Consider the following 115343-nt stretch of genomic DNA (forward strand, 5'->3'; position numbering starts at 1 on the left):
GAGCAACCACTGGATATTAGTGCTGCCGTTGCCGCACGAGTGAGTAACGAAGCACAACCGGGCAAAGTTGTTCAGGGTCGGTTTGGTAAACAAAGCATACAACGCTGGTTGCGACCTACTGGCAGTATCGCAATCGCCGCAAGTGTTGCTCTGGTTGCTGTACTTTCTGTGCAACAAACGGCACCTGTGGTGCCAGAAGAGACAGTGCAGCCTGCTTTTGCCACAGCACCTATTGGTGGTCGTAACCCAGTAAGTTACAATACTGTGCTGCAATCGAATGAACCAACGCAAGCTGAGCTTGCGCAGCAAAGCCGTTTGCTGCAATCCTATATGTTGGATCATCAACAGCAACTTCAGCTTTCATTGCAGGCGCAGCAGTTAAATGAGAATCTTGAAACAAATTCTGAATCGGACAAAAAACCAGTGGAAAATGACCAGTAACTGGTGGCGTGGCAGCCTTGCCGGGCTGCTACTGGTGAGTTTTACCGCCCCTGTCATTGCGCAAACTCCTGTCGCAGAAGCCCCTTCGTCGTCCGCCGAGTATTGGTTTAACCAAATGTCGAGTGCGCTTCGTGAACTCAATTTCGAAGCGACTTTAGTGAAAAGTAGCGGTGCCCGTCTCGAACCTATGACCTGGCTTCATGGCGTGTATGAGGACGGCCTCGAAGTCGAACTGGTGGTGCGTCTGAATGGCGCCGATGTGCGTAGCGTACGAATCGGCGACGATACCTCTTATTATTCACAGCCAAGCGACAGCTCTTACACCCTGCACAGTGATGTGACCTACGGCTTATTGCCCGCAGCCTTCTATCAGCCTTTCGAAAATCTGCAGCCTCATTACCAGGTTCTGGTTGACCGGGGCATGCGTGTTACAGGGCGTTCGACCTATTTTCTGAGGATTTTAAGTCGCGACAATGACCGTTACCACTATGGATTATGGGTCGACCGGAAGAGTGGTATGCTGTTAAAAATGCAGATGACCACGCCGCAAGGTGAGGTACTCGAACAGATCCAACTCACCACGTTTGTCGAGCGTGAATCGATGCCGATCAGCCTCAGTGACTTACGTGGTGTACCCCGTCCGCCGCGACTGCATGAAATACGCAATATGGAACCGCCGCAGTTTAGCCTCGAACCGCAATGGCTGCCTGCTGGGTTTAAACTATTGCGGGCCAGCCACCGACGGATCGCAGAGACACGACTACCGAGTGACTACTTCCTTTATACTGATGGGCTTACTGAAGTCTCGATTTACGTTAGCCAGAGTCAGCAACAGGCATTGCCTGAACTGGCGTTGAAAGGACCTGAGTCACTGTTTAATCTCAATCAGGGAGAGTTTGCCATCACTGTTGTCGGTAAACTTCCAGTCAGCACCTTGCAGCGAATTGCTGAAAGCATGCAGCCAGCTACCTAGTTAAACGGCCAAGCTAATGATTAGAGAAGTCGCCATCATAAAAACCGTCGAGCAGGATACCTTGCTGGTAACTACTGAGCTTAAATCTGGCTGTTCAGGCTGCGCCCAGCAGTCAAATTGCGGCGCAGGTATTATTTCCAAGGCATTTTCCGATCGCCGGGCAGAATTCAGAGTGGCAAAACCGGCGGGTATGAATTTTACCGCGGGCGAACAAATTGAATTGCTGCTACCCGAACAAATGTTAACCCGAGCCTCGTTGCTAATTTATGGTGTCCCCCTGATGGCACTGTTAATAACGGCTATAGTAGCGCAACTGCTGTTTGGTATCAGCGAGGGTAGGGCCATCCTACTCTCCCTGGCAGGCTTTGCTGCCTCGTTTTGGGGGCTGAAACGCTGGTTCCAAATGCGTGATGTTAAAGTTAGTCAATTGCTCCAGGTGCAACAATTGCACTGAAATCTCCCGAAAATCCTTTGTTATGAGCCGTATTATCAGTATGATCACCGGTTATTCACGTATTTCATTTAGTAGTTGCGGGGGCATGAATGCCAGAACGGGCGTTTAAGCAAGAAAACATTCGAAATTTTTCGATTATTGCGCATATTGACCACGGTAAATCGACTTTATCTGACCGACTTATTCAGGATTGCGGCGGCCTATCCGATCGTGAAATGGCTGAACAGGTCCTCGACTCCATGGATCTTGAGCGTGAACGTGGCATTACCATCAAGGCGCAGAGTGTCACCTTGCATTACACCGCCGAAGACGGTGAAAGCTATCAACTGAATTTTATCGATACCCCGGGGCACGTTGACTTCTCTTACGAGGTCTCGCGTAGCTTAGCTGGTTGTGAAGGTGCATTGCTCGTGGTTGATGCTGCTCAGGGTGTGGAAGCGCAAACTCTGGCGAACTGCTATACCGCGATCGAAATGGATCTGGAAGTGGTGCCGGTTCTGAACAAAATCGACTTGCCGCAAGCAGATCCGATGCGGGTGGCTGAAGAAATTGAAGACATTGTCGGGATTGAAGCGATCGATGCAGTACAGTGCTCGGCAAAAACCGGTGTCGGTATAACCGAAGTACTGGAACGTATTGTGCGTCAAATTCCGCCGCCGCAAGGTGATCCCGACGCGCCTTTACAAGCACTGATTATTGACTCATGGTTTGATAACTATCAGGGCGTGGTGTCGTTAGTACGTGTGAAAAACGGTACCCTGCGCGCTGGCGATAAAATGAAAGTAATGTCGACCGGGCAAAGTCATCAAATCGATAAAGTTGGCTTTTTCTCGCCGAAACCAACGGAAACCGGCATTTTACGCTGTGGTGAAGTTGGCTTTGTGATTGCCGGTATCAAAGACATTCTGGGTGCGCCCGTGGGCGATACCCTGACCTTGGCAAAAACTCCGGCCGAGCGTGCGTTACCAGGTTTTAAAAAAGTGAAACCGCAGGTGTATGCCGGCATGTTCCCCATCTCGTCCGACGATTACGAGAATTTCCGTGATGCCCTTGGCAAGCTGTCATTGAACGATGCCTCGTTATTTTATGAACCTGAAAACTCGTCGGCACTTGGCTTTGGTTTTCGTTGTGGCTTCCTTGGCATGCTGCACATGGAAATTATTCAGGAGCGGCTGGAACGTGAATACGATATTGATCTGATCACTACAGCACCGACTGTTGTTTACAAGGTAGTGAAAACCGACGGTACAGAACTTAGCGTCGATAACCCGACGAACTTACCACCGGTCAACGATATTGAAGCGATTTACGAACCTATTGTCGAAGCCAATATTCTGGTACCACAGGATTACCTTGGTAATGTGATTACCTTGTGTGTCGATAAGCGCGGCGTGCAGACGAAAATGGCTTACCACGGTAAACAGGTGGCGGTGACCTATGAATTGCCAATGGCAGAAGTGGTCATGGACTTTTTCGACCGCCTGAAATCAACTTCACGTGGCTACGCATCCCTGGATTACCAGTTCAAACGCTTCCAGGAAGCCGATATGGTTCGTGTCGATGTGTTGATTAACGGTGATCGTGTGGATGCTCTTGCCATGATTACTCACCGTGATCACTCGCAGGGCCGTGGGCGGTTACTGGTTGAGAAAATGCGCGAACTGATACCGCGGCAAATGTTTGATATCGCAATTCAGGCGACCATTGGCAATCACGTCATTGCGCGCTCGACAGTGAAACAGCTACGTAAAAACGTGACCGCAAAATGTTATGGCGGTGATGTGAGTCGCAAGAAGAAACTGTTACAGAAGCAGAAAGAAGGTAAAAAGCGGATGAAACAGTTAGGGAATGTCGAGGTTCCGCAAGAGGCATTCCTCGCGGTGCTTAAAGTAGGGAAATAACCACAAGGTCAAGCATGGCAAACTTTTATTCGGTACTGCTTACGGTCGTGACAATTGTCGCGGGACTCATTTGGTTGTTTGACGCTAAGGTTTTAAAGCCGAAACGTCAACAGCGTATATCAGCTGAGGAACAGCGTTTACAGCAAAGCCTTGACAGCGAAGCACAACAACGTATTGCACCGCAAAGCAACGTTGCAGAGTTTGCCCAGTCGGTGTTCCCGATTTTGTTTGTGATACTGATTTTGCGTTCTTTCTTCTATGAACCTTTTCGGATCCCGTCAGCTTCGATGATGCCTACCTTGCTTGAGGGCGATTTCATTCTGGTGGAAAAATTCAGCTACGGTTTACGTGATCCCATCTGGCGTCATGAACTGATCGAAACAGGTAAACCGGAACGTGGTGATATTGCGGTCTTCAAATATCCACCAGAACCGACATTAGATTTTATTAAAAGAGTGGTTGGGTTACCCGGGGATCGCGTCATTTATCGCAATAAAACACTTTATATTGAGCCAGCATGTGAGGACAGTCAGACAGAGTGTCCGCCACTGAAAGTGATCGCGCGGAATCTGGTGCGGGCCGATGCTTTCTACTTTAATGGTGCTACGCCGCTGCAACGCTTTGATGAACAGCTTGGTTCAACGGAACACGCGACGTTGATCGACCCTACAGTGGGTGGCCGTGAGCGTTTCTATTTTCAACAACAGGGCACCGCACGTGATGAGTGGATAGTGCCTGAAGCCAGTTACTTTGTTATGGGCGATAATCGTGATAATTCAGAAGACAGCCGCTACTGGGGGTTCGTACCCGAAGAGAACCTCGTGGGTGAGGCGGTTTTCATCTGGATGAGTTTCGAAATGGAACGGCCTGAATCCAGCTGGCTACCAACATGGATACCCAGTGGTATACGTTGGGAAAGGTTAGGCGGGGTAGATTAACAGTGAGCTTACCAAAGCCACCATTGAGTGAATTAGAACAAGCCTTTGGCTATACATTTATTAACCGGGAGCGCTTCGAACAAGCGTTAACTCACCGGAGTGCCAACGCACAGCATAATGAACGACTGGAGTTCCTCGGGGATTCGGTACTGGGTATTATCATCAGCGAAGCTCTGTATGAGCGTTTCCCCAATATCGATGAAGGCGACCTCAGCCGTATGCGTGCGACCCTGGTCTGTGGTCGTTCCCTTGCCAAACTGGCACAGAAATTTCAGCTCGGTCGCCATTTATGGTTAGGGCCAGGTGAGATGAAAAGTGGTGGTCATCGCCGCGAGTCTATTCTTGCCGACGCAGTTGAAGCCTTGTTAGGGGCAATGTACCTGGAAAGCGATTTAGAAAATTGTCGCAACGTGGTGCTGAACTGGTACCAAGCGCAACTGAATCATATTAAACCGGGCGCTGGACATAAAGACCCAAAAACCCGTTTGCAGGAATACTTGCAAGGACGTCAATTACCCTTGCCCTTATACGAAGTTGTGACTATTCAAGGGCAGGCGCATAATCAACGCTTTACAGTAAGTTGCAAAACGGAGCTGCTCGCCGAACCAGTATTAGGTAGCGGCACCAGTCGCCGTAAAGCCGAACAACAAGCTGCCGAACAAACTTTAGAAGTATTGCAAGCGCAGGAGCAAACGAAAAAATGACCAATGAAAACGACTTAACAGAATCTGCATCCGCGTTTGTGGCTATCGTTGGCCGTCCTAATGTAGGTAAATCCACACTATTAAACCGCATTCTCGGGCAGAAAATCAGTATTACTTCGAGCAAACCGCAAACGACTCGCCATCGTATTCTGGGTATTGAAACTGAAGGCGAACGGCAAATTGTTTATGTCGATACACCGGGTCTTCACAAAGACGAGAAGAAAGCCATCAACCGCTTAATGAACCGTGCTGCCACCAGTTCAATTAGTGGTGTTGAAGTGGTTCTGTTTGTGGTCGAAGCCGAGCGCTGGACGCAGGAAGATGACATGGTGTTGGCCAAGTTAATAAAGAGCCGACAGCCGATCATTCTGGTGGTTAATAAAGTCGATCAGATTAAAGACAAAGCTGCGTTATTACCGCTGCTACAAAAGTTTGCCGAACGTCACGACTTTGCCGAAATCATTCCTTTATCGGCAAAAACGGGTGACAAAGTCGAAGGGCTCCGCCAACTGGTTCACAGCTATGCTAAACCCGGTGTGCACCACTATCCTGAAGACTATGTTACGGATCGTTCCATGCGGTTTATGGCGGCGGAAATTATCCGTGAAAAGCTGATGCGTTTTACCGGTGATGAATTACCTTACAGCACCACAGTCGAAATCGAACGCTTTCAAACAGCCCCTACTGGAACCACCCATATAAATGCACTCATTCTGGTGGAACGCGATGGCCAGAAACGTATGGTTATCGGCGCTGGTGGCAGTAAGCTGAAAACCGTCGGTACTGAAGCGCGCCGTGATATTGAAAAGCTGATCGGTGGCAAGGTTCATTTAGAACTCTGGGTTAAAGTAAAATCCGGCTGGGCCGATGACGAGCGCGCGTTACGCAGTTTAGGCTACAACGAGGATTAGCGGGGGTGGAACCAGCTTTTGTTCTGCATCGCTGGCCCTACCAGGACTCGAGTCTCATTGTCGAGCTGCTAAGCCGTGATCAGGGGCGCTTCCGGGTCGTTGCCAAGGGCGCACGCCGGCCGAAAAGCCAGTGGCGCGCCATCCTGCAACCCTTCACACCGTTACTCATTAAATCGCGCGGGCGGCATGAACTACAGACGCTTACCCATGCCGAAGCGCTTGGCGATAGCGTGCCGTTGCACGGTGTGGCGCTATACAGCGGATTTTACCTGAATGAACTGGTACAACGTTTAACCTCCAACTATCAGCCGCTTGATGGCCTGTTTAGTGATTACCAGAATGCCATTGCACAACTTGGTCAGGCGACTCAGGTTGAGCCCGTGCTAAGGGAATTTGAATGGCGTCTGTTATGTCAGCTGGGCCATGGTTTTGATTGGTTTACCGATGATCAGGGCGAGGCGATAACACCCTCTGGCTATTATCGCTTTGCCGCAGAGCAGGGGTTTTGCCGGGTTAGCGAAGCGCGACCAGGTGACCTGCCTGGCACTCAGATACAGCAACTGGCAACATTTGAGCTAACAAATCCTGGCCTGCTAAACTCAATGAAGCTCATCATGCGCCAGGCACTGCTGCCGTACCTCGGTGAGCAACCGTTAAAAAGTCGTCAGCTGTTCGCTCAGTTGTCACAACTTTCACAAAAGTCTAAACAATAAGGAACGAACGATGCATCATGTTGCTCTCGGTAATCCCATTCTGCTTGGTGTGAATATTGATCATGTTGCTACGGTTCGCAATGCGCGTGGTGTGGCCTATCCCGATCCAGTCGCCGCGGCAGCCATTGCCGAACAGGCCGGGGCGGACGGCATCACCATACATCTGCGCGAAGATCGTCGCCATATTACAGATCGTGATGTCGATTTGCTCGCCGAAACACTGCAAACCCGGATGAATCTGGAGATGGCTGTTACCGAGGAGATGCTCGGCATCGCTTGTCGGGTAAAACCCGCCTATTGCTGTCTGGTACCAGAAAAGCGAGAAGAACTGACGACGGAAGGCGGTCTGGATGTTGCCCGGCAACAGGATAAAATCAAAGATGCTGTTTCGCGGCTAGCGGAACATGGCATCGAAACATCATTATTTATTGATGCTGACAGAAAACAAATTGATGCAGCGGTAGCAACCGGTGCCAAAATTATCGAATTACATACGGGACACTACGCAGAACAATCGGACCTAGCGCAACAACATCACAGTCTGGTGATGCTCCATGATGCGGCTAAACACGCGCAAGCCGCTGGCTTGCAGGTCAATGCCGGACATGGCTTACATTACTCCAACACTGCAGCCGTAGCAGCGCTGCCAGAACTGGTTGAACTCAATATCGGCCACGCAATTATTGCTCGTGCGGTGTTGGTGGGCCTCGACCAGGCGGTCCGTGATATGAAAAATCTTATGCTTCATGCGCGGGCTAACTCGCGTGCCGTAAAAGGCTGACATGGCGCAGGTTTATCGTCCTTCGCGAGCCGGCAAGCACAAGGCTAAGCAAGCGGCCATCCAACGCGACGTCAAAGTCAGCGCACTCGACCATCAGGGAAGGGGGGTGGTGCGTGATACCCGTGGTGTACGTTTTGTTAGCGGCGCGCTGAGCAACGAGGTAATTGATTTTCAACCGCAGGGAAAGTGGCAGGGTGAGTTAGTCAAGATAAAAGAACCCGCAGCAGAGCGTGTCTCTGCGCCTTGTCCTTATTACCAGGACTGCGGTGGCTGCGACCTGCAACACCTGGAGCTTGCCGCACAACGGCAGCATAAACAGCAAGTCGTGAGCGAATTGTTTGCCAAGTTTGCCGAACATCAAATCGCCAACTGGGAGTCTCCCCTTACCGCGGACGCCTGGCGCTACCGTAGGCGCTTACGGCTGGCCTGCCATTGGGATGGTAAACGGCGCAGATTAAAACTTGGCCTGCGGCAGGCGAGCAGTAAAGCTATCGTTGAAATTAATGACTGCCTGATAAGTGATGAGGCATTGACCAGGTTACTGGCACCATTACGCGATTTGTTGGCGCAGTTGGCCCTGGTCAGCCAGTTGGGGCATGTCGAATTAATTGCCACTAACGTCGTTAGTGTAGTGTTACGCCTGCACCATATGCCGGCCGCTGCCGATCTGGGTCGGCTGACGAATTTTGCGCAGCAGCATCAAGTGCATTTCTGGCTGCAATCTGACGGGGCAGCCCCGCAGCCGCTCGATCCGCAGCAGGGAATGCCGAGCTATACCAGCTGGCTAACGGAGTTAAGCTTTCAACCCGGCGACTTTTTGCAGGCCCACGGACAATTAAGTGTGGCGCTGGTTAAACAGGCATTACACTGGCTCGACCCACAAGCTCAGGATAAGGTTCTCGAACTCTATGCCGGTAGCGGTAACTTTAGTCTGCCTATGGCAAAACAAGGCGCACAAGTCACCGCCATTGAAGGGGTGCAGTCAATGGTGGACCGGCTGTTGCAAAACGCCCATCAGCATGGGCTGGATATTAGTGCGTTTCAGGCTGACCTTAGCCAGGATTGGCAGCACTATGATTGGGCGCATACTGAGTTTAACAAAGTACTACTTGACCCAGCGCGGGCGGGCGCTGCACACGCTATCAAAGAAGTCTGTGCGCGGCAGCCACAGCGGGTGATTTACGTGTCCTGTGCACCCGATACTCTGGCGCGCGATGCGAAGATTCTACTCGCCGCCGGTTATCGTCTGGAGCGGGCGCAAATCGTTGACATGTTCCCGCAAACCCATCACATTGAATGTCTGACTTGGTTTGAACGGGAGGCATAGCTGTGGTCCACGTGCGCAGTACCCATGTTGACAGGCCTGAGCAACACGGCGATTGGTTGCAGCATATTGCTGCGGACGAGGTAAAGGCGCAACTGACCAGCCACTATCAGCAGCTAAAGCAACATACGAAATCGCAACCTGAACTGCTTATAAAAGGGCAGGAAATGGTAGAGATTCTGGCCGCTTTGAATCTTGATACCGAGTCGCTGCTGGCGGCACTCTATAGTCCTGCGTACCAGGCGCAGAAAGTCAGCGCAGAACAGCTGCAGCAGCAGGACCCGAAACTTGCCGAATTGGTCGCCTTGCTTGATGCTGTCCAGCAAATGCAGATGATCAGCGATCTGCAGCATTTCCAACATGGTAAACCTAATGCTGAACAAATTGATAATGTGCGGCGCATGTTGCTGTCAATGGTGGCAGATGTAAGAGCTGTCTTGATCAAATTGGCAGAACGTATTTGTCGACTTCGCGAAGTTAAAAATGATGACGAAGAGACCCGCGTTCTGGTTGCAAAAGAATGTCAGGATATCTACGCGCCACTGGCAAACCGGCTGGGCATAGGCCAGCTGAAGTGGGAGCTTGAAGATCTGGCGTTTCGTTATCTGCATCCGCAAACCTACAAAAGTATCGCAAAACAACTGCATGAACGACGTCTGGATCGTGAAGAGTATATTGAACAGTTTGTCGCGAATTTAAGTAAGGAATTACGGCACGAAGGTGTAGATGCCGATGTTTATGGTCGTCCCAAGCATATCTATTCCATCTGGCGAAAGATGCAGAAAAAGCATCTTAACTTTGAACAGCTGTACGATATCCGTGCGGTTCGGATCATCACCCAGTCACTGAAGGACTGCTATGCTGCGCTTGGTGTGGTGCATAGCCAGTGCCGGCACATTCAGTCAGAATTTGACGACTATATTGCGACGCCCAAAGCCAACGGTTACCAGTCTATCCACACCGTGGTGATTGGCCCTGAAGCTAAACATGTCGAGATTCAAATCCGTACTCAGGCCATGCACGACGATGCCGAACTCGGTGTCGCCGCCCATTGGCTTTATAAAGAAGGTTCCAGTAGCAAAGCTGGTGGATTTGAAGAGAAAATCGCCTGGTTACGCAAATTGCTCGCCTGGCACGAAGACATGGCCGAGAACGATGAACTGGTGGCTGAAGTCCGGTCTCAGGTGTTTGAAGATCGGGTCTATGTTTTTACCCCGAAAGGCGAAGTGATTGATTTACCTCAGGGTGCGACACCTTTAGATTTTGCCTATTACATCCACTCTCAGGTCGGCCACCGCTGCGTGGGAGCAAAGGTTGACGGTCACATAGTGCCGTTTACCTATACTTTGAAGAATGGTGAGCGGGTGGAAATATTGACCCAGAAAGCGGTCAAACCCCGCCGTGACTGGCTCAACCCAGCGTTGGGGTATTTATGTACCTCGCGTGCCCGTAGCAAAGTGGTTACCTATTTCAAAAAACTCGACCGTGATAAAAATTTGAAAGCGGGCCGTGAGTTGCTGGAAGCCGAATTGAACAAGTTTGACGTTCCGCTCAGTCAGGCAACCACGGTGTTAGCGCGTTTCAATTTTAACCATTTGGACGATCTCTTAGCAGCGATAGGCGCTGGAGATGTGCGTCTGAATCAGGTGGTGAATCAACTCAAGCCGGCACCGGATGCTGCATCTGAGCGATTGGAACGGTTACAGAAGCGGCCACAGCGTAAACCGGGCAAACAAAGTGATGTTAGTGTGCAGGGCATAGGTAATTTGTTAGTGCAATTTGCCAAGTGCTGTCAGCCCTTACCAGGTGAGCCGATTATGGGCTTTGTCACGCAGGGACGGGGCGTTTCGGTGCATCACCGCGCTTGTGAACAGCTTAAGCATTTATTAGAAACGCACCCTGAACGTGGTTTGCAAGTGAGCTGGAGCCGCACCGATTACGGCCGTTATCGTGCTGACTTACAAATCGATGCGGACGACCGTAACGGCTTGCTGCATGATGTCACGGCAATTTTGGCAAACGAAAAGACCAGTGTGGCGCAGTTAGACTCACAGACTGATGCTGCGACCCAGCAAGCACGAATATCGCTCGGGGTATTTATTGAGAGTCAAACCAGTTTGCAAAGGATCATTGCGCGGTTGCAGCAGGTAAAAGGTATTCATAAGGTGGAACGAAGTGGCAACAACTAATACAAATGTGACGGATCGCTTTCCCGGCGTAGCAGCATTACTCACCGTGATGCAGCGATTACGCGATCCTGAGAATGGCTGCCCATGGGATTTAAAGCAAAGCTTAACCAGTTTGATTCCCTACACCATTGAAGAAGCCTATGAAGTGGCTGCTGCGTTGACCGAAGGTGATGATGACGCGATAAAAGATGAATTGGGCGACCTCTTGTTTCAGGTGGTTTTTTATACGCAGCTGACGCAGGAAGAGGATAAATTCGGCTTTGATGATGTCGCGCAGCAAACTGCGGATAAACTGATTCGCCGTCATCCTCATGTATTTGGTGATGCTGCTGCGCAAAGTGATGCGGAAATTAAAGCGCAGTGGGAGCAAATAAAACAACAAGAGCGCGCGGAGCAGGGCGTTGATCATTCGGTTTTTGCGGGCATACCAGATAATTTACCAAGTATTTTACTGGCACAGAAACTGCAAAAACGTGCGGCGAACGTCGGTTTCGACTGGCATAGTATAGAGCCGGTGATTGCCAAAATTAAAGAAGAAATAGCTGAGGTGGAAGCCGAACTCGATGCACCGCAGCCAGATCAGCAGGCCATCGAGGATGAGATCGGTGATGTACTCTTTGCGGTAGTGAATCTGGCGCGTCACGCTCAGGTAAATCCTGAACACGCATTGCGGCGTACCAATTTAAAGTTCAAACAACGTTTTCAAGCTATCGAACAGCGCCTGGCAGAGCGAGGGCTTACCGCTAACGAATTGAGTCTCGAGGAATTGGAAGATGAGTGGCAGCAGGTTAAACGGCTTTGATATTCCGATGAATTTTAAATTGTCGGAATTCAGTCCTTAAGGTATACTGTTTTCCCGTCTTGAAGCAATTCCCTTATTTTACCTGACGACTTAGGTTTCGCATGACAACTAATTATATTTTCGTCACCGGCGGTGTAGTATCTTCGCTGGGCAAAGGTATTGCTGCAGCTTCATTGGCGGCAATTCTCGAAGCACGTGGCTTACAGGTCACAATCCTTAAACTCGACCCTTACATCAACGTCGATCCGGGCACGATGAGCCCGATTCAGCATGGTGAGGTTTTTGTTACCGAAGATGGTGCCGAGACCGATCTCGACCTTGGACATTACGAACGTTTTATTCGTACGCGTATGTCGAAGAAGAACAACTTCACCGCAGGCCGTGTCTACGAAGATATTATTCGTCGTGAGCGTCGTGGTGAATTTCTTGGCGCGACCATTCAGGTGATTCCACATATCACCAACGAAATAAAACGTCGCATTGTCGAGGGTGGTGAAGGTTACGATATCGCGATTATTGAGATCGGCGGTACTGTGGGTGACATCGAGTCACAACCTTTCCTCGAAGCCATTCGACAGCTAGGTACCGAAGTTACCCGTGACCGCACGCTGTTTATGCATTTGACCCTGGTACCTTTTCTTGGCGCGGCCGGCGAAGTTAAAACCAAACCGACCCAGCATTCAGTCAAAGAATTACGTTCTATTGGTATTCAGCCAGATATTCTAATCTGTCGTTCCGATCGCGCTTTGCCGGCGAATGAGCGCTCTAAAATTGCGCTATTCACCAACGTTGAAGAACGTGCGGTCATTGGTCTGAAAGACGTTGATAGCATTTATAAGATTCCGGCGATTCTGAAATCCCAGGGGCTTGATGAAATTGTCGTCAACCGTTTTCGTTTGGATCGCCCGGAAGCCGATTTGGCGGAATGGGAGCAAGTGCTTTATCAGGAATCCAATCCAAGCGGTGAAGTGACCATTGGTTTTGTTGGCAAATATATAGAATTGCCAGATGCGTACAAGTCAGTGAACGAGGCACTTGCCCACGCTGGTCTGAAAAATCGTCTGACGGTTAACCTGCGCTATATCGATGCGCAGGATGTTGAAACCAAAGGTGTTGCAAAGTTGGCTGATGTGGATGCCATCATTGTTCCCGGCGGTTTTGGCGAGCGCGGAATTCGTGGCAAGATCATGGCTGCGCAATATGCCCGCGAACACAAAATTCCTTACCTGGGTATTTGTCTGGGTATGCAAATTGCGTTGATTGAATATGCCCGTAACGTCGCCGGTTTAGAAGGTGCGAATAGTACCGAATTCGATGAAAATACCAAACATCCGGTGGTGGGTCTGATCACCGAGTGGATGGATGAAAAAGGGCAAAAAGAGTTACGTGATCAACATTCTGACTTAGGCGGCACCATGCGCTTAGGTGCACAGCCGTGTAACCTGGTGGCAGGCAGCCGTGCCCGCGACTTGTATGGCGAAGATGTGATTCGTGAGCGTCATCGCCATCGTTACGAAGTGAACGGTAATTACATCGAACGGTTGGAATCTGCGGGACTGAAAATTTCCGGTTGGTCGCACGATAACCGTTTGGTAGAGATTATTGAAATACCTGAACATCCGTGGTTTGTTGCGGCGCAATTCCATCCGGAGTTTACCTCGACCCCACGTGATGGACATCCGTTGTTCCGCGGCTTTATTGAAGCTGCCGGTAAGTATCAAAAGCAACGACGTGGCTAACCGTCGCTGAACACAGGAGTGAAGTTTTAGCATGGCAACAATTCAATCTATTGTAGCTCGCGAGATTATGGATTCGCGCGGTAATCCGACTATTGAAGTCGATGTGCATTTAAGTGATGGTCACTGGGGACGTGCGGCAGCGCCGAGTGGCGCTTCAACGGGCTCGCGTGAGGCGCTCGAACTGCGCGACGGCGATAAGCAGCGCTATCTCGGCAAAGGCGTATTGCAGGCAGTGGCGAATGTGAACGACCGTATTGCTGGCAAATTAATGGGCGTTGAGGCAGCCGATCAACAACAGGTTGACCGTCTTATGCTTGAACTGGATGGTACCGAGAATAAAGAGAACCTGGGTGCGAATGCCATTTTAGCCGTCTCCCTGGCCACCGCTAAAGCTGCTGCAGCCAGCGCGGGTGTGCCATTATACGCTCATATCGCAAATTTGAACGGCACCAGCGGTCGTTACAGCATGCCGTTACCGATGATGAATATTCTTAACGGTGGTGAACACGCCGATAACAATGTTGATATTCAGGAATTCATGATTCAGCCAGTGGGTGCAGAAAACTTCCGCGAAGGCTTGCGAATGGGCGCTGAGATTTTCCATGCTCTTAAAAAAGTACTGCAAGAGCGCGGCCTGAGCACAGCTGTTGGTGATGAAGGCGGTTTTGCACCTAACCTGAGCTCTAACGAAGAAGCACTTACCGTTATTGTTGAAGCGGTGGAAAAAGCTGGTTACCGGATGGGTGATGACGTTACCCTGGCACTCGACTGCGCTGCATCTGAGTTCTATCGTGACGGCAAATACCAACTGAGCGGTGAAGGAAAATCGTTCACTGCCGCAGAATTCGCTGAGTATCTGGCAGGATTGTGTGAACGTTATCCGATCATTTCGATTGAAGATGGCTTGGACGAGAGTGACTGGGAGGGCTGGAAAATTCTGACTGAGCGGTTAGGAGAGAAAGTTCAGCTGGTCGGTGATGACTTGTTCGTGACCAATACCAAGATCCTTAAGCGCGGTATCGACGAAGGTATCGGTAACTCAATTCTGATCAAGTTTAACCAGATTGGCAGTTTGAGCGAAACCCTTGCGGCCATCCGCATGGCAAATGAAGCAGGTTTTACCGCGGTTATTTCTCATCGTTCTGGTGAGACAGAAGATGCGACCATTGCAGATCTGGCGGTAGGTACAGCCGCAGGACAAATCAAAACCGGTTCACTATGTCGGTCTGATCGGGTAGCTAAGTACAACCAGCTACTGCGCATCGAGCAAGAGCTCAATGGCAGCGCACCTTATCGGGGCCGAGCTGAAGTTCGCGCGGCGAACTGAACTCGAGTGAGCTGGCGGTGAGCGACCAACGCGATATATTCGAAGTTGTCGAACGGCAGCCGGGCTACGACCCGGCTGCCTTCCCAGAGCTTTGCACTGCACTTTATGAACGTGAACTTATTTTTCTTGCCGGCCTGCAAGTGCAATCACCTATGGGGTTGCAACGGCGATTAAAGAGCCTCAGTTATTACGTAAAAACTGCTGCGCGGGCAATGTTAGATAGTAACTGTCCCTGTGAACTCGATATTCAGAATGCCAGTTGGCAAACACCGCAGAAACGTTCGTTAAAGCCTGCAGCAAACCGGGCAACCAAACTTGAAAGCTGGCTGTCGACGGGCAAAGTTCAACTTGGTACCACGGTGCCTATCTTAAATCTTGATCCACGTTTACAACAGGTTCGTCTCGATTCCATCGATCGTATTGATCGTGATGGTCGGCGAGTACATTGCAACGAATTTGGCTGGTTTCTTTATACCGGGGAAAGTACTGAAGCCGATGGCGATCATGTTTATCTGGCAAAACCCGAGACGGCGCTGTTAAAGGCTGCAGTCAGCGGTCACCAATGGTCGCATAAAGGCCGTACGGACCCACGCACCTTATCGTTGCGTGAACTCCTGTTAGCAACTGCCATAAAATGGAACTAACCACCTCAGCTAACTGGTCAGCAGTACCATTAACCCAGCACCAATGACCACCACCAGAGTTAGTTTACGAAAAAGTGTCTCAGGTAACAGATGACTGACACGATGACCGAAATAAGCTCCGGCTATTGCACCAGCTAAAAGCGCTATAAGTTTCGGTGAACCTGCATGGCTGTAGCTGCCCTGAGCAGCGAAAGAGATAACATTGGTTACACCTAATACCAGAAAAAATAGTGCCAGCGTAGCGCGAAAATGACTACGCTCGAGCCGACTGGCGGTCAGAAATAGTACGACGGGTGGACCACCCAGGGTAAGTGCACCATTGGCAAAACCAGATAATAAGCCGGTAAATGCTTGTTGCGACGTGGTTGCGCGAAGTTTTATCTGCACGCCAAACCAAAATAATAAACCCGCGCAGATAACAAATACGGCCATGCCTTGTTGCAGGGTGATGACAGGCAGATAAGCAAGGGCAAAATTACCAACTAAGGTGCCAACAACGCCCGCTGCAAGCAACCCGTGCCATTTTTTAAAGCTGAAATAGTGCCGCAGTAACCAGCACAAATAGATTGCCATCACCACATTGATTACGGATAACAGCGGGGTGAGCTGGGGTAAGGGGATCAGCAGGCTCAACAGGGGCACGGCAACCAGCCCGGAGCCAAAGCCGGTAATTCCTTGTAAAGAAGCTCCCGCAAACATGATCAATGCGATAAGGTAGTATTCCATGTTAGCCTTGAATTACTTGGTTCATAACAAAAGAAAGGTATACTTAGGACATCATACCATGCGAGTGAAACGATGCGCCTGCTAAAACTTTTCTTGTTCGTGCTGCTGGTGGTGCTGCAATACCGACTTTGGTTCGGTAAAAACAGCCTGCCGGAATATTGGCATCTGCAAGAAGACGTCGCGCGACAAGAGCAAACGAATCAAAAATTACGCCAGCGTAATCAGGTGCTTATTGCTGATATCGAAGATCTGCGCGAAGGCGAGGTGGCGCTTGAAGAGCGGGCCCGCAATGAACTTGGTCTGATAAAACAAGATGAAACCTTTTTCCGCTTGATACCGGTGAAACCAAAATCCTATGACGACGATTAAGCAGGTTGCTGCAGTAATTCCGGCCGCAGGTATTGGTCGGCGAATGCAATCTGAATGCCCTAAACAATATCTGCAGCTTGGCCAGAAGACTGTACTTGAGTGGACGGTGCAGGCATTGTGCCAAGATCCCCGAATTAGCCATATTTACATTGCTACCAGTAACGATGACCCCTACTTTAGTGCCCAGCAGTTCAAGGTTAAGCAACCTATTGTGCGCGTCCAGGGTGGTGCCACCCGGGCAGCTTCCGTTGCTGCCGGAGTACAAGCCGCGATCGCGGATGGTTTCAGCTGGGTCGCGGTACATGATGCTGCGCGCCCCTGTTTAACCGCTGCGGAGTTGACGGCGGTGCTCGATGCGGCACTGAGTGATCCCGTCGGAGCACTGTTAGCTCTACCTGTGGCAGACACCTTAAAACGCAGTGAGGCGGGCCAGCGTAGTTCTGGCAGTGTTTGCCGTGAACAGTTATGGCAGGCACAGACACCGCAGGTTTTTCCCGCAGCAGAACTGCAGCGGGGGTGGCAGTTGCTTGGTACTGACCATCCGGATTTAACCGATGAAGCGTCCGTCATGGAGGCTTTAGGCTTGCAACCACAGTTGGTGGTGGGACGCCGTAGTAATTTAAAGATAACTCAGCCGGGTGATGAAGCGATCGCCCGCTTAATTGTATTGGACAAGGAGTAAATATGCGGATTGGCCACGGCTATGACGTGCATAAATTTGGTGGTGATAAACCACTTATGCTGGGAGGTATCGAAGTTCCTCATACCCGGGGCGTGATCGCCCACTCAGATGGCGATGTGATCCTGCATGCTGTTGCTGACGCTGTACTTGGTGCGCTTGCTCTAGGCGATATTGGCCATCACTTTCCAGATACAGACGCTGCATACGCCGGTGCCGACAGTGCGGTGTTACTGGCGGACGTTGTCAGTCAGGCACAGAGCAAAGGCTTTGAGCTCGGCAACCTGGATGTCACCGTAGTGGCGCAGGAACCACGTCTTGCTCCTTATATTGCAAAAATGAAAGTCCGCATAGCGCAACTCTTTAATGCCGCTGACGATAGCGTCAATGTAAAAGCGACTACTACGGAAAAACTGGGTTTTGTTGGTCGCAAAGAGGGCATCGCCTGTCATGCTGTGGTCATCATGAAGGCGGTAACTAATGACGGATAATGTTCTGAACGAGTTAGCTTATTGGCACGGAAAGCCCGTGGTCACCGGCAAGTTCCGGCAGTCGAACCAGGATTTTCAGGTGGTTGAGCAATTAGTCGTTGGCGATGATGAGCCTGGTGAACATCAGTGGCTGTGGGTTTATAAAAACGGCGCAAACACCAACTTTGTTGCCCGTCAGCTGGCCGATTTTGCCGGTGTTTCCGAGCGCCAGGTGAGCTACGCGGGTTTAAAAGACCGCCATGCCGAAACCTGGCAGTGGTTTTCAGTGCAGTTGCCTGGTCAGGAGCTGCTGGCGTGGCATGAGCTTGAACATCCCGAGTTCCGGGTCGAACGTGCGGTGCAGCAGCAAAAAAAATTAAAGCAGGGCTACCATCAGGGCAACCGTTTTGTATTGCGGCTGCGCGACGTGAGTGACAGCGATGCACTTTTCGCGCGCTGGCAGCAGGTTGTTGCGCAAGGTGTGCCGAATTACTTTGGTGAGCAGCGGTTTGGTCATGGCGGGCAGAATTTAAGCAAAGCACGGGCGTGGTTAACTGGTGAGTTAAGCCGCAAACAGGTCAGGAAATGGAGTCGCCAGCAACAAGGCTTATTGCTTTCTGCGGCGCGTAGTCATCTGTTTAATACCATCGTAAGTGCGCGTATTGCCGCAGGCCGTCTGACGCCGGAACAAGGCGACTTTATGATTCTGGCGGGCAGCCGTTCATTCTTTCAGATTGAGACCATGGATGAGGAATTACTGGCGCGGTGGCGTTCGGGTGATATCTTATTATCGGCACCTCTGGCGGGTAGTTGGCCTGAACCACGCGAGGCGCATCTGACTGACTTTGAGTTTACTTTGTTGCAGACCGATGCCGAGCTGCTTCAGGGGCTTAAACAGCAACGCGTGGATCTGGCGCGGCGCGCTTTGCTGGTAAAACCTGCGGAGCCAGAGTTTGAACAACTCGATGCAAGCACGGCTGAAATACGTTTTACTTTGCCGAGCGGCAGTTTTGCCACTGGCCTATTGCGTGAACTACTGAACACCAACTCAGCAGACGAACATGATAAGAGAGAAGGTTAATCATTATGATGAAATTATTAGTGAGTAATGACGATGGCGTACATGCTCCCGGTATCGCTGCGTTATACGAAGCCCTGAATGAAATTGCCCAGGTGCGGGTTATTGCACCGGATCGCAACTGCAGCGGCGCGAGCAACTCGTTGACCTTACACAATCCGTTACGGGTGCAACGCTTAGCTAATGGTTTCTACTCACTCAATGGAACCCCAACGGACTGTGTGCATCTGGGCACCAATTCACCCCTGACGGATGATGTTGACCTGGTCGTTTCAGGAATTAATGATGGCCCTAACATGGGCGACGATGTACTTTATTCAGGCACCGTTGCTGCAGCGATGGAAGGGCGTTACATGGGCTTTCCAGCTATCGCAGTATCAATGGGGTCACGCAGTGAAGATTACTATGATGTGGCAGCGCGGGTAGTTGCCGATGTGGTCAAAAAAATGGCAGATAACCCGTTGCGACTTGATACCATCCTGAATATCAATGTGCCAGCCATGCCATATGACGAGCTGAAAGGTATTAAAGTCACGCGCCTGGGACGCCGGCATCGGGCGGAAACCATGGTCGAGTCCAAAGATCCTTTTGGCCGTAAAATCTACTGGTATGGCCCTATTGGTGGTCATCAGGATGACGGCGAGGATACCGATTTTTATGCTGTACGAGAAGGTTACGTCTCAATTACACCGATTAGTCTTGATATGACTGCGCGGAGTCATCAGGAGACGCTGGCCGATTGGTTAACCGAAAAATAAGAATAACACTACCATGATTCAAAATTTCCAGGGAATGGCTAAGCGCTTGGTCGCTCAGCTGCGCAACCAGGGTATTACCAATGAGCAGGTACTCGAGGTTATTGGCTCGACGCCCAGGCATCAGTTTATGCCGGAGTCATTGGCACATAAAGCCTATGAGAATACCGCATTGCCGATTGGCAAGGGGCAAACGATCTCGCAGCCACTCATAGTCGCGTCAATGACGCAGTTACTGATGCAGCATCATTGTCATTCGGTATTAGAAATCGGCACGGGAAGTGGTTATCAGACCGCGATTCTCGCGCAATTAGTGGATCGCGTGTTCTCTGTTGAACGCATCGCTGAACTGCAATATCAGGCCAAACGTCGCTTGAAAAAGCTGGATCTGCACAACATCAGTATGCGCCATGGTGATGGCTGGCAGGGCTGGCAGTCAAAAGCTCCTTTCGATGGCATTATTGTCACAGCCGCGGCAAGTGATATCCCTCATGCGCTGATGGAACAACTGGCTGACGGTGGGGTGATGATCATCCCGGTGGGCTCGGTAAAACAGCGGTTAGTCGTTATCCGCCGCTTTGGCGATGACTATGAACATAAACAACTTGGTGACGTTAAATTCGTTCCGTTAGTACCTGGAAGTCTGGCATGAAGCTATTTAGTTCGTTATATGATCGCGTACTGGTTTGGTCGCAGCATCGCCGCGCTCCTTCAATTTTGGCTGCGATCAGCTTTACTGAAGCGGTCGTATTCCCGATACCGCCCGATGTCATGCTGGCACCAATGGCAATGACCCAGCCTAAACGTGCATGGTTCTTCGCATTTATTACGACTATTGCCTCAGTGCTCGGCGGTATTGCCGGTTATTGGCTGGGTTACTTTGCTTTTGACCCCCTTGTTCTGCCATTAATCGAGTGGGCAGGCTATGAAGAGAAACTCGCCACCATTACCCGCTGGTTCCAGGATTACGGCTTCTGGATTATTTTCATAGCGGGTTTTTCGCCGTTGCCTTACAAGTTATTTACGGTTACAGGTGGTATGTTGCAGGTGCTTTTTGTACCTTTTGTGTTAGGTTCACTTATTAGTCGCGGTTTACGTTATTACTTAGTAGCCTGGCTATTACGAACAGGCGGCCCAGTCATGGCCGTAAAACTTCGAACCTATGTTGACCGAATTGGGTGGGCATTGGTTATTCTTGCGGTAATTGCCTATGTATGGACACGTTTTTAGGATTGTCTGGGTTAGCACAGTGCTGTTGACTCTGGTCGCCTGCGCGCAACGCCAGGCGCCTGCTCCTGTTACACGTGTCTATCAAGGGCCCAGCATTCACGACTTCGAGCCTAATAGTCTTGCTGGTGACACCTATCATGTGGCACCAGGCGATACCCTGTATTCTATTGCTTTTCGGGCAAATGTCGATGTCCGAACTCTGGCGGATTACAACAACCTTAGCGAACCCTATACCATATTCCCGGGACAGGAATTGCGACTAACTCCGCGCATAACCTCAGTTAGCTCAGGCCCTAAGACAACGAGAACGCCACAAGTCGTTGATTCCGCCGAAAAGAAAGGGTATCGTGAGGTTAAAAGTAAACAAAAGGTTACGAATTCAGAGCCGAAGCCTGAGGCGCAACCAGCACCGGCACGCCAACCTGGCGTGGTAAAACCCTCGACGGAGAGGTTTCCGGACAGTAATGCGCTGGGATGGCAATGGCCGACTAAGAATAAAGTGATTCGTGATTTTTCAACGGCCGCGGCCGGTAATAAAGGATTGGATTTTGCCGGAACTAAAGGTGACCCAGTACACGCGGCAGCCGCCGGTAAAGTTGTTTATGCAGGTAATGCTTTAAAAGGATATGGTAATTTAATTATTCTGAAACATAACGATGATTATATAACTGCGTACGCCCACAACGATAAATTGCTAATCAAAGAGCAGCAATGGGTCAGCGCAGGGGACATAATTGCTGAAATGGGGAATACAGAAGCGGAACGGGTGAAGTTGCATTTTGAAGTCCGGTTTCGCGGGAAGTCTGTAAATCCGAGGCACTATTTACCACGGGGGTCACAATGAGTCGACAAAATGACGTGGACGACGTTGACGAGAAAGAAGTCATGTCGGAAATGGAAAAGTCTGCTGCTTCTGATACCGACACGGATGATTCCGAGTTTGACGAAATCATCGCTAACCGAGCGACGTATCAGAAAAAAATGGATGCTACCCAGCTATACCTCAGCGAGATTGGTTTTTCTCCGCTACTGACCGCAGAAGAAGAAGTTCACTTCTCGCGGCTGGCACTTAAGGGTGATAAGGCCGCACGCGCTCGGATGATCGAGAGCAACCTGCGGTTAGTTGTTAAAATTGCGCGCCGTTATACCAATCGGGGCCTACCTCTGCTTGACCTGGTGGAAGAAGGGAATTTAGGCCTTATTCGCGCCGTCGAAAAGTTCGACCCTGAACGAGGGTTTCGTTTCTCAACCTATGCAACCTGGTGGATCCGCCAAACGATTGAACGCGCAATTATGAATCAGACGCGTACCATCCGTTTGCCTATTCATGTGGTAAAAGAGCTAAACAGTTACCTGCGCGCATCGCGTGAGCTTGCACATAAGCTCGATCATGAGCCTACAGCGGAAGACATAGCTGAACAATTGGATGTGTCTGTTGCTGACGTCAGTCGTATGCTGCGTTTAAACGAGCGTATTGCTTCCGTTGACACGCCTTTAGGTGGCGATAACGATAAATCCCTGGTTGATTTGTTAACTGACGAAAATGACCATGGCCCAGAAGGGGTCATGCAAGACGATGACCTGAAAGAGCATATCGTTGATTGGTTGGCCAGTCTGAATGGCAAACAACGCGAAGTTCTTGCGCGACGGTTTGGCTTAATGGGCTACGAGCCAGCAACCTTAGAAGATGTTGGCAGAGAAATTGGCTTAACCCGTGAGCGGGTAAGACAGATTCAAGTCGAGGCCCTGCGTCGCTTACGTGACATGTTACGCCAACAGGGCCTGAGTCTGGATGCGCTGTTCCAGGTGGATTAGTCTTTCTCAGTGAGACGCTGTTGCCAGTGAGCTAACCATTGCAGCGCTTCAAGTGGAGTCATGGTGTTTAACCTGAGCTCGCTGAGCGCTTGCAGTGCACCTTGCTCTAATTGCTTTTCAGGGGCCAGTTCAGTAGCTGGTGAATCACTGATAGCGTCACGGTTCACTAACTGCTTAGGTTGATGTTCCAGTTCAGCCAATACTTGTCTGGCGCGCAGTAGCACGTCTTTTGGTAATCCCGCAAGTTGCGCCACCTGAACCCCAAAACTACGGTTTGCTGCACCACGCGTGACACGATGTTCAAAAACAATGCTATCACCATGTTCGGTTGCTTCAACATGCACATTCACGCAACCATCTTGCTCGCCGATACTCTGCGTTAGCTCAAAGTAATGGGTTGCAAATAATGTCAGCGAGCGGTTGTTGTCCAATAACGCTTCAGCACAGGCCCAGGCCAGGGCTAAACCGTCATAAGTTGAAGTGCCGCGGCCAATTTCATCCATCAATACCAGACTGTGTGCCGTTGCATTATGAAGGATGGTCGCAGCTTCCGTCATTTCCACCATAAACGTCGATCGTCCTGAGGCAAGATCGTCGGACGCACCGATACGGGTGAAGATCCGGTCAACCGGGCCAAAACAGGCTGACTCAGCCGGCACGAAACTGCCGCAGTGGGCCATAATAACCAGCAAGGCCGCCTGACGCATGTAGGTTGATTTACCCCCCATATTGGGACCTGTGACCAACAACATGCGCTGCTCTTCATTAATGCTTAGGTCGTTGGCGATAAAGGGCTCTTCGAGTTGCTGCTCAATAACCGGATGACGGGCATCGCGCAGCTCAATACCGATTGTTTGCTGTAATTCTGGCCGGCAATAGTTCTGACGAATGGCCAAGGCGGCGAAGCTTCGCAGCACATCAATTTCAGCCAGCGCTTGGGCGGTCTGTTGCAGCGGAGTCAGATGTTCAGCAACTTCATTTAATAAAGCTTCGTACAGCCATTTTTCTCTTACCAACGCCCGCGATTGCGCCTGCAAAACCTTGTCTTCATAGGTTTTTAATTCAGGAATAATGTAGCGTTCAGCATTTTTTAAGGTTTGCCGGCGCTGATAATCTGCCGGAATATGCTGTGCGCTGGCACGACTGGCCTCCAAATAATAGCCATGCACCTTGTTGTAACCGACCTTTAAGGTTTGAATACCAGTGCGTTGCCGTTCCCGCGTTTCGATTTGCCGAAGGAAGTCAGTCGCGCCCGCTGCAAGCTGACGTTGCTCATCAAGCTCCTCGTCAAAGCCATCAGCAATGACACCGCCATCACGGATCAGCATCGGTGGTGTTTCAATAAGTGCTTGCTGCAGGGTTTGGAGTAGCTCAGGGAAGTCCTGCAGCCGCGCGGTCCAGGGCGTTAATGCCTCAGCATTACCCAGTGTACTGCGCAGTTCAGGTAAACTCTGTAGCGCGCTGCGCAGACGGGTGAGATCGCGCGGACGGGCGCTGCGTAACCCAATGCGCGAAAGAATTCGCTCTAAATCACCGATATTACGCAGCAGCTTGCGTAGATCATCTAACTCAAGGCGTTGCAATTCGGCTACCGCATCGTAGCGCTGGCGTAGCACCTGTTGATCCCGCAGTGGTCGTTGTAGCCAGCGGCGGAATAACCGACCACCCATTGCCGTTGCGGTGGTATTCAGCGTGGCAAACAACGACGTCGCGGCACCGCTAAGAGAGGTCACCAACTCAAGATTACGCTGGCTTGCGGCATCCATCTGAATCGCGTCATCGCCTTGTTCAGCGCGAATACTTTGAATATGCGGAAGCGCCGATCGCTGAGTGAGTTTTACGTAACTTAAAAGTGCACCCGCGGCACCAATTGCACGGGTCAGAGCAGTAATGCCAAAGCCGTCAAGATGTTGAACCTGAAATTGCCGACATAGCAATGCAACACCGCTGTCGCTGGCAAACTCCCAGTCTGGGCGCGGTCGGATCGAGCCGTTCTGGTACCAGTTTTTTTGCCAGGTCATGGTGTCCGGATGCAAGAGTTCTGCAGGTTGTAAGCGTTGTAGTTCAGCTTGCAGTTGTTGCTCGTCCTTACACTCCAGGACACTAAAACGACCGCTGGCTAAATCGAGACAGGCAATCCCGAATAGGTTGTCGTAGGTGACTGCGACCAACAGATTCTCGCTGGTTTCTGAGAGCAAAGCTTCGTCGGTTACTGTCCCCGGAGTAAGTACCCGAACTACTTGACGTTCAACCGGCCCTTTACTGGTAGCGGGATCGCCGATTTGTTCGCAGATAGCGACGGACTCACCCATCTGCAGTAACCGCGCAAGGTAGTTTTCGGCAGCATGATAAGGTACACCCGCCATCGGAATGGGCTTGCCATTACTTGCACCGCGTTGAGTCAGCGAAATATCCAGCAATTCAGCAGCTTTGCGCGCATCATCGAAGAAGAGTTCGTAGAAGTCTCCCATACGATAGAACAAAAGCGTGTCCGCGTGTTCTGCCTTGATGCGTAAGTATTGCTGCATCATGGGTGTATGCGAAGAAAAATCTGCACTGGCTGTTGTCGCTGTCGGCATGCCTGCTATTATCCGTTTAGAGTAAGTTTTTATGGGAGCTTGATGGCAAAATGGTAACACAATCTCATTCTGATCTGGCACAACAAATCGGCCGCTGGTTGCTGGAAAAAAATTGGCGCATGGCAACCGCAGAGTCCTGTACCGGTGGCGGAATAGGTTATGCTTTAACTTCAGTCGCCGGAAGTTCACAGTGGTTTGAAGGTGGTTTTATAACCTATAGCAACGCCCTGAAGCAGCACTTGTTGGACGTTCCTGCATCGACATTGGAGCAAAGTGGCGCGGTATCAGGCGCTACGGCAGAGGCAATGGCCAGAGGCGCGCGCAAAAAAGCTGACACAGAGCTTGCGGTTGCCGTTACTGGTGTAGCCGGACCTACTGGTGGCAGCAATGACAAACCCATAGGTTTAGTCTGGTTCGGCCTGGCCTGGCCTGAGGGAAGTTGCAGCTGGTCAAAACAATTTGGCGGCGCCCGGGAGGAGGTCAGGGATGCCACAATAAGCGAAGCATTAAGGTGTTATGAAAAAATTTCTTGATACTGTATAAAAATACAGTATACTCAGTTTTTATCGCAATCACTAGAACGGACATTATCATGAGCAACGACAAACAAAAAGCACTCGACGCGGCACTTAGTCAGATCGAACGTCAATTTGGTAAAGGTTCCATTATGCGCTTGGGCGACAACCAAACGCTAGACATCGACTTTGTTTCTACAGGGTCACTTAGTTTAGATATCGCCCTGGGTATCGGTGGTTTGCCGTTTGGCCGTGTTGTCGAAGTTTATGGTCCTGAATCGAGCGGTAAAACGACCTTAACGTTGCAGGTAATTGCCGAAGCACAAAAAGCCGGCAAGGTTTGTGCTTTTGTCGACGCGGAACATGCTCTTGATCCAATTTATGCTGCGAAACTTGGTGTAAACGTTGATGAACTGTTGGTTTCACAACCGGATAACGGCGAGCAAGCACTGGAAATTTGCGACATGCTGGTGCGTTCAGCGGCGGTTGACGTGGTTATCGTTGACTCCGTAGCCGCATTAACACCAAAAGCTGAAATCGAAGGTGAGATGGGGGACAGTCATGTAGGTTTGCAGGCGCGTCTGATGTCGCAAGCATTACGTAAGCTGACCGCCAATATTAAGCGTTCGAACAGCTTGTGTATCTTCATTAACCAAATCCGGATGAAGATTGGCGTTATGTTTGGTAACCCAGAAACCACCACTGGTGGTAATGCGCTGAAATTCTACTCGTCAGTACGTCTGGATATTCGCCGCACCGGTGCCGTAAAAGAAGGTGATGAAGTCGTCGGCAACGAGACCCGGGTTAAAGTTGTGAAGAACAAAGTCGCGCCACCGTTCAAGCAAGCTGAATTCCAGATCATGTACGGATCAGGTATTTCTAAAGAAGGTGAGTTGGTTGACCTGGGTGTAAAACAGAAGATTGTTGATAAAGCCGGTGCATGGTATAGCTATAACGGTGATAAGATCGGTCAGGGTAAAGCGAACGCAATGAAGTTTCTCAAGGAGAATCCGAAGATTGCGGCCGATATTGAAAAACGCATCCGTGAGCAGTTATTGGCTAAGCCAGTGAAGGCTGAGAAGTCCGCTGAGAAACCAGATGCTGAAGTGACGGATGAAGATTTGATTTGATAAAAAGGAATGTTCAGCGATGAGTAGTGATGTGAAAGTTGCTCTCGCACTTGGTTCTGGTGCAGCTCGTGGATGGTCCCATATTGGCGTGATTAAAGCGTTGAAAGAAATGGGCATTGAAGTTGATATCGTTGCAGGAACATCTATCGGCTCCCTTGTGGGGGCCGGTTTTGCTTCCGGCCGACTCGATGAGCTTGAGAATTGGGTTCGGGACATGGGCCGTTGGCAGGTGTTTAACCTGCTGGATTTTGGTTTTAGCCACGGCGGTATTATTCAGGGCGAAAAAGTTTTTAGCCACGCGCGCGAGCGTTTTGGCGGCGTTGAAATCGAAAATCTTGATGTTGTCTATGGCGCAGTCGCTACGGATCTCTATACGGGGCGGGAAGTGTGGTTACGGGAAGGCGATATTTACCATGCCGCACGCGCTTCATGTTCAATGCCAGGGTTATTAGCTCCATCTGCGCATAATGGTCGTTGGCTGGTTGATGGCGGTTTGGTTAATCCGGTGCCGGTCTCATTATGTCGTGCTCTGGGCGGTGACTTTGTTATTGCAGTACATCTTAATTCACAGCTGAATAATGCTGCTATAGAAGCACGGGGACGTGATAATCCACCACAACCCGAACCTGAAGCAGATGTACATGCCATGCCAAAAACGGCAACCACAGCGGTTGAAAGTGGATCTGCCTCTGAGACGTCTGAGTTGACGATTCAGCAAGAGGAAGAAGCTGACGAAGGCTTCTTCAAAAACTTCCTGTCTGCCAGCAGTCAGTACTGGGATGGCGTGATGGATAAATTCAGTGGTCCGTCGCACAAGGCTCCCGGGATGTTCGGTGTTATGGCAGGTGCCATCGATATCATGCAGGAACGTATTACCAAAGGGCGTATTGCCGGTGACCCGCCAGATATACTGGTGCAGCCTAAATTAGGTCATATTGGTCTGCTGGAGTTTGAGCGTGGTAACGAAGCCATCGATTTAGGTTATGAAACGACAATGCGGATGAAGGATTATATCCTCAGTGAACTCGAGCTCTACACCGAGCGTCGTGGCTAGTTTTTAGCAACGAAGCAGCGGCAACAATCATAAAATACCTATCGCAAAGCAAAAAAAACCGCAGCCGGAGCTGCGGTTTTTTGTTGAGCGCTAATGCGTTTATTTAAGCATCTCACGTTCCATTTCTTCAAAGGTACTACGTATATTCTGCTCGGGTTCTGCAGTAGCAAGACTGCCGATAATCACTGCCAGGGTACAAACGATAAACCCGGGAATGATCTCGTAAATGAAGCTACTTAGCGGCTGACCGTCGATGACGGGGACATAGATACAGAACAGTACCGTCGCAGCGCCGGTTAGCATGCCAGCTAATGCACCATTACGGTTCATACGTTTCCAGAACAAGCTGAGAATAATAACCGGACCAAAGGCTGCGCCAAATCCTGCCCAGGCATTCGCAACTAAGCTGAGAATGGTGTTTTCCGGGTTCCAGGCAAGCGCAATGGCCACCAGTGAAACGATAAGCACAGAAATCCGTCCGACCAGTACCAATTCCTTCTGGCTCGCATCACGGCGTAAAAAGGCTTTATAAAAGTCTTCCGTCAGCGAGCTGGAGGTCACCAGCAACTGCGATGAGATGGTACTCATGATGGCGGCAAGAATCGCAGCTAACAAGAAACCAGCAATGAGCGGATGGAACAGGAATTGCGAGAAGATGATAAAGATCGTCTCGGCATCATTGAGTACCATCTTGGTTTCAGCTACATAGGCGATACCTACGAAACCTGTGATCATCGCACCAATGATTGACACGGTCATCCAGACGATACCAATGCGACGTGCTTTTGGGATATCCTTAACTGAACGAATGGCCATGAAACGGACAATGATGTGTGGTTGCCCGAAGTAACCCAGGCCCCATGCCAGCAGGGAAATAATTCCCAAAAAGGATAACTGGTTTAACATGGGGTCGGCAATCGAGCCATCTCGGAAGAAGCTCAGGAAGTCAGGATTAATGGCTGCCACCTGATCCGTTACAGAGGTGATTCCTCCCAGGTCGAATATTGCGACAATAGGGACGAGCACCAAGGCCACGAACATAATACAACCTTGTACAAAGTCCGTCATGCTCACGGCTAAGAAGCCGCCGAACAAGGTGTAGGCACAAACCACTCCAGCGGTCACCCAAAGCCCTAAACTGTATTCCAGGCCAAAGGCTGAGCTGGCGAACAATTTGCCGCCCGCTACCAGACTCGCTGAGGTGTAGAGGGTAAAGAAAATAATAATGACCAGGGATGAAAAAACGCGCAACATGCGCGCTTTGTCATTGAAGCGGTTCGCAAAGTAATCAGGAATGGTGATGGAATCGTTTGCGACTTCGGTGTACATGCGTAAACGGGGTGCAACAATGATGTAGTTCAAGTAGGCGCCAACGACCAAACCTACAGCTATCCATAGTTGTGAAACACCTGAGACGTAAATAGCACCTGGCAGCCCCATGAGCATCCAACCGCTCATATCTGATGCCCCGGCTGACAGAGCGGTGACCCCCGGACCTAATCCACGGCCGCCCAGCATATAGCCAGAAACGTCATCGGTAGATTTCTTATACGCGTACAGACCAATCCCCAGCATTGCAATGAAATAGAGCGCTAATGATAGAAGCGTACCTGTTTCCAAAGCTTTACTCCTTCGTTGTTGAGTGTAACGGCACTTTGTAATTATGTTCCGAGTGCAACAAGGTTTTCGTGAGTTGCTCCTCAGGATGATTTATCAGTGCCTGTGTGGTTCCAAACTCGATCATACTACCACGATGCATTATCAAGATCTTGTCTGAAACATGCTTCACAATCTCCGCCGAATGTGAGACGAAAATGAACGAAATACCCATATCTTGCTGAAGATCGAGGATAAGGTTAATGATTTGAGCTCTAATCGATGGGTCGAGTGCGACAAAGGCTTCATCGGCCATCACGATCTGCGGTTCAAGCACTATGGCACGGGCAATACACACCCGTTGCTGCTGACCACTCGAGAGCATGTGCGGATAAAACCCGTAATGATCAGGCAGCAAGCCGACTTTACTCAGAGTTTCGTAAACGTGTTGTTTCTGTTTTTCAGGCGTCCAGTCGGTATTAAAAATCAAAGGTTCGGTAAGTTGTTGGCCGACAGTAATCTGCGGATTCAGTGAACGCAAACTATCCTGAAAGATCATGCGTACGTAGCGGCAACGTTGTTGGTCTGTCATGGCGCTCAGTGCCTGACCGTTGAGAAACAACTCACCACTTGAAGGACGCTCAGCACCCGCAATAATTTTTGCAATGGTCGATTTTCCAGACCCGGTTTCGCCCATAATTGCTAAAGTTTCACCGCGTTCCAGATCAAAACTTAAAGGCTCTAGCGCGCAAATGCGTTTGCCAGGCATCCAGCCGTCTTTGTGTACGTAATACTTACTGATCTCGCGAACTTCCAGCAGTTTAGTCATGCCCGGAGTCCTCCCACAGCGGATAATGGCAGGCGTACTGCTGCTGCTGACGTTTTTCCAATGGCGGCTGAATCACGCACGCCCGACGTGCGTAGGGGCAACGGGGTCCTAAACGACACCCAATCGGCATGTGTTGTAAGGTCGGGATGGCCCCCGAAAGCGTCGGTAGCCGGGTTTTAGGCCCGGCATTTTGATTAAACAAACTCATGCTCAACATGGCATCGGTGTACGGGTGAAGAGGTGACTGCATAACTTGTTCAGTGGGCCCGGATTCCATTAGCTGGCCACAGTAAATTAAACTGATACGTTGACTTTCTGGTACCACAGCAGTGAGATCCTGGGTAATCATCAGAATCGACATTCCTTGGCCCGCGCTCAGCTTTGCCAGCAACCGATAGATTTGTGCACGCGTATTCGGTTCCATAGCGGTTGTTGGCTCATCCGCAATCAGTAACTTGGGATTATGGGCAATGGCCATAGCAATGCTGACTTTCTGTGCCAGACCTTCAGAAAGCTCATGGGGATAGCTCTCCATCACTTCCTTGGTGTCTTTGATACCGACACGATGCAGCAGACGTTCAGCCCGTGTTTGACGGTCGGCCCGGCGTTTGAGGTAAATTCCAGTCAGTTCACCAGCGGGAATGGTTTCCCGCAGCTGCGCGCCAACCTTATCGTTAGGATCAAGATAAGTGCTGGGATCCTGAAAAATCATCGCCATATCGCGACCTGTCACAATGCGGCGCTGTGCGTTGTTGAGTGCGAGCAGATCGTAATGACGCCACCATAAGCGATCGGCGGTGATCTTCCAGCGCGGATTGATAAAGCCCAATATGGCCTTGGCCAGCAAGCTTTTACCTGAGCCGGACTCACCGATCAAGGTGTGTATTTCGCCTTCAGCTAACTGCAGATTAAAGCGATCAAGCACACGCACCGGACCGTTGTCAGTTTCCAGTTCAATAGTAAGGTTACGAATATCGAGAATGGTCATGAATTGCGTACCCGTTCAGCGATGGCGGCACGAATGCTGTCGCCAAGCACATTGATCGAGAGAATCGTAAGAAACAGAGCCAGACCTGGCAGTATCATCATCCAGGGTGATACGTACACTTGATCAAGGCTGCGCGCCAGCATGGTCCCCCATTCAGGCGCAGGTGCCTGAACACCTAAACCGAGAAAACCAAGTGCGGCAATATCGAGAATCGCGGTGGATAGTGCAAAAGTTGTCTGCATAACCAAAACACTGGTGATATTCGGGAAGATAACCCGGGTCAGCATGTACCATCGATTCACCCCGTTTAAGCGTGAGGCCGTGACATACTCTTTGTAACGCTCGTCATAGATGGCGTTGTGGACCACATGAATGAACTGTGGAATTAACACCAGGGTAATTGCCAACATGACGTTAATCAGTGACGGCCCAAGAATGGCAATAATGACCAATGCCAGCAATAACGATGGAATCGATAAGATGACGTCGAGCATGTGGTTCAGGGTTGATGACTGTACCCCACGTGACATACCGGCCCAGGCGCCGATACTGACACCGATCAAAGCAGCGATAAGTACAGCAATGAGCGGATAGCCAAGGCTGTAAACCGACCCGGCAATGATTCTGGAGAGTATGTCCCGACCTAAATCGTCAGTGCCGAATAAATAGGTAATTTCACCTTGGGCATCCCAACTTGGCGGTTGCAGGATAGCATCGGTAAATTGCGCATCTGGATTGTACGGCGTGATTACGGGCGACAGCAGCATTACCAACAAGGCCAACGCAAGAATATAAAACGCGACCACAGCGAATGGGTTGGCGTTCATGTGCAGCCAAATTTGACGCAGCGGCGACGGCTCGCGTTGCTGAAAGTAAATATTAGCGTTCTGCATAAAGTTCCTTGCGTACCTGCGGGTAGCGCCAAGCATGAAACAGCTCAACTAACACATTGACTAAGAGTATCAGTGCTGCAAAAGCGAATAAACCACCTTGCATGACCGGATAATCACGTTCGTAAATACTTTTCACCAGCCAGCTGCCTAAGCCGGGCCAGTTAAAGATTACTTCAGTGATGATAATGTTGCTCATAAGAATACTGAACATCAGACCTAGCTGGCGGACCACAGGCTGCATGGCGTTTGGCAAAACGTGCCGCAGCAGGATACGGGTTTCGGTAAGGCCGCGCGCCCGCGCTGCCCGAATATAATTTTGCTGTAAAACCTCAAGCATGCTGTTCCGCGTGATGCGCATTAGCATAGTGGCGGGCATGATGGCCAAAACAATGACCGGTAACCACAGGTGATTGATGGCATCAAGCAGGGCCGCTTGTTTGTAGGGGTTATCACTTATCAGAATATCTACAATGATTGAGCCACTGTAGACATCGATATCAAACAGCGGATTAATTTGGCCGGAGATAGGGGTCCAGCGGAGTTTGACAGCAAACAACAAGATCAGCAGCTGTGCCAGCCAGAATACTGGAATTGAGTAAGCGCTCAGGCTCACCCCCATAGCTAAACGATCCATACTGCCACGTTGCTGCCCAGCGGCGTAAAGGCCGAGCGGGGCGCCAATCACCATGGCGAGGATCATAGCTAACAGGCTAAGCTCAAGAGTACCGCCGAGCAACGGAATCAAATCCGTGAAGACATCGCGTTGGGTAGTCAGAGACTGACCCCAGTCACCGCGGACAAAATGCCCGACAAAGTTGATGTACTGGCTAATGATTGACGCGTCAAAGCCGCGCGCTTCAGCAGCAAGTTGATAGCTCAGGGTGTTGCTGGCCCGAATCCCGGTCATATTGGTTAACGGGTCGCCGGGGAAGAAATAATTTAAGCTAAACAGAAAAACCGTCAGCAACCATAGGGTGACAATCAATAAGGTCAGACGCCGTAAAGTATAACGAATCATGGTTGCGCCTCTTGCTCACGTTTGCCGTCCCGGTAGGCATTACGGAAGCTTACACCACCATAAGCTGGTACTTCGACGCCATGAACATCGCTGCGATGGGCTTGAAAACGCATCGAGTTGGCTATGGGAACTAAAGGCGCTTCGCGGTAAACCCAGTTTTCGACTTCCTGATAGAGCTTCTTACGACTGTCGGTATTTTCTTCACTAATGGCTTGTACGAGTAAATCATCAAATCCGGGTTCACACCAGTTGGCCCGGTTGGTGCCAACGTTAAGTGCGTTGCAACTGAGTAAGGGGCGGAAAAAATTGTCCGGATCCGCATTATCCGCAATCCAGCCAATCAGCACGCTGTCGTGCTCATCCCGCGCCAGACGCCGGCGGAAAGCATTCCACTCATAACTAACGATGTTAGCTGTGACGCCAATTTGTGCCAGATCGGATTGAATGAGCTCTGCCATCTTCTGTGCGTTTGGGTTATAAGCACGTTGCACGGGCATCGCCCAGATGTCGAATTCAAAGCCGTCACCATAACCGGCTTCAATGAGTAGTTCGCGGGCACGCTCCGGGTTATAACCATAGGTCTGGTCGACCGGGCTGTATGCCCAGGACGTCTCCGGTAGCACACCCGTCGCTAATTTAGCGTTACCGTTGTATATGGTCTGAATAATGGCTTTGCGATTTATGGCACTGGCCATAGCGCGGCGCACGAGTACATCATCAAACGGCGGATGCTCGGTATTAAAAGCCCAGAAAGCAATATTGGGATTCACAGTACTGGAGATTTGGATTTCATCGCCGGTATCAAGTTGGGCAAGCTCTTCCACCAGTGGGTAGGGGATGACATCACATTCGCCGGTAATCAGCTTCAGCATCCGCTTATTTGCGTTAGGGGTGATGGAATACACCAGTTGTTCAATATGAGCCGGTTCCCGCCAATAATCATCATGACGCTGATAACGAATGATTAAATCTTTACGGAACTCTTCAAATACAAAGGGGCCGGTACCAATAGGCTGTTTATCAATTTCAGCAGGTTCGCCACGAACAAGTAGTTCAGCGCCATACTCGGCGGAGAGGATTACGGCGAAGTCAGTCGCCAGATTAGCTAAGAAGGAACTATTGCTGTGCTTTAGATAGAAATCTACGGTGGTTTCGTTTACTGCAACAACATCGGTAATTAATCGACTCAGACCACTGGCGGTAAAAAATGGGTAACTGCCACCATTAACCTCATGGTAGGGGTGATCCTCATTTAACCAACGCTTGAATGTAAAGACGACATCATCGGCATTGAAGGCGCGACTTGGAGTAAACCAGGGCGCCTGGTGGAACTGCACATTAGGCCTGAGCGTAAAGCGGTAACGGGTGCCGTTATCCAGCGTCTGCCATGATTCGGCTAACGCAGGTACAAATTTCTGCTGGTGGTCATCGTAGTCAATCAGCCGATCATAGATCTGTGCTGACGTGGCATCAATGGTGGTTCCGGAGGTTCCAAGCTGAGGGTTGAAACTCTCAGGGTTACCCTCGGAACAATAGACAATGCCATTGCGCAGCGGTGCGACATCGTGACTGGCAGGCGTACACGCCGCCAGAGTGAGTATCGGTGTAAGTAGCCAAAGTCGCCAAATGCTCATTTAATTGGTAGATCCATCGAGTAATTGATATTTTTTCAAGTAGCCCCGTAGTTGATGATAGGTGAGCCCCAGCAGTTCTGCTGTTTTCTTTTGATTGAATTGTGCATGGCGCAGCGCCTGTTGTAAAACTTCAGTTTCATAATCGGCGGTAACTTCCTTAAAATCGATAGCGCCGCAATTGAAATCAATCGCTGAAGCCGTGGCAATCACTGCTGAACTATCATCACCTGAAGTTTCCGTAGTGCTATCCGCAGCGACAGAGTTCGCAACCTCCCGATGGGGTGCAGGTTGCGGCCGCCAGGGGCTGGCAAAGGGGTCGATGACAATGTTATCCAGCGGTACAGCACCGCTACCGAGGCGGTACACGGAGCGCTCAACGACGTTTTTTAGCTCGCGGATATTACCTGGCCATGGGTGTGCCAGTAGGGTTTGCCGGGCGCGTTGGGTAAAGCCGCTAAAAAGCTCGTAACCGAGTTCCCGTGCCATGTGGATGGCGAAATGCTCTGCCAATATAAGGATATCTTCGCGCCGCTCACGTAAGGGCGGCAGGGTAATGACGTCGAACGCCAGGCGGTCCAATAAGTCAGCGCGGAATTTGCCCTGTTCTGCCAACTGCGGCAAATCCTCGTTAGTCGCGGCAATGAGACGGACATCGGTGCGCACTGTTTTTGAGCCACCGACGCGCTCAAATTCGCCGTATTCTATTACGCGTAGGATTTTTTCTTGAACTAACGGTGAGGTATTAGCTAGCTCATCGAGAAATAAGGTACCCTGATCGGCTCGCTCAAACCTACCCTCATGGCGTTTTTGTGCACCTGTAAAAGCACCAGCCTCATGGCCGAATAATTCGCTTTCTAACAGGGTTTCGCTTAATGCGGCGCAGTTGAGCTTCACATAGTTTTGCTGCCAGCGTTGTGACAAAAAGTGTAGCCGGGCGGCGATAAGCTCTTTACCCGTGCCGCGCTCACCGATAATTAATACAGGTTTAGCAAGCGGCGCGATTTGCGACACTTGTTCTAATACTGCGAGAAAGCTATTTGCTTCACCAATGAGGTTATCCGCTTCGCGTGGGGGACTCATTTCAAGCCTCGTTGTTATTGTTATGCGATCGTTGTACTGCTGGTGTGGTTAATTTGGCTAATATTTAGTGTATTTGATAACTCGTCAGGGTCAAACAAAAATTTGATATTCTCTGATAAATAGCTAAAAATCAGCGAATTAAGCAGGTTTTTAAAAGTTGGCATGGTATCTGCATTATCAATCGTGACCGTAAAGTAACAGTTTCGAATCAATTAATGAGGACACGAACATGGGTATCTTTTCACGATTTTCAGATATCGTAAATTCGAACATCAACGCATTACTGGATAAAGCAGAAGATCCAGAAAAAATGGTGCGCCTGATTATTCAAGAAATGGAAGACACTTTGGTAGAAGTACGCTCAACATCAGCCCGGCTGATTGCGGAGAAGAAAGATACCGAGCGTCAAATGAGCCGCTATGAAAACGATGTAGCGGAATGGGAAAAGAAAGCTGAATTAGCGTTAAGCAAAGATCGCGACGACCTGGCACGTTTAGCTTTAGTTGAAAAACGTAAAGCTGATGACGCTGTTGCCAGCCTGAATGTCGATATCGATCGCATTAACGAACACCTGAACCGCTTAAATGAAGAAGTAGGTCAGTTGCAAGAGAAATTAGCTGACGCTAAAGCTCGGCAGAAAACCATTATCATGCGTCAACGCGCTGTTAGCAGCCGTTTAGAAGTGAAAAAACGCATTGATAGCGGAAAAATTGATGATGCAATGCTTCGTTTTGAACGCTATGAGTCTAAAATTGATGATTTAGAGTCACAGGTCGAAGCTTACGATATGGGCAAGAAAACCTTGCGCGATGAATTTGCTGAACTTGAAGGCGAAGACAAAATTAACGACGAGCTGGAAGCATTAAAAGCACGCGTTAAGAAAGAAAAGAAAGCTGACTAATTGACTCGAAACTTTGGCTCCACCCGCAGTTGCGGGTGCACGCCAAAACTAAAACGACCATAGGGAACCTTTACAATGGCAGACATACTTGTACCGATGATTGCTGTGCCACTGATTCTGTTTATGATTTTTGTGGCGCCCGTTTGGATCATCATGCATTACCGCAGCAAACGGAAAATGAGTCAGGGCCTTTCTGAAACAGAATTGCAGGACTTACAACAGTTAGCGCGGCAAGCCGAACAGATGCGTGAGCGTATTAAGACGTTAGAGTCGATTCTTGATGCCGATGCGCCAACCTGGAGGGAACGGAAATGAGTTACTCCGATGATAACCACAAACCACGCAAGCAATTGCTCCGGGATAAAAAGAACGCCAAGGTTGCAGGTGTTTGCGCCGGAATAGCGAACTACTTCAACATTGAAGCCTGGCTGGTGCGTATTATTGTCGTCACCGCTGTAATTTTTGGCCATGGTTTTGTCGTCATTCTTTATATTGCTGCCTGGATGATTCTGGATGAGAAGCCAGTGCAAAAGAACAATGGTGATCACCAACCGATAGGTTTAAAGACCAAAGTTTATGGTGCGGGTGAGCCGCCGCGTCAGGCGTACCAGGAAATCGACGAGGAATTTCGTGAACTTGAGGGACGTTTGCAGGAAATGGAGCGTTACGTTACCTCGAATGCTTATCAAGTCGATCGCGAGTTGAGAAAGCTTTAACTTTGCGCTCCATCAAGCTTCAGGTGGAAAATTAGCGTTACACCCAGGCCGCATCTCTGTCACCCTGACAAGTTGCGTTGCGCAAAGGCAGCATGCACTCTTTGATGTCGACAACAAGAGGACGTACTGCCAATGCGCAACAATAAAAACCAAAAATCGCAATGGCAGCCAGCGACCATGACGATTCACGGTGGCAAACAGCCGGATCAACATGGAGCACTGGTTGCACCGCTCTACCAGACCGCAACATTCGCGTTTAACACCACTGCGGAAGGCTCAGCTCGCTTTGCCGGTGAAGAAAGCGGTTATATCTATTCACGTCTTGGCAACCCAACGACTAATGAACTCGAAGCACGGGTCGCACAACTTGAAGGCTTTCCTGCAGGGGCTGCATGTGCCACAGGTATGGGCGCGGTTTCCGCTGCAATGCTGGCATTTTTGCAGCAAGGCGATCATGTTGTTGTTGCCGACGCCATCTACGGTTGTAGTTTTGCACTCTTTTCTCATCTGTTTAAGAAATTCGGTATTGAAGTCGAGTTTGTTGACATGACTGATGCAGAGAATGTTCGTGGCGCCATGCGCGACAACACGAAAATGGTGTTTATTGAAACCCCGGCTAACCCACATTTAAAAATTATCGATATTGCCGCGGTTGCGGCCATCGCCCATGAACGTCAGGCTCGGGTCATTGTCGACAATACCTTTATGACGCCGTTATTACAGCAGCCACGTAAGCAGGGCGCTGATCTTGTTATTCACAGTGCAACTAAATTTTTAAACGGTCATGGCGACGTCGTTGCTGGCCTCATTTGCGGTAGCGCTGAAGATATTGAGATGATCAAGTCGACCACTCTGAAAGATATGGGCGCAACCATGAGTCCGCATGATGCCTGGTTGATTTTGCGTGGCTTGAAAACTCTCGACGTACGGATGGAACGCCACTGCCAAAATGCCGTCAAAGTAGCTGAGTATCTGGTTCAGCAGCCGTTTGTGCGGGATGTTTATTTCCCGGGGTTGCCGGATCATCCGGCACAGCGCCTGATGGGAACGCAAATGCATGGCAGCGGTGCTGTTATCGCCTTTGAATTGCACGGCGACAGTCAAGACGCCCAGCGACTATTGGACTATTTAGAGTTGATCACCATTGCGGTAAGCTTAGGTGACGCAGAAACACTTATTCAGCATCCCGCGTCGATGACACATTCGCCCTATTCGGCGGAAGCGCGTGCCCGTGCAGGGATTAGTGAGACTTTGATCCGCATTGCCGTAGGCTTAGAAGCGGCCGACGATATTATTAATGATTTAGCACAAGCGTTTGCCAAGACATTCGTAATAGACAACACTAAAGAACAGCAACAAGGGGAAACTGTGAGTTATGGGTAAACAAAGCCAATACGTTTCACGCCAGCCAGACGAGAACGGTATTATCGACTGGAGTGACGAAGAGAACGCGGTATGGCGCGATTTGGTTGCTCGCCAGTTAAAACACATCCCGGGTAAAGCCTGTGATGAATACATGCATGGCCTGGATTTGCTGGACTTGCCGCAGGATCGCTTACCGCAGTTACATGAAGTGAATAAAGTGCTGGAGGCAACAACCGGGTGGCAGGTCGCCCAGGTTCCGGCGTTGATTCCGTTTGACGAGTTTTTCCGGTTATTGGCGAACAAGCAATTTCCGGTAGCTACGTTTATTCGCACACGCGAAGAGTTTGATTATTTACAAGAGCCTGATATTTTTCATGAAATATTTGGCCATTGTCCGTTACTGACCAACCCGGCGTTCGCCCATTTCACCCACCAATACGGTAAGCTCGGGCTGAATGCGACACCCAAAGAACGGGTTTATCTAGCACGGTTATATTGGTTTACCGTGGAGTTTGGTTTGTTGAATACCCCTGACGGACTGCGCATCTATGGTGGCGGTATTTTATCTTCGCCAGGCGAAACGGAATATGCGATCCACAGCGATGTGCCTGAACGTAACCCCTTAGTACCGCTGGATGCGTTGCGTACGCCTTATCGCATCGACATTATGCAACCGATTTACTACACCATTGAAAGTACTGAGAAGCTGTTTGAAATTGCGGATCTGGATATCATGGCGCTAGTTCATGAAGCGATGGAACTTGGTTTGTTTGAACCGAAGTTTCCACCTAAAGATGCCGCCTGACAGTTCAACGACAGAAAAGGGAGTTAATATGAGTGACTTGAAAGAACAAAAATGTGAAGCCTGTAATGCTGAGGCTCCGAAAGTGACTGACGAAGAGTTAGCGGAGCTAATGCGCGAAATTCCTGAATGGACGCCGGTAACGCGCGATGGCGTGATGCAGCTCGAGCGCGAGTTTAAGTTTAAAAACTTCAAACAAGCGCTGGCTTTCACAGTTAAAATTGGTGCTATTGCCGAAGACGAAGCTCATCACCCAACTCTGGTGACCGAGTGGGGCAAAGTCACTGTTACCTGGTGGACCCATTCAATTAATGGTCTGCACAAAAATGATTTTATTATGGCGGCACGGACTGACGAAGCAAGAAACGAAGACTAAATCCGCCAGCTTGCGCCGGTTCGCGTAAAGCTATCGACAAAGAGCCTCTGCCCTAGTGACGGGTGGAGGCTTTTTTATGTATACTTATGTTTACATAATAACCAACCTATAAGTTGTGCTGATGCGTCTCGAAATTACCTGTGATGACCGCCTTGGTCTTTGCCAGGATGTGCTGCAAATCCTGCGTTCCCGCGAAATTGATCTACGTGGTATTGAAGTTGATCCGAAAGGAAAAATCTTTCTGAATTTCCCGGAGCTTGAGTTTAAAGATTTTCAGCATCTGATGCCTGAAATTCGCCGCATACCTAATGTGAAAGATGTAAAAACCGTAGCTTTTATGCCCTCAGAGCGGGAGCATTTTGAGTTTAGTTTACTATTAAATAAGCTTCCTGATCCCGTCCTTTCCATTGATGCCAGAGGCTTCATCGACATCGCCAATGATGCCGCCGGTCTATTACTTACTGATACGCGTCAGCATTTACCGGGCACCGTTATTACTCAATGGCTTAGTGGCTTTAACATCAGTCGCTGGCTGGAACGTCAGCCGACGGAGCCACAGGTGAGCCAGGTTACCATCAATGGTGCCAAGTACTTTGCTGAGTTGATGCCTATCTGGGTCGCTGATGAGCATAAAAAAACCAGTTTCGCGGGCGCGGTACTGACCTGCAAGCCACAACCTCTGAGTAGCCAGTGGCAGCGTACCGGCCAACAGGATGCGTTTCATCAGCTGCTCGGTGAACATGCCAGCATGAAGCGCCTGCGCAAAGAAGCACGGCGTATGGCAGAACTTAATGTCCCCTTGTTAGTGCAAGGTGAAACTGGAGTCGGTAAAGAGCTGCTGGCGCGCGCCTGTCATCAATCCAGTCATCGTGCGGAGCAACCGTTTTTGGCGGTCAATTGTGCGGCTCTACCTGATAATGTCGCCGAAAGTGAATTGTTCGGGCATGGCAAAGGTAGTCTCGGACCGCACACCGAGGCGAAGAAGGGGATCTTCGAGCAGGCCAATGGCGGTACTGTACTTTTAGATGCAGTAGGGGAAATGTCGAATGGCTTGCAAGCGAAATTGCTGCGCTTTATTCAGGATGGCAAATTTCGGCGTATTGGTGAGGAACAAGAGGTATCGGTTGATGTGCGAATTATCTGTTCGGCACGCGATGATTTATTGCTGCGTGTTGAGGCCGGTACTTTCCGGGAGGATTTGTTCTACCGCTTAAACGTTCTGAGCCTGCAGCTGCCTCCATTGCGCGAGCGCAAATCCGACATTCCGTTGTTGGCTGAGCATTTTGGTCTGCAGGCCTGCCAACGTCTGGGCCGTAGCCTGGTACTTTTGACCCGGGATTGCCGTGAGTTACTGCAGCGCTATCAGTGGCCCGGCAACGTGCGCCAGCTGGAAAATGTATTGTTTCGTTCTATCTCCATGCTTGAAGGCGATCGCCTGACTGCAGCCGACGTTTATCTTCCTGAAGCGGAAGGCTTACACGAAAACGTCGCGGTCGATCTTGAAGAGGGAAGTCTGGATGAGGCGGTTAAAAAATTTGAAAGCACAATATTACGCCGCTTGTATCCAAGCTATCCAAGCACCCGTCAATTAGCGAAAAAGCTGGGACTTTCACATACTGCAGTGGCGAATAAATTGCGTGAGTACGGTATCGGCAAACAACGACGGCGAGCCACAACTAAACCTCAGTAGTAAAGCTTTGTTTACGTTAAAGACGGACGCTGTATGGAAAAGCGTACATATCTAACGCAGATTGTTAGCTAAAGTTGATCTGTATCAACATGTTTACAAAAGTACGGGTTGCTACAGTGCTGAAGCATTCCATGCCAGCACTAGTAGTTGACCGACAGGCATAGTAGAACATAGGCACTATTAAAGCCTAACGTACGAACGAGGACTACAGAATGACTGACATTAACTATAACCCATTACAAACTGACGGATTCGAATTCGTTGAATACACTGCCCCTGATGCAAAAGGCATCGCCGCCCTGAAAGACCTGTTTGTAAAACTTGGTTTTACTGAAGTAGCAAAACACAAGAGCAAAGAAGTCTGGTTGTACAAACAAAACGACATTAATTTTGTGATTAATGCTGAAACTGGTGGTCAGGCCGAAGCCTTTGCCAAGGATCATGGACCTAGTGTTTGTGGCATGGCGTGGCGGGTCAAGGATGCGCAACACGCATTTGAGCATGCCGTTGAAAATGGTGCGAAACCATTTAAACGCACGCCGGGCGCCGGTGAAGCTGATTTTCCAGCGGTTTATGGGATTGGCGAAAGCGTGTTGTACTTTATTGACGACTATGAAGGTTTAGGTGTTTACGCAGATGATTTTGACTTCTACGATAACTGGGAAGCGAAAATGAAAGACCACGCTGCCGGACTCTATGAAGTGGATCACCTTACTCACAATGTTTTCCGCGGCAACATGGATACCTGGGCAGGATTTTACGAGCGTATCGGTAACTTCCGCGAGATCCGTTATTTCGACATCGAAGGCAAGTTAACCGGCTTGTTGAGCCGCGCAATGACCGCACCGTGCGGCAAGATTCGTATTCCGATTAACGAATCACACGATGACAAATCACAAATCGAAGAGTACTTGCGTGAGTACCAGGGTGAAGGCATCCAGCATATCGCCCTGACTTCAGACAATATCTATAAAACCGTGCGCGACCTGCGCGAAATTGGTATGGACTTCATGCCTACGCCAGACACCTACTATGAGAAAGTAAACGACCGGGTTGAAGGCCATGAGGAAAATCTTGAGGATTTACGTGAGTTACAGATTTTGATTGATGGCGCGCCGATGAAAGACGGTATTTTGCTGCAGATCTTTACCAAAACTGTGATTGGCCCGGTATTCTTTGAAATCATTCAGCGCAAAGGTAACGAAGGCTTTGGTGAAGGTAACTTTAAAGCCTTGTTTGAATCCATTGAAGAAGATCAAATTCGCCGCGGAGTATTAAGCGATGCGTAAATGGATTAGCTTTCCGAAACAAGTGGGAGTGAGCTCGAAACAAGCTCACGCCGACTTTCCGGAGCAGGCGATCTATGAACGTGAAGTCGGCCGCAGTGGCTTTTTTGGGCCGGCGACGCACTTTCATCACCGCCATGCACCGACCGGGTGGAGTGAGTGGGAAGGTGAGTTACGTCCACGTAACTTCGACTTCAACAAGCTTGATAACGTCGCGACTGAATCGCCGTGGCAAGTGCCGCTGCTATTGCATAATGCGCAGTGCAAGTTTCGGATCTGGCACTGTAACGAAGCAATGCCATTTCTGGTGCGCAATGCCGATGGTGATGAGCTGCTGTTCATTCATGAGGGACGTGGCGAACTGTTTTGTGATTATGGCCACATTACCCTTGAGAAGGGCGATTATTTTGCCATTCCGCGCTCCACCAACTGGCGTATTGAGCCGTTGGAGCCCATGCAAATCGTAATGATTGAGGCGACCAACAGTGCTTATCAGTTGCCGGAAAAGGGCTTGGTCGGAAATCACGCCATCTTTGATCCAGCTTGTTTGGATACGCCGGATATCGATGCTGCATTTAAACAGCAGTACAGCGAAGAGCAATGGCGGATTGAGGTGAAACGACATAATCAGATCTCGCGGATTACCTATCCTTATAATCCGTTGGATGCTGTGGGCTGGCATGGTGATTTAGCGCCTGTGCGGATCAACTGGCGTGATATACGCCCGCTGATGAGCCATCGCTATCATTTACCACCATCGGCGCATACTACCTTTGTTGCCGAAGGTTTTGTGGTATGTACTTTCGTGCCGCGGCCGATTGAATCGGACCCCGGCGCACTGAAGGTGCCTTTCTACCATAATAACGACGATTACGACGAAGTCTTGTTCTATCATGAAGGTGATTTTTTCAGTCGTGACAATATCGATAAAGGCATGGTGACCTTTCATCCTGCAGGCTTCACCCACGGTCCGCACCCGAAAGCGTTCCAGGCAGGGCGGGAGTATCGGAAAAAATTCACCGACGAAGTTGCGGTGATGCTGGATACCCGCAATGCATTGGAAATGGGCGATGTCTGTGCGCAAGTTGAAAACCCAGACTATGTGTATAGCTGGCAAGCAAAAGACGAAAAGGCTAAATAATCTATGAAATTTGCAACCTATCGAAATGGTACACGCGATGGCCAACTGATGGTGGTGAGTCGTGATCTGACGAAAGCTGTTGCGGTTCCAGCTTTAGCTGAAACCTTACAGGAAGTTCTTGATGACTGGGATGGCATTGCGCCTGAACTGGAACGGGTTTATACCGCGCTGAATAACGGCGAGCTTGATGATGCTGTGGCATTTGATGAGAGCCTTTGTGAGTCGCCGTTACCGCGCGCTTACCAGTGGGCCGACGGCAGCGCCTATGTTAACCATGTGGAATTGGTGCGCCGTGCGCGCAATGCGGAAATGCCGGAAAGTTTCTGGACCGATCCACTGATGTATCAGGGTGGTTCCGACGATTTTCTGGGTCCAAAAGACGTTATCGAAATGGGTGACACCGCCTGGGGCATCGATTTTGAAGGTGAAGTTGCCATTATTACCGACGACGTACCTATGGGTGTTACGGCAGCAGATGCTGGCCAGTACATTCGCTTGTTGATGTTGGTAAATGATGTGTCGCTGCGAGGACTCATCCCTAATGAACTAGGTAAAGGATTTGGTTTCTTCCAGTCGAAACCGTCGTCGGCGTTTTCTCCGGTTGCGGTGACTCCGGATGAACTCGGTGATGCCTGGAGTGACAATAAGGTGCATTTACCTTTGCTGAGTGAATACAACGGTAAGCCATTTGGCAAGCCGAACGCTGGTGAGGATATGACCTTTGATTTTGCCCAGTTGGTCGCTCATGCGGCGAAAACCCGCCATTTGGGAGCGGGTGCCATCATAGGTTCAGGTACTGTTTCGAATAAACAAGGGACTGAGCATGGTAGCGCTATCGAGGAAGGCGGTGTGGGCTATAGCTGTATTGCCGAAGTCCGGATGATTGAAACCATTCGTGACGGCAAGCCAACTACCGGCTTTATGCAGTTTGGCGATACCATCAAAATTGAGATGAAAGACGCGCAAGGTGAAAGTATTTTTGGCAGTATTGACCAAAAGGTCCTACAGTATCAGCCAGACTAAAATTCATCGGCGGAGTCTATGCTATGGAACTCTACGGTTACTGGCGCTCCAGCGCCAGTTATCGGGCGCGTATCGCCCTTAATTTTAAAAACATTGATTACAACTACGTCCCTGTTCACCTGCTTAAGGATGGTGGCCAGCAACATCAGCAGGCCTATCGTCAGCTTAACCCTAACGGGCTGGTGCCGACCCTGGTTGATGGGCAGGTCATTCTGCATCAGTCACTGGCAATCATTGAGTATCTGGAAGAAAAGTATCCAGACCCGTCGTTGTTGCCGGGTAAACCCAAACAGCGAGGGGCGATCCGAGCCTTAGCGCTGGATCTTTCCAGTGAACTGCAGCCCTTGATCAACCTGCGCGTTCAACAGTACTTAAAGCAGCAGCTGAAGGTTACTGACGAGCAGAAACAGGAATGGTTAAATCATTGGTTTGCTGAAAGCTTTAAAGCGTTCGAAAAAAATCTCGAAGAAGTCTCAGGGCGCTACTGTGTGGGCGATGAGTTTTCTCTTGCGGACGTATGCTTAGTACCACAGATGTACAGTGCCCAAAGATTTGCTGTTGAGTTAAAGGAATATCCTTTATTGAATGCAATCTACGAGCGCGTACAGGAACTGCCCTGGGTCAAAGATGCACATCCGGCAAAACAGCCTGATGCGGAATCCTGAACGCAGGAAATTACAATTTCATCGCAATCATTAAATGCCCGGCTCGTATCTTGCCGGGCATTTTGCTTTAATGGCAGTGACTCACATGAAAGGGAAACATAAGAATGAAAACCAAATTTACTGTTTCGATACTTGCCGCCATGATTGCGGCATCGTGCGCAACAACAAACGTACCTGATACGACGACAGCGTCTGCCACAGCACCGGAAACCCTTAGTTTAGCTGAAACCAATACCAGTGCGGTTGCGGAAACGGGTGAATTAACCATCAAACAGATCATGGCTGATCAGGAATGGGTGGCCCGTTCACCGGAGTCTGCATACTGGATGCTTGATGGTAGCGGAGTCATCTATCAGCAGGAACGCGCAGGAAGTGTGCTCAGCGACTGGTACCATTTACCACTGGACGAGGATGATGCCCATCCAATTCCCGCCGAGCGCCTGCATAACTACGCCTACGAAGATGCAATTTACAACGATGACCGCAGTCTTGTCGCCTACACCTTCGAGGGCAACATATTTGTTCGTGATGTCGAGACCGATGAAGTGCGTCAGTTAACCCGGGATGAAGCCAGCCAGTCGCAGTTGAATTTTCTTAATGATGGCCGTCTTAGTTACCGCCAGGGGAACGATTTCTACGTGGTCGATCCGCGCAGTGGTATGACCCAACAGGTGGTTGCGCTGGCTACGCGGGATAAACCTGAAGCCGTGGCAGAGCCGAAAGACTTCGTTGCCCGTGAGCAAATCGAACTTATTGAATTCGTGCAAAAAGAACGTCAGGATCGTCAAGCCCGCGCTGATCAGCAAGCCGAGCTTGCCAGAGTGAATGACTCACTGGCGCCACAACCGTTTTACTTAGGCAACAACAAACAGATTGTTGCCGCCAGTTTGTCGCCGGCCGGTGATAAGGTTCTGGTCGCGATCAGTGACCCTCAGAGCTGGCGTGATGACGGTGACATTATGCCGAATTACGTTGCCGAAGATGGCCGGGTGAAAGCTGAGTCAGTGCGTCGTCGAGTCGCTGATGCAGAGCCCGTTGAGCATCAGCTGCTATTACTTGATTTAGCCACTGGTGAGCAAACACCTTTCACCTATAACACCTTGCCTGGTTGGAACGAAGATGTACTGGCTGAGGTGAAGGCGGAGAATTACGCTGCTCAGGGCAAAGAGTACGAGTCCAAAGAAGCACCTCGTCCGATCACTCTGATGCAGGATTGGGGCTGGCAGGAAGGCGCAATCCGCTGGTCCGAGACCGGTGAGAACGCCATTGTTATGCTCGAAGCATGGGACAATAAAGATCGCTGGATAGCGTCCATTGATTTTGCCGGAAAACAACTGGTCAATCAGCATCGTTTGCATGACGACGCATGGATCAATTACACGCATAACGAGTTTGGTTTCTTACCTGATTCTGAAGATAAAATCTGGTTCCAAAGTGAAGAAGACGGTTATGCACACCTTTACACGAAAGAGCTTGGTGGTAAGCAACAGCAATTAACCCAAGGTAAATTTGTGACGGAAAGCCCAACAGTAAACGGGCAGGCAGAATCCATTTATTACACTGCGAACGTATCACATCCGGGTATCTATGAGCTTTACCGGGTGAATTACCAAACCGGTGAGAGTGAGCAGATCACTGACCTCGACGGCATGGTGCAGTCCTACGACGTAAGCCCTGCGAACGATAAAGTGGTGCTTACTTACTCAAGTGCATTACAACCGCCAGAGCTCTACGTGCAGTTGTTGGCCGAAGGTGCGACGGCGGAACGTGTTACGCATACTGCAACTGAAAAATTCAATAGCTTTGACTGGAGTGTGCCTGAGATCGTTCCGGTGCCATCAAGCCATGTTGATGAGCCAATTTACACACGCGTGTACTATCCGGAAAACTATGATCCAAACCGGGCAGAGAAATACCCGGCAGTCGTATTTATTCACGGTGCGGGCTATTTACAGAATGCCCACGCCGGATGGTCGAACTATCAACGTGAATTCATGTTCCATACCTTCTTAAACCGTCAGGGTTACGTGGTACTGGATCTTGATTACCGTGGCTCGAAAGGTTATGGACGTGACTGGCGTACAGCGATTTATCGCAATATGGGCTGGCCAGAAGTAGAAGATCTGGTTGATGTCGTGGAGTGGGCCGGTGAAAACACTAACGTTGATACGGACCGCATGGGCACTTATGGTGGCTCTTATGGTGGTTTCTTAACCTTTATGGCGTTGTTTAATGAACCCGGTTTATTCAAAGCTGGTGCAGCATTGCGTCCCGTATCTGATTGGGCACATTACAATACAGGGTACACGTCAAATATTCTGAATTTGCCCGATGATGATCCAATTGCGTATCGTCGCAGCTCGCCGATCTACTTTACTGAAGGTCTTGAGGATGCCTTGTTGATTAACTCTCCGATGGTAGACGATAACGTATTCTTCCAGGACAGTGTGCGGCTTGTACAGCGTCTGATTGAGCATGAGAAAGAAGACTTTGAGACCGCTATTTTCCCGGTCGAGCCGCATGGCTTCCGTCAGCCATCAAGCTGGCTTGATGAATACCGCCGGATCTTTGAGTTATTTGAAGAGAACCTCAAATAACAAAGGCAAGGTTAATGCAAGTTGTTAAATAAAGTCCGTTAAGGATAAAAGAAAAGGCCGAAATCGATGATTTCGGCCTTTTTATTTTGGCGTGGGTCAAAGGTATAGTTTGACCAGTTTAGCCTTTAGAGCTTTCACATTTAGCCATTTCAGCATGGGCTTTGGCCCGCGCCTGGCCATAGCTTGCTACGGCTTCAGCTTTACTGAAATTGGCACGTTGGCTTTCATCAGCTGCTGGTAAAGGCGAATAAGCTCCAGTGCGCGGTTGCGCGCTCGCTTTTGCCATAGGTGCGCTAACTTTGCGACCGGTGGCAACTTTAGCCACAGACTGTGCTTTTGCTGCCGGCTTTTTCATTTCAGGCTTAGCTTCGGCTTTCGGCTCGGCTTTGGCTTCAGGCTCAGCTTTGGCTTCAGGCTTAGCTTCGGCTTCAGGCTCGGCTTTGGCGTCAGGCTCAGCTTTGGCTTCAGGCTTAGCTTCGGCTTCAGGCTTAGCTTCGGCTTCAGGCTCAGCTTTGGCTTCAGGCTTAGCTTCGGCTTCAGGCTCAGCTTTGGCTTCAGGCTTAGCTTTGGCTTCAGGCTTAGCTTCGGTTTCAGGCTTAGCTTCGGCTTCAGGCTCAGCTTTGGCTTCAGGCTTAGCTTCGGCTTTCGGCTCAGCTTTGGCTTCAGGCTCAGCTTTGGCTTCAGGCTTAGCTTCGGTTTTCGGCTCAGCTTTCGGCTTAGCTTCGGCTTCGGACTTAGCTTCGGCTTCAGGTTTAGCTTCAGCAGCTTTTTTCTCGGCAGCGACATCCCGTGCTGCTTGCTCCATGCGTGCGGAACGTTTTCTCGGCTTGGCGTCGTCAGTAGTCTTAGCAGGCGTTGCCTCTGTCTCGGCGTCTTTATTCGCTTGCTCTTCGGTAGCTGCATCGTCCTGCTGCGATTCTGCTTTGCGACGTTGACCTGCAGCGCGCTGGTGACGAGGGCTGCGCCGTGAACGGTTACGACCTTCGCGCTTTTCACCATCTTGTTCAGTTGTAGTTGCATCCTGCTCTGGCGCACTTACATCTGTTGCTGTTTCTGCAGATTGCTTAGCATCGCTGGTAGCGGCAGCTTTTGTCGACGTTTTGGTAGCAGCATCTGACGATTCATCGAGTTTCAAATCAGGCACTGCAGTCTCTTTCTTCGCAGCTTGCTCGTCCTGGCCCATGCGCACAGATTTGTCGAGCTTACGACGTTGACGACGCGGCTTCACTTTGGCCTCAGTTTCCTGTTTCGGCTCTGTTGTGGTTTCCGTTGTCTCGTCTTTTGGCTTCTGCGTCGCATCAGCTTGTTGACGATTACGGTTTCTACCACCGCGGCGCTGCTGGCCTCGTTCGTTTTTCTTACCGTCTTTAGCTGTGTCTGCTACTTTATCTTTCGCTTCTTCAGGCTTCTCGGCGGCACCTTTTCGCTCATCATCACGAGGACGTGAACGATTGGTGTTGCGGCGGCGTTGTTGATTACCACCACGTTGATTACGGCCCTGACCACCACGACGGTTGCCATTGCGACTGCGGTTATCATCGCGTTTCGGCTGCTGACCTTGTTGTTGTTCATCTTCGTCACTGGCGAACAATTTATTCAGCCATTTGCCAAGTCGTTTGAACAGGGATGGGGCAGTGTTGACCACGGCCTTCGCTGCAGCCTCCGGCACAGGTGTCGGAGCTGGTGCAGCCGGAGCCTGTAAACCTTTTAACGCTGGTTCCTCAAAGCTTGGCTTGTCTTTATTTAAGACGACTTCTGTAGTGGTATCTTCTGGTTTCTCAATCAGTTTGAAACTATTCGCTTCTTCTACTTCATCGTTACGCAAACGTCGCACGTCGAAGTGAGGGGTTTCCAAATGTAAGTTCGGAATTACCAGCACCGACACTGAATGACGTTTTTCAACTTCAGCAATAGCTTTACGTTTTTCATTCAGCAAATAGGTAGCAACAGTTACGGGCACCTGAGCCTGAACCTGAATAGTATTGTCTTTCAGCGCTTCTTCTTCGATCAGGCGTAAAATCGACAGTGCCAGGGATTCGGCTGAACGAATCGTGCCATGGCCATCACATCGTGGGCACACATGATTAGACGATTCACCCAGCGATGGGCGTAACCGCTGACGTGACATTTCTAATAGGCCGAAGCGCGAGATCCGGGCAACCTGAATACGCGCCCGATCTTGCTTCAGGCTATCGCGTAAGCGGTTTTCAACTTCGCGTTGATGCTTCATAGGAGTCATATCGATAAAATCGATAACCACCAGACCGCCGACATCACGTAAGCGCAGCTGGCGGGCAATTTCTTCGGCAGCTTCTAAATTGGTTTGAAATGCTGTTTCTTCGATATCGCCGCCTTTCGTCGCGCGGGCAGAGTTGATATCGATTGAAGTAAGAGCTTCGGTCGGGTCAATAACAATTGAGCCACCTGATGGTAACCGCACCTGACGTTGAAATGCTGATTCAATCTGGCTTTCAATCTGATAGTGATTGAATAAGGGGATATCACCGTCGTAAATTTTAACGCGGCTTACGAAATCAGGGCGGATCAGTGTGACGTGATCACGAACCTGTTCGAACACTTTAGGATTATCGATAAGCACTTCGCCGATGTCGCGACGCAAATAATCACGAATGGCGCGGAATACAACGTTGCTTTCCTGGTGAATCAGAAATGGAGCAGGGCGTTGTTCGGCGGCTTTCTCGATGGCCTGCCAGTGATGTACCAGAACATTGAGGTCCCAATCCAGCTCTTCGGCTGATTTTCCAACACCTGCGGTACGTACAATCAGACCCATACCGTCGGGCAAATGCAAGTCGCGCATGGCGTCTTTCAGTTCAGTCCGCTCGTCGCCTTCAATCCGGCGAGAAATACCACCCGCACGCGGATTATTTGGCATCAGTACGAGGTAGCTTCCGGCTAACGAGATAAAGGTGGTGAGTGCTGCGCCTTTCTGGCCACGCTCTTCTTTATCAATCTGGACAATAACTTCCTGACCTTCTTTGATGACATCTTTGATGTTAGGGCGACCTGAGAAGGTGTAGCCTTTCGGAAAGTAGGTTTTGGCAATTTCTTTTAACGGAAGGAAACCATGGCGCTCAGCACCATAATCAACGAATGCGGCTTCAAGACTTGGCTCGATGCGGGTAATTTTACCCTTGTAGATATTCGCTTTTTTTTGTTCGTGGCCCGGACTTTCGATATCTAAATCGTATAATCGTTGTCCGTCCACCAAAGCAACGCGCAGCTCTTCTTGCTGAGTTGCATTGATCAACATTCTTTTCATAGTTGTGACTCTTTCTTTTGTGCCACAACACAGTACGAAGGCGCACTCGCCATCGCTATTTCGAGGTTGAATTGTAGACTGCCATCGCGCTATCGCAGCGTTTGATGACACCTCCCGTCGTGCTACTTAACACCAACGTGAGGTATGCAATTGGTTACCAAGCCGAAATACGCTTGTGTTCGTACCGTGTCGTCGCAAAATGCGTTGACAATATAGTGACTCGGTCTCGTGCATGTTCCGTGCCATCAAGATCTCAAAGACGTTGTGTGCGCGTTTGTATCCTGAGGTGGAGGTTTCGTTGCAATCGCTTTCGATGCGCCAAGTCACCACTAAATTTTTTTCGCTAATACCGCTCTCAAACTGTCCGGTGCGGGTTTTTCCGGAGGTTTATTATCCCATGAACAGGGTTGTCAGTACAAGATAAAATAAAGACACAAAAATGCAGTCAGAAAAAACGGAAAATGATAAACTTTGCGGCATGAGCGAAAATCAACAAATACAAGTACGTTGGGTCACCATAGAAGCTGATTATGCTGGCCAGCGAATCGACAATTTCCTGCTTGCGCAGCTGAAGGGAGTACCAAAGTCCTTGGTCTACCGGATCGTGCGTAAGGGCGAAGTGCGGATCAACAAAAAGCGCTGTAAGCCGGACTATAAGCTGCGAGAGGGGGATCAGGTACGAATTCCTCCAGTGCGCGTGGCTGAAAGTAACCCGCTGCCGTCAGCGAACCTGGATCAGGTACAGGCACTTAATAATCAGGTGCTGTATGAAGATGACCTGTTACTGGTGCTAAATAAACCTGCGGGGTTAGCTGTGCATGGCGGGTCAGGTTTGCAATTTGGCCTGATAGAGAGTCTGCGGTCATTGCGTCCTGATGCCAAACAGCTTGAACTGGTTCATCGGCTGGATCGTGAAACCAGTGGTTGTATCCTGATATCTAAACGGCGTTCGGCACTGCGTTCATTGCATGAGCAATTGCGCGAGAAGACCATGGACAAGCAGTATCTGGCATTGGTGCGTGGTCACTGGCAGGAGCATGTTAAATTTATTGCCGCACCTTTATTAAAGAACACGCTGAAGTCGGGTGAGCGAGTGGTGCGGGTCGATGCTGCCGGGAAACCGTCGGAAACCCGCTTTCGGGTAAAACAAAAGTATGCGAACTGTACTCTGGTTGAAGCTTCGCCGATAACCGGTCGCACCCACCAGATTCGCGTGCACGCACTTTATGCCGGCCATCCTATCGCCTGTGACCCCAAATACGGTGATCAAGTCTTTGATTCTGTGATGAATGAGGTTGGCCTTAAGCGTCTATTTTTGCACGCCCATAAGTTAACTTTCCGGCATCCGCAGAGTGGGAAAATGATTACTGTCGAAGCGCCACTGGATGAAAGCTTAACTGACACGTTAAAACGTTTAGATGCATGAAGTATCAACTACTTATTTTTGACTGGGATGGCACTCTGATGGACTCTGTTGGCCGTATCGTTTCCTCGATGCAAGCCACCGCTGCCCATTTGGCGTTGCCGATCCCGTCGGACACCCAGGTCCGGGATATTATTGGTTTGAGTCTCGAACCCGCCATTGAACGCTTGTTCGGGGTACTTGAAACGGATCGCCATAGCCAGTTTCTGGCGCGTTACCGCGATCAGTATGTCGATCTAGATCCAACACCAACCCCATTATTTAACGGCGTCCGCGAAATGCTTACCGATTTGAGGGGGCAGGGCTACCAGCTCGCAGTCGCAACGGGTAAAGCACGTCGAGGCCTGGTACGGGTCTGGCAGGAGACGGATACTGCGCAGTATTTTGATGTTTCGCGCTGTGCAGACGAATCCATTTCGAAACCAGACCCGCGCATGTTGTTCGAGCTGCTTGAAGAAACCGGGTGTGATTTGGATAAGGCCTTAATGATCGGCGACTCAATTCATGATCTGCGCATGGCGCAGGCCGCCGGAATGGATCGTGTCGGCGTTGATTTTGGGGTTCACTCAGCGCAACAGTTGGCAGCTTATGCGCCGTTGGCGGTGCTGTCTTCATGGCAACAATTTCCAGCGGTATTGAGTGGCGAGCGCAATCAGGAGGACACTGCATGCCAGCTATAGTTTTAGCATCGACATCACCCTACAGACGAATGCTACTTGAGAAGGTACTGCCTGATTTTATCTGTGCAGCTCCTCATGTAGACGAGACGGCCGGGCAGGGGGAAGCCGCCGAAGTTCTGGTTGAACGGCTGGCAATAGCTAAGGCGCGGGCATTGGCTGACGACTTTCCGAATCATCTGCTGATTGGTTCTGATCAGGTGGCGGTGGTCGATGGTCGTATTCTTGGCAAGCCCGGCAATGCTGAAAATGCTATTGATCAACTCACCGCCGCAAAGGGGAAGACCGTCACCTTTTATACCGGTTTAGCGGTATATCATAGCGGTCAGGATGAACTGTTATCCTGTGTTGAGCCTTTTCAGGTTACTTTTCGCAAACTTTCGGCCGCTGAAATCAAAGGTTACGTCGAATTAGAGCAACCCTTCAACTGCGCCGGAAGCTTTAAAAGTGAAGGCCTCGGTATTAGTTTGTTCGAATCATTGCGCGGTGATGATCCTAATAGTTTAGTTGGTTTGCCGGTGATTCAACTGCTCAAAATGTTGCGCCATTGGCAGGTGAACCCGTTACTGCCAGAGAACAACACAAAAAGCTGAAAATCACTTGTTTTCAGTACCTGAATCCTTTAATATTCGCGCCCTATGCAGAAGGTTCGTATACCCATTTCGGTCGATCCGGTAAAAAGTGCCGGTAAACAGTTGAGTTATCTTGGTGTTGTGCCAGGGACTTCGCTCAATCGTTTACAAGAGCTTTTGGTTGCTCCTTGTGCTGATGTTGATGCTGAGCTGGAATTTGCAGTCGACGCACAGAACGTCAAGCACATGCGCGGGCATGCCGAGGTCAAAGTCACAGTCGCTTGCGAGCGCTGCGGCGACCCCATGGCAGTTGAACTGGTGAGTGACTTTGTTTACGCACCAATCACTAAACGCCAAACGGCCACCGATATGCCGAGTGAGTACGAAGCTATTGAAGTGGATGAGCTTGGCGAAATCCAACTGCATCGAATTATTGAAGATGAACTGATATTAGCGATGCCAGTTGTTGTAAAACACGATGAGCGCGAATGTCGTATAGATAGTAATGCAATGCAGTGGGGCGAAATTGATACAGCCTCGGAAACAAAGGAAAATCCTTTTGCTGTGTTGCAGGAATTGAAGCGCAAATAAACTTAGGAGATAGCGTAAATGGCTGTACAAAAGAGTAAGAAAAGTCGTTCACGTCGCGATATGCGTCGTTCTCACGATTCACTGAATGGCCCTACACTGTCGGTTGACTCTACCTCTGGTGAAACGCATCGTCGTCACCATGTAACAGCTGACGGGTTTTATAAAGGCCGTAAAGTAATTAACAAGTAACCAGTACAAGGAAGTGAGGCTATGGCCGCACTGACTCTGGCACTTGATGCAATGGGGGGCGATAATGGCCCCTCAATTGTTATTGACGCATTAGTCGATGCGTTATCAGCATTCCCCCAACATCACTTTATCGTCGTCGGCGATGAAGCTGAACTCGAACCTCTGTTAGCTGCGCGAAAGCTTGATCAGCACGATCGCGTTACCTTAAAACACGCTAGTCAAACCGTCGAAATGAGTGATAAGCCCGGTTACTCGCTGCGAGCAAAACCAGATTCATCTATGCGCGTTGCGCTGGAACTGGTCGCCAGTGGTGAAGCTGCAGCTTGTGTCAGCTCCGGTAATACTGGCGCGTTGATGACCAAAGCCTATTTTTCACTGAAAACCTTGCCAGGAGTGCTGCGACCGGCACTGATGTCTGCTATTCCACAAGCTTCTGGTGGCAGTGCCTTTTTGTTGGACTTAGGCGCAAATCCGGTCTGTGACAGCGATACCTTGTTTCAATTTGGGCTTATGGGCTCGGTTGCCGCCAGCGAAGTACTGCACAAAGAAAATCCGCGCGTTGCACTGCTGAATATGGGTGAGGAAGATATCAAAGGAAATGATGTCGTGAAATCAACGGCGCAGCTATTTCAGCAGTCTAAGACACTCAATTATATTGGTTTTATCGAAGGCGACGATCTTTTCGCTGATAAAGCAGATGTTATTGTCTGTGATGGCTTTGTCGGTAATATTGCGCTGAAAAGTTGTGAAGGACTGGCTGAGTTACTGCTGACCAATATTCGTGCCAACATCCATGCCCACTGGTTAACACGCTGGTTCGTTAAACTTTTTTATAGCCGTTTACAGCGTTCGTGGGATTGGTTGAAGCCCGACCACTACAACGGCGCAAGTCTGATAGGATTGCGGGGCGTCGTAATTAAAAGTCACGGTGATGCCAACGCGAAAGCTTTTCTTAGTGCGATTGAGCAGGCCGTGTCGGAGACGCAACAGGACCTCCCGACACGTATTCGTGATCAGGTGGAAAACGTACTCCTAGAGCAGGAATAAAGGTTCTTATGTTTTCTAGAATCGCAGGCACTGGGCATTATTTGCCAGAGCAGTGCTTGACCAATGCCATGCTTGAGCAACGCGTCGACACGACTCACGATTGGATTGTTGAACGTACAGGTATTCATCAGCGTCATATTGCCAGTAACGGCGAAAATGCTGCCACCATGGCCGTGGCCGCAGCCCGCCAGGCGTTGGCTGCAGCAGAAACAGACATCGCCGAAATCGATTTGATTGTGGTGGCCACGACTTCCGGAGACCGCGCTTTTCCAAGTGTGGCTTGCGAGGTTCAAGCCGCGTTAACAGACGAAAATATCCCCGCTTTTGACGTTGCCGCAGCGTGTTCAGGCTTTATTTTTGCCATGAGCGTGGCGGATCAGTACATTCGTAGCGGTACCTATCGTTCGGTGTTGGTGATTGGGACGGATGTACTTTCACGTCTCTGCCGCCCAGACGACCGCAACACCATTGTGTTATTCGGTGATGGCGCCGGAGCGGTCGTTTTGCAGGCCAGCAACGTACCCGGAATAGAATCCACCCATTTACACAGCGCGGGTGAATTCGCCGATCTGTTAGGCGTAAATCATCCCCAGCGCAGGGAATCGGATCACGCCGAAGCACTTAGTGAAGCCTGGATGTACATGAAGGGCAACGAAGTATTCAAGGTTGCGGTCAGCAAGTTAAGCGAACTGGTAAATGAAACCCTAGTTGCCAACGGGTTAACGCCGGACGACCTGGACTGGTTGGTTCCCCATCAAGCGAATTTGCGTATAATCAAAGCAACCGCTAAAAAACTTAAAATGCCGATGTCGCAGGTCGTAACGACACTCGCTGATACCGGTAATACTTCGGCGGCATCGGTGCCAATCGCACTTGATGTCGCGGTTCGCGACGGACGCATTCAACGCGGTCACAAGTTATTGTTAGAAGCCTTTGGCGGTGGATTCGCCTGGGGTTCGGCATTAATCACGTATTAACTACAAAGAAAAGGAAGGCACCATGCGCGCATATGTTTTTCCAGGGCAAGGGTCACAAGCCGTCGGTATGTTAGCTGATGTAGCTGCAGAATATTCTGCCGTCAGTGAGACCTTTGCTGAAGCCAGTGAAGTGCTTGGGTACGACCTCTGGGAACTGGTTCAGGATGGTCCGGCCGAACGGCTGAACGAAACACAGCGGACGCAGCCAGCACTTTTAACTGCCAGTGTCGCGTTGTACCGCGCCCTCGAACAAGCCGGGGTGGTGGCGCCACGCTGGCTTGCAGGACACAGTCTGGGTGAATACTCGGCGTTGGTCTGCAGCGGTTGTTTAGACTTTAAAGAAGCGGTCGCGCTGGTGGCGAAACGCGGCGAGTTTATGCAACAGGCAGTACCTAGTGGTGTTGGCGCGATGGCTGCTGTCATTGGGCTTGATGATGCGTTGGTTGAAGAAGCCTGTGCCGCAGCAGCCGGCGATCAGATTGTCAGCGCGGTAAACTACAATTCACCAGGTCAGGTGGTTATTGCAGGGCACGAAGAAGCTGTCGAACGCGCCGGTGAAGCCTGTAAAGAGCGTGGCGCCAAGCGGGTATTACCACTACCGGTGAGTGTGCCTTCTCATTGCGCCCTGATGCAGCCTGCTGCGGAAAAGCTTGCCGTCGAACTCGGTAAAATCACGTTAACGACGCCGAATATTCCTGTGATAAACAATGTTGATGTCAAAGTTGAACGTGACGCGGATAAAATCCGTGATGCGCTGATTCGTCAACTTTATTCGCCGGTACGTTGGACTGAAACTGTCCGTTGTCTGGTTGAACAGGGTGTTACTGAAATTTATGAAATTGGTCCGGGTAAAGTGTTGACCGGACTGAATAAACGTATCGATAAAACAGTGCAGGGCGATGCTGTAAATACTGTTGAAGCCATTAAAGCAAGGATTTAGATCATGACAACAACTATGCAAGGTCAAGTTGCACTCGTTACCGGGGCCAGTCGTGGGATTGGTAAAGCCATTGCTGAGCAACTCGCGGCGCAGGGCGTAAAAGTTATTGGTACTGCTACAAGCGAAAAAGGTGCCGAAGCCATTTCAGCGTATTTGGGCGAGCACGGCGAGGGTCGTCAACTTGATGTCACTGATGCTGACAGTGTTGCTGGCGTTTTGGCCGCTATTGATGAGACCTACGGGCAACTGGATATTCTGGTTAACAATGCCGGTATCACCAAAGATAATTTATTAATGCGCTTAAAAGATGATGACTGGGACGCCGTTATGGACACCAATCTGAAATCTGTCTATCGCCTTTCAAAGGCGGTCATGCGTGGCATGATGAAGCGCCGCAGTGGTCGAATTATTAATATTTCGTCAGTGGTTGGAACTACCGGCAATCCCGGACAGACTAACTACTGTGCGGCAAAAGCCGGATTGGTTGGTTTTAGCAAGGCGCTTGCGCAAGAGATTGCCGCGCGCGGCATTACGGTAAACTGCGTTGCCCCAGGTTTTATCGATACAGATATGACCAAGTCTTTGACGGAAGACCAGAAACAAGCCATTTTCGCGAATATTCCGGCCAGCCGTTTAGGTCAGCCTGAAGAAGTTGCCGCCGCAGTGGTATTCTTAGCTTCTCCGGGAGCTGCCTATATCACTGGCGAAACCATCCATGTGAATGGTGGTCTGGCAATGGTGTAAGGAAATCGGCAGGCAAGGGGTATGACCTCTCGGGAATTAGCTAATTTTTCCTTTATTAATGCCGCCGCATTCACTACACTAAGCGCAAATTTGAACACGATACCTAAATGAAGGGACATTGAAACAATGAGCACTATTGAAGAACGCGTTAAAAAAATCATCATCGAACAGTTGGGCGTTAAAGAAGAAGAAGTGAAATCTGAAGCTTCTTTTGAGAACGACCTGGGTGCTGACTCACTTGATACAGTTGAGTTGGTCATGGCTCTTGAAGAAGAGTTCGAAACTGAGATTCCAGACGAAGAAGCTGAGAAGATCAAAACTGTTCAAGCCGCTATCGATTACGTGACTAATCACGCAAACGACTAAGTGCAAGTTTGTTGAAAAGGGCGGAATGAAAATTCCGCCTTTTTTCTATGTGGCATAACGGTAACGAGTTACCCGACCAGGCTCTTGATCGCGGTCTCCAATTTGGCGACGGCCACTTTACTACGCTTACTATTGAAAACGGTCGTATCCGCTGGTGGGCATGCCATTGGCAGCGCTTGCAGGCAGCAAGCGAACGATTACACATCTGTTTACCTACTGAAGCCGAACTCTTCAGCTGCTTAACTCAGCTTACCCAAGCTCATCCAAAACGAGATTTAGTAGTTAAAATCATCGTAACTCGTGGCCCTGGCGCCCGTGGTTATGGGTTTAACGAGCAAGCTAATCCGCACTGGTATATCACTACAACAGCGCTATCAGAACGCACACACAAACCGTTAAAGGTTGATATTGCAGAATTGCGCTTAAGTCGTTCGGAGCATCTGGCCGGTTTAAAGACACTCAATCGGCTCGAACAGGTTTTGCTAAGCCATGAACGGCAACAGCGAGAGCTTGATGAGCTGATCGTTTTAGATAGCACTGAGCAAGTGGTCGAGGCTATTTCCAGTAATTTAATCTGGCGACAGGGTGACTCCTGGTATACCCCAAGCCTTGATTATGCAGGGGTAAACGGGGTTGTCCGGACACAATTGTTGAGCGATCAACCGGTAAACCTTGACGTCTGTGACACAGCATCGTTGGCGCAAGTGCTGGCCGCTGATCAGGTGATTCTCACAAATAGTGTTTTAGGCTTGCGCCCGGTTGCGCAAATAGGCGAACATAGACCCACTGATCCGACATTACCGAAGGCATTAATAAATTGGTGGCAGGCATCCGACGTTTCTTCTTAATTAGCTTAATCCTAATCGCTTCTGGCGGGGTAGTTGCTGGCTATTGGAGTTACCAGTTGGCACAGCAGGAGTTACACTTAACGGGTGCGCCGGAGTTGTTAGAGATTAAACGCGGCGACCATGCTAAATCAATTCTAAACGATCTGGCGCAGCGCGGTTGGTTGACCCAGGCAGTGACGCCTAGTTATTTTGCCAGTCGCGTTTGGGCACGACCTGAAGGCTTACAGGCTGGGGTCTATCAGGTTCGGGACGGCCAATCCTTATTTGAGTTGTGGCAACAGCTGCGTCAGGGCGATCAATATCAGTTTAGTATTGCCCTGATAGAGGGGCAGACTCTGGCCCAATGGCTGACGGCTATTGGCGCGCATCCTTATCTGGCAGGTACAGAGGAACTCCGCTCCGGAGGCGAACTGGTGACGAAAGTGACTGGCAGCGATCAGCTTAACTCGCTGGAAGGCTATCTGGCGCCAGATACCTATCATTTTTACGCTGGTACAGCCGCTCTGAAATTGCTGCGCACAGCGTATACTGCCCAGCAACAGCGCTTGCTTGACGCGTGGCAGCAACGTGCAGATGACTTGCCATACGCAACGCCCTACGAATTATTAATTATGGCCTCGATCATCGAGAAAGAAACAGGCCTTGGTAGTGAGCGGGATTTGGTTAGTTCAGTGTTTGTAAACCGCCTGAATACCGGGATGCGCTTGCAGTCTGATCCCACCACTATTTATGGAATTGACAACTTTGATGGCAATCTTACTCGTGCCCATTTACGCGAGACGACCGCCTACAATACCTATCGGATCGACGGTTTGCCGCCGACACCGATTGCGATGCCGAGTCAAGCGAGTCTGATTGCCGCGGCGCAGCCTGCGACATCACCATACTTCTATTTTGTTGCCGATGGCTCGGGCGGTCATGTATTTTCCGAGACACTGACGGAGCACAACCGTGCGGTCAATCGTTATCAACGAGGAAAGCATTAATATCATGCAGGGAAAATTTATCGTTGTTGAAGGTCTGGAAGGTGCCGGTAAAAGCTCGGCAATTGCCAGTTTGGTCAGTCACCTGCAAGCCAAAAGCATAGCTACGCTAACGGTGCGTGAGCCCGGTGGTACGCCACTTGCAGAAGCGTTACGTGATTTAGTTAAGCAGGAATGGCAGGAGACCGTTACTGCGGAAACTGAATTGCTGTTGATGTATGCAAGCCGGGTGCAACTGGTCGAAAACGTGATCAAACCTGCGTTAAAGGCGGGCAAATGGGTCATTGCAGATCGTCACGACTTGTCGTCGCGCGCCTATCAGGGCGGTGGACGGGAATTGGGCGATAGTAAGTTACGGACGTTGAAACAGCTGGTATTAGGCGATTTTGCGCCGGATCTGACGCTGTTGCTCGACCTTGATCCGGAAATAGGCCTGCAACGCGCCCGTGAGCGTGGTGAGCTGGATCGTATCGAACAGGAAACGGTAGCTTTCTTTGAACGTACCCGGGCGCGCTATCTCGAGATTGCGGAAGCAGATCGCAGTATTCAGGTGATTGATGCTGAACAGCCAATGGGCGAAGTGCATCAGGCTTTAGTGAATGCGCTTGAAATTGCTCTATTTGGTGAGCGGGGATACCCTTCGTGAGCCTGCCCTGGTTACGTGAGAACTGGCGACAGCTGGTCAATGAGTACGCCAGCGGCAACCTTAATCATGCCCATTGTTTGCCATGGCAACCGGATCTTGGTGCTGAAGCCTTTATTAAAGAGTGGCTTAAGTTATTGCTCTGTACCCAGGCCAGAAATCGGGCGTGTGGCGTGTGCAAGAGTTGCTTATTGCACAAGGCCGGTAATCATCCTGATTATTATGAAGTTGCCAGTCAGGACGGTAAGGTCGTTAGTGTTGATCAAATTCGTGAGCTCACAGGCAAACTTCAACAAACGCCAAATCAGGCGGGTGCTAAAGTGGTTTGGTTACGTGACGCAGAGCGCATGTCAATCACTGCCGCAAATGCACTGCTGAAAACTCTGGAAGAACCGACGCAATCGACTTACTTTGTCGTGAGTCCGGAACGCACTGAACGTTTATTGCCAACCTTACGTAGTCGTATGCAGCTGCATCGCTTTAATGTGCCGGATGAAACTGCAGTTGCGCAATGGCTGGCACAACAGTTAGAAAGGGTCTTAACCGCAGCCGAACAACAGCTGTGCAAACGGTATCACCACCGGCCTCTGGCCCTGCTGGAGTGGCTCGAGAATGATTCTGTGCCAGCGGATTATCCGCAGCAGCTTGCGTCAGCGTTGCTTGGCGATAGTGGCTGGCCAGCGCCGGATAAATCAAGTTGGCGCGACTGGTTGCTGGCAACGGAACACTTACTTAATGAGTTGGTGCGGTTAAAGCAGGGGCTGGGAAATGAGCATCTGCAGTTGGTTTCGCAGCAGGAACAACTGACCCGCTGGCTGACGGAAAAAAATTATCAGGTGACAGAATTAAATCATTGGTTAAAATCATGTTATGATGTGCGAAGAAAATTAGCAGAACAAAGCGGTCTTAATGGCCCATTACTACTCCAAGAACTCTGGACGAGGTTGCGTTAACAATGGCAGCGAAGCGCATACATTTAAAATCAGAAGAACAGTTACGCCGGATGTATATGCCGTTTATTAAAGGTGGCGCGCTATTTGTTGGGACCGATGATCCTTACAGCATTGGTGATGAATTAGCATTACTGGTTCGACTGCCTGGTGATAGCGATGATACTCTGGTGAAAGGCAAAGTCGTCTGGCTGGCACCTGCACGTCCCGGCCGAGCCGATCAACGTGGGGTTGGCGTACAGTTTCTGGAAGATAAGTCGCACCTACGTAATCGTATCGAGACCTTACTCGGTCATCTCGGCGAATCAAACGCACCTACCGCTACCATGTAACGTCTCAGTTGCAGATAAATTTCTGACACAACGTTAAGGAGTCGCTGTGTATATCGATTCACATTGTCATCTCGACAAACTAAAACTTGATGAATTTGACGGTTCAATCGCTAAGGTTATAGCCGAAGCGAAGCAAGCTGGTGTCCAGCAGATGCTTTGTATCGGCGTTACGCTTGAAGACTTTCCCGGCATGCGTGATCTGGTGCGTGAGTACCCGGAAGTTGCTATTTCCTGTGGTGTCCATCCGTTGTACATCGCCAAGCACCCGTTCGCGCAGCAGCAGCTAAAAGAATTTGCAAGCAGTGACGAAGTCGTTGCGATCGGCGAAACCGGACTGGATTACTTTTACGATAGTGAGAGCAAAACCGTACAACAAAACAGTTTTGCTTATCACATTGAACTTGCCAATGAGTTGCGTAAACCTCTAATTATTCATACCCGGGACGCTCAGCAGGATACTTTAGGTTTATTGCGAGAAGGTCATGCCGAGCGTTGTGGCGGGGTATTGCATTGCTTTACCGAGTCGTACGAGATGGCGAAAGAAGCAATTGATGAGTTTGATTTTTATATTTCGATATCCGGAATAGCAAGTTTTCGCAATGCGACTGAATTACGTGATGTGGTGAAACGGTTACCCCTGGACAAACTTTTAATTGAAACGGACAGCCCCTGGTTGGCGCCGGTTCCGCATCGCGGCAAACAGAATCAGCCCGCTTACGTGGCGGACGTTGCCAAGTGTGTTGCCGATATCAAAGGTATCAGTCTGGCCGAAGTTGCCGCCACCACAACTGCGAATTTTTTCCGCTTATTTGACCGGGTAACTCCTGTTTCCCGATAAAATTTCGCAAAGAAAGACAAAAAAATTAGCAAAATTCTAATTGTTGTCTACACTAAATTTTACCTTCTAAATTTATCGAGTTAGCGCACGGCTCAATCCCTTGAGCCATTCCCCTAAGCTCGGGACTTATCAATTGGTCCCGAGCATTTTTTTATCTGAAAACCAACAACATTGAAGAGGTAAAGCTATGGGAACAGCTACCGGAACAGCAAAGGATCGTACGGATCGTCCAGACTTTGATGCTGAATTACAAGCTATTGCCGATTACGTGATGACCAGTTCCATCGACAGCGATCTGGCCTGGCAAACTGCGCGTTACTGTTTTATGGACACCCTCGGTTGCGGGTTGCTGGCGTTACGCTATCCCGAGTGCCTGAAGCACCTGGGCCCGTTGGTCGAAGGCACGACGGTACCGCACGGTTCACGTGTGCCGGGTACCTCTTTTCGACTCGATCCGGTTAAGGCCGCGTGGGACATCGGTTGTTGTGTGCGCTGGCTGGACTTTAATGATACCTGGCTGGCGGCTGAATGGGGCCATCCTTCAGATAATCTGGGTGCAATTCTGGCAATCTGTGATCATGAATCGCAGCAACGAGTGGCGCGGGGTGATAAACCTCTGACCATGCAAACCGTATTGGAAGCAATGATTAAAGCTCATGAAATTCAAGGCGTGCTGGCGTTGCAGAATAGCTTTAACCGGGTAGGCCTGGATCATGTGCTACTGGTTAAAGTGGCATCAACTGCCGTGGCGACCTGGTTGCTGGGTGGCAGTCGTGAGCAGGTTTTGTCGGCGTTGTCTCATGCCTGGGTAGATGGGCAGGCACTGCGTACCTATCGCCATGCGCCCAATGCGGGATCACGTAAATCCTGGGCAGCGGGTGACGCTACGAGTCGTGCCGTCCGGCTGGCCGGCATCGCGATGAGCGGTGAAATGGGAATACCGGGCGCACTGACAGCAAAAGGTTGGGGTTTTTACGACGTAACCTTTAACAAGCCGTTGCAACGTGAGCAGGACTACGACAGCTACGTGATGGAGAATATTCTCTTTAAACTGTCTTTTCCGGCGGAGTTTCATGCGCAAACGGCCTGTGAAGCAGCAATGACCTTACATCCATCTGTTAAGAACCGCATTGACGAAATTGAGAAGATTGTCATCACTACTCATGAATCCGCAGTTCGGATTATCGCCAAAGAGGGCAAATTAGCCAATCCAGCTGATCGTGATCATTGCTTACAGTATATGGTCGCAGTGCCATTACTCTTCGGTGAGTTGAACGCTGACCACTATGAAGATGGTTTTCACGCCGCACATCCCGAAATCGATGAATTACGGGCCAAAATGGAGGTTGTTGAAAACCAGGCGTACAGCCGCGACTATCTGGATCCTGAGAAACGTTCGATTGCTAATGCGTTGCAGGTGTTCTTTAAAGATGGATCAAGTTCAGAACAGATTGAAGTACAGTATCCGATTGGACATCGCCAGCGCCGCGACGAGGGACTACCGGTGCTGGAGGCGAAGTTTGCCGACAATCTAGCCACCCGCTTTCCGCAACAACGGGTGGCTGAATTGCTAAATGTCTGCTCTGACCATGCGCGTTTTGTACAAACGCCGGTGCATGAAATGATGGCGTGGTTAACAATTTAACCGCGCCAAATCACCAATAGAATAAGTATCGGGCAAACAAACTTCACATACCAGGGCCAGATTTTCCAGAACCATGAGGTCTGGATTTCTGGCGACCCGTCTTGCAGCGCTTTCAACAAAAAGTGCTGGCGTAAGATCCAGGTTAATAGCACACCAAAGGTTAATCCCAATAGTGGCTGCATATAGACCGTGGTAATGGTAATGACCAGGCCAAATAAACTTTCAAAGTTAAAAATGATGACGGCGGAGATAAGACCAATGGTGAGTCCTACCACCCACGCCATTTGTGAGCGCGGCTGACCGGTTTCTTCACGGAGAGCATTGACCGGTGCTTCAAGCATTGAAATCGATGAAGTGATGGCGGCGATAACCATTAAGGTAAAGAACGCGAAGGCTACCCATAAGCCAGCGCTGCCCATTGAGTCAAACATTGCTGGCAACACGGCGAATACCAGAGTATCAGAGGAAAGCAGGGCGCCGGCATCATCATAAATCACCACGCCCAGCTCTTGCGCCGCGAACATAGCTGGCAAAATAAGTAAGCCAGCCAGAAAAGCTACCGAGGTATCCAGGCCAGCGACCCATCCCGCTGTTTTAGGCAAATTCTCTTGTTTAGAAAGGTAGGCGCCGTAAGTCATCATGCAAGCAGCACCTATAGATAACGAGAAAAAGGCTTGTCCCATTGCGCGAATAATGAGGTTCGGATCAAAAACACGGCTGAAATCGGGCGTCAGGTACATTTTTAAACCGTCGGTTGCGCCAGGCAATGTCAGGATGTAAACCACCATAGCGATCAATAAGACGAACAGTAGCGGCATTAAACGCGTTGACCAGCGTTCAATACCATCAGTTACGCCGGAGCGCACGACATGAATGGTGAGCAGCAAAAATAAAACCATCATGCTCAGGTTACGTGCAACACTAAATTCAGTAAGCCAGTCCGCGGCTGCAGGGAAACCAAGCAATTCAGCTACCGGGGCGAACATAAAGGCGAGTAACCAGCCGGAAACAATCGCATAAAAACTCAGAATAAGTGATAAAACCACTAAGGCCACCACCCCGGTTAAGGCACCGAAGCCTCGCCATAGCGGTTTCTCGCTCAGCGCGCGAAGTGCTTCAACGGGATTTTGTTGACGCATGCGGCCAATGGTAAGTTCGGCCACCAGCATTGGATAGGCAAGCGCCAGGATCATAAAGAGGTAAACCAATAAAAAAGCACCACCGCCATTACTTGCGGCTTGTGTCGGGAAGCCCCAGATGTTGCCAACCCCGACTGCGGAGCCAGCTGCTGCCAGAATAAAGCCGATGCGCGAAGAAAATGCAGGTGATGAGGATGCCATAATTTGATTCTTTTTATTGTTATTAGGAATTAGGTTTACGGCGAAAGCTCGCCACGAAGATCAGTTTGCAGACAGCGTTCAAGTTCAGCCTGGCTCAGGTCTTGCGAAAGCAGGTAATGAAGCTTGGTCAACGCAGCCTCTACGGTCATGTCGAAACCGCTTATGACGCCAATTTCTGCCAATGCATTGCCGGTTGCGTAACCGCCCATGTTCACTTTTCCTTTGAAACACTGGGTACAGTTCAAAATGGTGACCCCTGAATTTACCCCGCGGGCAAGGCTCGCCAGCAGTTGTTCATTTTGCGGGGCATTGCCAACCCCATAACTTTGCATAATCAGGGCTCGCACCGGCTGCTGTAGCAAGTGATCGAACAACACCGGAGAAATACCAGGATACAGAGTTATCACGCCAATATGCTGCGGTGTCACGCCACGCACGCGCAATGGGCTTTCGTCTAAGGGCTTTACTGTACCAGCTTTCACTGTGATCTGAATGCCGGCTTCGAGTAACGGGCGGAAGTTCGGCGAGTCGAATGCATTAAAACCATTGGCATCAGCTTTGGTCGCGCGGTTGCCGCGATATAACTGATTATTAAAGAATAATCCGACCTCATGTATGGGGTAATTTGCGGCAATATAAAGCGCGTTAAGAAGATTCGTCTGTCCATCAGAACGTAACGCCGCCAAGGGAATTTGCGAACCTGTAATAATGACTGGCTTGCCGAGATTCTCAAACATAAACGACAGCGCCGAAGCGGTGTAGGCCATGGTATCGGTGCCATGCAGAATGACGAAACCGTCGTAGTCGGCATAGTGCGCCTGAATATCATCGGCAATACGCTGCCAGTCATTTGGCGACATGTCCGATGAATCCATTAAGGGGGTGTACTCATGAATATCAAACAGGGGCATTTCGGCGCGAAAAAACTCCGGCATTTTATTGACGCATTCGGTCAAAAAGCCGGGCGCAGGGACATAGCCCTGCGCCGATTTTTGCATACCTATGGTGCCGCCTGTATAGGCGACGTAAATACGCTTACGTTTTGCTGTCATGCACTCTATAACCCTACTGCCAATTGTTACGGCGATTAGTTAATGGGGCAGACTTCGCACAGCAGATAGATACCATTTGGGTCGTTAAACTTAGAGGTCAACTGCAACTCGCGCCAGACACCCATTAACTTTTGTTTCATGGGGTCGATGGTACGTGGAGACTCGCTGACAGGCAAGAAAACTTGCGCCTGACCAAACAGGTCGCGCAAGAAACGTTCACGGGCGTTGAGCTCCGGTTCAACATTGACGACATTATAGTCGTTGATCTGAGCCAGGTTTGCAGCAGCGATAATTGCCTGATCTAAATCACCAAGGCGGTCGACTAAACCCAGTTCCTGGGCTTTGGCTCCTGTCCAGACACGGCCTTGCGCAACTTCATGCACCTGGTCATAAGTCATGTCACGACTTTCCGCGACCATGCTGACAAAGTCGTGATAAAACTTTTCAATTGAAGTCTGCACAATTTCAGCAGCGGCTTCCGGCAACGGCCGGGTAATATCCATTACCGGCATCTCGGTGGTGTGATAACCATCGTTATAAACGCCAACGTGCGCCAGTGAGTCTTCGATGGTAAAAAACATACCGAATACGCCGATTGAGCCGGTAATAGTGGTCGGGGCTGCCCATATTTCATCAGCACTTGCGGCAATCCAATAGCCACCTGATGCTGCTACCGATGACATCGAGGCAATGACGGGTATACCCGCAGCTTGCAATTCAAGGACTTCCTGGCGAATTACCTCAGATGCAAAACCACTGCCGCCGGGGCTATCGATACGCAAGACCACTGCTTTAGTTGCATCATTGAGACGCGCTTTACGCAGCAGTGCCGCCGTACTGTCACCACCAATAGAACCTGGTTTCTGATAACCATCGACAATGACACCGCGCGCCACAACAACGGCAATCTCATCCTTTTCTTCATCCTCATCAATAAACTCTGGAAGCTGGGCGTCCAGGTAGTTTTTGTGACTGATCTTGCGCCAGCTTTTCTCATCCTTGTCCAGACCGGTTAACTCGATCATTTGGCTGCGGAAGGCTTCGCGGGTTAACAGTTCATCAACCAAGCCACCATTTAGTGTCATTTGTGCCAGGTCTTCATTGCTTTCAGCTAACACAGCTTTGAAATCTTCAATAGTGCCTGACAGTAAACGCGGATCGATTTCCCGTAATTGCTGCAATGAAGTGACATAGTCAGCCCAAAGTGCGTCATAAAGTTCAGCACTTGCTTCACGCGCCTGCTCCGACATATCGTTACGGGTGTAGGGTTCGACGGCTGATTTGTAAGCTCCGACTTTAAATACGTGGGTGCTGACTTTGAGCTTGTTCAATAGTTCATTAAAATAGAGTCGGTATCCCCCCATGCCCTCGAACATCATAGAACCAAGCGGATTCAGGTAAATTTTTTCGCCATGGGCCGCAATAAAATATTGTGCTTGCGAGTAGTAGTCGCCATAGCTATAAACGGGTTTGCCGGAATCACGGAAACTTGCCAGTGCTTCGCCAACTTGTTTCATTTTGTTCAGACCACCACCGGCGAATTCTGATAAATGCAGATAAATACCGCTGATACGCGGATCATCTTTGGCTTTCTCGATACTTTCCAAAACATCGCTGAGTAAGGTTTCAGGCGGCGTCCCCTGACCACCGAAGGCTTCATCAAAGAAGGAATCCATAGGATCCACCCAGGTCTTTTCTTCCACCAGAGTTCCGCGCAATTCCACCACAAGAACGCCGTTGTCAGGCACTATGACAGGTTCATCACCGGCCAGCATGATGACAACAACCACCGCCAGCAAGAAAAAGAAGATGACATTCAAGAGGATCTTGCGGATCCCATTGATTAAGCCGAATAGTTTTTTGAATACGTTGGCAATTCCGCTCATTACTGTGCGTCCCTTGTGGTTATCAGATCGAGGTTATTAGTGTGCAGAATACTGAAGATTTAATGATTAAACCAGTAGCACAATGTAACAGAGCGTGATCCTTTGATAAGCTAACGGCAGTTAAATTTTATCCGTATTGCAATCCAAGGAACTACTATGCAGGCGATCGAGTTACTTACCACACGTTCCTCAATGCCCCGACTGATTGAGCCAGGACCTAACGCTGCGCAATTTCAACTGTTACAACGTGCAGCAGCAAGGGCTCCGGATCATATGGCACTGATGCCTTATCGTTTCGTAGTTTACAAGGCTGACGCAAGGCAGCGACTCGGAGCAATTTTTCGCCGCGCCGCAGAAGCCAAAGGATTATCCGATGAGGCTTGTCTGCAAGCCAGTCAGTTGCCATTACGGGCACCGATGGTGATCGTGTGTCTACTGGACTATCAACCACATGATAAGGTGCCACGCGACGAGCAATTCGCCAGTGCAGCCTGTGCAACACTATTAATGCAGCAAGCTTCCTTTGCACAGAACCTGGGCGCAATCTGGCGGACGGGTTGGTTTGCCGAAGATCCCCAGGTATTGCGGGAGATCGGCGGAAAGAGTGATGATGCCATCGTTGGCTTTCTCTATGTTGGCACCCCTGCGGTGCCAACACCCATTAAGCCGGATAAAGACGTCGCTGAAAAATTCAGCGACGGCTAAAGGGATCAGAATTCGAGGTTTTTCGGTGCCCGGGGGAAGGGGATCACGTCGCGAATGTTGGTCATGCCAGTAACATAGGTGACCAGACGTTCAAACCCCAGACCAAAGCCAGCGTGTGGCACGGTACCGTAACGGCGCAGATCGCGATACCAGCTGTAGTGTTCCATGGGTAAGCCCATTTCCTGCATACGCTCATCAAGCTTACTCAGGCGCTCTTCACGGGCACTGCCACCGATGATCTCGCCGATGCCCGGGGCCAGAATATCCATGGCGGCAACGGTTTTACCGTCATCATTCTGGCGCATGTAAAAGGCTTTGATATCTTTCGGGTAATTTTTCAGCACTATGGGGGCGCCAACATGCTCTTCCGCAAGGTAGCGCTCATGCTCAGACTGCAAGTCTGTGCCCCATTCAACGCCGTACTCAAACTTCTTCCCGCAGTTCTGTAAAATCTCGACGGCTTCGCTGTAATCCATATGGACAAACTTGTTGCTAACCAGATGTTGCAGCCGGTCCAGCACATTTTTGTCAATGCGTTGCTGGAAAAATGCCATATCGTCCGCACGCTCTTCAAGAACCGCGTTAATGCAGTACTTCAGCATAGCTTCGGCGAGGTCGGCAATGTCATTCAGATCAGCAAACGCAAGTTCCGGTTCAACCATCCAGAATTCGGCCAGATGACGACTGGTATTGGAATTTTCCGCCCGGAACGTCGGGCCAAAGGTGTACACTTTTGACAGCGCACAGGCATAGGTTTCGACGTTGAGTTGTCCTGATACGGTCAGGAAGGATTCTTTACCGAAGAAATCTTTGCTGTAATCGACAGTACCTTGTTCATTCAACGGCAGGTTCATTGCATCCAGGGTGGATACGCGGAACATTTCGCCAGCGCCTTCGGCATCTGAAGCCGTTAAGATAGGGGTCGCAACCCACAGGTAGCCGTGCTCATGGAAAAAGCGGTGAATGGCCTGGGCCAGACAGTTGCGCACCCGCATGACAGCACCGGTAACATTGGTGCGCGGGCGTAAATGGGCGTACTCGCGCAAGTATTCCATAGAGTGAGGCTTGGGCGACATAGGGTAGGTGTCAGGGTCTTCGACCAGACCGTAGACCTCTACTTTGGTGGCCTGCAGTTCGAAGGCTTGGCCTTTACCTGCAGATTCCGCAACGGTACCAGTAATAGCAACGCTTGCGCCTGTGGTGAGTTTTAATACTTCATCTTCATAATTATCGAGTTCATTGGGCACCACCGCCTGGATAGGATCAAAGCACGAACCATCATGGATATTGATAAACGAGATACCCGCTTTTGAGTCGCGGCGGGTTCTTACCCAACCACGCACGGTAACCTGTTCACCAACAGCGACTTTACCGGCTAAAACATCGACAACTGTTGCGAAGGACATACGTCTTAAAACTCCGTGTACAAGGTGAAATACAGCAAATTTAGATTGATTCAGAGGTTAATCCGAAAAAGAACGTCTATGTTACCTTGCTTTGTCCAAGACTCAAGTGAAAATCAACCTTGTCGGGCAAGTTCAGCAATGGCCTTGGTCAACTTTGAGAGTTGCTCCGGGGTGATGATGTACGGTGGCATCAGGTAAACTAATCGGCCAAACGGGCGGATCCAAACCCCGGCTTCGACAAATTGCTGTTGGGCGTTCGCAACATCGACTGGCGCCACCATCTCCACCACGCCAATAGCACCGAAACAGCGCACATCAGCGACACTAGCGAGTTGGCGCAAGGGTTCCAGTTCGGTTTTCAGTTGTGCTGCAATAGCAGCTACCTGTTCCTGCCATTCATTACGTTCCAGCAACTCGAGGCTGGCATTGGCGACGGCACAGGCGAGCGGGTTTCCCATAAAGGTCGGGCCGTGCATGAAGGTACCGTTCGCCGGACCATGACTGATGGTGGTTGCAATATCGTCACTGCAGAGTACTGCCGCCTGCGTCATATAGCCTCCGGTTAATGCTTTACCGACACACATGATATCCGGACTCACGTCGGCATGGTCACAGGCGAACCAGCGTCCGGTGCGACCAAAGCCTGTGGCTATTTCATCGGCGATCAACAGCACCTGATAACGTTTACACAGTGCGGCCGCTTCTTGCAGATACCTAGGGTGGTAAAACCGCATTCCGCCAGCACCTTGCACTATAGGTTCAAGGATCAATGCCGCAAGCTCGTGTTGATGTTCTGCAAGTAAGTGTTCCAGCGGCGCTATGGCGCTTGGATCCCATTCATCGTCAGGGGTTAAGCTAGGCACTGGCGCGAACAGTTGCTCGCGAAGGCTGCCGCGAAACAAGCTGTGCATGCCGTTAACCGGGTCACATACGGACATCGCGGCAAAGGTATCGCCATGGTAGCCACCGCGCAGGGTAGCAAGACGGTTTTTCGCCGGCAGTTCGCGGGCAACCCAGTATTGCACGGCCATTTTTATGGCGACTTCGACTGCGACCGAACCAGAATCAGCGAGGAATACACGCTGCAGGCCCGCGGGCGAATGTTTGACCAGACGTCGACAAAGGTCAACAGCGGGCTGATGCGTAATACCGCCAAACATAACATGACTCATCTCCTGTAATTGCTGCTGTGCCGCGGCATTAAGTTCGGGGTGATTATAGCCATGGATTGCCGCCCACCAGGAGGACATGCCGTCGATCAGACGTCTGCCGTCCGTTAGCTCAAGCTCACAGCCCTGTGCCCGTTGAACAGGGTAGACGGGCAGCGGATTGTTAAAAGAAGTGTAGGGATGCCAGATGTGGTCGCGGTCGAAATTTAAGTCGCTTGATTGCATAAAAAATAACCAGACGTAATAATTATGAATAGGATAATGTTGACAGTGTACCGATAAAAGGTATCCTCTTCGAGCATAAATTCGAATCAAAAAACATGACAACGGATGCATCCTCATGACCGCACAAACAGTTCGCCACGATTGGCAACGCACCGAAATTGAAGCGCTATTTGACCTGCCATTTAATGACTTGCTGTTTCAGGCGCAACAAGTACATCGCGCAAATTTTGACGCTAATAAGGTACAGGTAAGCACCTTACTTTCGATTAAAACAGGAGCCTGTCCTGAGGACTGCAAATATTGCCCGCAAAGTGCGCATTATCATACCGGAGTGGACCGGGAACGCCTTATGGCTGTTGAGAAAGTCCTTACGGAAGCGCGTGCTGCGAAAGAACAAGGTGCCAGCCGTTTTTGCATGGGCGCTGCCTGGCGTAACCCGAAAGCCCGCGACATGCCTTATGTCGTTGAAATGGTCAAAGGGGTTAAAGAACTGGGACTCGAAACTTGTATGACCCTCGGCATGCTGTCTGCTGAACAAGCGAAAATTCTGCAACAGGCGGGCCTTGACTACTATAACCACAATCTCGATACGTCGCCGGAGTTTTACGGTGAAATCATCAGTACCCGTACCTACCACGATCGCTTAGAGACATTGAGCAACGTTCGCGACGCTGGCATGAAAGTCTGTGCCGGAGGAATTGTCGGCATGGGCGAAAGCCGCTCAGACCGGGCTGGATTACTGCAGCAGTTAGCAAACCTGCCCAAGCATCCGGAAAGTGTACCGGTAAACATGCTGGTAAAAGTGCAGGGTACGCCATTTGCAGAACTTGATGATCTCGATCCGTTCGAGTTTGTTCGCACCGTAGCCATTGCTCGCATTTTAATGCCGGCATCCTACGTACGCCTATCGGCCGGGCGCGAAACCATGAGTGATGAACTGCAGGCGCTGTGCTTTATGGCTGGTGCCAATTCTATCTTTTACGGCGAGCGGCTGTTAACCACCGCGAATCCTGAAGCCGATAAAGACCAACTGCTGTTTCGCCGGCTTGGACTCGAACCACTCGAAATCGATGACTACAGCGACGATGTTTACGAAGCTGTGATTGCTGATGCCGTTGCCGAAGAAGAGCAACCGCCACTTTATTATGAAGTAAGCTAACAGGACTCTCAGGTGCAACCGGCGATCCAGGCAAAACTTCAGGCGGCTCTGGCCAAACGGCAACAACAACAGCGCTTGCGCGCACTGACAACGATTACCACGCTCAACGCGACCGAAGTTATTATCGGTGAACGGCGGTACCTATCGTTTTCAACTAACGATTATCTTGGCTTGAGTCATCATTCGCAGGTTGTGAACGCATTGCGCAATGCCGACCATGCTGGTAGCCGCGCGTCTCCGTTAGTCACCGGTTACAGCCCGGCACATGCTGATCTTGCCGCGCAGTTAGCCGAGTTCCTGCAACGTGACAAAGTGCTACTTTTCAGCTCGGCGTTTGCCGCTAATGTCGGCGCTTTGGCAAGTCTGGGTCGGCATTATGATCAGCTTTGGCTTGATCGCCTGGCTCATGCTTCGCTACTGAGTGGCGCCCGCCAATGCGGCTCACCCTGGCGTCGGTTCGCGCATCAGGGTTACCAGCAGCTTGCAGAAAAAACTGCTGCCGGCGGGCAAACCCATTTGCTGGTAGCTGAGTCCGTTTACAGCATGGATGGTGACGTCCTGGACCAACAGGGGTTTCGGAAGGTGCTCGGCGCATCCTGTTGTGATGGCTATATCGATGATGCCCATGGGTTTGGGGTGATGGGTGAACAAGGCCGTGGTATCAGCGCCAACTTTAACCAAACTGAGCTTGCGGTAGTAAGTCTGGCATTTGGTAAAGCATGTGGCGTCGCCGGCGGCGCGATTGCTGTCACTGCGGATGTTGCAGACTACCTGATTAATTTCTGTCCCGAGTTTATTTACTCAACGGCAATGCCTGCGGCACAAGCGCGTGCTGTTCAGGCTGCGGTAGACGTGTTGCAGAGCGCTGACGGCGAACAGCTACGGCAGCGGCTGCAGGGGAATATTGAACAATTTAAACAGCGGTGTACAGCCTTGCAATTACCTATAGAGCCATCTTCGCATGCAATTCAGACGCTGATTGTTGGCAGTGACGATGCAGCAGTGCAACAGAGCGAGGCGTTAAAGCAACGGGGTATCTGGTGCACTGCCATCCGGCCACCGACGGTTCCTGAGGGCAGTGCGCGCCTCCGCATTACCCTGACCGCCGCGCACTCCAGCGCACAGATTCAGCAATTAACAGAGGCGTTGGCAGCAACGCAGCAGCAGCGATGATCACTGATCCCCCGGTGACTGAGTGTGTTACGCGCTATGACAAAACGCGTGTAGCCAGACAATTTGGCCGCGCGGCCGAAAGTTACATCAGTTATGATCGTCTGCAACGGCAAGTCGCGGCGGTGCTGATCGATAAACTACTGCGCCAGTCCGGCGCTTTGCTTGATATTGGTTGTGGGCCTGCGCATCACGCCGGCGTTTTACAAAGGTTTACTGAACACTATATTGGCGTTGATCTGGCAACAGCAATGCTGGAGCAGGCACAACGGCAGCAAACGGCAGGTCACTGGGTGCTGGCAGATATGGAACAGTTGCCGTTCGTAACAGCTTCAGTTCAGACGTTGTTCTCTAATCTGGCCATGCAATGGGCCAATGATTTACCTGCTTTGTTGCGCGAATGGTTACGGGTATTAAAGCCGGGCGGTCAACTGTTAGCGTCTACCGTTCTGCCTGGCTCAATGTGGCCTTTAGGCCAGTGTTTTGAAGAACTTGACGGTGAGCGCCATCATAATCAGTGGCCGAGCTATGCAGTACTTAAACAGGCGCTGACTGAACTGGATAGCGGTTTAACTCTGACCGAACAAAAGTTTGTGCTGAGCTACGATACGGTGTTGCAGATGCTCCGCGAACTGAAAGGGATCGGCGCCAATTACACCGTCCGTGATAGCCGCGGTTTGTACCGGCGCGAGCGCTTCGAGCAGCTGGCGGAGACTATGGAAAGTTACCGTACAGCAGACGGCAAGCTTGCGCTGCACTGGAATATCGGCTTAATAAGCGGCTTTAAATCAATTGAGTAAAATTAAACATGAATTGTGTTTTTGTGACTGGAACAGATACCGACGCAGGCAAGACGCTGGTGACTACAGCTTTGCTGCAGCGCCTGGCAGATGGCGGATTTAAAACCCTGGCGATGAAGCCGATTGCTGCTGGCGCGGAAGCTACGCCACAGGGATTGCGCAATAGCGACGCGCTGCAACTCGCCAACGTAATGACAGTTGCTGAGGTGCCCTACAGCCAGCTTAACCCTGTTTGTCTTGCGCCACCAGTAGCGCCGCATTTAGCCGCAGCACAAGTCCAGCAGCGACTCTGCGTGAGTGATTTAGTGAAGGCAGTTACGATGTTGCGGCAGGGTTATGAGCATGACTTATTTGTGATTGAGGGGGCCGGCGGATGGCAGGTTCCACTCAACGACGAGGAAACCCTTGCCGATCTGGTCAGTGAAATTGGCGCAAAAGTTGTGTTGGTGGTCGGCCTTAAGCTTGGCTGCCTGAATCACGCATTATTGACCATGGCTGATTTAGACCGGCGCGGCATTGAAGTTGTGGGCTGGGTTGCGAATCAGGTTAATCCTGAACCAATGGCTTTGCAGGCGGAGAATGTGGCCTGGTTACAACGCCGCTTAACCGTGCCGTTGCTGGCCACAATTCCGTACTTACCTGTTGCGCAACGGGCGACTGTTACGGGCTATTTGCCCGCCAGCCATGAACTGATGTCACTGTTGCAAGGTAAATGAAGTTTATGCCCGCCCTGAAAAACAAAGCCATCCTGATCACCAAGTAATACCATCTGCTCATTTTTAATCTGTAGCGCGGTGCCTTCACGAATGGCGAGCACAGGAGTTTCTGGTGCGATGGTCATGAATTCAGCTAGCCGTTGATCCCGGGTTTCGCCATGAAATCCGGGTGGCTGATAATCACTGTAATGGGGGTTCAGCTGAAACGGCACCAGTGCCAGAGCAGAAAATGACTCGGGCTCAATGATAGGCATATCGTTGGTGGTGCGAATTGAGATCCCCGCGATATTCGAACCGGCACTCCAGCCCACATAGGGAATGCCCGCAGCAACAGCATCTTGTAACGGCGTAATTAACTTTTGTTGTTGTAACTGTGCCAATAAATGAAAGGTATTGCCGCCGCCGACCAGAATCGCATTCGCCTCAGCGATTGCTTTAGCTGGGTGGCTTGCCAGATGTAGACCAGTAACAGTGAAACCATGGGGTTCAAGCTGTGCTGCTACTTTAGCGGTGTAATCATCATAGCTCATGCCAACGCCAGCAAAAGGGACGAACAGCAGCTCTCCCGGCTCGCCAAGATGTTGCAGCAGGTGCGGTACAACAGGCTCAAGATAATAGCTGTCAGCAACTTTAGAACTCGAGCACAACAAGATTCTACGCAGGTCCATTTGTTTCCCCAAAAACCACTAAAAAAGTGCACCTATGCTAACAAAAAGTTAGTCACCAAGCGATTGAAATAGGGTAAAATTAGCAGCCTACCTAGGGCATTACGAGTGTTGAACTACGAGGTCGAAGCAGTATGAAACGCATAGCTCTGTTTTTAGCCACTAACCTGGCTATTTTGGTGGTTCTTGGTGTTGTCATGAATCTGGTTATGCCAGCCATGGGCATGGATCCATCGAGTTATACTGGTTTATTTATTTTCGCGGCGTTATTTGGTTTTGGTGGTGCTTTTATTTCACTGGCACTGTCAAAATGGATGGCAAAGCGCAGTGTCGGCGCGCAAGCCATTACCACACCAAGAAATAGTACCGAGCGCTGGCTGCTGCAGACCGTGGCAAAACACGCAAAGCAGGCGGGGATCCCGATGCCCGAAGTGGCACTTTACGATTCACCGGAGCCTAATGCGTTTGCCACAGGTGCGACTAAGAACAGCTCGTTAGTCGCGGTCAGCACTGGCCTGTTGCGGGCAATGAATGAAGATGAAGTAGAGGCGGTAATAGCCCACGAAATCAGCCATATTGCCAATGGCGATATGGTCACCCTGACCTTGATCCAGGGCGTGGTAAATACCTTCGTTATTTTCTTCGCGCGGGTGATCGCATCGATCATCGATAATGCAACGCGAAGCAACTCGCAAAACGGACAAGGTCTGGGGGGGATCGCTTATTTCGCGATTGTCATGGTGTTAGAGGTTGTATTCGGGATTCTTGCCAGTATTATCGTAATGTGGTTCTCGCGTCACCGCGAATACCGTGCAGATGCTGGTGCAGCGCAGCTTTGTGGTCGACACAAAATGATTGCGGCGTTACGACGTTTGCAAAATGCTCAGGAATCACAACTTGATGGCACCATGGTGGCCTTCGGAATTCAGACGAAACGTAGCTTCAGTGAACTATTTATGAGCCATCCGCCGCTGGCAAAACGGATTGCTGCACTGGAACAGATGAAACGCTAAGTAGTAAGTAAGGATTATCATGACGAATTGGAGTGCGCGGAGTTGGCGTGACAAGCCGATCCAACAACAGCCAAATTACACCGATCCAGATCAGTTGAAAACCGTTGAACATCAGCTAAAAACCTATCCACCGTTAGTTTTTGCTGAGGAAATCCGCGCCCTACGGACGCAACTTGGACGGGTGAGCCAGGGTAAAGGTTTCTTGCTGCAAGGCGGCGACTGCGCAGAATCATTTGCTGATTTTAACGCACCTAAAATCCGCGATACCTTTAAAGTTATCCTGCAGATGGCTGTGGTGTTGACCTTTGCTGGCTCATGTCCGGTGACTAAAGTCGCACGGATGGCGGGGCAGTATGCGAAACCGCGCTCGAGCGATTTAGAAAGCATTGACGGCGTCGAACTACCAAGTTACCGCGGCGATATCATTAATGGCTCGGAGTTTACTTCAGCTGCGCGTCAGCCTGATCCTCAGCGGATGATGCAGGCGTACCATCACTCAGCGGCAACCTTAAACCTGCTGCGCGCCTTTGCCCAGGGTGGTCTGGCCGACCTGCATAAAGTGCATAAATGGAATATGAGCTTTGTTGCTGCTAATCCGTTGAAAGATCAGTACCTGAAAGTGGCTGAACAAATTCAGTCGGCGCTAAAATTTATGGAAGTCATGGGGATTACAGCTGAAACCAATGCCACCATTCATGAGACCCAACTGTTCACTTCTCATGAAGCTTTGTTGCTGCCCTATGAAGAAGCATTAACGCGCACCGATACGCTCACCGGTTTACCTTACGACTGCTCGGCGCACATGGTATGGATTGGCGAGCGCACCCGCCAGTTGGATCATGCCCATGTCGAGTTCATGCGTGGCATTCATAACCCAATTGGTGTTAAAATAGGTCCGACCACTAAGCCTGATGATGTGATTCATTTGCTTGATGCCCTGAACCCTGAGAATGAAATGGGCCGCATGACACTGATCACCCGGATGGGGGCTGGCAATTTAGCTGACGCACTACCGGCACTTGTACGCCGTGTTAAAGCGGAAGGTCGTCATGTGGTTTGGTCAAGTGACCCCATGCATGGCAATACGGTGAAAGCCGAAAATGGCTTGAAAACCCGTAATTTCGACGCCATCCATCAGGAATTACGACAATTTTTCGCGGTCCATCAAGCCGAGGGGACATACCCTGGTGGCGTCCATCTGGAGATGACCGGCGAAGACGTAACTGAATGCACCGGTGGTGCTTATCAGATTAGTGAACAAGATTTGACGCAACGCTATCGTACCCAGTGCGATCCGCGTTTGAATGCAGACCAGGTGCTTGAATTAGCGTTTCTGGTTGCAGACTCTCTCCGTGAGGCACGTCAAGGCCGCGGGTAAACGACATTTTCGAGGTTTAAGCAGTATATGTCACAACAGGTTGAGCAGTTTTTCGAGAACCTTTGGAACGATTACATCAAACTCACGCCATCGGCCGCAAAAGTACATCAGGTACTGGGTCAGGGCCGCGAAATCATCAATGACCATGTGGCGTTTCGTACCTTTAACATGGCGCCGGTACGCTTAGAGACACTCGCGCAACATTTTATCGCGATGGGTTATAAGCCATGCGGTGATTATGAGTTCGCAGCGAAACGGCTGGTCGCAAAGCACTTTGAGCACGCTGATCCACGGCTGCCGAAGATCTTTATCAGCGAGTTGCTGGTGGAAGAATTTTCACCTGCAGTGCAGAACATTGTCAGCCAGCTGGTCGCACAGATTGATCCTGAAGCGGTACAGCAACCTGAATTTCTGTACTCTGGTAAGCACTGGCAGATCAGCAGCAGCGACTATGAACTCCTGCTGGAAGAAAGCGAGTATGCAGCATGGATGGCAGCATTTGGTTTCCGCGCCAACCACTTTACCGTAAACGTCAATGAGCTACCGGATTATGAGTCCCTTGAACAGGTGAACCAAACCCTGAAAACCGCCGGGTTTCGTTTAAATAGTTCAGGCGGCGAAATTAAAGGCTCACCGGATGTGTACCTGGAGCAGTCGTCTACCATGGCGGACCATACTCCAGTGCGGTTCAGTGATATGGAAAAGGTTATTCCAAGCTGTTTTTATGAGTTTGCTAAGCGCTACGAAGTAGCTCCGAACAAACTCTATACCGGCTTTGTGGCCGCCTCAGCAGATAAGATTTTTGAAAGCACTGATGCCCGTGCTGCCACAGAACAAGACAGCTAGGAACGACCTGGCTGCCTAGTAATGATGCCGTTCAAGATTCGTCTCCGCGAGAATCTTGGCGGCAATCTCTTCTACTGAAAAGCGCGTTGAATCGAGAAATGGAATGGCTTCACGGCGGTACATTTTCTCCACTTCCTGTAATTCAAACCGACATTGCTGCATCGACGCATAACGTGAACCTTCACGGCGTTTGCTTCTGATTTCATGTAAACGCTGGGCTTCTAACGTTAAGCCAAAAATCTTGTGCCGATGAGGCTTTAAAGGCTTCGGCAGTTGCAAGTTCTCCATGTTATCGTCTTCAGTCAAAGGATAGTTCGCCGCTTTAATGCCGTAATGCAAAGCCAGATAAAGACTGGTAGGAGTTTTACCGGTACGCGATACGCCAAGTAAGATGATATCTGCGTCTTCGTAATCGGAAATATTGCTGCCGTCATCGTTTGCCAGTGAGTAGTTAACTGCCTCAATACGGCTGTCATAACTGTCCCGCACACCGTTTTCCTGGATACCATGGGTTCTGTGGGTTTTGGGACGGGCTTCCATTTCTAATTCGGCGCTGAGTGGTGCGACAAAATAGTCTAAAAAGTCGTAGCTACTGCCTTTCGATGAAGTAATAACCCGTTTTAAATCCAGGCTCACAAAAGTATGGAAGATGATAGGGCGCGTGCCCGTAGACTCGTAAGCTGCGTTTATTTTGTTGACCGCCTGCTGGGCTTTCTCGATCGAATCGACAAAAGCCAGGGTTTTATGCTCAACTTTAAGTGGGAACATCGACAGCATTGCACGTCCGAAAGCCTCGGCGGTGAGTGCTGTACCGTCGGAGATATAGAATATAGTCCGCATGAATGGTTTCTCTGGCTAGAAATGCTTGATGAATCTTAACCTTTTCCTCGCTTACGTGTAAAATGTTCTACCATCTCACGCGCCAAACGGCAAAGCTCTCCAATGACGAGGAATGACACGTGCAACAAAACGTAACCGACTACGTACTTTGGTATGATCAATTAGGGATGAATGATGTAGGACGCGTAGGAGGTAAAAACGCGTCGCTTGGAGAAATGATCAGCAATTTGACCGGCGCTGGCGTTGTAGTTCCAAATGGTTTTGCCACCACCGCCGAAGCATTCAATGAGTTTCTCGAGCAGTCGGGCGTGAATGACCGGATCCATGCTGTGTTAGACGATCTTGATACCGATGATGTTAAAGCTCTTGCTGAAGCCGGTAAAAAAATTCGGCAGTGGATTATTGATACCCCTTTTCAGGCGCCGCTGGATGAAGCTATTCGGGCGGCCTATCAAAATTTGAGTGGCGGTAATGCCGAAGTCAGCTTTGCCGTGCGCAGCTCGGCTACCGCTGAAGATATGCCCGACGCCTCGTTTGCCGGACAGCAGGAAACCTTTCTGAACGTGCGTGGCATTGAGCAGATCATGGAGGCTATCAAACATGTATTTGCCTCCTTGTTTAATGATCGAGCCATCTCCTATCGTGTACACCAGGGCTATGATCATCGCGGCGTAGCATTGTCTGCCGGCATTCAGCGCATGGTGCGCAGTGACATCGCTTCATCAGGGGTAATGTTTACCATTGATACGGAGTCAGGTTTTGACGACGTGGTGTTCATTACTTCATCGTTTGGCCTTGGTGAAATGGTGGTGCAGGGGGCAGTTAACCCCGACGAATTTTATGTCCACAAACCGACCTTAAAAGCTGAACGTCCTGCGGTTTTACGCCGTAACCTGGGTAGTAAAAAGATCCAGATGGTGTACTCGCAGAGCGACGAGCATGGTAAGCAAACGGACATCGTTGAGATCCCGGTTGAGCAATCGCGTAGCTTCTCAGTTACGGATGCTGAAGTGGAAGATTTAGCCCGCCAGGCCGTGATTATTGAAAAGCATTACGGGCGGCCGATGGACATTGAGTGGGCCAAAGACGGTATTGACGGCAAGTTGTACATTGTTCAGGCGCGTCCTGAAACGGTGCAGTCAAATAAAAACAGCCAGGCGGTTGAGCGTTTTAGTTTGTCCCAGAAGAGTGAGGTTATTGCCACCGGGCGGGCGATTGGCCAACGTATTGGCAGCGGCGTAGCGCGGGTGTTAGCAGATATCTCGGAAATGGATCAGGTGCAGCCCGGCGATGTGCTTGTCACTGACATGACGGATCCGGACTGGGAGCCGATTATGAAACGCGCTGCTGCCATCGTCACCAATCGTGGTGGACGTACCTGCCACGCGGCAATTATTGCCCGTGAGCTCGGCATTCCGGCCGTGGTGGGGTGTAACGACGCTACCGATTTGATTAAAGATGGCCAGGCTGTGACAGTATCTTGTGCTGAGGGCGACACTGGCTTTATTTATGACGGCAAGCTGGATTTTGCGGTGAACCGTTCTGATATCGGCGACATGCCTGACCTGCCACTTAAAATTATGATGAACGTTGGTAATCCGGATCGGGCCTTTGATTTTGCCGGTTTGCCGCATGCCGGAGTTGGCCTTGCCCGGCTTGAATTTATTATTAATCGGATGATTGGTGTGCATCCAAAAGCATTGTTGAACTTTGATAAGCAGTCGGCAGAGTTGCAAGCTCAGATCAACGAGTTTATTGCCGGGTACCCATCCCCCCGCGAATATTATGTGACCAAGCTGGTTGAAGGTATAGCAACGCTTGGTGCCGCATTTTCACCAGAGCGGGTCATCGTGCGGATGTCCGACTTTAAATCAAACGAGTATGCCAACTTACTCGGTGGCCGCCAATACGAGCCGCACGAAGAAAACCCGATGCTAGGCTTCCGTGGTGCATCGCGTTATATCTCAGAAGATTTCCGTGACTGTTTCGCGATGGAGTGCGAAGCCATCAAGCGTGTGCGTAACGACATGGGCTTGCGTAATGTCGAGATCATGATCCCGTTCGTCCGAACCCTCGAAGAGGGCCGCAAAGTGATTGAATTGCTGGCTGAACAAGGTCTGGTTCAGGGCGATAACGGTCTACGGGTGATTATGATGTGTGAACTACCATCAAATGCACTGCTTGCTGACCAATTCCTCGACATTTTTGATGGTTTCTCCATCGGTTCCAACGACTTAACTCAGCTAACCCTGGGACTCGATCGTGATTCCGGGGTTATTGCCCACTTGTTCGACGAACGCAATGAAGCAGTAAAGGCTCTACTGGCAATGGCAATCCAGGCCGCGAAAAAGAAAGGCAAGTACGTTGGAATTTGTGGTCAGGGTCCATCTGATCACGCTGATTTTGCCCAGTGGCTGGTGGAACAGGGGATCGACTCGGTGTCACTGAATCCTGATACTGTGGTTGATACCTGGCTTTATCTCGCAAAACAGCCGCACTAACCCTTTAACGCTGCGGCGAGGAGTTCAACTTGGCAAACTCAGCAGTACAGGTGCTTTCGGTTTTAACGGACCACGAAGCACCTGAACCTGTCTACCGACGGTATGTTCATGCACTTGAGCAGGCTGGATTTGCCGGGGACATCGACGCAAGTTACGGTGGTCGGCTTATCGCCGCCACCGATAACAGCGTTTATCAACAGCTACCGCAGGCAGTGCTCTATCCGCGAACGACCGAAGCCTTGCAGCTGGCACTTACCCTTGCTCAGGATGGCGACTTTCAGCAATTGCAATTCAGTCCACGCGGGGGCGGGACCGGTACCAATGGCCAGAGTCTTACCCACGGCATCATTATCGATTTAAGCCGCTATTTTAAGCAGGTGCTTGAGGCTGAGTTGGAGCAGGGCTGGGTACGTTGCCAGAGCGGCGTGATCAAAGATGAGTTGAATGACGCCGTACGCAATGGCGGCTGGTTTTTCTCTCCTGACCTGTCAACCAGTAACCGCGCCACGATAGGCGGTATGATTAACACCGACGCCTCGGGTCAGGGCTCGTTAGTGTACGGCAAAACCAGCGATCATATTCTTGCTCTGGAGGCCGTTCTTATCAACGGTGAGGTGATCAAGACAGGCCCAATGCCACTTGCTGAGGCCGAAGCTATTGCCGCAGGTGAGAACATGGAAGCGGCGTTGTACCGCCAGGCCATCGCCACCTGCGTAGATAAACGCGAGCAGATCGATGCTAAATTTCCTGCCTTGAATCGTTTTCTGACCGGCTATGATCTCAAGCACTGTTACGATCCAGATCAGCAAACCCTCGACTTGTCACGGTTACTGGCCGGATCTGAAGGTACGTTGGCGTTTATCACCGAGGCTCGACTAAATTTAACCCGGCTTCCGCGGCACAAAGTGCTGGTCAATATCAGCTACCGCGACTTCGATGCCGCCCTACGGCACGCTCCGGTATTGGTCAAAGCCAAAGCCACTTCGGTAGAAACCGTCGACAGTACCGTGTTAAACCTCGCGCGCAACGACATTATCTGGCATAACGTGCGCGATCATTTATCTGAAGGTCAGGCCGATCAGCCCATGGATGGCATCAATATGGTCGAGTTTACCGCCGTTGATGAAGCTGAAATAGACTCTAAACTTAACGATTTGCTCACCACCTTAGATCAGGAATTGGCCGCAGGAACCCACCTGCATGGCGTGGTCGGCTATAAAGTCTGCCGCGACGCCCAGAGTATTCAAATGATTTATGCCATGCGCAAGAAATCTGTTGGTTTGCTCGGTGCTGTTAAAGGTGAACGCAAACCCATAGCTTTTGCTGAAGATACCGCCGTACCGCCGGAATCATTGGCCGATTTTATTGCTGATTTTCGCCAGTTGCTGGATGCCCATGGCCTCAACTACGGGATGTTTGGTCATGTCGATGCAGGGGTGCTGCATGTACGCCCGGCACTGGATATGAAGGAGCCTGAAGATGAGCAGTTGTTACGAACTATAAGCGATCAGGTTGCCGAACTGACGGCCAGATACGGTGGCTTGATGTGGGGGGAGCATGGCAAAGGCTACAGATCTGAGTACGCGCCGAAGTTCTTTGGTCCGGAGCTCTATGCTGAGCTACAAAAGATAAAAGCAGCTTTTGATCCGGATAATCGACTCAATCCGGGCAAACTGGCGACGCCCTATGGGCATGCGACCGCAAAACTGGTCTCAGTGGATGCCCGCAAGCGCGGTTACTATGATCGACAAATACCGGTAAGTATACGGGATGAGTATGCTGCGGCAATGAACTGTAATGGCAACGGCCTGTGCTTTAACTACGCCAAAGATTCCCCCATGTGTCCGTCATATAAAATCAGCGGTGATCGGCGACATTCACCGAAAGGGCGGGCGACCTTAATCCGGGAGTGGCTGCGTCTTAATGCGAATAATGGGCTTGATGTCAGTCAAAAGCCGCAAAGTAAGCTGTCTTTTTTGCTTAAACCTAAACGGCTTAAACCTAAAGGTAAGGACACAAGTCAGGATTTCAATCAGCAGGTAAAGCAGTCCATGGACGCTTGTCTGGCCTGCAAAGCCTGCGCTAGCCAGTGCCCGGTGAAAGTTGATGTGCCATCGTTTAGGGCTAAATTTTTGCAGTGGTACTATCAACTTTACCGGCGGCCGCTGCGTGATTACCTGGTGGCCAGTATCGAGCGTTCAGCGCCGATCATGGCAAAGTTACCACGCGTTAGTAATGCCTTGACTCACAATGGCGTCAGTCAGTGGCTATTCGCGAAGGCTCTTGGCTACGTGGATACGCCTCAGCTATCGGTGCCTAACCTGGCTACACGCTGGCAGCAGCATGGCTGGCGGCGCGCTTCGGTTGCACAACTGTGCGCACAACCGCCGCAGGATGCCGCGAAACAGCTGATCATTGTGCAGGATCCCTTCACCAGCTTTTATCAGGCTGAGGTTATCGAGGCGATGGGCGAAGTGGCCGCAAAACTGGGCTATCAACCGGTGTTGCTGGACTTTATTGGTAATGGTAAAGCGCAACATGTGAAAGGATTTTTACGACAGTTTCGTGCTACAGCAACGCGGGTCACGAAGCAGTTGAACCAGCTTGCTGAGTTCGGTTACCCAATGGTGGGCATGGACGCTTCAACAGTGCTTTGTATGCGTGATGAATACCAGGCTTATGCTGCGGAACCCGTGCGCTTTAAAGTTGCTTTAGCACAGGAGTGGTTGGTGGAACAGCAGTCGCAACTCGCGACGTTGGCTAAGGATGACCGGTCCACGCAAGCCGAATTGTTCGTTCACTGTACGGAGCAGACAGCACTGCCGGATACAGGGAAGCTTTGGCAGCAATTGTTCGCGGTATTAGCAAGCGATATTACCGTGGTCGCAACCGGCTGCTGTGGTATGGCGGGTACCTACGGACATGAACAAGAGCAGCAGAAGAACAGTGAAGGGCTTTTTGCAATGAGCTGGCAACAGCCACTTGCTGCGAGTACTCAACCGCTGGTTACAGGTTTTTCCTGCCGCTGTCAGGCCGGTCGTTTTGGTTCCGCGGATACAAAAAAGCTGCAACAGGTACAACACCCGGTGCAGCTTTTCGCACAACTATTAAAGTAAATTTACTGTTTTGCCGCTTTTGCTTTGGCGATCACTTCACGGGCAAGTTCATCGGCGATTTCGCCGGTTGGCCGTTGCTCGGCAGTGGAGCGGGTGAAGATAACATCAAGGGTGTCGTAGATATCGCGCACACGCTTATCGGTTTCTTCACGGCTCATATTCGCAGCTTCGCTACAAACATGAATAACGCCGCCCGCGTTAATGACGTAATCAGGCGCATATAAAATGCCCAGATCCATAAGCTTTTTATCGTGCGCTGGAGTGGCGAGCTGGTTGTTCGCGCTACCGGCGATAATTTTCGCTTTGAATTGTGGCAAGGTGTCGTTATTGATGGTTGCACCTAATGCACAAGGCGCGTAAACATCAACATCTAAGCCATAGATGTCATCTAAACCAACCACGGTCGCACCCAGTTCTTTCGCTGCGCGCTCGCAGGCTTCTTCATTGATATCAGTAACAAAGAGTTTAGCGCCTTCTTTGGCACAGTAGACAGCAAAGTCGTAACCGACTGCACCAAGACCTTGTACGGCGATAGAGAGGCCTGACAGATCATCAGTGCCAAACTTGTGCTTGGCTGCTGCTTTTAAACCAAGATAGGTACCTAAGGCAGTATGTGGTGAAGGGTCACCGGCTTTTTCTGCGGTTCCAGCAACAAAGCTTGTTTCTTCAGCAACTATAGCAATATCGCTGGTGCGGATATTGACGTCTTCTGCGGTGATATAACGCCCGCTTAGTGATTCGATAAAGCGACCGTAAGCGCGAAACAGTTCAGCTGATTTAATCTTCTTGGCATCACCGATAATCACGGCTTTACCGCCACCGAGAGGTAAGCCGGCGAGGGCGCTCTTGTAAGTCATACCGCGAGACAGCCGCAGTACATCGGTTAGCGCTTCCGCTGAAGACGGGTAGTTCCATAGGCGCGTACCACCTAAAGAGGGACCTAAAGTCGTGTCATGAATCGCGATAATCGCTTTTAAACCGGTTTCTTTATCATGACAAAAGACGACTTGCTCGTGTTGGTCGAACTCTTGATGCTCAAATAGCGACATGAGTGATGTTTCCTCGTTCATCCCAAAAATTTCGCGCACATTATCATTTTACTTTTACCTGCGCTAGTAAATGCAAAAAATAAAACGTTTACGTTAACGTAAACTTTTGCAAGCTAAGTTTACAGCATTTCGGGCTTTGCCCTTAAGGCCTTTCACGGTACTATGTCCGGGTGATGGTACGCGTGATAGGTACGCGTGATGTACGACTACTACTTAGCAAAGGATGAACCCTGATTATGGCAAATGAACAGCCGCAAATGAGTCCAGAAGAAATGTCTGCGTGGGTGCGTGAGCAATTCCAGGCAGCTAATAAATACCTGGCGGAAAACGGCATTATCAGCGATCGTGTGCTTACCAAAGATTCGCGCTACCTGGCGCCTTACGTCGCGATCTGGAAATTTACTACCCAGGACAAAAAAGAACTGTGGTTAGTTAACGGCGATGTGCCAACAGATGTGGCAGGCAAGAATGCCGCGGATAATGCACGTGATGTTCTACGTTACTTTTCGTTCCAGTGGCAAATGAAAGCACAAAGCATTTTGGACGACCCTAAAGCAAGTGCCAACCCAGAGCAGCAACGCTACGCACAGTATCTGGTTGACCGTGCTGAAGCGCTGTACGACGTGGTCGGTATGGAAGAGCTTTGGGCAGCGCCGGAAGAGCAGGGCAACAGTTAGTCTGTTGCCTCATCTTCTGCTAATTCCTGCACCAAATGAAGTACGCCCAAATTCAGCAATTCAGCTAAACAGCTGAGCGCCGCGGTGTCAGCGAACACTGCTTTACAGTCAGCAAGGGGCACCTCCTGATCGAGCTGAAGCAATTCCTGAAAGCCATCGCTCATCTGCGCTGGTGCCGCGACGCATTCACCGTTGGCGTAAAGTTTACCGTCGCACCCTAATAGTAAACGCGCCCCAGGTGTGCGGCAGAGCAACATCTCAGTGGTCGCATAACTTGCTAACTCAACCAGAGTGATCTCGCGTTCAGGTTGCGGCAACGGGCGTTTGGCTTGTGACATCACCTGTTGGATCGCTTGCAGACCACTCTCCGACTCCAGTTGTTGCAACAGCAATTGTTTCACTTGCGCAACCTCGTTGGTACTGATGAGGTAGGGGGCAGTTTCTGCGCTTAACTGCGGATCCCTGTAGCGGGGGAAATTTTGCTCGCTGGCAAGCAACTGATCTGCAAGTTGGGCCAGCCATTCCGCGCTATTGGGTGCGCGGAAGCCGATCGAGTAATTGAGGCTTGGTTCTAACGCCACCCCATGATGAGGGCACCCGGCAGGAATATAAAGTACATCCCCAGGTTGCAGGACAGTATCAATACAAGTCGCAAAGTCACTGTTACGCAGTTGCTTCAGATCCGGATGGGGACAAAATTCTTCGGCGCCCTCAAGGCGCTCACCCACGCGCCAATGCCGTTGACCGGTACCTTGAATAATGAAGACATCATATTGATCAAGGTGCGCTCCAACACTGCCATTTTCCGTCGCGAAACTCACCATCACGTCGTCAACCCGCCAGTCGGGTAAAAAGCGGAACGGTAGTAGCAGGTTTTGTACGTCGGGAAACCACTCGTTAACGGCCTGGACTAACAGCGTCCAATCCGCTTCACCGAATTCTTCGTAATCCTCAAACGGACCATGCTCAACATGCCAGTCTGTGTCCTGACGCTGAATAATGCGCGCATCAACACCTTCTTCCATAGCGAGACCCGCCAACAGCTCGGGCGCGATGGGATCCTCGAACTGAGCAAGACCGCCACGTATCAGCAGTGGCCGTTGCTGCCAGTAATCGCGAAGAAATTCAGCATGATCAACCTTGAGCAGCACTGCCATTAGTTTAACTCGTCAACAAATTCTACCGCACGGCCAATGTAAGAAGCAGGCGTTAACAGTTTAAGCTCAGCTTTTACCGTCTCAGGTAGCGCAAGGCTATCAATGAAGTCAGCCATGGCTGCCTGATTAACGCGTTTACCGCGGGTGAGCTCTTTCAGCTTTTCGTATGGTTTTTCAATCCCGTAGCGGCGCATGACTGTCTGGATCGGTTCGGCTAATAACTCCCAGTTCTGATCAAGCTCGCGTAACAGGTTATCGGCATTGACTTCGAGTTTGCTAACACCCTTGAGGGTTGCCTGGTAGGCAATCAAGGCATAAGCAAAGCCAACACCTAAGTTGCGCAACACTGTTGAATCCGTGAGGTCGCGTTGCCAGCGGCTAACGGGGAGCTTGCTGGCCAGGTGCTGCATAATGGCATTGGCAATGCCAAGGTTGCCTTCAGAATTTTCAAAATCAATCGGGTTCACTTTATGCGGCATAGTGGAAGAACCGACTTCTCCCTCAACGGTGCGCTGTTTAAAGTGATTCAGTGCAATATAACCCCAGACATCGCGGTTAAAATCAATGACGATGGTATTGAAGCGCGCCACTGCATCGAATAACTCGGCAATATAATCATGCGGCTCGATTTGCGTGGTGTAGGCGTTCCAGGTCAGGCCCAGTCCAGTTACAAACTGCTCTGATACCTGATGCCAGTCGACGTTCGGATAAGCCACTTGATGGGCATTATAGTTACCGACGGCACCGTTGATTTTGCCCATCAAAGGTACTGCACGCAGCTGCTCAAGTTGGCGCTGCAGGCGCACATAGACGTTTGCCATTTCTTTCCCCATGGTACTTGGCGTCGCCGGCTGACCGTGGGTACGCGCCATCATAGGCACTGCTTTGTGTTCCTGTGCCAGTTGTTTGATGGCATCACTGAGTTGCTGCATCTGGGGCAACATGACCGCGTCGAGTGCTTCACGGAGCATCAGCGCGTGGGAAAGGTTGTTGATGTCTTCCGAAGTGCAGGCAAAGTGAATGAACTCACTGACCGCATGCAGTTCGGCTTGCTCAGCAACACGCTCTTTTAGGAAGTACTCGACCGCTTTAACATCATGATTGGTGGTTGCTTCGATCGCTTTTACCCGTTCAGCGTCAGTTTCGCTGAAGTTATCGATAAGCGCATCAAGAAAGGCATTGGCTTGTTCAGAAAACGCCGGTACTTCGCCAATTTCCGCTGTTGCCGCAAGTTGCTGAAGCCAGCGAACTTCGACGATGACGCGATTACGGATAAGACCATATTCACTGAACATAGGCCGTAATGCGGCAGCTTTAGAGCCGTAACGGCCATCGACTGGAGAGAGAGCGGTTAAAGCGGATAATGTGGTCATTCTGAGGACTCCGATTGTGAGCTTAATGCGCGTAAAAGTTCGTTTGCGGTGGCAATCATGCGTGTCCGCGAAAATAAGAAGTGTCGGCGTTTACCGCCAACCTGACGCCAGAGTACGGCGCTGCGAATGGCTGCCAACAGCAGTGAGCGGATCTGATTCTGTACCGACTGTTGTTGTAAATGTTCGGGCTTGCCGTGAATCTGAATCGGACGGCCAAGCGGTGAGATGCAGTCGCTGTAGGTGCTTGCCATGCCGGTATAAATGGTCTCTTGCTCAAACTGGAACTGGTGTTGCTGGCGGTGCAGTTGCTCAATTCGTTCACCAAGTTGGGCGAAAGCTTTTGGTTGCCGTTGGATACGTCGTGCTAAGGCCAACACGCCAACGATATAGCGTGTAGTTTCAATGTCTTTATCGCGGGTGGTTCCCAGTTGGGCAAGCAATACGCGCAAGCCGACTTTCAGCTTGCTGACATCACCATAAATACTGGCAAAAGACTCAGGATTTTGCACCAGCACACTATTGAGCAAGGCTTGGCGCTCGTAACTTTCGTCGAGCTTACCCTGCCGGGCCAGGGTCTTTACTGCAGCTGCGGCCTGAGCAATAGCAGCAAGCGCAATTACGCGTTGTTGCCACTCATTCACAGCAACACCTCGTGATCCGCTAAGCGCTGTTCAATGATCCCACCACCTAAGCAAACCTCACCTGAGTAGAAAACCGCTGACTGTCCTGGCGTAACGGCCGCAACAGGCGCGTCGAATTCTACCACTACTGAGCCATCGGCTCTGGGAGTAAGCTGACAGGGGATATCCTGTTGCCGGTAGCGCGTTTTTACCGTGCAACTGAGTGTTTGTTGCGGGCCAACCCGGTCGACCCAATGCAGCTGGCCGGCAATTAAACCTTTGGAGTAAAGCCGCGGGTGGTGTTTGCCCTGAGCCACGATCAAAACGTTGCGCTCAACATCTTTGTCTACCACATACCATGGCTCATCACCGGCATTCGCTAAACCACCTATATGCAGCCCTTTACGTTGCCCCAGGGTGTGATACATCAGCCCTTCATGCTCACCGAGATGGGTACCATCGACACTTTCAATGGCACCTGGACGCGCGGGCAGGTAGGTTTGCAAAAAATCTTTAAACTTGCGCTCACCAATAAAGCAAATGCCCGTTGAGTCTTTCTTATCGGCAGTCACCAGGTCTTGTTCTTCGGCAATACGGCGCACTTCCGGTTTTTCGAGCTCGCCGACGGGGAATAGTGTTTGTGCCACATGTTCGTGAGACAAAGTATAGAGAAAGTAACTCTGGTCTTTATTGGCATCGCGACCACGCAGCAGCTGAAATTTTCCGTCATGCTCGGTGCGCCGGACATAATGACCGGTCGCAATATAGTCGGCATTCAGGGCTTCTGCAGCGAATTCCAGAAAGGCTTTAAATTTAATTTCTTTATTGCACATGATGTCGGGATTTGGTGTGCGTCCAGCCCGATATTCATCAAGGAAATACTCGAACACATTATCCCAGTATTCGGCAGCAAAATTTACCGTGTGCAACTCAATACCAAGTTTGGCGCAGACAGCTTCCGCATCAGCCAGATCAGTAGCTGCGGCACAGTATTCATCGGTGTCGTCTTCTTCCCAGTTTTTCATGAACAAGCCTTCAACCTGATACCCCTTTTGCAGAAGTAAATAGGCGGAAACGGACGAGTCTACGCCGCCGGACATGCCGACGATGACTTTTTTACTGGCATTCAAGTTTTCTGTATTCGACATGACGACCTTATTGATGGCTGCTAGGCGCGCGAATTCTACCACACTGGCGGCACTTCACGCCACTGACCCGGCTGCATTCCTGCCAGCCGCCAGGGACCGATTGCCGCACGAATTAAACGCAAGGTTGGGTGTCCCACGGCAGCGGTCATACGCCGTACCTGGCGGTTGCGGCCTTCACGGATGACCAGACAAAGCCAGGTGTCCGGAATTGTTTGCCGCTCACGAATCGGTGGGTTACGTGGCCACAGGTTATCCGGCTCTGCCATGACAAAAGCTTCGGCGGGTAAGGTCATGCCATCATTTAATTCAACGCCGTCGCGCAACTGTTGCAGCACTGCCTCGTCTGGCTCGCCTTCGACCTGAACCCAATAGGTCTTTGGTAATTTATGTTTGGGATGGCTAATCTTGTCCTGCAGACTGCCGTCGTTGGTCAGCAGCAACAAACCCTCACTGTCTTTATCGAGACGACCGGCAGGATAGACATCGTTGTAGGGGATGTAAGGTTTTAATGTGAGCTCATCCTCACTCCCGGAAAACTGGGTCAAAACGCCATAGGGCTTATTGAACAGTACCAGTTTGGGATTCGCCGGGCCGGGCTGTGACTTGGTTTTCCGACGTTTTTGATAGGGCTTTTTCATATGCGGCTCCTGCTTTTCTCGACGAGTACCGTCCAGCGTGTGATTAATGTTAGAATATGTTCTGCTCTAAACGTCAGCCATTAAAAAAACAACAGTATAAAGGAAAAGCTAGCGATGCAGGACTCCAATCCCAAAGATTCACAAAGTCAGGCGACCACGCAGGATAATTTTGCCGCCGCCTTGCGCGGTGAAGTGCCATTAAGAGTGGGCGACGTCATTCAACGAAGCTGGGATATCACCTTACGGGCATTACCGATAATGCTGCTCGGTATGGTCATTTTATTTTTGGCAAACTGGGTTATTTCAAGTATCTCGGCACAATTTTTCCCGGTTGAGGAAGAAACTTTCAACTTGGTCAATATCTCTGGCCAGTCCATCCTTAGTGGCTTATTGATTGCACCTTTTACCGCCATTATGACGTTGATGGGGCTGCAAAATGCACGTGACAAGAAACCAACGGTAGCGACCATCACAACAGCTCTGAGCTACGCACCTAAAATGATTGCGGTAGCGGCAATATTAATGACGTTAATGGCCATTCCGGGTGTCTTGTTGTTCTTGCTTTTCGGTTCCAGTGGTACATTTTTCGCACTGTTCGTGCTCATTGCCATTTATCTGCAGCTGAGCTTTACCTTAGCGACACCTCTTATTCTCGAGCGACAGCTATCAGTATCACGGGCAATTTTTGCATCTGTTCTGATTTTAAATAAACAAATGCTGCCGTTAATTGCAATTTATGCGATTTTTACGATTATCGTTATTATCAGTGCATTACCCCTGTTACTGGGGTTAATTTTCACCATTCCGATGAGCTTTAATGTAATTGGTGTCATCTATAATCGTCTAATTGGCGTACCAGAAGAGACGACAACTATAGAAACAACAGTTACAGAGGAGAGTTAATGTTACGCGGTCTCGTTATTGTGTTAAGTATTCTTGCCGTTGCGGCAGCTATAGTCGCGCCCAATGCGCTTCACCTCGCGAATCCGTATCGCCTGTATAACAATGTTGTCCCGGCGCAGGATATTGCTGTGGCCGCGCCCACCGTGACTGAACTGCCTGATTTTGCCGGTTACCAGCAAAGTGCCGATAAGAAGCAGGCGTTTTTCGGTTTTTTAGCACCCTTAGTGGAAGCGGAAAATGCGCTGATTCGTGAGCAACGCAGTGGACTCGAAGCACTTTATACCAAATGGCGGTTAAAGCCTGATTCGTTATCTCAGGAGCAACTAAGCTGGTTGGAGTATCTGGCTAAGCGCTATCGGGTTGAGTTTAGTATTGCTTCCGAAGCTGAGGCTGAAGAAACCTTCGCATTGCTTATGCGCCGTGTGGACGTGGTTCCGGAAACCCTGGTTCTGGTGCAGGCCGCAAATGAGTCGGCATGGGGCACGTCACGCTTTGCAACAGAAGCACTTAACCTGTTCGGTCAATGGTGCTTCACCGAGGGCTGCGGGTTAATTCCAGCAGCACGTGGGGAAGAAGCCACCCACGAGGTGCAAAAGTTTGATTCGATTAACGCATCCATTCGCAGCTATCTACGCAACCTGAATACGCATCCCGCTTATTTTGAAATGCGTCAGCTACGTGCAGAACAACGCGAACGTCGAGCAGACATTCGGGCTTTGGACCTGACGCCGGGCTTATTGAGTTATTCTGAACGTGGCGAAGACTATGTTGAAGAACTGAACGCCATGATCCGCGTCAACCGGCCAATCATTCTGGAAACGATGGGTGCTGAAGAGCCAGTTGCTGAGCCGGGCTTTACGCCTAGCTCAGATTCCGCACCTGAATAACCCCGTTGCGGTCGGCATTAGTGATGTCGATCGCTTCTTCTTCTTCTGTTTCGTCCCGGTAATTCATAAAGGCGTCAGGCACACTATGATCAAATGCTGTGTCGCCGTCGGCGTTGGCCTGACCATCAGCCGCAATGGTTTTAAAACTAAACAGGGCAGGGTCAGCCAGATGAGAAGGTACGACATTTTGCATCGCGGTGAACATGCTTTCTAACCGCCCCGGATAGTTCCGATCCCAGCTGCGTAACAGCTCTTTGATAACCTTGCGTTGCAAATTCTCCTGTGAGCCGCAAAGGTTGCACGGGATAATCGGGAAGCCTTTATGTATAGCATAACGTTCAATATCTTTTTCACGTGCATAAGCTAAAGGTCGAATCACCACGTGTTCGCCATTATCACTTACCAGCTTTGGCGGCATTGATTTGAGCTTGCCACCATAAAACATATTCAGCATCATGGTTTCCAGCATGTCGTCACGATGATGGCCGAGCGCGATCTTGGTTGCGCCGATTTCCTTTGCTACCCGGTAAAGAATACCTCTGCGCAGACGTGAACATAACGAACAGGTGGTTTTCCCGGCTGGAATTTTTTCTTTGACGATACTGTAGGTATCTTCCTCGATAATACGGAAATCTACACCCTCAGCCTCAAGGTACGCGGGCAGAATGTGTTCAGGGAAGCCTGGTTGTTTCTGATCGAGGTTCACGGCAACAATAGAAAACTGGATCGGTGCGATCTTTTGCAGAAAGCGCAGAATCGCCAAAAGAGTGTAGCTGTCTTTACCGCCAGACAAACAGACCATGACCTTATCGCCGTCTTCGATCATATTAAAATCTTCGATGGCACGACCAACATGACGACGTAAGCGCTTCTCTAACTTATTAAAATTATAACGTTGTTTCTTCGTCTGCTCGTCAGGTGTAAGCCCACTCTGACCTGCATCGGTGGCCTGACTATTGACTGAACTACTTTTTGCTAAACTCATTGAACTCACTTGCTCGTTACTGTTGCTGCCCAAAAACGGCCGGATTATACCTTAACTGGCGATTCAAATCCCGCAGGTTTTACCGCAAGTAAATCACAATTGATTTGTTCAATGACATGTTCGGCAGTGTTGCCTAGCAAAGCCGCGCTAATACCAGTTCGGCCAATGGTGCCTAAGACCACAAGTTCAGCGTCGAGCTCTTCTGCCAGTTCAGGAATAACCTGCTCAGGCAGACCTTCGCGGACGTGCTGGCAGTTTTCAGTGATATCGAACCGCTCCGCGTGTTGCGCCAGCGCCTGTTTGTGATTTTCTGCAATTACCTCACGATAATTCCCCGTGTCGAATTCAGGGATTTCAGCGGCAATAGTCACCGGGGCGCCGGGATAAGCATTAACTAAATGAACTTCGCTATGCAGGCAATTGGCGAAGCGCTGAGCAGCTTCGGTAATGCGGTGATTAAGACTATCGTGATGGTCATTTTCGCCGGTGGTATGGATGGCTGCTAAAACTTTGCCATTTTCTGGCCATTCATGTTCTTTTACCAGTAATACCAGACAGGGGGCCTTGCGCAATAGGTGCCAGTCTGTCGGCGTAAAAATCAAGTGGGCGAGACCTTCATGGGGGTGCGTAGCTTTAACGATGATGTCATGCTCACCTGTGATCGCGGTTTCGATAATCGCCTCATAGGGGCGATTGTGCCATAACACAGTAATCGTTATGTCGAGTTCGCGGGTATTGTAATCCTCAAGTAAATCTTCCACCCAAACTTTACGATCTTTGATTAAACTATCGCGCATAGTGTCGCGCTCTTCAGCCGCAAGCATAGTGGTCATTTCATAGGAAAAATCATAAATTGAAAGCATCAGTGTGATCGATGCCTGACTGATCCGGGCCAGATGCAACGCGCGATTTAACGCTTTCTGTTGCTGTTTATCAGGATCGAGAACTACCAATATATTATTGACGCAAGACATAGCCTACCTCGTTGAATCGCCTACTTTATTGATTAAGTTTAGTAGGGAATTCAGCGCCTGGCTAATTATCCCATCAACAAAGTTTGACGAAGCGCGATAGTTGCCACCCAAAGGCCGTAGACGATCATGATGACACCCATTGCCTGACGAAATCCCCGCGCTTTTAATATGCTTTGCAGCGCGCCACTAAACCAGCCAAAAGCCAACATGGCGGGCAGGGTGCCCAGACCAAATGCGAGCATGTACAAGGCGCCGGAACTTACCGAGCCGCTAAGCGCAGCCCAGCTTAAGGCGCTGTAGACTAGGCCACATGGTAGCCAGCCCCAGAGCATGCCCGCAGCAAAACGGCTGACAAGGGAGTTGTTGTTGCGTAAGCGGGTCGCATAGGGGGCGAGCGTACGCCACAGCGGGCGGCCGATTCTTTCCAGCTTTTGCAAGCCAAGCCACCAGCCGCCAAAATAGCAACCCAGGGCAATAAGAAAGAAGGCTGCTACAAAGCGTAGTCCGATCAACGCGGGAGCAAAACTGCTCAATAACAACTGACTGAACAGACCGACGACGACGCCCGCAAACATATAGGAAGTAATGCGGCCGAGGTTGTAAATGATGAGTTCAGACAATGCTGGTTTGGCTCCCAGAGCACCTGCCAAACCGCCGCACATCATCAGACAATGACCCGCACCAGCCAACCCCATTAAAAAAGCGGCCGCTACATCAAGATTCATCTTTCTTTTGCTTATCTGTGGGGTGAGTTTCGGCTTTATCTTTCGCCTGATGTTCCGACGTGTCCGGCGCATCATCATCGAGCAATACATTCATTCCCTGGCGCTCGAGATCTTCAAACTGATCGCTGCGGACCGCCCAAAAGAACACTGCCACGGCGATAATGACAAACAGAATGGCGATTGGAATTAATATATAAAGACTTTCCAAGGCTACCTCGATGGTTTTTTAACAGTGTCGCTACGATAGAGTCTAAGGGAGTTTGCCAGAACTAACAATGAACTGAGCGACATGCCAATAGCAGCGATATAGGGGGTTACAAATCCCAACACCGCAACTGGAATGATGCCAACGTTATAGAGCAACGCCCAGGTGATATTCTGCTTAAGAATGCGCCGACTTTTCCCGGTACTTGCCAGTAGCGCGGTGACCGCGGCAAAATCATTGCGCATTGCGACGATATCCGCTGCCTGACGCGCCAGATCAGCCGCATGGCCAAAGGTCATAGAGACATCAGCCTGCGCTAATACCGGGCCGTCATTAATGCCGTCGCCAATCATGAATACCGGGCCCTGTTGCTGTAGTTCGCGTACAAAAGCAAGCTTATCTTCAGGTAGGCATTCTGCTTTTACCTGAGCAATATCGAGCTGTTGCGCCACGCGTTCAGCGTTGCGCTGACTGTCACCCGTTAACATGATAATTTCAAAGCCAGCTTGACGCAGGTCGGCGAGGGTGGCTGGAACATCATCACGTAATGTGTCTGTGACCTGATACCAGGCTAATAACTCACTGCGCGTAGCGAGGACCACGTTGGCATCACTCAGCCGGAGCACCTCGGGGTGCCATTGGGCAATAAAACGTGGGTTGCCGATCCGTACCTGTTGTTGCACAGTTTCCGTGTGCCAAATTGCTTCAATCCCAGCTCCGGGTTCCACCTTAACTTCATCTAACTGAATCTGCTCAGGATTAGCCAAACTTGCAAATGGTGCAGCCAGCGGGTGTTCTGAGTGTTGTTCGAGGGCGGAGGCTAAGCTGTCGATGCTGGCTGGCGCGTGCTGTGCGGTCAGATACTCTTTGCCGGCAATACTAAACTTGCCGCTGGTCAGGGTGCCGGTTTTATCGACGACCAGGGTACGGCAGTCGCGTAGCGCTTCGATTACATCGGTATTTCTTAATATAATGCCTTGCTTGTTAAGACGATGAATAACTCCTGTTACCGCCGTCGGGGCCGCCAGAGCCAAAGCGCAAGGGCAGGTAGCAACAAGCACTGCCAAGGTGACCCAAAAGGCTTCAGCAGGCTCAACAAAGCTCCATACCAGAAAAGTAAGAGCGGCCAGAATCAAAAGTTGTTTCACAAATTGATTAGCTAAGCGTTCCGCCTGAATCGCCAACTTTGGTTTGTCTGCCAGAGCCTGGTCCTGCAACGCAGCAATTTTCGCCATAACGGTGCCTTGTTGTGTGGCTTGCACCAGCACCCGGATGGGCTGCGTCTGATTCAAGGTACCCGCGAAGACCGTCTCACCTTGCAGACGATTCACCGGTACGCTTTCGCCCGTAAGCATGCTTTCATTAATGGCTGCATGCGCGGTTAATAACTCGCCATCGGCCGGCAAGGTCTGACCCGGCAAAACACGGACAATATCACCTTGCTTTAGTTTGTGTACGGCAATGGCTTCGAGTTGTCCGTCACTGTTCTCGCGTTGCGCAGTTGCCGGCAGTAACTTAACCAGATTTGCTGCGGTCGCGATGGCGCGCTGCTTGGCCAGCAATTCCAGATAACGGCCCACCAGGAGCAGAAACGTGAACATACTGACGGACTCAAAATAGACTTCGCCATGATTAATGAAGGTCGCGTAGGCACTTGCGCCGTATGCACTCAACAAGGCTAAGCTGACCGGTACATCCATATTCAGCTGCTTTGCCTGTATGCTGCGCAGCGCCGACATATAAAATGGTTGGGCACTGTAGAGTAAAACCGGAGTTGCAAACAACAGACTAATCCACCAGAAGAATTGCCGCATGGTTGGATCAAGCTCAGACACCATGCCAAAATAAAGCGCGATTGCAATCATCATGACTTGCATAGTTGCAAGTCCGGCAATGCCTATGCGACGCACAAAGTAGCGCCGCCGCCGTTTAAAATCCTGCTCCTGCATGGCGGCCTGAAAGGGCAGTGCGCGATAGCCCAGACCAGCAATTTGTTGCAGCATGGCACTTAATTTCACTTGTTCCGGTTGCCAGCTGATTAATACGCGTTCAGTGGTGGCATTGACCTGAGCTTTATGCACTCCTTTGAGACGCTGCAATTGTTGTTCGATCAGCCACGCGCACGCTGCGCAGGTCATGCCTTCGACCGATAAGGTTGTCGATTTCAGCCCAGCGGCAGAGGTTTGCGTAAATTGATCCTGCAGCTCAGCTTGATCATAGGCTTCAAGCTGCTGAAGTTCTTCCGGCAACAAGGGGATTTGCAATGGATTGCTGGTATCGCGAAACTGATAAAAATGTAATAGCTTTTGATCGTTAATGGTTTGTGCGACCGCCTGACAGCCGTAACAACAGACAGCACGACTTTCATCCGCGACGGTTACCTGATAACCACCATCTTCAGGCAAGGGCTGCAGGCAATGGAAACAATGACCGGCTGGGGGATGCGGCAGCGCACTAACCATAAGATCAAACGCCGTAAGTTAGCGGTTCGAGTGTTAATTCCCGACTTGTGGGTAACTGGATCTGCTGGCTTAAGCGCCAACTACCGTCAAATGGTGTGATAGTTAGTGTCCATTTTCCTGCCGCAGTTGCGACTTCTGCTGGCAGCTTGCCACGAAAGCGGCCGTCACCATCCGCGGTGAGTCTCAGGGTAAAGTCTTTATCAGCTAACGTGGTGTGATAAAAACTGACTGTCAGGGCCGTAAGTTCATCTGGCTCCCCGGTTTTATATGCCAAAACCAGATCGCGCCCGTCGTGGCTGAAAGAAAAGGAAATGCCTCGCGCCTGCGCTTCCTGCACCTTCTCCACTTGCGTGTTAATGCCGCGGCCCTGTTTGTAATAGTCATCAACCACCATCGGATTGTCGTAATCTGATGCTACAGTCAAGGTAATGAACATTGCGATCACCACAGAAAAGGGAATTGACATCAATACCCAAGGCCATACCTGCTTGTACCAAGGCTTGCTCATTACCGCTATCCTCGAATCGTCATGTTGCTATAAAAAACCCCGCAGTAGCGGGGTTTTCAGCTTAGTCGTTTGAAAGCCCGTACACATAGGCACTGATTACGTGTATTTTATCCTCACCGAGGATATCCTCCCACGCTGGCATCACGCCTCTGCGACCGTTCTTCAATGTTTCTTCAATGGCGTCTTGCGAGCCACCATAGAGCCAAACGTTGTCAGTTAAGTTTGGCGCACCCAATTGCTGATTACCTTTGCCATCCTGACCGTGACAGGCAGCGCAAACGGCGTAGTTTTGTTTGCCGGCTTGTGCAAGCTCCGGGTCAACTTTACGTCCGCTTAAGCTCAACACATAGGTCGCTAACTCAGTAATTTGCTGTTCATTGAACTGCCCACTGAAACTTGGCATCTGGCCCTGCCGACCCTCGAGCAAGCTGGTTTTGATCGCCTCTGGTGAGCCGCCATAAAGCCATGCGTCATCAGTCAGGTTAGGGAAACCTTTACCACCCATAGCGTTTGAGCCATGACATTGCGCACAGTTCTGCAGAAACAAGCGTTTGCCAATTTCTGTCGCGTCAGGATTTTGTGCGAGTTCCTTAATCGGCTGTTTCGCATAAGCTTCGAAAATTGGGCCAAAACGTTCTTCTGCAGCCCGCATTTCACGATCATATTGCACGATAAGGCCAGCTTCGCGAGCTTCTTCCGTCGCCGCGCGTGACTCTTCGATTGATTGCACGTCTTGGTTCGAGCTTTTCCAACCTAATAAACCTTGAAAGTTACCCAGACCAGGATACAGGGCAAGGTAGATCAGCCCCCACACGATGGTGACCCAGAATAAGATCATCCACCAGCGGGGTAGCGGGTTGTTGATTTCAACAATACCGTCGAACTCATGATCCATGAGTTCACCTTCTTTGATTCCGGTAAAGTTGGTCATAGTCCAACGCAATAGCCAGATAATACCGACTAAGAACGCCAGGGTAAGGACAATAATCCATGCACTCCAGAAGCTACTCATTATTCTTCGACTCCTGTTTAGTATTGTCGTCTTGCTTTGTGCGTTTTAATTCATCTTCTTCGAAGATTGACTTGGCGGCTTCATCAAAGTGCTTCTTGCGACCTTTGCTGTATGCCCAGAACACAATGCCAATGAACAATACGAAAACTAAAACTGTGTAAAAACTACGCCAGGTGATGTAATCCATCTTAATTGGCCTGTTGTTGCAAACTCGTACCTAACGATTGTAGGTAGGCGATCAACGCTTCCATTTCGGTTTTTCCGGCTACGGCTTCTTTTGCACCAGCAATATCTTCTTCAGTGTAAGGTACGCCGTAAAACTGGAAAACTTCCATTTTCTTCGCTGTGTACTCACCATCGAGTTTGTTTTCCGCTAACCATGGATAACCTGGCATGTTTGATTCTGGTACCACGTCGCGAGGATCCATGAGGTGAACATAGTGCCATTCGTCACTGTAACGACCACCAACGCGAGCCAGGTCAGGTCCTGTACGTTTTGAACCCCAGAGGAAAGGATGCTCCCATACATGTTCACCAGCCAGTGAATAATGTCCATAACGCTCGGTTTCCGCGCGGAAAGGACGAATCATCTGGCTATGACAGTTGTTACAACCTTCGCGTATATAAATATCGCGCCCTTCGAGCTCAAGTGCCGTGTAGGGCGTTAAGCCAACCACAGGCTCGTTGGTTTGGTCCTGGAAAATTAATGGCGTAATTTCCACTAAACCACCGATTGAAATGGCGATGGTAGCAAAAATTGCTAACCAGCCTACGCGTTTTTCAACGAAATCATGCTTAATGTTTTTACTCATTATTATGACTCCTTAAGCTGATGGCGTTGCTGCTTCGCGCGGCGCAACATCGATGGTTTCAGAAGTTGGTTTACCTGCCTTAATCGTACGGTAACCGTTCCATGCCATCAGTAACATACCGGCAACGATGAACAGACCACCGACAAAGCGGATGAACCAGAATGGATAGGAAGCTTCGACACTCTCAACAAAACTATAGGTGAGTGTTCCGTCTTCGGCATTAACCGCACGCCACATCAGACCTTGCATGACGCCGGAAATCCAGAGCGCTACGATATAAAGCACGGTACCAATGGTATGTAACCAGAAGTGTGCATTTATCGCGCGCACACTGTGCATCTGGGTTTGTCCCCATAGGCGTGGGATCAGATAATACATCGAGCCGATGGTGATCATTGCGACCCAGCCCAACGCACCTGAATGCACGTGACCAATGGTCCAGTCAGTGTAATGTGAGAGGGCGTTGACTGATTTAATCGACATCATCGGGCCTTCAAACGTCGACATACCGTAAAACGATAGGGAGACAATTAAGAAGCGCAGAATTGGATCGGTCTTCAGCTTATGCCAGGCACCTGATAACGTCATGATACCGTTAATCATACCGCCCCATGATGGCACGAATAATATGACTGACATCACCATACCTAATGACTGAGTCCAGTCAGGTAAAGCGGTGTAGTGCAAGTGGTGAGGGCCTGCCCAGATATACAGTGAAATCAACGCCCAGAAGTGCACCACTGATAGGCGGTAGGAATATACTGGCCGCTCAGCTTGCTTAGGTACGAAATAGTACATCATCCCCAGAAAGCCTGCAGTCAACAGGAAGCCAACGGCGTTGTGGCCATACCACCATTGAATCATGGCATCCACCGCACCTGCATAGATACTGTAAGACTTTACGAAAGAGACCGGCATTGCCATGCTATTGACGATGTGCAGGACCGCAACGGTAATTATAAAGCCCCCGTAGAACCAGTTTGCAACATAGATATGCGAGGTGTTGCGCTTAACCAGGGTGCCAAAGAAAACAATGATGTAGGCGATCCAGGACAATGCGATCAAAATGTCAATTGGCCACTCGAGTTCCCCGTACTCCTTTGATGACGTGAGACCAAGCGGTAACGTGATCACAGCAAGAACGATAACAGTCTGCCAGGACCAAAACACAAAGGCAGCAAGCTTGTCTGAGAACAAGCTGGTACGACAGGTTTTTTGTACAATGTAGAACGAGGTTCCCATCAGCGCGGAGGTACCAAAGGCGAAAATAACCGCATTGGTATGTAAAGGACGCAGACGAGAGTAGGTAAGCCATGGTGTGTCGAAATTTAGCTCAGGCCAGATCAGCTGAGCGGCAATCCAAACACCTAATGCCATACCGATGATACCCCAAATAACCGTCATGATAGTAAACTGTCTGACGACTTTCAGGTTGTATTCGATTTGCTGTGGATTTGTTTGACTCATTTTTGTTTTCCGCGTTGATGCTCGTGCATGGGAAGCGATAATTTCATAACTGTCGCCTCGCTTAACCGAGTAACGTGACATTGATGATCGCTTGTCGGATACTTCAACAAACATGCATATTTTATGATGTTTAGTCGCAAAAATACAGCGATAAACCGTTAAAATATCAAGCGGGACGGCAGCTTGAAGAAAAATTAATCAATGCCACACTATGGCCTAAAAAAACTTATGACTCAAGAAATTAACCGCACAGTATGTAAGGGCTTTATTCTATTGGCCTGCGCGTTCATTCTATTAAGCTGTCGGCCCAGCGAAGAACGAGCATTAGCCATGACCGAATATTCCTTCTTCGATGGCGTGGTCCGACTGATCATGCCCGCTCCAGATGTCCCCGTTGAGCATCCTCTGACACTCGAATTAGTGTTGCCAGACCGCGTCGTTCCTGGGTTAAGCCTGGTTGAAGGGGAGTCTATGTACATGGGAAGTATCCCCTTGCAGTGGAAAGTAAATGATACAGGGCGGTGGCAAACAACTTTGTACCTCGGTGCCTGCTCCGAGCCGCGAATGACCTGGCGCTTAACCGTGCCTTTACAGGATCCTCAGAATCAGCTTCCACCGCAGCTCAGCCTCACCTTTACCAGCGTAGCAAATTGAAACAATTGTCTTGCCGCGTTGCGTAAACGGCGTGTTATAGTCAGTTTTAATGACATGTTAACCAGCTGAGGAAACGCGATGTCTGTGGCGTTAATTTGGATCGTAATAGGTATCTTTCTGATACTGTCTGAGCTGCTCCTGACCAGCGTAATTGCTGTTTTTCTGGGGATTGGAGCAATCGTGACGGGGCTTTTACTGCACTGGGACTTGATTGCGGAAAGCTCAACTCAGTTTGCGGTTTTTGGAGTTGTTAGCCTGGCGTTTTTAATCCTCGCCCGGGGTCAGTTTAAACGTTGGTTTATGGGCTACTCGACCGACGAAGACGATGCCAAACCAAACTTTCAGCGTGACATTGGTGCTCGGGTAAAAGTCATCCGTGACTTTAACCACGGCGCTGGACGGGTGATGCTGAACGGCGTGCAATGGGATGCGTTTTCGGAAGACGAGTTAAAAGCTGGCGAAACAGCCTGGGTCTTAGCAAATGAAGGCATCCAACTTACCGTAGGCCGGGAAAAACCGGAAAAATAATAAGATCAAAAGGAAGCTGCTATGTTGGAGTTAAATGTTGGAACGGTACTGGCGTTAGGTTTTGCGCTTGCCGTTATCATTATAATCTTAAAAACCGCGCGAATTGTGCCCCAGCGGACCAATTTTGTTATCGAACGGCTAGGGCGGTATAGCCGCACGCTGGAATCAGGTTTTCATCTGCTGATTCCTTTTGTCGATAAAGTTGCCTACCAGCACGTACTCAAAGAAGAAGTTATCGATGTTGAACGTCAGGCCTGTGTAACACGAGATAATATCCAGGTTGGCATCAACGGCGTACTTTATATTCAGGTAGTGGACGCCCATAAAGCAAGCTATGGCATCAACGATTATCGTTACGCAGCCTCGCAACTGGCACAAACTACCATGCGTTCGGTGATTGGTCAGACCGATCTTGATAAAACCTTCGAGGAGCGCGCACGCATCAACGAAATCGTCGTCCAGGCATTAGATGAAGCGGCCGCCCCCTGGGGAATTAAAGTCCTGCGTTACGAGATCTCCGATATTGAACTGCCAGCCAGTATTAAAGACGCACTCGAGCAGCAAATGCGGGCTGAACGCGAGCGGCGTGCAGCCATTGCTAAATCAGAAGGTGAACGCCAGGCCATGATCAATGTATCTGAAGGCCAGAAGCAGGAAGTTATTAATTTGTCAGAAGCTGAAAAGCAAAAACAAATTAACGAAGCTGAAGGTCGTGCCCGGGAAATCGAACTGATTGCAGTAGCGACTGCAGAAGGGTTGCGTAAAATCGCCAGTGCTATTCAGGAGCCGGGTGGTCAGGATGCAGTAAGTCTGCGGGTTGCCGAACAGTATGTGAAAGAGTTTGGCAAACTGGCGAAAGAAACCAACACCTTAATATTGCCAGCGCAACTGGCAGATATCGGCGGTGCCGTGGCTGGACTCACTGAAGTCCTCAAAGCTAAGCCCAGCCAACAGTAATTTGTTAAACTGGCGTATCTAAAAGACTGTTCATCGTAGATGAGCAGTCTTTTTTGATCGTATTTGCTGAAATGCGCATAGTCTTTAGCAAGTACATCACCTCGTGCATAAGGAAATCGAATTCAATGAAGTTGTCCACCGCTCTAACTGTTTCCATTCTCACCATTGGCTTAACTGTGCCTTCAGTTGTTACAACCGTTGCAGCGCAACAATGGGGAAATTCTGAGCAAGCGGCGTTAGTCGTGCAGCAACCTTTAGGGTTCGAGCGCGAGCGTAAGCAAGTCGAAGCCGTGGCCTATGCTGAGGCACTGCAATCTGTCGAGCTTTATCCAGCCGTGGGGGATGTGGTGACTGCAGTCAATTTTGAGCCCGGCGACCAGGTGGAACAGGGTCAGGTGTTGGTGCAGCTCGATGATCGACGTCAGCGTATTGCATTGCAGCGGGCAAAATTGCAGTTAGCTGATGCTGAACGCACCGTTGAACGATTAAAAGCAAGCCAACTGGAGGGCGCGATTCCGCAAAGCCAGTTGGATGAAGCAGTTATCGCCCGTGATCTACTAGAGGTTGCGGTTGATGAAGCACAAACCAATTTAGATGATCGTCAGGTTGTCGCTCCGTTCAGCGGCGTGATTGGAATTACAGATGTGGAAGCGGGCGATCGCATTACTCCGCAAACCTTAATTGCAACCCTGGATAAGCGCGAGCGTCTGTATATTGATTTTCAGGCCCCTGAAGCCTCTGTTGCGATGCTTGAACAAGGTGCTGACTTGAAAGTCTATTCCTGGCAGCGAATGCAAGACCCACTGTCGGCAGAGGTCGCGGAAATTGGCTCCCGGATAGATCCCACTAGCCGCACATTAAGGATCCGAGCGATCATAGATAATAATAATGATACTTACCGTCCTGGCATGAGCTTTCGTGTGGCCTTAACATTAACCGGTGACAGTTACCCTTCGGTGCCCGAAGCCGCCTTGATGTGGGGGCCGGAAGGTGCCTATGTCTGGATTGTTGAAGACGATAAAGCAAAGCGCGTCGATGTATCCATTAAGCAACGTCTGCCAGGACGTGTGCTGGTCGACGGTAATCTGCAACTTGGCGATGAACTGATTGTTGAGGGTGTGCAGAGCTTGCGCGAAGGCCAGACTGTTAAAGAGTTAGAATTAGCCAGTGGGAGTTCTGACTAATGAAATGGGCACCGCAATTAAATGATTTACCGTCGCTGTCGATTCGTCGTCCGGTACTGATCGTTGTCTTAAATTTACTTATTATTATTGCCGGCCTTGCCGCAATTCAGGGCGTTGAAGTTCGTGAATTACCCGATGTTGATCGGCCAGTCATTTCCGTTACTGCCAGTTATCCGGGCGCAGCGCCAGAGACTGTTGATACAGAAGTCACCAGCCGTCTGGAAGGCGCCGTGGCGCGCGTTAGCGGCGTTAAATCCATACGGGCCTCAAGTGAAGAGGGCAGCTCGCGGGTAGTGGTTGAATTCCGGCCGGGCATTGATCTCGATAATGCTGCAAACGAAACCCGCGAGTCGGTAAGTCGGGTGCAACGCGGACTGCCGGAACAGGTGGAAAACGTTGCGATTATTAAAGCGGATAACGATGCGGAATCTGTGATTTCCCTGGCAATCTCCAGCGAGACACTTGATCTTCCAGCATTGACCGAGCGGGTAGAAACGGATCTTGCTCCCAACTTCCTGAATATCCCGGGCGTAGCTGATGTGCGTTTAACCGGTGATCGCCGCCGGGTGATGCGGGTGGTTATCGAACCTTTGCTATTGGCAAGCTATCAGCTAACGGTAAGTGACGTGGCGGCAGTACTTCGACAGGCGCCGTTCGATGTTCCTGCAGGCAGCCTGAAATCGACGGACCAACAACTGATCGTACGTGCCGATGCGAGTTCGGTGACGACCAAAGATGTCGAAGACATTATTATTAACGAAACCACCAGAATCGGTGACGTCGCTACCGTTTATTTTGGCCCTGCAGATGCGAGCAGTATTACCAGACTCGATGGCAAGCAGGTTCTCGGTTTAGGCATTATTCGTCAGGCTCGCTCGAATACCATCGAAATCTCGAATGAAGTGTTGCGTCTGGTTGAAGATCTGAAAAAACAGTATCCTGAACTCACTCTGCGAGTGACCAGTGACGATGCTGAATTCATTCGTGGCTCGGTGGAAGAGGTCATCACCTCGTTAGCTCTGACTATTTTACTTGTGGTTGCCACCTTATGGCTATTTATTGGTTCCGGACGCGCAACCATTATCCCGGCAGTCTCAATACCTGTAGCCCTGATCGGATCCATTGCGGTGATCTGGGCGTTGGGTTTCTCGATCAACATACTTACCTTACTTGCCCTGGTGCTGGCCACCGGTTTAATTGTCGATGATGCCATCGTCGTTTCAGAGAATATCCAGCGCCGGCGCAGTATGGGGCTTGGCGCGCGAGCCGCTGCTGTAATCGGTACCCGTGAAGTGTTTTTCGCAGTCGTCGCAACAACAGCAGTGCTGGTTGCGGTGTTTGTTCCGATCGCCTTCTTACCATCAACCGCGGGCCGCCTGTTCCGGGAGTTTGGCGGGGTATTAGCAGCAGCGGTAATTATTTCATCCTTTGTTGCACTCTCGCTGGTACCGGCACTGACCGCGCGCTTACCTTTGAAAGATCATAAAGAAACATTTTTAACCCGGCTTGGTAGCCGCTTCCGTAATCGCTATGTGAAAACCCTTCACTGGGTGCTGGATCATGCCAAACTGGTGTTTGCCATTTGTGTGCTGATTGCCGGCAGTGCCGTCGGTTTCTATATGAATGTTGATAGTGAGCTGATGCCTTCTGAGGATCGTGGTCAGATTCGTATTTTTGCCCGGGGCCCCGATGGGGTTGGGCTTAACTTTATGAACCGCCAGGCGCAGCAAATGGAAGAAATCTTACTTCCCTATGTTAATGGCGGAGCCGTTGACAGCATTAATACCCGTGTGGGTCAGTGGGATCCAAACCTGGTGTTTATCACCGTGCGGTTAACTGACTGGGAGGAACGCGATCGTTCGCAACAGGAGATTATTGATGAGATCAGCGAGCCGCTTAGCCGTATTCCCGGAGCACCCGCGCGCGCATTTGGATCGAACAGTTTAAATCTGCGCGGCCAGGGCGGTGGTTTGGAAGTTGCTTTAACCGGCGACAATTACCGTGAAATTTACGACGCCGCATTAGCCTTTGGTAAAGCTGCGCAGGAGGCGATGCCAGAAATTGGCTTTCCGCGCGTAGGCTATCAACCAACACAGCCACAGCTGCGGGTGAATATTGACCGGCGCCGGGCGTCAGATCTCGGTGTTTCCCTCAGTGATGTCGCGGCCACCTTACGGGTTGCTATCAATGGCGATGACATTGTCGATTTGAACATTGGCGATCAGGCTGTGCCAATCATGTTGCAAGCTGAGCGCAGTCAGATTAAATCACCTACGGATCTCTCTAACCTGTACGTGGGCAGCGCGGATGGCTCATTAGTGCCACTTTCAAGTGTTGCTACGATTAGCGAGGAGGGGGTTGCTGCAGAGCTTGAGCGTCGTGCCCAACGTCGTGCAATCGAAGTCGACATGCAGATGCCGACCAGTATCCCAATTGAACAGGTGGTTGAGAAATTACGTGAAATCGCAGCTGAAACATTACCTGATAACATAGGTATGGTATTGCTGGGCGAGGCGGAAGCTTATGAAGAAACTGAACGCGAAATCATGATGACTTATGTGCTGGCTTTCTTAATTGTATTGCTGGTACTCGCAGCTCAGTTTGAAAGCGTAAACAGTGCTATTGTGGTTATGGCGACGGTACCTTTTGGTATTGCTGCTGCATTCTTCGCATTGTTCCTTACCGGTACGTCGATAAATATTTTCTCGCAAATTGGCTTGGTTATGCTGATTGGCTTAATAGCGAAAAACTCCATCTTGTTGGTTGAGTTTGCTGACCAGCTGCGTGATAAGGGCCAATCTGTGCGCGAAGCTGTTGAAAATGCCGCTGATATCCGTTTACGCCCAATTATGATGACACTGGTATCAACATTGCTTGGCGCCTTGCCATTGATACTCTCGGTCGGCGCCGGAGCTGAAGCCCGTAATTCGATTGGTTGGGTGGTGTTCGGTGGACTTGCCTTTGCAGTCGTGTTTACGCTTTACTTAACTCCGGTTATCTACCTGGGATTGGCGCGTTTTACCAAGCCGCGTGCTGATGAAACCCAGCGTTTAGAGAATGAAATGGAAAAAGCGGAAGAACAGCAATGATAAAGTCAGCCGGATTTAAATTAATAGTCGCACTTGCAACGGTAACATTCACAGTGAGTGCGGCCGCAGAGGTCACGGATAGTCGGCATGACGGATTTACTTTAAACTTCGAACGTCGGCTTCCGGTAAACCCTGTTGGAGCTTTCGCGGCCATGACCAGTGAAATAGATAACTGGTGGATTGCTGCACACACCTGGTATGGCGACAGCCAAAACATGTACCTTGATGCTAAACTCGGTGGTTGTCTGTGCGAAGTCGCAAAGCAGGGACAAACCGAACACCTGCGGGTGATTAAAGTTGAGCCAGGCAAACTCATTCGTTTTAGTGGTGGTCTTGGGCCATTGCAGGGCGAAGGTTTACACGGCGTAATGGACTGGCGCCTGCAAGCAACCGATGACCCCAATCAAAGTATCCTCAAAGTTTATTACCGTGTCGGTGGCTACTCGCCGAACGATCTTTCCGAGTGGGCACCAGCAGTCGATGGCGTGCTGCAACAACAGATGGATTCGCTAAAAGCCTATCTGGAACAGTAAGCAGAATCGTGCGCTACGTGAAATCTGTACTATTCATAGGGCAGTTACTGCCAAATAATTACGTAAGAACACCAAATTATGTGAACACCCACTTAGGTTTATATTACTTATCCATAGACCATTTAACATAATATACATTATGCGCAATTGGTAAAATGGTAAATAGAGGGGGTTTCACGCCCCCGGTGAATTGTGTCTGGCGGTGCTTCAGCTTAAACTGCACCTAGGTTTAACAATGATTCAAAAAAACTCATAAGGACATCAGGACATGTTGAAAAGATTTTCCACGCTTATGGCCGCTGGCATTTTGTCAGTTGGCAGTGCTCAGGCGTCGCTGCTTTATAAAATCAGCGGTAACGAAATGGCAGAACCCTCTTACCTGTTTGGTACCATTCACATGATTTGCGCGAACGATTTTACCGTTCACGAACAAACAGCAACGGCTTTTAATGAAGCTGATCGTTTGATTATGGAGCTTGATATGGCGGATCCGGGCGTCATGCAATCAATGCAAACGAAGTTACTTGACCCTCAGGGTCGTAAACTTTCGGCCCAGCTAAGCGAGGATCAATACGTGCTACTGGATAACTTTTTGACCGAAACCATGGGTATGGGATTAACCACCTTCGATGGTATGCGGCCATTTATCTTAAGTAGCATGGTCATGACCTCGCAAATGGGTTGTGAGCAGCAAATGTCTTATGAAGGCCACTTCACTCAGCAAGCCGTGCAACAGCAAAAAGCGGTTGATGGCCTGGAAAGCGTTGATTTCCAGTTTGGTATATTCGACCAAATCCCCTATGAAGAGCAGGTACAGTGGTTAATTGAAGCCTTAGAAGATGAATCTGCTGCAAAGGCTGAACTGGATAAAATGATCAAATTGTATGTCGCAGAAGACATGGAAGGCCTTTACCGGATGATTGCGGATACCGACGCCTATGCAGAATACACCGCGTTATTACTGGATGATCGCAACCGTAACTGGCAACAACAGCTGGATGCTGAATTACAGGCTCCGGGAAGCGAATTTATTGCGGTCGGTGCAGGCCATTTAGGTGGCAATGCTGGTATGATCAAGCTGCTTAAGGACTTAGGCTATTCGGTTGAAGCTGTTTCAACCCAGGTTCAAGATTAAAGTAAATAATTAAGGATAAATTGATGCGCGTCGCCGCTGAACAATTGCAGCCTCCCATAGATGAATGGGCGCAACAGCGCCCTGCTTCTCCGCAAGCTAATCCACTTATTGGTCAGGATCGGGCGTTAGCCGCGATTAAACAAACCATGCGTATTGGCGGACGTTATGCGCACGGCTACGTGGTAACTTCGCCAGGATTGCGTGTAGTGGATGTACTACAAGAGTTACAGGCGCGTCATCAATGGATTCATTTTGAACGGTTCGATTGGTTGTACCTGGCGAATCCTGATTCCGCGAACGAACCTTTATGTGTCAATGTGCCAGCAGGTACTGCCCGCGCAGTATTAGAAGGCTTAATGGCAATTTTCGAGTTGGATCCAGATGCCCGGGCCAGCGCAATGAAAAAATTAACCGACACCTTTGTCAGTGAGCGACTCGCCAGTTATCTGGAGAAAATCAAAGACAAGAGTCTGGCCGATTTGCCCGGTAAAGAACTGGCTATGGTTATCGTCGAATCGGATGCTCAGTCAGACGATTTCGTGCTTTGCGATCGGGTTACAGAAACCAGTTTGTTCGGCAGTATTCGACTGCAGTCAGTTGAAGGGACAATATCCTCAGAGTTACATTTGATCCAACCGGGCGCGCTATTAAAAGCAAACGGTGGCGTCCTGGCCATCGATGCCGAAGAATTGCTGATGCAGCCTGGCTTATGGCGGAAATTGAAGTATATCCTGCGCACCAGCCTATTTCACTGGCCCCAGCCAGGTGAAGCAAATATCGCTGCCTATTATCAACCAGAGCCGGTACCGATTCATTTAAAAGTACTGCTACTTGGTGATCGTTCAATCTATGCACAACTTCGTGAATTGGATCGTGATTTTGATAACCTTTTCCCTTATCTGGCGGACTTTTCTTCCCATTACCCGGTAAGTCAAAACCCACTGGTGCCCTACTTTGATTATCTAAGTTATGTTGAACGTGAAGCTGCTACCTTGCCGCTCGCACGCTCGGCGATCCCGCTTGTATTGAAGTACGCGTCGCGCTTAAGCGACTATCAAACCGAGCTATCCCTCGACACCATAGCGCTCATGCAGCTTTTGCGGGAGGCAGCTGCGCTGGCAGTCGAGCAAGAGCGTGACTGCATTGATCACGATACGATTCTGGCGGTATTACAACAACGCCTGCATCGCGATGGTTACATCGCTGAACTAAGCCGGCGGCAAATTCTTGAAGGCCAGGTTTATATTGAAACCAGCGGTAGCGTTGTCGGCCAGGTTAACGGTCTGACGGTGGTCTCCATGGGTGGCACTGAATTTGGTGAACCGACACGGATTACTGCCACGGTGCATTATGGCGACGGTGACATCATTGATATCGACCGAAAGTCAGAGTTAAGCGGTAATATTCATACTAAAGGTGTGATGATTTTGTCGGCCTACATCGCCAATGTCTTTGCCCGCAGTGAAGAAATGCGTTTATCCGCCACTATTGTGTTCGAACAGTCGTACTACGAAGTGGATGGTGATAGTGCCTCCCTCGCCGAACTCTGCTGTTTGCTTTCGGCGTTAGCCGAAGCACCAATTGCCCAGGGGCTGGCAATCACCGGCGCAGTCGATCAATTTGGTCGTGTACAAGCCATTGGTGCAGTAAATGAAAAAATTGAAGGGCATTTTGCATTGTGTCAGGAACGTGGTTTTGATGGCAAGCAAGGGGTGATTATTCCAAGTGCTAATCTGAGTCAGCTCAATCTCGAGCCTGACGTGATTGCAGCTGTGGTTGCTGGTC

Annotated in this window: 110 protein-coding genes (2 of these 110 only partly in view); 77 read left to right on the forward strand and 33 right to left on the reverse strand. The window is 50.2% G+C overall.

Annotation, left to right across the window (positions count from 1 at the left end):
• The 15 genes from CWI69_RS02740 to CWI69_RS02810 form a co-directional block, all read left to right on the forward strand.
• A protein-coding gene (locus tag CWI69_RS02740; protein WP_126761661.1) for a sigma-E factor negative regulatory protein crosses the window boundary here: on the forward strand, positions 1 to 441 show its 3' portion. It extends 168 nt beyond the left edge of the window; only the last 441 of its 609 coding nucleotides appear in the window; its start codon lies beyond the left edge, outside the window; its stop codon occupies positions 439 to 441.
• Positions 431 to 1414 carry a MucB/RseB C-terminal domain-containing protein gene (locus CWI69_RS02745; RefSeq protein WP_198678869.1) on the forward strand — a complete coding sequence of 328 codons (984 nt, stop codon included), beginning with the start codon at positions 431 to 433 and terminating at the stop codon, positions 1412 to 1414. Before CWI69_RS02740 ends, CWI69_RS02745 begins: the two co-directional genes overlap by 11 nt.
• A 16-nt stretch (positions 1415 to 1430) precedes the next feature.
• On the forward strand, positions 1431 to 1868 hold the full coding sequence (locus CWI69_RS02750; RefSeq protein WP_241971018.1) for a SoxR reducing system RseC family protein: 438 nt from the start codon (positions 1431 to 1433) through the stop codon (positions 1866 to 1868).
• 89 nt (positions 1869 to 1957) lie between these two features.
• A complete protein-coding gene (gene lepA / locus CWI69_RS02755) occupies positions 1958 to 3769 on the forward strand; it encodes a translation elongation factor 4 (RefSeq protein ID WP_126761665.1) in 1812 nt (603 codons plus the stop codon).
• Between the two features lie 14 nt (positions 3770 to 3783).
• On the forward strand, positions 3784 to 4707 hold the full coding sequence (gene lepB / locus CWI69_RS02760) for a signal peptidase I (protein WP_126761667.1): 924 nt from the start codon (positions 3784 to 3786) through the stop codon (positions 4705 to 4707).
• 2 nt (positions 4708 to 4709) lie between these two features.
• Complete coding sequence (rnc, locus tag CWI69_RS02765) at positions 4710 to 5411, forward strand: ribonuclease III (RefSeq protein WP_198678870.1); 702 nt, start codon at positions 4710 to 4712, stop codon at positions 5409 to 5411.
• Entirely contained in the window at positions 5408 to 6322 is a 915-nt protein-coding gene (gene era / locus CWI69_RS02770; RefSeq protein WP_126761671.1) for a GTPase Era, read from the forward strand. The genes rnc and era overlap by 4 nt, the downstream gene beginning before the upstream one ends.
• 5 nt (positions 6323 to 6327) lie before the next feature.
• Positions 6328 to 7035, forward strand: a complete 708-nt coding sequence (gene recO / locus CWI69_RS02775; protein WP_126761673.1) for a DNA repair protein RecO — start codon at positions 6328 to 6330, stop codon at positions 7033 to 7035.
• Positions 7036 to 7045: 10 nt separating this feature from the next.
• Complete coding sequence (gene pdxJ / locus CWI69_RS02780) at positions 7046 to 7816, forward strand: pyridoxine 5'-phosphate synthase (RefSeq protein ID WP_126761675.1); 771 nt, start codon at positions 7046 to 7048, stop codon at positions 7814 to 7816.
• Between the two features lies 1 nt (position 7817).
• Positions 7818 to 9143: a methyltransferase domain-containing protein gene (locus CWI69_RS02785; protein ID WP_126761677.1), complete on the forward strand. Its 1326-nt coding sequence runs from the start codon at positions 7818 to 7820 to the stop codon at positions 9141 to 9143.
• A gap of 2 nt (positions 9144 to 9145) precedes the next feature.
• Positions 9146 to 11329 carry a GTP diphosphokinase gene (relA, locus tag CWI69_RS02790; RefSeq protein ID WP_126761679.1) on the forward strand — a complete coding sequence of 728 codons (2184 nt, stop codon included), beginning with the start codon at positions 9146 to 9148 and terminating at the stop codon, positions 11327 to 11329.
• Positions 11316 to 12131, forward strand: a complete 816-nt coding sequence (gene mazG, locus CWI69_RS02795) for a nucleoside triphosphate pyrophosphohydrolase (protein ID WP_275070057.1) — start codon at positions 11316 to 11318, stop codon at positions 12129 to 12131. The genes relA and mazG overlap by 14 nt, the downstream gene beginning before the upstream one ends.
• Positions 12132 to 12232: 101 nt before the next feature.
• Positions 12233 to 13870 carry a CTP synthase gene (locus CWI69_RS02800; protein WP_126761681.1) on the forward strand — a complete coding sequence of 546 codons (1638 nt, stop codon included), beginning with the start codon at positions 12233 to 12235 and terminating at the stop codon, positions 13868 to 13870.
• A 31-nt stretch (positions 13871 to 13901) separates the two neighbouring features.
• A complete protein-coding gene (gene eno, locus CWI69_RS02805; RefSeq protein ID WP_126761683.1) occupies positions 13902 to 15197 on the forward strand; it encodes a phosphopyruvate hydratase in 1296 nt (431 codons plus the stop codon).
• A 17-nt stretch (positions 15198 to 15214) separates the two neighbouring features.
• Positions 15215 to 15841, forward strand: coding sequence for a hypothetical protein (locus tag CWI69_RS02810; protein ID WP_126761684.1), 627 nt, complete (start codon positions 15215 to 15217; stop codon positions 15839 to 15841).
• A gap of 9 nt (positions 15842 to 15850) precedes the next feature.
• On the opposite strand, the gene CWI69_RS02815 is transcribed toward CWI69_RS02810, so the two are convergent.
• On the reverse strand, positions 15851 to 16567 hold the full coding sequence (locus tag CWI69_RS02815) for a sulfite exporter TauE/SafE family protein (protein ID WP_126761686.1): 717 nt from the start codon (positions 16565 to 16567) through the stop codon (positions 15851 to 15853).
• 72 nt (positions 16568 to 16639) lie between these two features.
• On the opposite strand from CWI69_RS02815, the gene ftsB reads away from it, so the two are divergent.
• The 9 genes from ftsB to rpoS are packed head-to-tail and all read left to right on the forward strand — an operon-like array spanning position 16640 to position 22963.
• The gene (gene ftsB / locus CWI69_RS02820; RefSeq protein ID WP_126761688.1) at positions 16640 to 16936 is read left to right on the forward strand and encodes a cell division protein FtsB; all 297 of its coding nucleotides are present in this window, start codon (positions 16640 to 16642) and stop codon (positions 16934 to 16936) included.
• On the forward strand, positions 16923 to 17618 hold the full coding sequence (ispD, locus tag CWI69_RS02825; RefSeq protein ID WP_126761690.1) for a 2-C-methyl-D-erythritol 4-phosphate cytidylyltransferase: 696 nt from the start codon (positions 16923 to 16925) through the stop codon (positions 17616 to 17618). The genes ftsB and ispD overlap by 14 nt, the downstream gene beginning before the upstream one ends.
• Positions 17619 to 17620: 2 nt before the next feature.
• Positions 17621 to 18106 (forward strand): 2-C-methyl-D-erythritol 2,4-cyclodiphosphate synthase, encoded by a 486-nt coding sequence (gene ispF, locus CWI69_RS02830; protein WP_126761692.1) that lies wholly within the window; start codon positions 17621 to 17623, stop codon positions 18104 to 18106.
• The gene (gene truD / locus CWI69_RS02835) at positions 18096 to 19166 is read left to right on the forward strand and encodes a tRNA pseudouridine(13) synthase TruD (RefSeq protein ID WP_126761694.1); all 1071 of its coding nucleotides are present in this window, start codon (positions 18096 to 18098) and stop codon (positions 19164 to 19166) included. Before ispF ends, truD begins: the two co-directional genes overlap by 11 nt.
• A gap of 5 nt (positions 19167 to 19171) precedes the next feature.
• Entirely contained in the window at positions 19172 to 19921 is a 750-nt protein-coding gene (gene surE / locus CWI69_RS02840) for a 5'/3'-nucleotidase SurE (RefSeq protein WP_126761696.1), read from the forward strand.
• A gap of 13 nt (positions 19922 to 19934) precedes the next feature.
• On the forward strand, positions 19935 to 20570 hold the full coding sequence (locus CWI69_RS02845; protein WP_126761698.1) for a protein-L-isoaspartate(D-aspartate) O-methyltransferase: 636 nt from the start codon (positions 19935 to 19937) through the stop codon (positions 20568 to 20570).
• Positions 20567 to 21148 carry a YqaA family protein gene (locus tag CWI69_RS02850; RefSeq protein ID WP_126761700.1) on the forward strand — a complete coding sequence of 194 codons (582 nt, stop codon included), beginning with the start codon at positions 20567 to 20569 and terminating at the stop codon, positions 21146 to 21148. The genes CWI69_RS02845 and CWI69_RS02850 overlap by 4 nt, the downstream gene beginning before the upstream one ends.
• Positions 21129 to 21992 (forward strand): peptidoglycan DD-metalloendopeptidase family protein, encoded by an 864-nt coding sequence (locus CWI69_RS02855; protein WP_126761702.1) that lies wholly within the window; start codon positions 21129 to 21131, stop codon positions 21990 to 21992. Before CWI69_RS02850 ends, CWI69_RS02855 begins: the two co-directional genes overlap by 20 nt.
• Entirely contained in the window at positions 21989 to 22963 is a 975-nt protein-coding gene (gene rpoS / locus CWI69_RS02860) for an RNA polymerase sigma factor RpoS (RefSeq protein WP_126761704.1), read from the forward strand. The genes CWI69_RS02855 and rpoS overlap by 4 nt, the downstream gene beginning before the upstream one ends.
• Here the strand turns inward: rpoS and mutS are convergent.
• Positions 22960 to 25542 carry a DNA mismatch repair protein MutS gene (gene mutS, locus CWI69_RS02865; protein ID WP_198678871.1) on the reverse strand — a complete coding sequence of 861 codons (2583 nt, stop codon included), beginning with the start codon at positions 25540 to 25542 and terminating at the stop codon, positions 22960 to 22962. The two genes, rpoS and mutS, sit on opposite strands and share 4 nt — an antisense overlap.
• A gap of 50 nt (positions 25543 to 25592) precedes the next feature.
• Here mutS and CWI69_RS02870 point away from each other — a divergent pair, with 50 nt between their 5' ends.
• Genes CWI69_RS02870 through CWI69_RS02880 form a run of 3 tightly spaced genes read left to right on the forward strand, consistent with a single transcriptional unit; the run spans position 25593 to position 28241 of the window.
• Positions 25593 to 26075: a CinA family protein gene (locus CWI69_RS02870; RefSeq protein WP_126761706.1), complete on the forward strand. Its 483-nt coding sequence runs from the start codon at positions 25593 to 25595 to the stop codon at positions 26073 to 26075.
• Positions 26076 to 26134: 59 nt separating this feature from the next.
• Positions 26135 to 27187, forward strand: coding sequence for a recombinase RecA (recA, locus tag CWI69_RS02875; protein ID WP_126761708.1), 1053 nt, complete (start codon positions 26135 to 26137; stop codon positions 27185 to 27187).
• A 19-nt stretch (positions 27188 to 27206) separates the two neighbouring features.
• Positions 27207 to 28241, forward strand: a complete 1035-nt coding sequence (locus CWI69_RS02880) for a patatin-like phospholipase family protein (RefSeq protein ID WP_126761710.1) — start codon at positions 27207 to 27209, stop codon at positions 28239 to 28241.
• Positions 28242 to 28340: 99 nt separating this feature from the next.
• On the opposite strand, the gene putP is transcribed toward CWI69_RS02880, so the two are convergent.
• The 7 genes from putP to pspF are packed head-to-tail and all read right to left on the reverse strand — an operon-like array spanning position 28341 to position 36279.
• Positions 28341 to 29861: a sodium/proline symporter PutP gene (gene putP, locus CWI69_RS02885; protein WP_126761712.1), complete on the reverse strand. Its 1521-nt coding sequence runs from the start codon at positions 29859 to 29861 to the stop codon at positions 28341 to 28343.
• A gap of 4 nt (positions 29862 to 29865) precedes the next feature.
• Entirely contained in the window at positions 29866 to 30666 is an 801-nt protein-coding gene (locus CWI69_RS02890; RefSeq protein ID WP_126761714.1) for an ATP-binding cassette domain-containing protein, read from the reverse strand.
• Positions 30659 to 31654, reverse strand: coding sequence for an oligopeptide/dipeptide ABC transporter ATP-binding protein (locus CWI69_RS02895; protein ID WP_126761716.1), 996 nt, complete (start codon positions 31652 to 31654; stop codon positions 30659 to 30661). The genes CWI69_RS02890 and CWI69_RS02895 overlap by 8 nt, the downstream gene beginning before the upstream one ends.
• Entirely contained in the window at positions 31651 to 32547 is an 897-nt protein-coding gene (locus CWI69_RS02900) for an ABC transporter permease subunit (protein ID WP_126761718.1), read from the reverse strand. The genes CWI69_RS02895 and CWI69_RS02900 overlap by 4 nt, the downstream gene beginning before the upstream one ends.
• Complete coding sequence (locus CWI69_RS02905) at positions 32534 to 33565, reverse strand: ABC transporter permease (RefSeq protein WP_126761720.1); 1032 nt, start codon at positions 33563 to 33565, stop codon at positions 32534 to 32536. The genes CWI69_RS02900 and CWI69_RS02905 overlap by 14 nt, the downstream gene beginning before the upstream one ends.
• Positions 33562 to 35199, reverse strand: coding sequence for an ABC transporter substrate-binding protein (locus CWI69_RS02910; RefSeq protein WP_126761722.1), 1638 nt, complete (start codon positions 35197 to 35199; stop codon positions 33562 to 33564). The genes CWI69_RS02905 and CWI69_RS02910 overlap by 4 nt, the downstream gene beginning before the upstream one ends.
• Entirely contained in the window at positions 35200 to 36279 is a 1080-nt protein-coding gene (gene pspF / locus CWI69_RS02915; RefSeq protein ID WP_126761724.1) for a phage shock protein operon transcriptional activator, read from the reverse strand. It lies immediately after the preceding gene.
• Positions 36280 to 36508: 229 nt separating this feature from the next.
• Between pspF and pspA the strand changes: the two genes are divergently transcribed.
• From pspA to CWI69_RS02975, 12 genes are all read left to right on the forward strand, one after another.
• The gene (gene pspA / locus CWI69_RS02920) at positions 36509 to 37180 is read left to right on the forward strand and encodes a phage shock protein PspA (protein ID WP_126761725.1); all 672 of its coding nucleotides are present in this window, start codon (positions 36509 to 36511) and stop codon (positions 37178 to 37180) included.
• Positions 37181 to 37255: 75 nt separating this feature from the next.
• Positions 37256 to 37495, forward strand: coding sequence for an envelope stress response membrane protein PspB (gene pspB, locus CWI69_RS02925; protein WP_126761727.1), 240 nt, complete (start codon positions 37256 to 37258; stop codon positions 37493 to 37495).
• Positions 37492 to 37896: an envelope stress response membrane protein PspC gene (gene pspC, locus CWI69_RS02930; RefSeq protein ID WP_126761729.1), complete on the forward strand. Its 405-nt coding sequence runs from the start codon at positions 37492 to 37494 to the stop codon at positions 37894 to 37896. Before pspB ends, pspC begins: the two co-directional genes overlap by 4 nt.
• A 132-nt stretch (positions 37897 to 38028) precedes the next feature.
• Positions 38029 to 39279: a trans-sulfuration enzyme family protein gene (locus CWI69_RS02935; RefSeq protein WP_126761730.1), complete on the forward strand. Its 1251-nt coding sequence runs from the start codon at positions 38029 to 38031 to the stop codon at positions 39277 to 39279.
• Positions 39272 to 40066, forward strand: coding sequence for a phenylalanine 4-monooxygenase (gene phhA, locus CWI69_RS02940; protein WP_126761732.1), 795 nt, complete (start codon positions 39272 to 39274; stop codon positions 40064 to 40066). Before CWI69_RS02935 ends, phhA begins: the two co-directional genes overlap by 8 nt.
• A 28-nt stretch (positions 40067 to 40094) precedes the next feature.
• Positions 40095 to 40439 (forward strand): 4a-hydroxytetrahydrobiopterin dehydratase, encoded by a 345-nt coding sequence (locus tag CWI69_RS02945; RefSeq protein ID WP_126761734.1) that lies wholly within the window; start codon positions 40095 to 40097, stop codon positions 40437 to 40439.
• A gap of 121 nt (positions 40440 to 40560) precedes the next feature.
• The gene (gene tyrR, locus CWI69_RS02950; RefSeq protein ID WP_126761736.1) at positions 40561 to 42129 is read left to right on the forward strand and encodes a transcriptional regulator TyrR; all 1569 of its coding nucleotides are present in this window, start codon (positions 40561 to 40563) and stop codon (positions 42127 to 42129) included.
• A 212-nt stretch (positions 42130 to 42341) separates the two neighbouring features.
• A complete protein-coding gene (gene hppD / locus CWI69_RS02955; protein WP_126761738.1) occupies positions 42342 to 43418 on the forward strand; it encodes a 4-hydroxyphenylpyruvate dioxygenase in 1077 nt (358 codons plus the stop codon).
• Positions 43411 to 44556, forward strand: coding sequence for a homogentisate 1,2-dioxygenase (locus tag CWI69_RS02960; RefSeq protein WP_126761740.1), 1146 nt, complete (start codon positions 43411 to 43413; stop codon positions 44554 to 44556). The genes hppD and CWI69_RS02960 overlap by 8 nt, the downstream gene beginning before the upstream one ends.
• A 3-nt stretch (positions 44557 to 44559) precedes the next feature.
• Complete coding sequence (locus tag CWI69_RS02965) at positions 44560 to 45579, forward strand: fumarylacetoacetate hydrolase family protein (protein ID WP_126761742.1); 1020 nt, start codon at positions 44560 to 44562, stop codon at positions 45577 to 45579.
• 23 nt (positions 45580 to 45602) lie between these two features.
• A complete protein-coding gene (maiA, locus tag CWI69_RS02970) occupies positions 45603 to 46244 on the forward strand; it encodes a maleylacetoacetate isomerase (RefSeq protein ID WP_126761744.1) in 642 nt (213 codons plus the stop codon).
• 104 nt (positions 46245 to 46348) lie between these two features.
• Entirely contained in the window at positions 46349 to 48841 is a 2493-nt protein-coding gene (locus CWI69_RS02975; protein ID WP_126761748.1) for a S9 family peptidase, read from the forward strand.
• A 118-nt stretch (positions 48842 to 48959) separates the two neighbouring features.
• Here the strand turns inward: CWI69_RS02975 and rne are convergent, their stop codons facing one another.
• Positions 48960 to 52124, reverse strand: coding sequence for a ribonuclease E (gene rne, locus CWI69_RS02980; RefSeq protein ID WP_126761750.1), 3165 nt, complete (start codon positions 52122 to 52124; stop codon positions 48960 to 48962).
• A 478-nt stretch (positions 52125 to 52602) separates the two neighbouring features.
• On the opposite strand from rne, the gene rluC reads away from it, so the two are divergent.
• The 17 genes from rluC to CWI69_RS03065 all read left to right on the forward strand — a co-directional run bounded on the left by rluC (position 52603) and on the right by CWI69_RS03065 (position 65889).
• Positions 52603 to 53550: a 23S rRNA pseudouridine(955/2504/2580) synthase RluC gene (gene rluC / locus CWI69_RS02985; protein ID WP_126762815.1), complete on the forward strand. Its 948-nt coding sequence runs from the start codon at positions 52603 to 52605 to the stop codon at positions 53548 to 53550.
• Positions 53547 to 54227 carry an HAD-IA family hydrolase gene (locus CWI69_RS02990; RefSeq protein ID WP_126761752.1) on the forward strand — a complete coding sequence of 227 codons (681 nt, stop codon included), beginning with the start codon at positions 53547 to 53549 and terminating at the stop codon, positions 54225 to 54227. Before rluC ends, CWI69_RS02990 begins: the two co-directional genes overlap by 4 nt.
• Positions 54215 to 54817, forward strand: a complete 603-nt coding sequence (locus tag CWI69_RS02995) for a Maf family protein (RefSeq protein ID WP_126761754.1) — start codon at positions 54215 to 54217, stop codon at positions 54815 to 54817. Before CWI69_RS02990 ends, CWI69_RS02995 begins: the two co-directional genes overlap by 13 nt.
• Positions 54818 to 54862: 45 nt before the next feature.
• Positions 54863 to 55387 (forward strand): 23S rRNA accumulation protein YceD, encoded by a 525-nt coding sequence (yceD, locus tag CWI69_RS03000; RefSeq protein ID WP_126761756.1) that lies wholly within the window; start codon positions 54863 to 54865, stop codon positions 55385 to 55387.
• Between the two features lie 18 nt (positions 55388 to 55405).
• Complete coding sequence (gene rpmF, locus CWI69_RS03005) at positions 55406 to 55576, forward strand: 50S ribosomal protein L32 (protein WP_126761757.1); 171 nt, start codon at positions 55406 to 55408, stop codon at positions 55574 to 55576.
• A 21-nt stretch (positions 55577 to 55597) separates the two neighbouring features.
• Entirely contained in the window at positions 55598 to 56623 is a 1026-nt protein-coding gene (gene plsX / locus CWI69_RS03010; protein WP_126761759.1) for a phosphate acyltransferase PlsX, read from the forward strand.
• Between the two features lie 8 nt (positions 56624 to 56631).
• Positions 56632 to 57600 carry a beta-ketoacyl-ACP synthase III gene (locus CWI69_RS03015; protein ID WP_126761761.1) on the forward strand — a complete coding sequence of 323 codons (969 nt, stop codon included), beginning with the start codon at positions 56632 to 56634 and terminating at the stop codon, positions 57598 to 57600.
• Positions 57601 to 57622: 22 nt separating this feature from the next.
• Positions 57623 to 58540: an ACP S-malonyltransferase gene (gene fabD, locus CWI69_RS03020; protein ID WP_126761763.1), complete on the forward strand. Its 918-nt coding sequence runs from the start codon at positions 57623 to 57625 to the stop codon at positions 58538 to 58540.
• Between the two features lie 3 nt (positions 58541 to 58543).
• Positions 58544 to 59284: a 3-oxoacyl-ACP reductase FabG gene (gene fabG, locus CWI69_RS03025; protein WP_126761765.1), complete on the forward strand. Its 741-nt coding sequence runs from the start codon at positions 58544 to 58546 to the stop codon at positions 59282 to 59284.
• Positions 59285 to 59410: 126 nt separating this feature from the next.
• Positions 59411 to 59650 (forward strand): acyl carrier protein, encoded by a 240-nt coding sequence (gene acpP / locus CWI69_RS03030; RefSeq protein WP_126761767.1) that lies wholly within the window; start codon positions 59411 to 59413, stop codon positions 59648 to 59650.
• A gap of 47 nt (positions 59651 to 59697) precedes the next feature.
• Positions 59698 to 60498, forward strand: coding sequence for an aminodeoxychorismate lyase (gene pabC, locus CWI69_RS03035; protein WP_126761769.1), 801 nt, complete (start codon positions 59698 to 59700; stop codon positions 60496 to 60498).
• Positions 60471 to 61484, forward strand: coding sequence for an endolytic transglycosylase MltG (gene mltG, locus CWI69_RS03040; protein ID WP_157984229.1), 1014 nt, complete (start codon positions 60471 to 60473; stop codon positions 61482 to 61484). Before pabC ends, mltG begins: the two co-directional genes overlap by 28 nt.
• A gap of 4 nt (positions 61485 to 61488) precedes the next feature.
• Positions 61489 to 62127, forward strand: a complete 639-nt coding sequence (tmk, locus tag CWI69_RS03045; protein WP_126761773.1) for a dTMP kinase — start codon at positions 61489 to 61491, stop codon at positions 62125 to 62127.
• Complete coding sequence (locus tag CWI69_RS03050) at positions 62124 to 63077, forward strand: hypothetical protein (protein WP_157984230.1); 954 nt, start codon at positions 62124 to 62126, stop codon at positions 63075 to 63077. Before tmk ends, CWI69_RS03050 begins: the two co-directional genes overlap by 4 nt.
• Positions 63078 to 63079: 2 nt before the next feature.
• Entirely contained in the window at positions 63080 to 63406 is a 327-nt protein-coding gene (locus CWI69_RS03055) for a PilZ domain-containing protein (protein ID WP_126761777.1), read from the forward strand.
• 46 nt (positions 63407 to 63452) lie between these two features.
• On the forward strand, positions 63453 to 64244 hold the full coding sequence (locus CWI69_RS03060) for a TatD family hydrolase (RefSeq protein WP_126761779.1): 792 nt from the start codon (positions 63453 to 63455) through the stop codon (positions 64242 to 64244).
• 187 nt (positions 64245 to 64431) lie between these two features.
• Positions 64432 to 65889 (forward strand): bifunctional 2-methylcitrate dehydratase/aconitate hydratase, encoded by a 1458-nt coding sequence (locus CWI69_RS03065; protein ID WP_126761781.1) that lies wholly within the window; start codon positions 64432 to 64434, stop codon positions 65887 to 65889.
• Here CWI69_RS03065 and CWI69_RS03070 read toward each other — a convergent pair.
• From CWI69_RS03070 to sppA, 3 genes are read right to left on the reverse strand one after another with little or no spacing between them, the layout of a single operon-like run.
• Positions 65886 to 67229 carry a sodium-dependent transporter gene (locus CWI69_RS03070; RefSeq protein ID WP_126761782.1) on the reverse strand — a complete coding sequence of 448 codons (1344 nt, stop codon included), beginning with the start codon at positions 67227 to 67229 and terminating at the stop codon, positions 65886 to 65888. The genes CWI69_RS03065 and CWI69_RS03070 overlap by 4 nt on opposite strands.
• 35 nt (positions 67230 to 67264) lie before the next feature.
• Entirely contained in the window at positions 67265 to 68281 is a 1017-nt protein-coding gene (gene ansA, locus CWI69_RS03075; protein ID WP_126761784.1) for an asparaginase, read from the reverse strand.
• A gap of 35 nt (positions 68282 to 68316) precedes the next feature.
• Positions 68317 to 70167: a signal peptide peptidase SppA gene (gene sppA / locus CWI69_RS03080; protein WP_198678872.1), complete on the reverse strand. Its 1851-nt coding sequence runs from the start codon at positions 70165 to 70167 to the stop codon at positions 68317 to 68319.
• Between the two features lie 156 nt (positions 70168 to 70323).
• Here sppA and CWI69_RS03085 point away from each other — a divergent pair, with 156 nt between their 5' ends.
• Entirely contained in the window at positions 70324 to 70872 is a 549-nt protein-coding gene (locus tag CWI69_RS03085) for a nitroreductase family protein (RefSeq protein WP_126761786.1), read from the forward strand.
• A 5-nt stretch (positions 70873 to 70877) separates the two neighbouring features.
• Here the strand turns inward: CWI69_RS03085 and asnS are convergent, their stop codons facing one another.
• Entirely contained in the window at positions 70878 to 72278 is a 1401-nt protein-coding gene (gene asnS / locus CWI69_RS03090) for an asparagine--tRNA ligase (RefSeq protein WP_126761788.1), read from the reverse strand.
• Positions 72279 to 72391: 113 nt separating this feature from the next.
• The gene (gene bioA / locus CWI69_RS03095; protein WP_126761790.1) at positions 72392 to 73672 is read right to left on the reverse strand and encodes an adenosylmethionine--8-amino-7-oxononanoate transaminase; all 1281 of its coding nucleotides are present in this window, start codon (positions 73670 to 73672) and stop codon (positions 72392 to 72394) included.
• 115 nt (positions 73673 to 73787) lie between these two features.
• Between bioA and bioB the strand changes: the two genes are divergently transcribed.
• The 4 genes from bioB to bioD are packed head-to-tail and all read left to right on the forward strand — an operon-like array spanning position 73788 to position 77517.
• Positions 73788 to 74831: a biotin synthase BioB gene (gene bioB, locus CWI69_RS03100; RefSeq protein WP_126761792.1), complete on the forward strand. Its 1044-nt coding sequence runs from the start codon at positions 73788 to 73790 to the stop codon at positions 74829 to 74831.
• A gap of 12 nt (positions 74832 to 74843) precedes the next feature.
• Positions 74844 to 76004 carry an aminotransferase class I/II-fold pyridoxal phosphate-dependent enzyme gene (locus CWI69_RS03105; RefSeq protein WP_126761794.1) on the forward strand — a complete coding sequence of 387 codons (1161 nt, stop codon included), beginning with the start codon at positions 74844 to 74846 and terminating at the stop codon, positions 76002 to 76004.
• A complete protein-coding gene (locus CWI69_RS03110; protein WP_126761795.1) occupies positions 76001 to 76801 on the forward strand; it encodes a methyltransferase domain-containing protein in 801 nt (266 codons plus the stop codon). Before CWI69_RS03105 ends, CWI69_RS03110 begins: the two co-directional genes overlap by 4 nt.
• Positions 76802 to 76809: 8 nt before the next feature.
• A complete protein-coding gene (bioD, locus tag CWI69_RS03115; protein WP_126761797.1) occupies positions 76810 to 77517 on the forward strand; it encodes a dethiobiotin synthase in 708 nt (235 codons plus the stop codon).
• Here the strand turns inward: bioD and pepE are convergent.
• The gene (pepE, locus tag CWI69_RS03120; RefSeq protein WP_126761799.1) at positions 77469 to 78185 is read right to left on the reverse strand and encodes a dipeptidase PepE; all 717 of its coding nucleotides are present in this window, start codon (positions 78183 to 78185) and stop codon (positions 77469 to 77471) included. The genes bioD and pepE overlap by 49 nt on opposite strands.
• 131 nt (positions 78186 to 78316) lie before the next feature.
• Here pepE and htpX point away from each other — a divergent pair, with 131 nt between their 5' ends.
• From htpX to CWI69_RS03135, 3 genes are read left to right on the forward strand one after another with little or no spacing between them, the layout of a single operon-like run.
• Positions 78317 to 79195, forward strand: coding sequence for a protease HtpX (gene htpX / locus CWI69_RS03125; RefSeq protein ID WP_126761801.1), 879 nt, complete (start codon positions 78317 to 78319; stop codon positions 79193 to 79195).
• 19 nt (positions 79196 to 79214) lie between these two features.
• Positions 79215 to 80573, forward strand: a complete 1359-nt coding sequence (locus CWI69_RS03130) for a class II 3-deoxy-7-phosphoheptulonate synthase (RefSeq protein ID WP_126761803.1) — start codon at positions 79215 to 79217, stop codon at positions 80571 to 80573.
• Between the two features lie 27 nt (positions 80574 to 80600).
• Positions 80601 to 81419, forward strand: coding sequence for a DUF1338 domain-containing protein (locus CWI69_RS03135; protein ID WP_126761805.1), 819 nt, complete (start codon positions 80601 to 80603; stop codon positions 81417 to 81419).
• A gap of 15 nt (positions 81420 to 81434) precedes the next feature.
• On the opposite strand, the gene ppsR is transcribed toward CWI69_RS03135, so the two are convergent.
• The gene (ppsR, locus tag CWI69_RS03140; protein WP_126761807.1) at positions 81435 to 82259 is read right to left on the reverse strand and encodes a posphoenolpyruvate synthetase regulatory kinase/phosphorylase PpsR; all 825 of its coding nucleotides are present in this window, start codon (positions 82257 to 82259) and stop codon (positions 81435 to 81437) included.
• A 119-nt stretch (positions 82260 to 82378) separates the two neighbouring features.
• Here ppsR and ppsA point away from each other — a divergent pair, with 119 nt between their 5' ends.
• Complete coding sequence (gene ppsA, locus CWI69_RS03145; RefSeq protein ID WP_275070066.1) at positions 82379 to 84760, forward strand: phosphoenolpyruvate synthase; 2382 nt, start codon at positions 82379 to 82381, stop codon at positions 84758 to 84760.
• A 50-nt stretch (positions 84761 to 84810) separates the two neighbouring features.
• A complete protein-coding gene (gene ydiJ, locus CWI69_RS03150) occupies positions 84811 to 87876 on the forward strand; it encodes a D-2-hydroxyglutarate dehydrogenase YdiJ (RefSeq protein WP_126762821.1) in 3066 nt (1021 codons plus the stop codon).
• Between the two features lie 2 nt (positions 87877 to 87878).
• Here the strand turns inward: ydiJ and CWI69_RS03155 are convergent, their stop codons facing one another.
• Positions 87879 to 88925, reverse strand: coding sequence for a Glu/Leu/Phe/Val dehydrogenase dimerization domain-containing protein (locus CWI69_RS03155; RefSeq protein WP_126761809.1), 1047 nt, complete (start codon positions 88923 to 88925; stop codon positions 87879 to 87881).
• Between the two features lie 236 nt (positions 88926 to 89161).
• On the opposite strand from CWI69_RS03155, the gene CWI69_RS03160 reads away from it, so the two are divergent.
• Positions 89162 to 89602 (forward strand): DUF4826 family protein, encoded by a 441-nt coding sequence (locus CWI69_RS03160; protein WP_126761811.1) that lies wholly within the window; start codon positions 89162 to 89164, stop codon positions 89600 to 89602.
• Here the strand turns inward: CWI69_RS03160 and CWI69_RS03165 are convergent.
• Genes CWI69_RS03165 through CWI69_RS03185 form a run of 5 tightly spaced genes read right to left on the reverse strand, consistent with a single transcriptional unit; the run spans position 89599 to position 94538 of the window.
• On the reverse strand, positions 89599 to 90759 hold the full coding sequence (locus CWI69_RS03165; protein WP_126761813.1) for a cupin domain-containing protein: 1161 nt from the start codon (positions 90757 to 90759) through the stop codon (positions 89599 to 89601). The two genes, CWI69_RS03160 and CWI69_RS03165, sit on opposite strands and share 4 nt — an antisense overlap.
• On the reverse strand, positions 90759 to 92132 hold the full coding sequence (gene purB, locus CWI69_RS03170) for an adenylosuccinate lyase (protein ID WP_126761814.1): 1374 nt from the start codon (positions 92130 to 92132) through the stop codon (positions 90759 to 90761). The genes CWI69_RS03165 and purB overlap by 1 nt, the downstream gene beginning before the upstream one ends.
• Positions 92129 to 92773 carry a high frequency lysogenization protein HflD gene (hflD, locus tag CWI69_RS03175; RefSeq protein ID WP_126761816.1) on the reverse strand — a complete coding sequence of 215 codons (645 nt, stop codon included), beginning with the start codon at positions 92771 to 92773 and terminating at the stop codon, positions 92129 to 92131. Before hflD ends, purB begins: the two co-directional genes overlap by 4 nt.
• Positions 92770 to 93900, reverse strand: a complete 1131-nt coding sequence (gene mnmA / locus CWI69_RS03180; protein WP_126761818.1) for a tRNA 2-thiouridine(34) synthase MnmA — start codon at positions 93898 to 93900, stop codon at positions 92770 to 92772. The genes hflD and mnmA overlap by 4 nt, the downstream gene beginning before the upstream one ends.
• Positions 93901 to 93935: 35 nt before the next feature.
• Positions 93936 to 94538, reverse strand: a complete 603-nt coding sequence (locus CWI69_RS03185; RefSeq protein WP_126761820.1) for a pseudouridine synthase — start codon at positions 94536 to 94538, stop codon at positions 93936 to 93938.
• Between the two features lie 114 nt (positions 94539 to 94652).
• Between CWI69_RS03185 and CWI69_RS03190 the strand changes: the two genes are divergently transcribed.
• Together CWI69_RS03190 and CWI69_RS03195 are read left to right on the forward strand one after the other, a co-directional pair.
• The gene (locus CWI69_RS03190; protein ID WP_126761822.1) at positions 94653 to 95441 is read left to right on the forward strand and encodes a DUF2189 domain-containing protein; all 789 of its coding nucleotides are present in this window, start codon (positions 94653 to 94655) and stop codon (positions 95439 to 95441) included.
• On the forward strand, positions 95441 to 96328 hold the full coding sequence (locus CWI69_RS03195; RefSeq protein WP_126761823.1) for a glucosaminidase domain-containing protein: 888 nt from the start codon (positions 95441 to 95443) through the stop codon (positions 96326 to 96328). The genes CWI69_RS03190 and CWI69_RS03195 overlap by 1 nt, the downstream gene beginning before the upstream one ends.
• Here the strand turns inward: CWI69_RS03195 and ttcA are convergent.
• From ttcA to ccoN, 10 genes are all read right to left on the reverse strand, one after another.
• The gene (gene ttcA / locus CWI69_RS03200; protein ID WP_126761825.1) at positions 96303 to 97313 is read right to left on the reverse strand and encodes a tRNA 2-thiocytidine(32) synthetase TtcA; all 1011 of its coding nucleotides are present in this window, start codon (positions 97311 to 97313) and stop codon (positions 96303 to 96305) included. The genes CWI69_RS03195 and ttcA overlap by 26 nt on opposite strands.
• 44 nt (positions 97314 to 97357) lie before the next feature.
• Positions 97358 to 98287, reverse strand: a complete 930-nt coding sequence (gene uspE, locus CWI69_RS03205) for a universal stress protein UspE (RefSeq protein ID WP_126761827.1) — start codon at positions 98285 to 98287, stop codon at positions 97358 to 97360.
• 65 nt (positions 98288 to 98352) lie between these two features.
• On the reverse strand, positions 98353 to 99012 hold the full coding sequence (locus CWI69_RS03210) for a sulfite exporter TauE/SafE family protein (protein WP_126761828.1): 660 nt from the start codon (positions 99010 to 99012) through the stop codon (positions 98353 to 98355).
• Positions 99002 to 99220, reverse strand: a complete 219-nt coding sequence (ccoS, locus tag CWI69_RS03215; protein ID WP_126761830.1) for a cbb3-type cytochrome oxidase assembly protein CcoS — start codon at positions 99218 to 99220, stop codon at positions 99002 to 99004. Before ccoS ends, CWI69_RS03210 begins: the two co-directional genes overlap by 11 nt.
• A gap of 2 nt (positions 99221 to 99222) precedes the next feature.
• Positions 99223 to 101679, reverse strand: coding sequence for a heavy metal translocating P-type ATPase (locus tag CWI69_RS03220; RefSeq protein ID WP_126761832.1), 2457 nt, complete (start codon positions 101677 to 101679; stop codon positions 99223 to 99225).
• A 4-nt stretch (positions 101680 to 101683) separates the two neighbouring features.
• On the reverse strand, positions 101684 to 102187 hold the full coding sequence (locus CWI69_RS03225) for a FixH family protein (RefSeq protein ID WP_126761833.1): 504 nt from the start codon (positions 102185 to 102187) through the stop codon (positions 101684 to 101686).
• Positions 102188 to 102248: 61 nt separating this feature from the next.
• The gene (ccoP, locus tag CWI69_RS03230) at positions 102249 to 103199 is read right to left on the reverse strand and encodes a cytochrome-c oxidase, cbb3-type subunit III (RefSeq protein ID WP_126761835.1); all 951 of its coding nucleotides are present in this window, start codon (positions 103197 to 103199) and stop codon (positions 102249 to 102251) included.
• Complete coding sequence (locus tag CWI69_RS03235; RefSeq protein ID WP_126761837.1) at positions 103192 to 103386, reverse strand: cbb3-type cytochrome oxidase subunit 3; 195 nt, start codon at positions 103384 to 103386, stop codon at positions 103192 to 103194. The genes ccoP and CWI69_RS03235 overlap by 8 nt, the downstream gene beginning before the upstream one ends.
• A 1-nt stretch (position 103387) precedes the next feature.
• Entirely contained in the window at positions 103388 to 104011 is a 624-nt protein-coding gene (ccoO, locus tag CWI69_RS03240) for a cytochrome-c oxidase, cbb3-type subunit II (RefSeq protein WP_126761838.1), read from the reverse strand.
• A 12-nt stretch (positions 104012 to 104023) separates the two neighbouring features.
• Positions 104024 to 105478 carry a cytochrome-c oxidase, cbb3-type subunit I gene (gene ccoN / locus CWI69_RS03245; protein ID WP_126761840.1) on the reverse strand — a complete coding sequence of 485 codons (1455 nt, stop codon included), beginning with the start codon at positions 105476 to 105478 and terminating at the stop codon, positions 104024 to 104026.
• Between the two features lie 330 nt (positions 105479 to 105808).
• Between ccoN and CWI69_RS03250 the strand changes: the two genes are divergently transcribed.
• From CWI69_RS03250 to CWI69_RS03285, 8 genes are all read left to right on the forward strand, one after another.
• Positions 105809 to 106132: a hypothetical protein gene (locus CWI69_RS03250; protein ID WP_126761842.1), complete on the forward strand. Its 324-nt coding sequence runs from the start codon at positions 105809 to 105811 to the stop codon at positions 106130 to 106132.
• 78 nt (positions 106133 to 106210) lie between these two features.
• On the forward strand, positions 106211 to 106660 hold the full coding sequence (locus CWI69_RS03255; protein WP_126761844.1) for an NfeD family protein: 450 nt from the start codon (positions 106211 to 106213) through the stop codon (positions 106658 to 106660).
• 21 nt (positions 106661 to 106681) lie between these two features.
• Positions 106682 to 107617 carry an SPFH domain-containing protein gene (locus CWI69_RS03260; protein ID WP_126761846.1) on the forward strand — a complete coding sequence of 312 codons (936 nt, stop codon included), beginning with the start codon at positions 106682 to 106684 and terminating at the stop codon, positions 107615 to 107617.
• Positions 107618 to 107742: 125 nt separating this feature from the next.
• Positions 107743 to 108801, forward strand: a complete 1059-nt coding sequence (locus CWI69_RS03265; RefSeq protein ID WP_126761847.1) for an efflux RND transporter periplasmic adaptor subunit — start codon at positions 107743 to 107745, stop codon at positions 108799 to 108801.
• A complete protein-coding gene (locus CWI69_RS03270) occupies positions 108801 to 111890 on the forward strand; it encodes an efflux RND transporter permease subunit (RefSeq protein WP_126761849.1) in 3090 nt (1029 codons plus the stop codon). The genes CWI69_RS03265 and CWI69_RS03270 overlap by 1 nt, the downstream gene beginning before the upstream one ends.
• Positions 111887 to 112423, forward strand: coding sequence for an SRPBCC family protein (locus tag CWI69_RS03275; protein ID WP_126761851.1), 537 nt, complete (start codon positions 111887 to 111889; stop codon positions 112421 to 112423). Before CWI69_RS03270 ends, CWI69_RS03275 begins: the two co-directional genes overlap by 4 nt.
• A 268-nt stretch (positions 112424 to 112691) precedes the next feature.
• Positions 112692 to 113558: a TraB/GumN family protein gene (locus CWI69_RS03280; RefSeq protein WP_126761853.1), complete on the forward strand. Its 867-nt coding sequence runs from the start codon at positions 112692 to 112694 to the stop codon at positions 113556 to 113558.
• Positions 113559 to 113581: 23 nt separating this feature from the next.
• On the forward strand, positions 113582 to 115343 hold the 5' portion of the coding sequence (locus CWI69_RS03285; RefSeq protein ID WP_126761855.1) for a Lon protease family protein. Its footprint extends 152 nt past the window's final position; only the first 1762 of its 1914 coding nucleotides appear in the window; it begins with the start codon at positions 113582 to 113584; its stop codon lies beyond the right edge, outside the window.

Origin of the sequence: Pseudidiomarina halophila, from assembly GCF_003987215.1 — a bacterium.
In the GTDB taxonomy this organism is placed as follows: domain Bacteria; phylum Pseudomonadota; class Gammaproteobacteria; order Enterobacterales; family Alteromonadaceae; genus Pseudidiomarina; species Pseudidiomarina halophila.

Coding starts and splice junctions, on each gene's coding strand:
- CWI69_RS02990 (WP_126761752.1), top strand. CDS start 53,547: ATGAAGTATCAACTACTTATTTTTGACTGGGATGGCACTCTGATGGAC.
- ccoO (WP_126761838.1), bottom strand. CDS start 104,011: ATGAGTAAAAACATTAAGCATGATTTCGTTGAAAAACGCGTAGGCTGG.
- CWI69_RS02975 (WP_126761748.1), top strand. CDS start 46,349: ATGAAAACCAAATTTACTGTTTCGATACTTGCCGCCATGATTGCGGCA.
- CWI69_RS03280 (WP_126761853.1), top strand. CDS start 112,692: ATGTTGAAAAGATTTTCCACGCTTATGGCCGCTGGCATTTTGTCAGTT.
- surE (WP_126761696.1), top strand. CDS start 19,172: ATGATGAAATTATTAGTGAGTAATGACGATGGCGTACATGCTCCCGGT.
- CWI69_RS02945 (WP_126761734.1), top strand. CDS start 40,095: ATGAGTGACTTGAAAGAACAAAAATGTGAAGCCTGTAATGCTGAGGCT.
- CWI69_RS03270 (WP_126761849.1), top strand. CDS start 108,801: ATGAAATGGGCACCGCAATTAAATGATTTACCGTCGCTGTCGATTCGT.
- CWI69_RS02785 (WP_126761677.1), top strand. CDS start 7,818: ATGGCGCAGGTTTATCGTCCTTCGCGAGCCGGCAAGCACAAGGCTAAG.
- CWI69_RS02900 (WP_126761718.1), bottom strand. CDS start 32,547: ATGCAGAACGCTAATATTTACTTTCAGCAACGCGAGCCGTCGCCGCTG.
- phhA (WP_126761732.1), top strand. CDS start 39,272: ATGGGTAAACAAAGCCAATACGTTTCACGCCAGCCAGACGAGAACGGT.
- CWI69_RS02910 (WP_126761722.1), bottom strand. CDS start 35,199: ATGAGCATTTGGCGACTTTGGCTACTTACACCGATACTCACTCTGGCG.
- CWI69_RS02895 (WP_126761716.1), bottom strand. CDS start 31,654: ATGACCATTCTCGATATTCGTAACCTTACTATTGAACTGGAAACTGAC.
- CWI69_RS03275 (WP_126761851.1), top strand. CDS start 111,887: ATGATAAAGTCAGCCGGATTTAAATTAATAGTCGCACTTGCAACGGTA.
- CWI69_RS02855 (WP_126761702.1), top strand. CDS start 21,129: ATGTATGGACACGTTTTTAGGATTGTCTGGGTTAGCACAGTGCTGTTG.
- maiA (WP_126761744.1), top strand. CDS start 45,603: ATGGAACTCTACGGTTACTGGCGCTCCAGCGCCAGTTATCGGGCGCGT.
- pabC (WP_126761769.1), top strand. CDS start 59,698: ATGTGGCATAACGGTAACGAGTTACCCGACCAGGCTCTTGATCGCGGT.
- CWI69_RS02935 (WP_126761730.1), top strand. CDS start 38,029: ATGCGCAACAATAAAAACCAAAAATCGCAATGGCAGCCAGCGACCATG.
- uspE (WP_126761827.1), bottom strand. CDS start 98,287: ATGTCTTGCGTCAATAATATATTGGTAGTTCTCGATCCTGATAAACAG.
- tmk (WP_126761773.1), top strand. CDS start 61,489: ATGCAGGGAAAATTTATCGTTGTTGAAGGTCTGGAAGGTGCCGGTAAA.
- CWI69_RS02815 (WP_126761686.1), bottom strand. CDS start 16,567: ATGGAATACTACCTTATCGCATTGATCATGTTTGCGGGAGCTTCTTTA.
- pspB (WP_126761727.1), top strand. CDS start 37,256: ATGGCAGACATACTTGTACCGATGATTGCTGTGCCACTGATTCTGTTT.
- plsX (WP_126761759.1), top strand. CDS start 55,598: ATGGCCGCACTGACTCTGGCACTTGATGCAATGGGGGGCGATAATGGC.
- hppD (WP_126761738.1), top strand. CDS start 42,342: ATGACTGACATTAACTATAACCCATTACAAACTGACGGATTCGAATTC.
- pspC (WP_126761729.1), top strand. CDS start 37,492: ATGAGTTACTCCGATGATAACCACAAACCACGCAAGCAATTGCTCCGG.
- CWI69_RS03250 (WP_126761842.1), top strand. CDS start 105,809: ATGACCGAATATTCCTTCTTCGATGGCGTGGTCCGACTGATCATGCCC.
- acpP (WP_126761767.1), top strand. CDS start 59,411: ATGAGCACTATTGAAGAACGCGTTAAAAAAATCATCATCGAACAGTTG.
- sppA (WP_198678872.1), bottom strand. CDS start 70,167: ATGAGCGGAATTGCCAACGTATTCAAAAAACTATTCGGCTTAATCAAT.
- CWI69_RS03130 (WP_126761803.1), top strand. CDS start 79,215: ATGACGAATTGGAGTGCGCGGAGTTGGCGTGACAAGCCGATCCAACAA.
- rluC (WP_126762815.1), top strand. CDS start 52,603: ATGAGCGAAAATCAACAAATACAAGTACGTTGGGTCACCATAGAAGCT.
- purB (WP_126761814.1), bottom strand. CDS start 92,132: ATGACCACATTATCCGCTTTAACCGCTCTCTCTCCAGTCGATGGCCGT.
- CWI69_RS03160 (WP_126761811.1), top strand. CDS start 89,162: ATGGCAAATGAACAGCCGCAAATGAGTCCAGAAGAAATGTCTGCGTGG.
- CWI69_RS02850 (WP_126761700.1), top strand. CDS start 20,567: ATGAAGCTATTTAGTTCGTTATATGATCGCGTACTGGTTTGGTCGCAG.
- ispD (WP_126761690.1), top strand. CDS start 16,923: ATGACGACGATTAAGCAGGTTGCTGCAGTAATTCCGGCCGCAGGTATT.
- rne (WP_126761750.1), bottom strand. CDS start 52,124: ATGAAAAGAATGTTGATCAATGCAACTCAGCAAGAAGAGCTGCGCGTT.
- pdxJ (WP_126761675.1), top strand. CDS start 7,046: ATGCATCATGTTGCTCTCGGTAATCCCATTCTGCTTGGTGTGAATATT.
- ispF (WP_126761692.1), top strand. CDS start 17,621: ATGCGGATTGGCCACGGCTATGACGTGCATAAATTTGGTGGTGATAAA.
- fabG (WP_126761765.1), top strand. CDS start 58,544: ATGACAACAACTATGCAAGGTCAAGTTGCACTCGTTACCGGGGCCAGT.
- CWI69_RS02870 (WP_126761706.1), top strand. CDS start 25,593: ATGGTAACACAATCTCATTCTGATCTGGCACAACAAATCGGCCGCTGG.
- CWI69_RS03185 (WP_126761820.1), bottom strand. CDS start 94,538: ATGAAAAAGCCCTATCAAAAACGTCGGAAAACCAAGTCACAGCCCGGC.
- yceD (WP_126761756.1), top strand. CDS start 54,863: ATGCAGAAGGTTCGTATACCCATTTCGGTCGATCCGGTAAAAAGTGCC.
- ansA (WP_126761784.1), bottom strand. CDS start 68,281: ATGACAGCAAAACGTAAGCGTATTTACGTCGCCTATACAGGCGGCACC.
- CWI69_RS03265 (WP_126761847.1), top strand. CDS start 107,743: ATGAAGTTGTCCACCGCTCTAACTGTTTCCATTCTCACCATTGGCTTA.
- CWI69_RS03255 (WP_126761844.1), top strand. CDS start 106,211: ATGTCTGTGGCGTTAATTTGGATCGTAATAGGTATCTTTCTGATACTG.
- rpoS (WP_126761704.1), top strand. CDS start 21,989: ATGAGTCGACAAAATGACGTGGACGACGTTGACGAGAAAGAAGTCATG.
- htpX (WP_126761801.1), top strand. CDS start 78,317: ATGAAACGCATAGCTCTGTTTTTAGCCACTAACCTGGCTATTTTGGTG.
- era (WP_126761671.1), top strand. CDS start 5,408: ATGACCAATGAAAACGACTTAACAGAATCTGCATCCGCGTTTGTGGCT.
- CWI69_RS03085 (WP_126761786.1), top strand. CDS start 70,324: ATGCAGGCGATCGAGTTACTTACCACACGTTCCTCAATGCCCCGACTG.
- CWI69_RS03065 (WP_126761781.1), top strand. CDS start 64,432: ATGGGAACAGCTACCGGAACAGCAAAGGATCGTACGGATCGTCCAGAC.
- CWI69_RS03190 (WP_126761822.1), top strand. CDS start 94,653: ATGCAGGACTCCAATCCCAAAGATTCACAAAGTCAGGCGACCACGCAG.
- ccoN (WP_126761840.1), bottom strand. CDS start 105,478: ATGAGTCAAACAAATCCACAGCAAATCGAATACAACCTGAAAGTCGTC.
- CWI69_RS03110 (WP_126761795.1), top strand. CDS start 76,001: ATGATCACTGATCCCCCGGTGACTGAGTGTGTTACGCGCTATGACAAA.
- CWI69_RS02995 (WP_126761754.1), top strand. CDS start 54,215: ATGCCAGCTATAGTTTTAGCATCGACATCACCCTACAGACGAATGCTA.
- CWI69_RS03055 (WP_126761777.1), top strand. CDS start 63,080: ATGGCAGCGAAGCGCATACATTTAAAATCAGAAGAACAGTTACGCCGG.
- CWI69_RS03155 (WP_126761809.1), bottom strand. CDS start 88,925: ATGTCGCTATTTGAGCATCAAGAGTTCGACCAACACGAGCAAGTCGTC.
- ftsB (WP_126761688.1), top strand. CDS start 16,640: ATGCGCCTGCTAAAACTTTTCTTGTTCGTGCTGCTGGTGGTGCTGCAA.
- CWI69_RS02880 (WP_126761710.1), top strand. CDS start 27,207: ATGAGTAGTGATGTGAAAGTTGCTCTCGCACTTGGTTCTGGTGCAGCT.
- lepA (WP_126761665.1), top strand. CDS start 1,958: ATGCCAGAACGGGCGTTTAAGCAAGAAAACATTCGAAATTTTTCGATT.
- eno (WP_126761683.1), top strand. CDS start 13,902: ATGGCAACAATTCAATCTATTGTAGCTCGCGAGATTATGGATTCGCGC.
- bioB (WP_126761792.1), top strand. CDS start 73,788: ATGACCGCACAAACAGTTCGCCACGATTGGCAACGCACCGAAATTGAA.
- fabD (WP_126761763.1), top strand. CDS start 57,623: ATGCGCGCATATGTTTTTCCAGGGCAAGGGTCACAAGCCGTCGGTATG.
- recA (WP_126761708.1), top strand. CDS start 26,135: ATGAGCAACGACAAACAAAAAGCACTCGACGCGGCACTTAGTCAGATC.
- CWI69_RS03260 (WP_126761846.1), top strand. CDS start 106,682: ATGTTGGAGTTAAATGTTGGAACGGTACTGGCGTTAGGTTTTGCGCTT.
- CWI69_RS03195 (WP_126761823.1), top strand. CDS start 95,441: ATGTTACGCGGTCTCGTTATTGTGTTAAGTATTCTTGCCGTTGCGGCA.
- rpmF (WP_126761757.1), top strand. CDS start 55,406: ATGGCTGTACAAAAGAGTAAGAAAAGTCGTTCACGTCGCGATATGCGT.
- CWI69_RS03210 (WP_126761828.1), bottom strand. CDS start 99,012: ATGAATCTTGATGTAGCGGCCGCTTTTTTAATGGGGTTGGCTGGTGCG.
- tyrR (WP_126761736.1), top strand. CDS start 40,561: ATGCGTCTCGAAATTACCTGTGATGACCGCCTTGGTCTTTGCCAGGAT.
- ppsR (WP_126761807.1), bottom strand. CDS start 82,259: ATGCGGACTATATTCTATATCTCCGACGGTACAGCACTCACCGCCGAG.
- pepE (WP_126761799.1), bottom strand. CDS start 78,185: ATGGACCTGCGTAGAATCTTGTTGTGCTCGAGTTCTAAAGTTGCTGAC.
- CWI69_RS02745 (WP_198678869.1), top strand. CDS start 431: ATGACCAGTAACTGGTGGCGTGGCAGCCTTGCCGGGCTGCTACTGGTG.
- CWI69_RS02890 (WP_126761714.1), bottom strand. CDS start 30,666: ATGACTAAACTGCTGGAAGTTCGCGAGATCAGTAAGTATTACGTACAC.
- CWI69_RS03235 (WP_126761837.1), bottom strand. CDS start 103,386: ATGGATTACATCACCTGGCGTAGTTTTTACACAGTTTTAGTTTTCGTA.
- CWI69_RS03135 (WP_126761805.1), top strand. CDS start 80,601: ATGTCACAACAGGTTGAGCAGTTTTTCGAGAACCTTTGGAACGATTAC.
- CWI69_RS02800 (WP_126761681.1), top strand. CDS start 12,233: ATGACAACTAATTATATTTTCGTCACCGGCGGTGTAGTATCTTCGCTG.
- CWI69_RS02965 (WP_126761742.1), top strand. CDS start 44,560: ATGAAATTTGCAACCTATCGAAATGGTACACGCGATGGCCAACTGATG.
- ccoP (WP_126761835.1), bottom strand. CDS start 103,199: ATGAGTAGCTTCTGGAGTGCATGGATTATTGTCCTTACCCTGGCGTTC.
- CWI69_RS03015 (WP_126761761.1), top strand. CDS start 56,632: ATGTTTTCTAGAATCGCAGGCACTGGGCATTATTTGCCAGAGCAGTGC.
- lepB (WP_126761667.1), top strand. CDS start 3,784: ATGGCAAACTTTTATTCGGTACTGCTTACGGTCGTGACAATTGTCGCG.
- pspA (WP_126761725.1), top strand. CDS start 36,509: ATGGGTATCTTTTCACGATTTTCAGATATCGTAAATTCGAACATCAAC.
- CWI69_RS02905 (WP_126761720.1), bottom strand. CDS start 33,565: ATGATTCGTTATACTTTACGGCGTCTGACCTTATTGATTGTCACCCTA.
- asnS (WP_126761788.1), bottom strand. CDS start 72,278: ATGTCCTTCGCAACAGTTGTCGATGTTTTAGCCGGTAAAGTCGCTGTT.
- bioD (WP_126761797.1), top strand. CDS start 76,810: ATGAATTGTGTTTTTGTGACTGGAACAGATACCGACGCAGGCAAGACG.
- CWI69_RS03070 (WP_126761782.1), bottom strand. CDS start 67,229: ATGGCATCCTCATCACCTGCATTTTCTTCGCGCATCGGCTTTATTCTG.
- mnmA (WP_126761818.1), bottom strand. CDS start 93,900: ATGTCGAATACAGAAAACTTGAATGCCAGTAAAAAAGTCATCGTCGGC.
- CWI69_RS02845 (WP_126761698.1), top strand. CDS start 19,935: ATGATTCAAAATTTCCAGGGAATGGCTAAGCGCTTGGTCGCTCAGCTG.
- CWI69_RS02960 (WP_126761740.1), top strand. CDS start 43,411: ATGCGTAAATGGATTAGCTTTCCGAAACAAGTGGGAGTGAGCTCGAAA.
- truD (WP_126761694.1), top strand. CDS start 18,096: ATGACGGATAATGTTCTGAACGAGTTAGCTTATTGGCACGGAAAGCCC.
- CWI69_RS03220 (WP_126761832.1), bottom strand. CDS start 101,679: ATGGTTAGTGCGCTGCCGCATCCCCCAGCCGGTCATTGTTTCCATTGC.
- bioA (WP_126761790.1), bottom strand. CDS start 73,672: ATGCAATCAAGCGACTTAAATTTCGACCGCGACCACATCTGGCATCCC.
- mutS (WP_198678871.1), bottom strand. CDS start 25,542: ATGCCGACAGCGACAACAGCCAGTGCAGATTTTTCTTCGCATACACCC.
- CWI69_RS03165 (WP_126761813.1), bottom strand. CDS start 90,759: ATGGCAGTGCTGCTCAAGGTTGATCATGCTGAATTTCTTCGCGATTAC.
- pspF (WP_126761724.1), bottom strand. CDS start 36,279: ATGAGTCCCCCACGCGAAGCGGATAACCTCATTGGTGAAGCAAATAGC.
- ttcA (WP_126761825.1), bottom strand. CDS start 97,313: ATGAGTTTAGCAAAAAGTAGTTCAGTCAATAGTCAGGCCACCGATGCA.
- CWI69_RS02750 (WP_241971018.1), top strand. CDS start 1,431: ATGATTAGAGAAGTCGCCATCATAAAAACCGTCGAGCAGGATACCTTG.
- CWI69_RS03225 (WP_126761833.1), bottom strand. CDS start 102,187: ATGAGCAAGCCTTGGTACAAGCAGGTATGGCCTTGGGTATTGATGTCA.